Annotated in this window: 113 protein-coding genes, 11 tRNA genes and 3 pseudogenes (2 of these 127 running past the window's edge); 102 read left to right on the forward strand and 25 right to left on the reverse strand. The window is 48.3% G+C overall.

Annotation, left to right across the window (positions count from 1 at the left end; all coding sequences use genetic code 11):
* The 15 genes from ABEW34_RS15465 to ABEW34_RS15535 all read left to right on the forward strand — a co-directional run.
* A protein-coding gene (locus tag ABEW34_RS15465; RefSeq protein WP_430160092.1) for a sugar 3,4-ketoisomerase crosses the window boundary here: on the forward strand, positions 1–124 show its final stretch. Its footprint begins 314 nt before the window's first position; 124 of the gene's 438 nt are visible here — the last part of the coding sequence; its start codon lies beyond the left edge, outside the window; it ends in the stop codon at positions 122–124.
* Between the two features lie 25 nt (positions 125–149).
* On the forward strand, positions 150–1,256 hold the full coding sequence (locus ABEW34_RS15470; protein ID WP_430160093.1) for a DegT/DnrJ/EryC1/StrS family aminotransferase: 1,107 nt from the start codon (positions 150–152) through the stop codon (positions 1,254–1,256).
* Positions 1,234–2,175, forward strand: coding sequence for a glycosyltransferase family 2 protein (locus tag ABEW34_RS15475; RefSeq protein ID WP_430160094.1), 942 nt, complete (start codon positions 1,234–1,236; stop codon positions 2,173–2,175). The genes ABEW34_RS15470 and ABEW34_RS15475 overlap by 23 nt, the downstream gene beginning before the upstream one ends.
* On the forward strand, positions 2,176–2,733 hold the full coding sequence (locus ABEW34_RS15480; RefSeq protein ID WP_430160095.1) for an acyltransferase: 558 nt from the start codon (positions 2,176–2,178) through the stop codon (positions 2,731–2,733).
* A complete protein-coding gene (locus ABEW34_RS15485; protein WP_430160096.1) occupies positions 2,730–3,128 on the forward strand; it encodes a GtrA family protein in 399 nt (132 codons plus the stop codon). Before ABEW34_RS15480 ends, ABEW34_RS15485 begins: the two co-directional genes overlap by 4 nt.
* Before the next feature lie 49 nt (positions 3,129–3,177).
* Complete coding sequence (rfbC, locus tag ABEW34_RS15490) at positions 3,178–3,720, forward strand: dTDP-4-dehydrorhamnose 3,5-epimerase (RefSeq protein ID WP_430160097.1); 543 nt, start codon at positions 3,178–3,180, stop codon at positions 3,718–3,720.
* 170 nt (positions 3,721–3,890) lie between these two features.
* Positions 3,891–4,448, forward strand: a complete 558-nt coding sequence (rfbC, locus tag ABEW34_RS15495) for a dTDP-4-dehydrorhamnose 3,5-epimerase (protein ID WP_430160098.1) — start codon at positions 3,891–3,893, stop codon at positions 4,446–4,448.
* Between the two features lie 9 nt (positions 4,449–4,457).
* Positions 4,458–5,480 carry a dTDP-glucose 4,6-dehydratase gene (gene rfbB / locus ABEW34_RS15500; RefSeq protein ID WP_430160099.1) on the forward strand — a complete coding sequence of 341 codons (1,023 nt, stop codon included), beginning with the start codon at positions 4,458–4,460 and terminating at the stop codon, positions 5,478–5,480.
* Positions 5,477–6,346, forward strand: coding sequence for a dTDP-4-dehydrorhamnose reductase (gene rfbD, locus ABEW34_RS15505; RefSeq protein ID WP_430160100.1), 870 nt, complete (start codon positions 5,477–5,479; stop codon positions 6,344–6,346). Before rfbB ends, rfbD begins: the two co-directional genes overlap by 4 nt.
* 9 nt (positions 6,347–6,355) lie before the next feature.
* Positions 6,356–7,303: a glycosyltransferase family 2 protein gene (locus tag ABEW34_RS15510; RefSeq protein WP_430160101.1), complete on the forward strand. Its 948-nt coding sequence runs from the start codon at positions 6,356–6,358 to the stop codon at positions 7,301–7,303.
* Positions 7,304–7,418: 115 nt separating this feature from the next.
* The gene (locus tag ABEW34_RS15515; protein WP_430160102.1) at positions 7,419–8,825 is read left to right on the forward strand and encodes an undecaprenyl-phosphate glucose phosphotransferase; all 1,407 of its coding nucleotides are present in this window, start codon (positions 7,419–7,421) and stop codon (positions 8,823–8,825) included.
* On the forward strand, positions 8,815–9,795 hold the full coding sequence (locus tag ABEW34_RS15520; protein WP_430160103.1) for a glycosyltransferase family 2 protein: 981 nt from the start codon (positions 8,815–8,817) through the stop codon (positions 9,793–9,795). Before ABEW34_RS15515 ends, ABEW34_RS15520 begins: the two co-directional genes overlap by 11 nt.
* Positions 9,796–10,045: 250 nt before the next feature.
* Complete coding sequence (gene cls, locus ABEW34_RS15525; RefSeq protein WP_430160104.1) at positions 10,046–11,491, forward strand: cardiolipin synthase; 1,446 nt, start codon at positions 10,046–10,048, stop codon at positions 11,489–11,491.
* An 86-nt stretch (positions 11,492–11,577) separates the two neighbouring features.
* The gene (locus ABEW34_RS15530; RefSeq protein ID WP_430160105.1) at positions 11,578–11,784 is read left to right on the forward strand and encodes a hypothetical protein; all 207 of its coding nucleotides are present in this window, start codon (positions 11,578–11,580) and stop codon (positions 11,782–11,784) included.
* A 25-nt stretch (positions 11,785–11,809) separates the two neighbouring features.
* Positions 11,810–11,989 carry an H-type small acid-soluble spore protein gene (locus ABEW34_RS15535; protein ID WP_430160106.1) on the forward strand — a complete coding sequence of 60 codons (180 nt, stop codon included), beginning with the start codon at positions 11,810–11,812 and terminating at the stop codon, positions 11,987–11,989.
* A gap of 112 nt (positions 11,990–12,101) precedes the next feature.
* Here the strand turns inward: ABEW34_RS15535 and ABEW34_RS15540 are convergent, their stop codons facing one another.
* Positions 12,102–12,413 (reverse strand): dehydrogenase, encoded by a 312-nt coding sequence (locus tag ABEW34_RS15540; protein WP_430160107.1) that lies wholly within the window; start codon positions 12,411–12,413, stop codon positions 12,102–12,104.
* 147 nt (positions 12,414–12,560) lie between these two features.
* On the opposite strand from ABEW34_RS15540, the gene ABEW34_RS15545 reads away from it, so the two are divergent.
* From ABEW34_RS15545 to ABEW34_RS15570, 6 genes are all read left to right on the forward strand, one after another.
* Complete coding sequence (locus tag ABEW34_RS15545) at positions 12,561–13,169, forward strand: DedA family protein (RefSeq protein WP_430160108.1); 609 nt, start codon at positions 12,561–12,563, stop codon at positions 13,167–13,169.
* Between the two features lie 59 nt (positions 13,170–13,228).
* Positions 13,229–13,795, forward strand: a complete 567-nt coding sequence (locus ABEW34_RS15550) for a thioredoxin family protein (protein WP_430160109.1) — start codon at positions 13,229–13,231, stop codon at positions 13,793–13,795.
* A 32-nt stretch (positions 13,796–13,827) separates the two neighbouring features.
* A complete protein-coding gene (locus tag ABEW34_RS15555; RefSeq protein WP_430160218.1) occupies positions 13,828–14,463 on the forward strand; it encodes an MBL fold metallo-hydrolase in 636 nt (211 codons plus the stop codon).
* A gap of 204 nt (positions 14,464–14,667) precedes the next feature.
* Complete coding sequence (locus ABEW34_RS15560; RefSeq protein WP_430160110.1) at positions 14,668–16,944, forward strand: Tex family protein; 2,277 nt, start codon at positions 14,668–14,670, stop codon at positions 16,942–16,944.
* 102 nt (positions 16,945–17,046) lie between these two features.
* Positions 17,047–17,511, forward strand: coding sequence for an RrF2 family transcriptional regulator (locus ABEW34_RS15565; protein WP_430160111.1), 465 nt, complete (start codon positions 17,047–17,049; stop codon positions 17,509–17,511).
* A gap of 145 nt (positions 17,512–17,656) precedes the next feature.
* Positions 17,657–18,298, forward strand: a complete 642-nt coding sequence (locus tag ABEW34_RS15570; protein ID WP_430160112.1) for a nitroreductase family protein — start codon at positions 17,657–17,659, stop codon at positions 18,296–18,298.
* A 77-nt stretch (positions 18,299–18,375) separates the two neighbouring features.
* Here ABEW34_RS15570 and cmpA read toward each other — a convergent pair whose 3' ends face one another.
* A complete protein-coding gene (gene cmpA / locus ABEW34_RS15575; RefSeq protein WP_430160113.1) occupies positions 18,376–18,528 on the reverse strand; it encodes a cortex morphogenetic protein CmpA in 153 nt (50 codons plus the stop codon).
* Positions 18,529–18,606: 78 nt separating this feature from the next.
* Positions 18,607–18,957: a hypothetical protein gene (locus ABEW34_RS15580; protein WP_056034079.1), complete on the reverse strand. Its 351-nt coding sequence runs from the start codon at positions 18,955–18,957 to the stop codon at positions 18,607–18,609.
* Between the two features lie 226 nt (positions 18,958–19,183).
* Between ABEW34_RS15580 and ABEW34_RS15585 the strand changes: the two genes are divergently transcribed.
* The 9 genes and pseudogenes from ABEW34_RS15585 to ABEW34_RS15625 all read left to right on the forward strand — a co-directional run bounded on the left by ABEW34_RS15585 (position 19,184) and on the right by ABEW34_RS15625 (position 23,361).
* Positions 19,184–19,666 (forward strand): SprT family protein, encoded by a 483-nt coding sequence (locus ABEW34_RS15585; protein WP_430160114.1) that lies wholly within the window; start codon positions 19,184–19,186, stop codon positions 19,664–19,666.
* A 55-nt stretch (positions 19,667–19,721) separates the two neighbouring features.
* Positions 19,722–19,797 (forward strand) — tRNA-Asn (locus tag ABEW34_RS15590).
* 5 nt (positions 19,798–19,802) lie between these two features.
* A tRNA-Ser gene (locus ABEW34_RS15595) sits at positions 19,803–19,891 on the forward strand.
* A gap of 88 nt (positions 19,892–19,979) precedes the next feature.
* Positions 19,980–20,054, forward strand: a tRNA-Glu gene (locus tag ABEW34_RS15600).
* A gap of 18 nt (positions 20,055–20,072) precedes the next feature.
* A tRNA-Lys gene (locus ABEW34_RS15605) sits at positions 20,073–20,148 on the forward strand.
* Between the two features lie 29 nt (positions 20,149–20,177).
* Positions 20,178–20,262, forward strand: a tRNA-Leu gene (locus tag ABEW34_RS15610).
* A gap of 88 nt (positions 20,263–20,350) precedes the next feature.
* Positions 20,351–20,932: a hypothetical protein gene (locus ABEW34_RS15615; protein ID WP_430160115.1), complete on the forward strand. Its 582-nt coding sequence runs from the start codon at positions 20,351–20,353 to the stop codon at positions 20,930–20,932.
* A gap of 454 nt (positions 20,933–21,386) precedes the next feature.
* Positions 21,387–21,464, forward strand: a pseudogene (locus ABEW34_RS15620) (helix-turn-helix domain-containing protein); the annotation flags it as partial.
* 178 nt (positions 21,465–21,642) lie between these two features.
* Positions 21,643–23,361 carry a DUF4127 family protein gene (locus ABEW34_RS15625; protein ID WP_430160116.1) on the forward strand — a complete coding sequence of 573 codons (1,719 nt, stop codon included), beginning with the start codon at positions 21,643–21,645 and terminating at the stop codon, positions 23,359–23,361.
* Positions 23,362–23,533: 172 nt separating this feature from the next.
* On the opposite strand, the gene ABEW34_RS15630 is transcribed toward ABEW34_RS15625, so the two are convergent.
* On the reverse strand, positions 23,534–24,232 hold the full coding sequence (locus tag ABEW34_RS15630) for an S-layer homology domain-containing protein (RefSeq protein WP_430160117.1): 699 nt from the start codon (positions 24,230–24,232) through the stop codon (positions 23,534–23,536).
* An 830-nt stretch (positions 24,233–25,062) separates the two neighbouring features.
* Between ABEW34_RS15630 and ABEW34_RS15635 the strand changes: the two genes are divergently transcribed.
* From ABEW34_RS15635 to ABEW34_RS15675, 9 genes are all read left to right on the forward strand, one after another.
* Positions 25,063–25,296 (forward strand): hypothetical protein, encoded by a 234-nt coding sequence (locus tag ABEW34_RS15635; RefSeq protein ID WP_430160118.1) that lies wholly within the window; start codon positions 25,063–25,065, stop codon positions 25,294–25,296.
* A 224-nt stretch (positions 25,297–25,520) separates the two neighbouring features.
* A tRNA-Glu gene (locus tag ABEW34_RS15640) sits at positions 25,521–25,597 on the forward strand.
* A gap of 2 nt (positions 25,598–25,599) precedes the next feature.
* Positions 25,600–25,675 (forward strand) — tRNA-His (locus ABEW34_RS15645).
* A 5-nt stretch (positions 25,676–25,680) separates the two neighbouring features.
* Positions 25,681–25,754: transfer RNA gene (locus tag ABEW34_RS15650), tRNA-Gln, on the forward strand.
* A gap of 9 nt (positions 25,755–25,763) precedes the next feature.
* A tRNA-Trp gene (locus ABEW34_RS15655) sits at positions 25,764–25,836 on the forward strand.
* 23 nt (positions 25,837–25,859) lie between these two features.
* Positions 25,860–25,936: transfer RNA gene (locus ABEW34_RS15660), tRNA-Glu, on the forward strand.
* A gap of 7 nt (positions 25,937–25,943) precedes the next feature.
* Positions 25,944–26,027, forward strand: a tRNA-Leu gene (locus tag ABEW34_RS15665).
* Positions 26,028–26,078: 51 nt separating this feature from the next.
* Positions 26,079–26,669, forward strand: a complete 591-nt coding sequence (locus ABEW34_RS15670; RefSeq protein WP_430160119.1) for a ribonuclease H-like YkuK family protein — start codon at positions 26,079–26,081, stop codon at positions 26,667–26,669.
* 209 nt (positions 26,670–26,878) lie between these two features.
* A complete protein-coding gene (locus tag ABEW34_RS15675) occupies positions 26,879–27,301 on the forward strand; it encodes a pyridoxamine 5'-phosphate oxidase family protein (RefSeq protein ID WP_430160120.1) in 423 nt (140 codons plus the stop codon).
* A 177-nt stretch (positions 27,302–27,478) separates the two neighbouring features.
* Here ABEW34_RS15675 and ABEW34_RS15680 read toward each other — a convergent pair whose 3' ends face one another.
* The 3 genes and pseudogenes from ABEW34_RS15680 to ABEW34_RS15690 all read right to left on the reverse strand — a co-directional run.
* Complete coding sequence (locus ABEW34_RS15680) at positions 27,479–28,033, reverse strand: SEC-C metal-binding domain-containing protein (RefSeq protein ID WP_430160121.1); 555 nt, start codon at positions 28,031–28,033, stop codon at positions 27,479–27,481.
* 138 nt (positions 28,034–28,171) lie between these two features.
* Positions 28,172–29,344: pseudogene (locus tag ABEW34_RS15685) on the reverse strand (right-handed parallel beta-helix repeat-containing protein); the annotation flags it as partial.
* 126 nt (positions 29,345–29,470) lie between these two features.
* Positions 29,471–30,079: pseudogene (locus ABEW34_RS15690) on the reverse strand (LamG-like jellyroll fold domain-containing protein); the annotation flags it as partial.
* 259 nt (positions 30,080–30,338) lie between these two features.
* Between ABEW34_RS15690 and ABEW34_RS15695 the strand changes: the two are divergent.
* From ABEW34_RS15695 to ABEW34_RS15800, 22 genes are all read left to right on the forward strand, one after another.
* Entirely contained in the window at positions 30,339–31,421 is a 1,083-nt protein-coding gene (locus ABEW34_RS15695; protein WP_430160122.1) for an AI-2E family transporter, read from the forward strand.
* Between the two features lie 73 nt (positions 31,422–31,494).
* Positions 31,495–32,532, forward strand: a complete 1,038-nt coding sequence (gene hflK, locus ABEW34_RS15700; protein WP_430160123.1) for an FtsH protease activity modulator HflK — start codon at positions 31,495–31,497, stop codon at positions 32,530–32,532.
* Positions 32,529–33,395 (forward strand): protease modulator HflC, encoded by an 867-nt coding sequence (gene hflC, locus ABEW34_RS15705; RefSeq protein WP_430160124.1) that lies wholly within the window; start codon positions 32,529–32,531, stop codon positions 33,393–33,395. The genes hflK and hflC overlap by 4 nt, the downstream gene beginning before the upstream one ends.
* A gap of 158 nt (positions 33,396–33,553) precedes the next feature.
* The gene (locus tag ABEW34_RS15710; RefSeq protein WP_430160125.1) at positions 33,554–34,318 is read left to right on the forward strand and encodes a peptidoglycan recognition protein family protein; all 765 of its coding nucleotides are present in this window, start codon (positions 33,554–33,556) and stop codon (positions 34,316–34,318) included.
* A gap of 141 nt (positions 34,319–34,459) precedes the next feature.
* The gene (locus ABEW34_RS15715) at positions 34,460–36,205 is read left to right on the forward strand and encodes an ABC transporter ATP-binding protein (protein WP_430160126.1); all 1,746 of its coding nucleotides are present in this window, start codon (positions 34,460–34,462) and stop codon (positions 36,203–36,205) included.
* A complete protein-coding gene (locus tag ABEW34_RS15720; RefSeq protein ID WP_430160127.1) occupies positions 36,198–38,027 on the forward strand; it encodes an ABC transporter ATP-binding protein in 1,830 nt (609 codons plus the stop codon). The genes ABEW34_RS15715 and ABEW34_RS15720 overlap by 8 nt, the downstream gene beginning before the upstream one ends.
* 147 nt (positions 38,028–38,174) lie before the next feature.
* Positions 38,175–38,942 (forward strand): VWA domain-containing protein, encoded by a 768-nt coding sequence (locus tag ABEW34_RS15725; RefSeq protein WP_430160128.1) that lies wholly within the window; start codon positions 38,175–38,177, stop codon positions 38,940–38,942.
* Between the two features lie 171 nt (positions 38,943–39,113).
* A complete protein-coding gene (locus ABEW34_RS15730) occupies positions 39,114–39,716 on the forward strand; it encodes a TerD family protein (protein ID WP_430160129.1) in 603 nt (200 codons plus the stop codon).
* Between the two features lie 36 nt (positions 39,717–39,752).
* A complete protein-coding gene (locus ABEW34_RS15735) occupies positions 39,753–40,328 on the forward strand; it encodes a TerD family protein (RefSeq protein ID WP_430160130.1) in 576 nt (191 codons plus the stop codon).
* Positions 40,329–40,468: 140 nt separating this feature from the next.
* Positions 40,469–41,047, forward strand: a complete 579-nt coding sequence (locus tag ABEW34_RS15740) for a TerD family protein (RefSeq protein WP_056034033.1) — start codon at positions 40,469–40,471, stop codon at positions 41,045–41,047.
* Entirely contained in the window at positions 41,044–42,414 is a 1,371-nt protein-coding gene (locus ABEW34_RS15745; RefSeq protein ID WP_430160219.1) for a TerD family protein, read from the forward strand. The genes ABEW34_RS15740 and ABEW34_RS15745 overlap by 4 nt, the downstream gene beginning before the upstream one ends.
* An 18-nt stretch (positions 42,415–42,432) precedes the next feature.
* Positions 42,433–43,173 carry a TerC family protein gene (locus ABEW34_RS15750; protein ID WP_430160131.1) on the forward strand — a complete coding sequence of 247 codons (741 nt, stop codon included), beginning with the start codon at positions 42,433–42,435 and terminating at the stop codon, positions 43,171–43,173.
* A 157-nt stretch (positions 43,174–43,330) separates the two neighbouring features.
* The gene (locus ABEW34_RS15755; RefSeq protein WP_430160132.1) at positions 43,331–44,536 is read left to right on the forward strand and encodes an HpcH/HpaI aldolase/citrate lyase family protein; all 1,206 of its coding nucleotides are present in this window, start codon (positions 43,331–43,333) and stop codon (positions 44,534–44,536) included.
* Positions 44,481–45,914, forward strand: coding sequence for a phosphoribosyltransferase family protein (locus ABEW34_RS15760; RefSeq protein ID WP_430160133.1), 1,434 nt, complete (start codon positions 44,481–44,483; stop codon positions 45,912–45,914). Before ABEW34_RS15755 ends, ABEW34_RS15760 begins: the two co-directional genes overlap by 56 nt.
* Positions 45,911–47,092, forward strand: a complete 1,182-nt coding sequence (locus ABEW34_RS15765) for a cysteine protease StiP family protein (RefSeq protein WP_430160134.1) — start codon at positions 45,911–45,913, stop codon at positions 47,090–47,092. Before ABEW34_RS15760 ends, ABEW34_RS15765 begins: the two co-directional genes overlap by 4 nt.
* Positions 47,089–47,940: an HAD family hydrolase gene (locus tag ABEW34_RS15770; RefSeq protein ID WP_430160135.1), complete on the forward strand. Its 852-nt coding sequence runs from the start codon at positions 47,089–47,091 to the stop codon at positions 47,938–47,940. Before ABEW34_RS15765 ends, ABEW34_RS15770 begins: the two co-directional genes overlap by 4 nt.
* The gene (locus tag ABEW34_RS15775; protein ID WP_430160136.1) at positions 47,937–48,968 is read left to right on the forward strand and encodes an ATP-grasp domain-containing protein; all 1,032 of its coding nucleotides are present in this window, start codon (positions 47,937–47,939) and stop codon (positions 48,966–48,968) included. Before ABEW34_RS15770 ends, ABEW34_RS15775 begins: the two co-directional genes overlap by 4 nt.
* 37 nt (positions 48,969–49,005) lie before the next feature.
* Positions 49,006–49,686 (forward strand): hypothetical protein, encoded by a 681-nt coding sequence (locus ABEW34_RS15780; protein WP_430160220.1) that lies wholly within the window; start codon positions 49,006–49,008, stop codon positions 49,684–49,686.
* A 39-nt stretch (positions 49,687–49,725) separates the two neighbouring features.
* Complete coding sequence (locus ABEW34_RS15785; RefSeq protein ID WP_430160137.1) at positions 49,726–50,832, forward strand: toxic anion resistance protein; 1,107 nt, start codon at positions 49,726–49,728, stop codon at positions 50,830–50,832.
* A gap of 375 nt (positions 50,833–51,207) precedes the next feature.
* Positions 51,208–51,768, forward strand: coding sequence for a hypothetical protein (locus ABEW34_RS15790; RefSeq protein WP_430160138.1), 561 nt, complete (start codon positions 51,208–51,210; stop codon positions 51,766–51,768).
* Between the two features lie 46 nt (positions 51,769–51,814).
* Positions 51,815–52,441, forward strand: coding sequence for an RNA polymerase sigma factor (locus ABEW34_RS15795; protein WP_056034011.1), 627 nt, complete (start codon positions 51,815–51,817; stop codon positions 52,439–52,441).
* Between the two features lie 59 nt (positions 52,442–52,500).
* Positions 52,501–53,178, forward strand: coding sequence for a TIGR00266 family protein (locus ABEW34_RS15800; protein ID WP_430160139.1), 678 nt, complete (start codon positions 52,501–52,503; stop codon positions 53,176–53,178).
* Positions 53,179–53,286: 108 nt separating this feature from the next.
* On the opposite strand, the gene ABEW34_RS15805 is transcribed toward ABEW34_RS15800, so the two are convergent.
* A complete protein-coding gene (locus tag ABEW34_RS15805; protein WP_430160140.1) occupies positions 53,287–53,832 on the reverse strand; it encodes a glutathione peroxidase in 546 nt (181 codons plus the stop codon).
* 102 nt (positions 53,833–53,934) lie between these two features.
* On the reverse strand, positions 53,935–56,211 hold the full coding sequence (locus ABEW34_RS15810; protein ID WP_430160141.1) for a helix-turn-helix domain-containing protein: 2,277 nt from the start codon (positions 56,209–56,211) through the stop codon (positions 53,935–53,937).
* Positions 56,212–56,539: 328 nt separating this feature from the next.
* On the opposite strand from ABEW34_RS15810, the gene ABEW34_RS15815 reads away from it, so the two are divergent.
* From ABEW34_RS15815 to ABEW34_RS15895, 17 genes are all read left to right on the forward strand, one after another.
* A complete protein-coding gene (locus ABEW34_RS15815; protein ID WP_430160142.1) occupies positions 56,540–58,561 on the forward strand; it encodes a beta-galactosidase in 2,022 nt (673 codons plus the stop codon).
* A gap of 348 nt (positions 58,562–58,909) precedes the next feature.
* Positions 58,910–59,833, forward strand: a complete 924-nt coding sequence (locus tag ABEW34_RS15820) for an ABC transporter permease (protein ID WP_338554937.1) — start codon at positions 58,910–58,912, stop codon at positions 59,831–59,833.
* A gap of 685 nt (positions 59,834–60,518) precedes the next feature.
* On the forward strand, positions 60,519–61,412 hold the full coding sequence (locus ABEW34_RS15825) for a carbohydrate ABC transporter permease (protein WP_430160143.1): 894 nt from the start codon (positions 60,519–60,521) through the stop codon (positions 61,410–61,412).
* Positions 61,413–61,497: 85 nt separating this feature from the next.
* Positions 61,498–63,093 (forward strand): extracellular solute-binding protein, encoded by a 1,596-nt coding sequence (locus ABEW34_RS15830; protein ID WP_430160144.1) that lies wholly within the window; start codon positions 61,498–61,500, stop codon positions 63,091–63,093.
* 246 nt (positions 63,094–63,339) lie between these two features.
* Complete coding sequence (locus ABEW34_RS15835) at positions 63,340–64,500, forward strand: Gfo/Idh/MocA family protein (protein WP_430160145.1); 1,161 nt, start codon at positions 63,340–63,342, stop codon at positions 64,498–64,500.
* Between the two features lie 35 nt (positions 64,501–64,535).
* Positions 64,536–65,606: a Gfo/Idh/MocA family protein gene (locus ABEW34_RS15840; RefSeq protein ID WP_430160146.1), complete on the forward strand. Its 1,071-nt coding sequence runs from the start codon at positions 64,536–64,538 to the stop codon at positions 65,604–65,606.
* Positions 65,607–65,669: 63 nt separating this feature from the next.
* Entirely contained in the window at positions 65,670–66,533 is an 864-nt protein-coding gene (locus tag ABEW34_RS15845) for a sugar phosphate isomerase/epimerase family protein (RefSeq protein WP_430160221.1), read from the forward strand.
* Position 66,534: 1 nt separating this feature from the next.
* Complete coding sequence (locus ABEW34_RS15850) at positions 66,535–67,353, forward strand: AraC family transcriptional regulator (protein WP_430160147.1); 819 nt, start codon at positions 66,535–66,537, stop codon at positions 67,351–67,353.
* A 26-nt stretch (positions 67,354–67,379) separates the two neighbouring features.
* Positions 67,380–68,036: an SGNH/GDSL hydrolase family protein gene (locus ABEW34_RS15855; protein WP_430160148.1), complete on the forward strand. Its 657-nt coding sequence runs from the start codon at positions 67,380–67,382 to the stop codon at positions 68,034–68,036.
* Positions 68,037–68,245: 209 nt separating this feature from the next.
* The gene (locus tag ABEW34_RS15860) at positions 68,246–68,968 is read left to right on the forward strand and encodes an MBL fold metallo-hydrolase (RefSeq protein ID WP_430160149.1); all 723 of its coding nucleotides are present in this window, start codon (positions 68,246–68,248) and stop codon (positions 68,966–68,968) included.
* A gap of 57 nt (positions 68,969–69,025) precedes the next feature.
* On the forward strand, positions 69,026–69,601 hold the full coding sequence (locus tag ABEW34_RS15865; protein ID WP_430160150.1) for a WHG domain-containing protein: 576 nt from the start codon (positions 69,026–69,028) through the stop codon (positions 69,599–69,601).
* 138 nt (positions 69,602–69,739) lie between these two features.
* Positions 69,740–70,024, forward strand: a complete 285-nt coding sequence (locus tag ABEW34_RS15870; RefSeq protein ID WP_430160151.1) for a hypothetical protein — start codon at positions 69,740–69,742, stop codon at positions 70,022–70,024.
* Between the two features lie 164 nt (positions 70,025–70,188).
* On the forward strand, positions 70,189–71,445 hold the full coding sequence (locus ABEW34_RS15875; RefSeq protein WP_430160152.1) for an MFS transporter: 1,257 nt from the start codon (positions 70,189–70,191) through the stop codon (positions 71,443–71,445).
* Between the two features lie 94 nt (positions 71,446–71,539).
* Positions 71,540–72,646, forward strand: a complete 1,107-nt coding sequence (locus ABEW34_RS15880; protein ID WP_430160153.1) for a rhamnogalacturonan acetylesterase — start codon at positions 71,540–71,542, stop codon at positions 72,644–72,646.
* A gap of 129 nt (positions 72,647–72,775) precedes the next feature.
* Complete coding sequence (locus ABEW34_RS15885; protein WP_430160154.1) at positions 72,776–73,489, forward strand: hypothetical protein; 714 nt, start codon at positions 72,776–72,778, stop codon at positions 73,487–73,489.
* A 149-nt stretch (positions 73,490–73,638) separates the two neighbouring features.
* The gene (locus ABEW34_RS15890; protein ID WP_430160155.1) at positions 73,639–74,298 is read left to right on the forward strand and encodes a hypothetical protein; all 660 of its coding nucleotides are present in this window, start codon (positions 73,639–73,641) and stop codon (positions 74,296–74,298) included.
* A complete protein-coding gene (locus tag ABEW34_RS15895) occupies positions 74,291–75,997 on the forward strand; it encodes a GMC family oxidoreductase N-terminal domain-containing protein (protein WP_430160156.1) in 1,707 nt (568 codons plus the stop codon). Before ABEW34_RS15890 ends, ABEW34_RS15895 begins: the two co-directional genes overlap by 8 nt.
* 177 nt (positions 75,998–76,174) lie before the next feature.
* On the opposite strand, the gene cobA is transcribed toward ABEW34_RS15895, so the two are convergent.
* The 4 genes from cobA to nirB form a co-directional block, all read right to left on the reverse strand.
* The gene (gene cobA, locus ABEW34_RS15900; protein ID WP_430160222.1) at positions 76,175–76,984 is read right to left on the reverse strand and encodes a uroporphyrinogen-III C-methyltransferase; all 810 of its coding nucleotides are present in this window, start codon (positions 76,982–76,984) and stop codon (positions 76,175–76,177) included.
* Positions 76,984–77,853, reverse strand: coding sequence for a formate/nitrite transporter family protein (locus ABEW34_RS15905; protein WP_430160157.1), 870 nt, complete (start codon positions 77,851–77,853; stop codon positions 76,984–76,986). The genes cobA and ABEW34_RS15905 overlap by 1 nt, the downstream gene beginning before the upstream one ends.
* Positions 77,854–77,953: 100 nt before the next feature.
* Positions 77,954–78,265: a nitrite reductase small subunit NirD gene (gene nirD, locus ABEW34_RS15910; protein WP_430160158.1), complete on the reverse strand. Its 312-nt coding sequence runs from the start codon at positions 78,263–78,265 to the stop codon at positions 77,954–77,956.
* Positions 78,266–78,283: 18 nt separating this feature from the next.
* Positions 78,284–80,719: a nitrite reductase large subunit NirB gene (gene nirB / locus ABEW34_RS15915; RefSeq protein ID WP_430160159.1), complete on the reverse strand. Its 2,436-nt coding sequence runs from the start codon at positions 80,717–80,719 to the stop codon at positions 78,284–78,286.
* A gap of 303 nt (positions 80,720–81,022) precedes the next feature.
* Here nirB and ABEW34_RS15920 point away from each other — a divergent pair, with 303 nt between their 5' ends.
* Positions 81,023–81,643: an ANTAR domain-containing response regulator gene (locus ABEW34_RS15920; RefSeq protein ID WP_430160160.1), complete on the forward strand. Its 621-nt coding sequence runs from the start codon at positions 81,023–81,025 to the stop codon at positions 81,641–81,643.
* Between the two features lie 13 nt (positions 81,644–81,656).
* On the forward strand, positions 81,657–82,721 hold the full coding sequence (locus tag ABEW34_RS15925) for an anthranilate phosphoribosyltransferase (protein WP_430160161.1): 1,065 nt from the start codon (positions 81,657–81,659) through the stop codon (positions 82,719–82,721).
* A 102-nt stretch (positions 82,722–82,823) separates the two neighbouring features.
* On the opposite strand, the gene ABEW34_RS15930 is transcribed toward ABEW34_RS15925, so the two are convergent.
* The 3 genes from ABEW34_RS15930 to ABEW34_RS15940 form a co-directional block, all read right to left on the reverse strand.
* A complete protein-coding gene (locus ABEW34_RS15930) occupies positions 82,824–83,132 on the reverse strand; it encodes a hypothetical protein (protein WP_430160162.1) in 309 nt (102 codons plus the stop codon).
* Between the two features lie 28 nt (positions 83,133–83,160).
* Positions 83,161–83,388 (reverse strand): hypothetical protein, encoded by a 228-nt coding sequence (locus ABEW34_RS15935; RefSeq protein ID WP_046228538.1) that lies wholly within the window; start codon positions 83,386–83,388, stop codon positions 83,161–83,163.
* 237 nt (positions 83,389–83,625) lie between these two features.
* Positions 83,626–84,609: an AraC family transcriptional regulator gene (locus ABEW34_RS15940; protein ID WP_430160163.1), complete on the reverse strand. Its 984-nt coding sequence runs from the start codon at positions 84,607–84,609 to the stop codon at positions 83,626–83,628.
* Positions 84,610–84,759: 150 nt separating this feature from the next.
* On the opposite strand from ABEW34_RS15940, the gene yicI reads away from it, so the two are divergent.
* The 8 genes from yicI to ABEW34_RS15980 all read left to right on the forward strand — a co-directional run bounded on the left by yicI (position 84,760) and on the right by ABEW34_RS15980 (position 93,477).
* The gene (yicI, locus tag ABEW34_RS15945) at positions 84,760–87,081 is read left to right on the forward strand and encodes an alpha-xylosidase (RefSeq protein ID WP_430160164.1); all 2,322 of its coding nucleotides are present in this window, start codon (positions 84,760–84,762) and stop codon (positions 87,079–87,081) included.
* Between the two features lie 254 nt (positions 87,082–87,335).
* Positions 87,336–88,106 carry a sugar phosphate isomerase/epimerase family protein gene (locus ABEW34_RS15950; protein ID WP_430160165.1) on the forward strand — a complete coding sequence of 257 codons (771 nt, stop codon included), beginning with the start codon at positions 87,336–87,338 and terminating at the stop codon, positions 88,104–88,106.
* A 59-nt stretch (positions 88,107–88,165) separates the two neighbouring features.
* Positions 88,166–89,185, forward strand: coding sequence for a Gfo/Idh/MocA family protein (locus ABEW34_RS15955; RefSeq protein ID WP_430160166.1), 1,020 nt, complete (start codon positions 88,166–88,168; stop codon positions 89,183–89,185).
* A gap of 506 nt (positions 89,186–89,691) precedes the next feature.
* The gene (locus ABEW34_RS15960; protein WP_430160167.1) at positions 89,692–90,012 is read left to right on the forward strand and encodes a PadR family transcriptional regulator; all 321 of its coding nucleotides are present in this window, start codon (positions 89,692–89,694) and stop codon (positions 90,010–90,012) included.
* A complete protein-coding gene (locus ABEW34_RS15965; protein WP_430160168.1) occupies positions 90,009–90,569 on the forward strand; it encodes an HAAS signaling domain-containing protein in 561 nt (186 codons plus the stop codon). The genes ABEW34_RS15960 and ABEW34_RS15965 overlap by 4 nt, the downstream gene beginning before the upstream one ends.
* Positions 90,566–91,513, forward strand: coding sequence for a DUF4097 family beta strand repeat-containing protein (locus tag ABEW34_RS15970; protein WP_430160169.1), 948 nt, complete (start codon positions 90,566–90,568; stop codon positions 91,511–91,513). The genes ABEW34_RS15965 and ABEW34_RS15970 overlap by 4 nt, the downstream gene beginning before the upstream one ends.
* A 365-nt stretch (positions 91,514–91,878) precedes the next feature.
* On the forward strand, positions 91,879–92,673 hold the full coding sequence (locus ABEW34_RS15975) for a CAP domain-containing protein (protein WP_430160170.1): 795 nt from the start codon (positions 91,879–91,881) through the stop codon (positions 92,671–92,673).
* 108 nt (positions 92,674–92,781) lie between these two features.
* Positions 92,782–93,477 carry a 3D domain-containing protein gene (locus tag ABEW34_RS15980; RefSeq protein WP_430160171.1) on the forward strand — a complete coding sequence of 232 codons (696 nt, stop codon included), beginning with the start codon at positions 92,782–92,784 and terminating at the stop codon, positions 93,475–93,477.
* Between the two features lie 129 nt (positions 93,478–93,606).
* Here the strand turns inward: ABEW34_RS15980 and ABEW34_RS15985 are convergent, their stop codons facing one another.
* Positions 93,607–94,458 (reverse strand): polysaccharide deacetylase family protein, encoded by an 852-nt coding sequence (locus ABEW34_RS15985; protein ID WP_430160172.1) that lies wholly within the window; start codon positions 94,456–94,458, stop codon positions 93,607–93,609.
* 141 nt (positions 94,459–94,599) lie between these two features.
* Here ABEW34_RS15985 and ABEW34_RS15990 point away from each other — a divergent pair, with 141 nt between their 5' ends.
* Complete coding sequence (locus tag ABEW34_RS15990) at positions 94,600–95,574, forward strand: alpha/beta fold hydrolase (protein WP_430160173.1); 975 nt, start codon at positions 94,600–94,602, stop codon at positions 95,572–95,574.
* Positions 95,575–95,847: 273 nt separating this feature from the next.
* Complete coding sequence (locus tag ABEW34_RS15995) at positions 95,848–96,267, forward strand: O-methyltransferase (RefSeq protein WP_430160174.1); 420 nt, start codon at positions 95,848–95,850, stop codon at positions 96,265–96,267.
* A gap of 123 nt (positions 96,268–96,390) precedes the next feature.
* Here the strand turns inward: ABEW34_RS15995 and ABEW34_RS16000 are convergent, their stop codons facing one another.
* Both ABEW34_RS16000 and ABEW34_RS16005 read right to left on the reverse strand, forming a co-directional pair.
* A complete protein-coding gene (locus ABEW34_RS16000) occupies positions 96,391–97,293 on the reverse strand; it encodes a TIGR03943 family putative permease subunit (protein ID WP_430160175.1) in 903 nt (300 codons plus the stop codon).
* The gene (locus ABEW34_RS16005; protein ID WP_430160176.1) at positions 97,290–98,381 is read right to left on the reverse strand and encodes a permease; all 1,092 of its coding nucleotides are present in this window, start codon (positions 98,379–98,381) and stop codon (positions 97,290–97,292) included. Before ABEW34_RS16005 ends, ABEW34_RS16000 begins: the two co-directional genes overlap by 4 nt.
* Positions 98,382–98,826: 445 nt before the next feature.
* Between ABEW34_RS16005 and trpS the strand changes: the two genes are divergently transcribed.
* Positions 98,827–99,816, forward strand: coding sequence for a tryptophan--tRNA ligase (gene trpS / locus ABEW34_RS16010; RefSeq protein WP_430160177.1), 990 nt, complete (start codon positions 98,827–98,829; stop codon positions 99,814–99,816).
* Here trpS and ABEW34_RS16015 read toward each other — a convergent pair.
* Complete coding sequence (locus ABEW34_RS16015; protein WP_430160178.1) at positions 99,813–99,995, reverse strand: DUF5325 family protein; 183 nt, start codon at positions 99,993–99,995, stop codon at positions 99,813–99,815. The two genes, trpS and ABEW34_RS16015, sit on opposite strands and share 4 nt — an antisense overlap.
* A 138-nt stretch (positions 99,996–100,133) precedes the next feature.
* Here ABEW34_RS16015 and ABEW34_RS16020 point away from each other — a divergent pair, with 138 nt between their 5' ends.
* A complete protein-coding gene (locus tag ABEW34_RS16020; protein WP_341281516.1) occupies positions 100,134–100,346 on the forward strand; it encodes an alpha/beta-type small acid-soluble spore protein in 213 nt (70 codons plus the stop codon).
* A gap of 160 nt (positions 100,347–100,506) precedes the next feature.
* Here the strand turns inward: ABEW34_RS16020 and ABEW34_RS16025 are convergent, their stop codons facing one another.
* On the reverse strand, positions 100,507–101,493 hold the full coding sequence (locus ABEW34_RS16025; protein WP_430160179.1) for a metal-dependent hydrolase: 987 nt from the start codon (positions 101,491–101,493) through the stop codon (positions 100,507–100,509).
* A 106-nt stretch (positions 101,494–101,599) separates the two neighbouring features.
* On the opposite strand from ABEW34_RS16025, the gene ABEW34_RS16030 reads away from it, so the two are divergent.
* On the forward strand, positions 101,600–101,890 hold the full coding sequence (locus ABEW34_RS16030) for a hypothetical protein (protein ID WP_430160180.1): 291 nt from the start codon (positions 101,600–101,602) through the stop codon (positions 101,888–101,890).
* A gap of 46 nt (positions 101,891–101,936) precedes the next feature.
* Here ABEW34_RS16030 and gerQ read toward each other — a convergent pair whose 3' ends face one another.
* Together gerQ and ABEW34_RS16040 are read right to left on the reverse strand one after the other, a co-directional pair.
* Entirely contained in the window at positions 101,937–102,482 is a 546-nt protein-coding gene (gene gerQ, locus ABEW34_RS16035; protein WP_430160223.1) for a spore coat protein GerQ, read from the reverse strand.
* A 53-nt stretch (positions 102,483–102,535) separates the two neighbouring features.
* Positions 102,536–102,958: a cell wall hydrolase gene (locus tag ABEW34_RS16040; RefSeq protein WP_099516675.1), complete on the reverse strand. Its 423-nt coding sequence runs from the start codon at positions 102,956–102,958 to the stop codon at positions 102,536–102,538.
* A gap of 419 nt (positions 102,959–103,377) precedes the next feature.
* Here ABEW34_RS16040 and cyoE point away from each other — a divergent pair, with 419 nt between their 5' ends.
* From cyoE to ABEW34_RS16055, 3 genes are read left to right on the forward strand one after another with little or no spacing between them, the layout of a single operon-like run.
* Entirely contained in the window at positions 103,378–104,277 is a 900-nt protein-coding gene (gene cyoE / locus ABEW34_RS16045; RefSeq protein ID WP_430160224.1) for a heme o synthase, read from the forward strand.
* 40 nt (positions 104,278–104,317) lie between these two features.
* The gene (locus ABEW34_RS16050; protein ID WP_430160181.1) at positions 104,318–104,938 is read left to right on the forward strand and encodes an SCO family protein; all 621 of its coding nucleotides are present in this window, start codon (positions 104,318–104,320) and stop codon (positions 104,936–104,938) included.
* A gap of 2 nt (positions 104,939–104,940) precedes the next feature.
* A complete protein-coding gene (locus ABEW34_RS16055; RefSeq protein WP_430160182.1) occupies positions 104,941–105,885 on the forward strand; it encodes an AEC family transporter in 945 nt (314 codons plus the stop codon).
* Here the strand turns inward: ABEW34_RS16055 and ABEW34_RS16060 are convergent.
* Both ABEW34_RS16060 and ABEW34_RS16065 read right to left on the reverse strand, forming a co-directional pair.
* Positions 105,882–106,238 carry a toprim domain-containing protein gene (locus tag ABEW34_RS16060; protein WP_430160225.1) on the reverse strand — a complete coding sequence of 119 codons (357 nt, stop codon included), beginning with the start codon at positions 106,236–106,238 and terminating at the stop codon, positions 105,882–105,884. The genes ABEW34_RS16055 and ABEW34_RS16060 overlap by 4 nt on opposite strands.
* Positions 106,239–106,403: 165 nt before the next feature.
* Positions 106,404–107,570, reverse strand: coding sequence for an MFS transporter (locus tag ABEW34_RS16065; protein ID WP_430160183.1), 1,167 nt, complete (start codon positions 107,568–107,570; stop codon positions 106,404–106,406).
* A 227-nt stretch (positions 107,571–107,797) separates the two neighbouring features.
* Here ABEW34_RS16065 and ABEW34_RS16070 point away from each other — a divergent pair, with 227 nt between their 5' ends.
* The 6 genes from ABEW34_RS16070 to ABEW34_RS16095 all read left to right on the forward strand — a co-directional run.
* Positions 107,798–108,259 carry a hypothetical protein gene (locus tag ABEW34_RS16070; RefSeq protein ID WP_430160184.1) on the forward strand — a complete coding sequence of 154 codons (462 nt, stop codon included), beginning with the start codon at positions 107,798–107,800 and terminating at the stop codon, positions 108,257–108,259.
* Positions 108,260–108,413: 154 nt separating this feature from the next.
* Positions 108,414–109,592 carry a transglutaminase domain-containing protein gene (locus ABEW34_RS16075; RefSeq protein ID WP_430160185.1) on the forward strand — a complete coding sequence of 393 codons (1,179 nt, stop codon included), beginning with the start codon at positions 108,414–108,416 and terminating at the stop codon, positions 109,590–109,592.
* Between the two features lie 18 nt (positions 109,593–109,610).
* Positions 109,611–111,674, forward strand: a complete 2,064-nt coding sequence (locus ABEW34_RS16080; RefSeq protein ID WP_430160186.1) for a peptidoglycan D,D-transpeptidase FtsI family protein — start codon at positions 109,611–109,613, stop codon at positions 111,672–111,674.
* Positions 111,675–111,875: 201 nt separating this feature from the next.
* Positions 111,876–112,847 carry a metal ABC transporter solute-binding protein, Zn/Mn family gene (locus ABEW34_RS16085; RefSeq protein WP_430160187.1) on the forward strand — a complete coding sequence of 324 codons (972 nt, stop codon included), beginning with the start codon at positions 111,876–111,878 and terminating at the stop codon, positions 112,845–112,847.
* Between the two features lie 28 nt (positions 112,848–112,875).
* Positions 112,876–113,655 carry a metal ABC transporter ATP-binding protein gene (locus tag ABEW34_RS16090; protein WP_430160226.1) on the forward strand — a complete coding sequence of 260 codons (780 nt, stop codon included), beginning with the start codon at positions 112,876–112,878 and terminating at the stop codon, positions 113,653–113,655.
* 5 nt (positions 113,656–113,660) lie between these two features.
* On the forward strand, positions 113,661–114,552 hold the 5' portion of the coding sequence (locus ABEW34_RS16095; protein ID WP_430160188.1) for a metal ABC transporter permease. The gene runs 47 nt beyond the window's last position; the window shows 892 of its 939 coding nt (coding positions 1–892); its start codon is at positions 113,661–113,663; the stop codon falls past the right edge of the window.

A 114,552-nucleotide genomic window follows, 5' to 3' on the forward strand; every position in this document is an offset into this window, starting at 1 on the left:
AATGTATGACTTTACCTCCGATTGTGTGCTGCTAGTGTTAGCATCACATTTATATGATCCGGAAGATTATATTAGGGATTATCAACAATTTACAGACGTTTACTCAGTTAAAGCAAACAGTTAGAAAATAGTTATTTTCAGGAGGTACTATGATTCCCTTTCTTGATTTAAAACAGATTAATTTGAGACATGAGGCCGAGATTTCAAAAGCTATAAATGATTTTTTGCACTCTGGCTGGTATATACTTGGAAAGCAAGTCGAAGAATTTGAAAAACAATTTGCTGAGTATTGTGGAACGAAGTACTGTTTAGGTGTGGCGAATGGTTTGGATGCTCTCTCTCTTATTATTAGAGCCTATGGTATTGGCGAAGGTGATGAGGTGATTGTTCCTTCAAATACATACATTGCGTCGATATTGGCTATCTCGAGCTGCGGAGCGACCCCAGTACTGGTCGAGCCTGATCTGCTAAGTTATAATATTGACCCTAAAGCTATTGAAGAGAAAATTACTCCACGTACAAAAGCAATCATGGTTGTTCATTTATATGGGCAGTCGTGCAATATGGATCCTATTAATGAATTAGCTAAAATCTATCATTTAAAAGTGTTTGAGGACTGCGCTCAAGCCCATGGCGCCGTATATAAAGATAAAAGAGTAGGTAATTTGGGAGATGCTGCCGCATTTAGCTTTTATCCAGGGAAAAATTTGGGGGCATTAGGAGATGGCGGAGCAATAACTTTAAATGATGAAGAGCTTTATATACAACTGAAGGCACTTCGAAATTATGGTTCTCATCGGAAATATGAAAATTTATATAAAGGTGTTAACAGCCGACTCGATGAGCTGCACGCTGCAGTATTGAAAGTAAAACTGAAATATTTGGATGAAGATAATCAAATTCGGAGAAACATTGCAGAGTACTATACCAATCATATTGTGAATCCTTGTTTTGAAATTCCTTCACTTGAACAAGTAGACAGTCCATTGTCTCACGTATGGCATTTATATGTAATCAGAACAAAGAATAGAGCAGCACTACAGGCCTATTTAATGGAAAAAGGGATACAAACCCTTATTCATTACCCGATTCCACCACATAAACAGGAAGCATATAAAGAATGGAACGGTTTAAGTTATCCTAAATCGGAGAAAATTCATAATGAAATTTTAAGCTTGCCGGTTAGCCCAGTAATGAGCTTGTCTGATGCAGTAAAAGTGACGGAGGCTTTAAATGAGTACGAAGAAAAAATTTAGTATTGTTATTCCTATCTACTATAATGAATTAAACATTCCGTACACGATTCCAAGATTGAAAAAATTACAAGATATATTGCCTGGTTTTGAATTGGAATTTGTTTTTGTAGATGATGGTTCTAAAGATAAATCTTTAGAATTGCTGTTAGATGAAAAAGAAAAGGACAGTAGAATTAAGGTTGTGAAATTAAGTAAAAACTTCGGTTCTATGTCAGCCATTCAAGCTGGACTTCACTATGCAACTGGTGATTGTATTGGCATTATCTCAGCGGATTTGCAAGATCCCCCAGAGCTATTTGAAAAAATGATTACAAGCTGGGAGTCTGGGAATAAAGTCGTATTGGCAACTCGGATGGGTAGAGATGAATCCTTGTCTCAAAGGTTGTTTTCGAATACATATTATTTTTTAATGAGAAAGTTTGCTTTGAAAGATTATCCTAACGGTGGATTTGATTTTGTATTGTTGGATAAGCAAGTCGTTAAAGAGGTAAATAAAATTAGTGAGAAGAACACCAATATTATGAGTTTGATTTATTGGCTGGGTTATTCGCAAGATACGATTTCCTATGTTAGGCAGGAAAGGCAGCATGGAAAATCAAGATGGACTTTAAGTAAAAAGATCAAGTTGTTTGTAGACTCATTTGTGAGTTTCTCCTATGCTCCTATACGGGTTATGTCATTCATAGGAATATCTACCGCAGTATTAAGCTTTCTATATGGATTGTTTGTCATCTATAATGCTATATTTGGATCAATTCCACTTCAAGGCTGGACAACAATAATAGCTTTAGTAACTTTTTTGCTTGGATTGATAATGGTTATGTTAGGGATTATAGGGGAATATCTTTGGAGAATACTTGATGAAAGCAGAAAGAGACCAGCATATATAATTGATGAAGTCTATAGTGAGGGTGAATAGATGAACTATTTTAAACATCAACTAGCCTTGGTTGAGACAGAGAACATAGGAGATGACACTAGAGTATGGGCTTTTACGCATATTCTTAGCGGCGCAGTTATCGGTAAAAATTGCAACATTAACGATCATACTTTTATTGAAAACGATGTTGTATTAGGTGATAATGTGACCGTGAAATCCGGCGTATACATTTGGGATGGAGTTAGAGTTAGTGATAATGTTTTTATTGGGCCAAATGTTACCTTTACAAATGATTTGAACCCTCGCTCTAAGCAGTATCCCGTTGAATTTGAAAAAACAATCATTAATGAATTTGCCTCAATTGGAGCAAATTCCACAGTTATTGCCGGAAATAATATAGGTAAATATGCAATGGTAGGCGCTGGTTCAGTTGTAACTAAGTCCATACCTGATTATACTTTATGGTACGGCAATCCTGCTCGAATGATGGGTTATGTATGCAAGTGCGGGCAAAAATTAGATGAAAAATACAATTGTGGCAGTTGCTTAACAAAATACGAATTGATTAATGATCAGCTTTTTGAAGAGTCGAAATGAGAACGGGAATATATAAAAGATTGGATAGGTTCAGACAGATAATTGGCTTTGGATTAGTTGGACTTTTAAATACAGTAGTAACTTATTTTTTATATTTAGCACTTTTAAGTATTTTTAATTATTCAATGGCTTATTCCATCTCTTATATTGCTGGAATAGTTATTTCGTATGTTTTTAATACTTTGTTTGTTTTCAAACAACCTGTCTCCATTAAAAGCTTTTTAAAATTCCCCGTAGTGTATATTGTACAATATTTATTGAATTTGCTTTTAATATATCTATTTGTAGAACAATTTCATATAAGTGACAAACTGGCTCTGATTATTTCGATTTTCTTCTCTTTTCCAATTACATATGTTTTGTCTAAATATGTACTTGTAAAAAAGAAGGGTTGATATAACTGATATGGATTTGTAGTAATGCTGGCTAAATGGGGTGTAATCATTGAATGTTATTGAAACAAGTTTGGCTGGAGTGTATGTAATTGAACCTAAAGTACATGATGACCCAAGAGGCTTTTTTATGGAGAGCTATAATAAACGTTCATTTGAAGAACATGGCTTAAATTACTCATTTGTACAGGATAACTTCTCCTCTTCGCAAGAGGTTGGAACTATTCGCGGACTTCATTACCAATTGTATCCAAAAACGCAAACCAAACTGATTAGTGTAATTGCGGGAGAACTATTTGATGTTGTTGTAGATATTAGAAGAAATTCCCCAACGTATGGTCAATGGATAGGCGAGGTTCTAAGCTTTGAGAACAAGCGACAGATTTTGGTTCCAAAAGGATTTGCTCACGGGTTTTGCACTTTGCAGCCCAATACACAGGTACATTATAAAGTCGATGAATTTTACTCACCTGAGTATGATAGAGGAATAAGATGGGATGATCCGGATATTGGAATCAGTTGGCCAACAAGACATCCCATTCTTTCAGTTAAAGATAAGAGACAGCCTTTATTTAATGATGCTGAATTGATGTAAATGTAATCAAGGTTAAAGGTCATATTTTTCCTGTTAATTAATTTCAGGAGTAAACCTATCCTTGTAGGAATATAATTGTGGTACAGCCGAACTGAAAATTAACTTAGCCTTCTCAAGCGAGAAGTTCCTGAAATTCGGTGAGTTTAATTAGTAATTGACGGTGGGTATCTATGAAAGTGTTGAACACTCAGCTCAATGCAGTTAAATTGATTGAAATTACCGCTTATACTGATTCTCGTGGTTTCTTTATGGAAAGCTACAATGAAAAAGAAGCTCATAATAACGGTATACCCTATAAATTCATTCAAGATAATCATTCTCTCTCCGTAGAAGCTGGAGTGCTTCGTGGTTTGCATTATCAATTGGCACCTAAAGAGCAAACAAAGCTCATACGTGTTACAGCAGGAGCCATTTACGACGTCGTTGTCGACATTCGCAAAGGTTCACCTACTTTTGGACATTGGCAGGGCTTTATTCTAAGTGCAGCCAATAAGCGTCAGCTTCTTGTGCCGCAAGGATTCGCCCACGGCTTCTGTACAATCGTGCCTAATACTGAAGTGCAATACAAAGTCGATGCGCTTTATTCTCCTGAACATGACAGAGGTATTGCTTGGAATGATCCAACACTTAAAATCAATTGGCCGACCTCTGCCCCGATTCTTTCTGACAAGGACGGCAAGCATCCTGTTCTTGCCAATGCGGAAATTAATTTTGTATATGAAGGGTGAGCTTAACTCGTGAAATTATTAGTTACCGGCGGTGCTGGCTTTATTGGCAGCAACTTTGTACTTTATATGATCAATAAGTATCCGGAGTACCACATTATTAATGTAGATGCGCTCACTTACGCTGGAAATTTAGAAAATTTGCGCAGCATTGAGCAGCACCAAAACTATACATTCGTGAAGGCGGACATTACAGATAAGTCGGCGATCGAGCCGCTTTTTGCAGCTGGTATAGATGCCGTGCTGAACTTTGCAGCGGAGTCGCATGTGGACCGGAGCATTTTACATCCGGAAATTTTTGTGCAGACGAATATTTTGGGCACCCAGACGCTGCTTGACTTGTCTAAGCAATATCAGATTTCTAAATTTGTTCAAGTGTCTACCGACGAAGTATACGGTACGCTTGGTACGACTGGCCTCTTCACAGAAGAAACACCGCTTGCTCCAAACAGTCCCTATTCAGCGAGTAAAGCTGGGGCGGATCTGCTCGTACGAGCTTATCACGAAACGTTTGGCTTGCCAGTTAATATTACGCGCTGCTCCAATAACTATGGACCGTACCAATTTCCGGAAAAGCTCATTCCACTAATGATTCAAAATGCACTGCAGGATAAGCAACTGCCAGTCTACGGAGATGGTCTCAATGTTCGTGATTGGCTTTACGTCGAAGATCATTGTAGTGCCATAGATCTCGTATTGCATAAAGGACGCAATGGCGAGGTTTATAATGTTGGAGGCAACAATGAGCGTGACAATCTTCATGTTGTAAAAACAATTTTGCAAGAGCTGGGTAAGCCAGAGTCTCTCATTACCTATGTACAAGATCGACTAGGCCATGATCGCCGTTATGCGATTGATGCGGATAAAATTCGCAACGAGCTGGGCTGGCAGCCGCAGTTCGCCTATGAGAGTGGGATTAAAGCGACGATTCAATGGTACTTAAACAACAAGGAATGGATGGAGCAGGTTGTGTCCGGCACTTACCAGCAGTATTATGATACGCAGTATAAGGATTGTTTGGGTGATCAGGCATGATCACCCAGCAGCCTGGGAAGCCGCAGCGAATTGTGGTTACTGGCGCGGGAGGGCAGTTAGGGGCAGAGCTGGCACAGTTGCCCAAGGCAGAGGGAATAGAGATTATCGCCCTTAGTCGCTCCGATCTGGATGTAACAGACAGTGAGCAATGTCGTGCCGTGCTCACGAAGCATTGCCCTGACGCTATTATACACTGTGGAGCTTATACAGCCGTTGATAAAGCCGAATCCGAGCCGGATGAGGCTTTTCGCGTAAATGGAGCAGGAACTCGCAATCTTGCGGTTGCAGCTTCTGCGGCGGGAATTAAGCTTTGCTACATCAGTACCGATTATGTGTTCGATGGTACAGGTGCTGTGCCTTATAATGAATATGATCATACGAATCCGCAAACGGTATACGGCAAATCTAAATTGGCAGGCGAATATGCGGTCCAGACGATGCATAATCGTTTTTTTATCGTGAGAACGTCATGGGTTTATGGCAAGTACGGAAATAACTTCGTCAAGACGATGCTGAAAATGGGAAAGGAACGCGACAGCTTGAAAGTCGTCTCAGACCAGCTAGGCTCGCCAACGTATACGTATGATTTGGCTCATTTTTTACTAGAGCTTGTACAGACAGAAAACTATGGTATTTATCATGCTTCAAACACAGGAACTTGTTCTTGGCATGAGTTTGCTCAGGCGATTTTTGAGGAGAGCGGGATTAAGGCTCAGGTAGACCCTTGTACAACCGATGAGTTTCCTCGTCCCGCTCCTCGACCAGCATATTCTGTCATGGATCACAGCGCTATCCGCAGCAATGATTTTCAGCCGCTGCGTCCATGGAGGGAAGCGCTGCAACATTATTTGAAGGATAGTGAGTGATGAGTTGCAATGGCTACAGCAAGCGTCTGTATCGTGACCTACAATAGTGCTTCGGATATTGAAGCGTGCTTACATGCAGTTCTGCGTCAGACTTTGCGGCCAGAGCAGGTTATTGTTATTGATAATGCTTCCAGTGATGGAACGCAAGCGATTGTGCAGCGTTATGTCGCAAATGAGGGCTTGAAAGGAAATATTCATTTTAGCGCCAATAGCATAAACAATGGATTTGCCGGCGGGCAAAATCAGGCGATCGCGCAAACCGATGCCGATTACGTTTTGGTTCTTAATCCCGATGTGACGCTCGGGCAGGAGTATTTGGCGGAGTCGGTAGCTTTCATGGAAAGCAATCCGCAAGTCGGCAGTGTGACGGGGAAGCTAGTACTCGGCTCCGATCCTTCTAAGATGGATAGTGCAGGACTTGGCATGCGCCGCACTCGTCAAGCCTATGATTTGGCCACTGATGAGCCTGCCGCGAATTGGGGCGAACCTCTGGAAGTATTCGGCGTCTCCGGAGCAGCGGCAGTGTATCGCATGGCTATGATTCGTGATATTCAAATCGACGGTCAGTTTTTTGATGAGGACTATTTTGCCTATAAAGAGGATGTAGACGTGGCGTGGCGGGCGCAGAAGCTAGGCTGGAAAGCCAGTTATGTGCCTTCGGCTGGTGCGCTGCATCATCGAGGATGGAAGCAGGGAGGCCGTCGTTCTGTGCCACTGTTCATCCGTAGGCACTCCTATCAGAACCGCTGGTTCACGCTTATTAAAAATGAACCGGTCAGCTGGCAGTTGCTCTGGTTGATTCCCTTGCTAACTTTGGTGGAAGCTGCGAAGCTTGCTTATATTTTGCTTAGAGAACCAGGGCTGCTTGGTTCTTGGCCCGTTATTTTCAAGCTGCTGCCTGCTATGCTGCGCAAGCGCAAGCAGGTCAATCGCAAGATGAAGGAAAAGCGTAGTTAATGAGTCATTTAATGAGAACCCCAATGTGGAAACATATGGGGTTCTTTTTGCTTCCTGATTTTGATACAATACTACTAGAGTCGAAATCTGATAGAATGTGGGTGAATTTGCATTTATGATCCGGCAAAACCAGAGGATATTGTCCCAGTTATATATGCTTGCGGATCTGTTATGTACGTTAATTGTATTTCTTGCCGCCTATTGGCTTAAATTTTATAGTGACTGGTTGTCCTATGTGAATTCCGTTCCTTTCTCCACCTATTTGGTTTGGGGAACCGTCTATTCATTTTCAGCTGTCGTAGTCGGTTTTTATTTGCAGTTTTATTCGCCTAAGCGGCGCAAAAATTATTCCTATGAAGTACTGAAGATTATTCAGATTCAGACGATCAGCTTCCTGTTCTTGCTCAGCTTATTTTACTTCACAGGCGAAGTCCATATTTCCCGGGAATTACTTTTAATCTTTTTCCTGATGAATATTGCAGCTATAGCCCTCTATCGCTATGTTGTAAAATCGATGCTGTTCTCCTTTCGGCGTCGCGGCTATAACAAGCGTTATGTGCTAATTGTAGGGGCAGGCTCAGTGGGACGCAGCTTTTATCATAATTTGCAGAAGCGTCCTGAACTGGGGTATGAAGCAGTCGGTTTTCTTGACGATTATCAGGGAGAGCACGCGGAGGAGCATCGGTTCATGCAGCCGATCATCGGCAAGCTGGACGATCTTGAAGCGAAGCTGAATGAGCTTACGATTGACGAGGTTATTATCGCACTGCCGCTCGAAGCGCATAAGAAATATGCGCAGATCATTGAGATTTGTGAGAAGACAGGCGTGAAGACGCTAATTATCCCGGACTTTTTTGATTTATTGCCGGCTAGGCCATTTTTTGATAATTTTGCCGGTATACCGCTCATAAATGTACGAGATGTTCCGCTAGATGAGCTGAGTAATCGCGTGCTAAAGCGCGGCTTTGATATCATTTTCTCGCTTATTGCTATCATTATTACTTCGCCTATTATGCTGGCGACGGTTATTGGCATCAAGCTGACCTCCCCTGGACCGGTTCTGTTTAAGCAGGAGCGGATGGGGTTGAATCGCAAAAATTTCTTTATGTATAAATTTCGCTCGATGCGCGTGTCGACTGGCGAAGTGTCCAATACCCAGTGGACGGTGGAAAATGACCCACGCCGTACGAAGTTTGGCAGCTTCCTGCGCCGCACGAGCCTTGACGAGCTGCCGCAGTTTTTTAATGTGCTGTTCGGACATATGAGCGTTGTCGGGCCGCGCCCGGAGCGTCCGTACTTTGTTAACCAGTTCAAAGAAGAGATTCCGAAGTATATGATCAAGCATCAGATTCGTCCCGGCATTACCGGCTGGGCGCAGACGAATGGGCTGCGCGGTGATACTTCTATTGAAGATCGCATCGTACATGATTTATTTTATATTGAAAACTGGACATTTATTTTGGATTTGAAAATCATCGTAATGACGATTGTGAGAGGGTTTGTCAATAAAAATGCTTACTGACAGCAGTACAAATGTGAAGGTTTCGGTAATAATTCCTACATTAAACGCAGGAGTGGAGTTCGTCGAGCTTATTCAAAGGCTGCAGAAACAAACACTGCAACCCTACGAAATTATCGTTATGGACTCCAGCTCGGAGGATGGTACAGCCGAGCGGGCACGTCAACTGGGCACGCGTGTGCTGTCGGTGCTTCGCAGTGAATTTGATCATGGCGGTACGCGCAATACGGCTGCTGCCCAAGCAAAAGGCGATTTTTTCGTATTTATGACGCAGGATGCGCTGCCCTATGATGAACAGCTGCTTGAAAAGCTTGTTCAGCCGCTGCTTGATGATCCCGGAACCGCCTGCTCCTACGCAAGGCAAATACCATATCCCCATGCAGGTATATTGGAGCGGCTGGCGAGAGCATCCAATTATCCGCCGGAGCCGCGATTGAAATCTAAAGCAGATATTGATCAAATGGGCATTCAAACGTTTATTTGTTCGAATGTATGCGCGGCTTACCGTAAAGAAACCTTTTATGAGATGGGAAGCTTTGCAGCTCCTGTTATTTTTAATGAGGATATGTTTATGGCAGCAACCTGTGTCATGAACGGGTATAGCATTGCCTATGCGGCGGAAGCGGGGGTTTATCATTCCCATGATTATACGCTGATGCAGCAGTTCAGACGTTTTTTTGACAATGGAGTATCGATGTGCCGTAATGAATGGATTATCCCTTTTAGCAAAGTGGGCAAGCCCGGCTTTAAGCTGGTCAAAACCCAGCTCCAATGCTTACTGAAGGAGCATCGTTATCATTTGATACCTGTGCTTTTTGCAGAATCGGCAGCGAAGCTTATCGGCTACAAGCTGGGTATAAAACATAAGCGTCTTCCGGTGTTTTTGTGCAGGTATTTCAGCATGCATAAGTTGATTTGGGACCGGATGCATCGTGCTAACGATGCGTCGACTCCTATGAAACATACAGGGTAGCCTGATTAGCAGATATACTTAACGAAGCTTTATGCAAACAGCATTGTAAAGCAATAAACAGCACGCCGCCTCAATTTGGTAAATGGGGTGGCGTGCTGTTTTGTATGGAAACAAGCGAATAATGGAACGATGAACCGAGGACACTAAACCAACAGGATGGTAAACACAGCTGATTGTTTGTTTGCATTACATTGCATAAGCTAGTAGGTTTTGTGGTGCTTTAAGCGTGCGTCACAATAAGGAGGCCCTCATGTCCATATGGATGATTTTTTGCGCCCTGGCCATCGTTCTAGGGCTTTATTTACTGCAATTTGTGTTTATCTTCACAATGGAATATTGCAGGCCTGCACGCCTAGCTGCTTGGCTTACGATTACGATGCTGCTGCCAATTTTGGGGATTGTGCTTTACTTGCTGCTTGCACGGCCAGTGAATCGCCAAAACAGCCAGACACATAAACGTCTGGCACAAGAGAAGCTACTTCAAGCAGGGGAGCTGACGCACAATGCGCATAGCTTCGCCGATTTGAAGGGCTGCACAAAGCTCTCTGGGCAAGAGCAGCTTTTTCGGCTGTTGACGGCCTCGAAGGGCCACTGTATTACGCTGCGCAACAAAGTTCATGTGCTCCAAAATGGGCAGGATACCTACGAATCGATCCTAGCGGCGATTAGCCGGGCTAAGACCTATATTCATCTTGATTATTATACAATACGGGATGATGGGATCGGACAGCGCTTCAAGCAAGCTTTAATCGAGCGGGCGAAGACGGGGGTAGAGGTTCGCGTGCTGTATGACGGTATCGGCAGCATGAATTTAAGCCAAGCCTATATTCACGAGCTTGTTGCTGCTGGCATTCAGACAAGCTGTTTTTTGCCGCCGCGCCATGCATGGTACGAACGGAGGCTGAACAACCGCAATCACAGTAAAATCGCAGTCGTTGATGGCGTAATCGGCTTCGTTGGAGGTATAAATATAGGCGATGAGTATTTGGGGGGAAATCCGAAGCTTGGATTTTGGCGGGATACCCATGTGCAGTTGGAGGGAGATGCGGTCTATTTTTTGCAGCAGCTGTTCAGGAGCGATTGGGCTTTTGCTGCACATGAGGAGCTGGATGATGAACGTTATATGCCCATGCATCATTGCGAGGGTCATGATCCGGTACTCATTACACCCGGAGGCCCTGATCAAATCGGGGAGCCGATATTGGAGTCAGTCGTAGCTTCGGTAATGGCTGCGAAAGATAGCATATGTTTGTCGACGCCCTATTTTATACCCGATCCGGGTCTGCTGATGGCGCTTCGGGTAGCGGCCCTGAGCGGCGTCGATGTGCGAATCATAATTCCGGGGAAAGGTGACTCTCAGCTTGTGTTGTGGGCTACGCTGTCCTATGTGGAGCCGCTGCTTAAGGCGGGAATTAAGGTGTTTCGCTACCGAAAAGGTTTTATACATGCCAAGGTGCTCATCATCGATCACATGCTGGCAGCAGTGGGAACGGCGAATATGGACATGCGTAGCTTCTACAACAATTATGAGCAAAATGCACTTTTATTTGATCCCGGCTCGATTGCACAGCTGAAAAGGGATTTTCGGCAGGATGAGCATGACAGCGATGAGCTAAGCTTGGCTGATTTTACGAAACGCCCTGCTAAGCAAAAGATGGCGGAAGCCGCAGCACATATGCTGTCTCCATTGTTGTAGCTGTTCCTGTTGATGAATGAAACAGCTGTTGTCTGGGCATATTTTGCAAGTGGGCTAGCAGAACGTAGAAGGAAGGAGGGAAAACGATGGCAGACGAAAATGAACAGCCGACAATTGAAAATCAGAATATAGCAGCGAATGCTGGTGTTGATGCCCAGCACGAAGGGCGTTCTGATTATTTTATGGATATTGACCGTATGGTGAACGAAGGGCTTGGAGGAGGGAATGTAACGCCTCATAATGGCCTTATCGATGAATCAACGACCGATACGATGGAAGAAGAAGGCAGGTAGCAATCAAGCAAAAGGAGGGAACCTAATGGACGCTTCGCGCGCCAAGCAAATTTATGATTCATCACAAACTATTGGCGTACAGCTCGATGGCAAATCCGTCTGGATTGAGCATGTGGATATAGCCAATAACATGGCGACTGTACAAGTGGGCTCCAATCCACTAAATACGGAGACGGTATCAGTGGAGCGGCTGCGGGAAGAGTAACTGCCGCTTCAAGAGGCGCAGACTCCGTTTATGCTGAAAAGCAGGGTGTTTTCTCAGGCCGGCGGCCCATAGAAAACCCTGCTTTTTTTCGTATGCCCGCATGCGGAGCATCTTACCCGCCAAACGACTCGCGAAAGGCTTCGCTTAGCTTTGAACGATCCGTCTCCCATAGCTCGGCGATTTCAGCGGAGACGTTCTCATCCCACCAATCCGCGAGCAGCTTGCGATTGCTTTTATGCTCGTGAATCCACAGCAGATTGACTGCTACCTTCTTGAAATACAAATTTTCCGCCTGATCCAGCTTTTCTTTGGACACCCACAGCTTCAAACGTTTGACCGTACGGTACAGCTCATTGCTGCAGGCACGCCGTATCTTGCGAGCGGTAGGCAGGCTGGAGTCATGCTTCTGGGCAGTAGGCTTCATGGCAGACCCGCTCCTCTCTTTCCTCTATATGTATGCTTCCTCCCGCATGAACGTCACCTGCACGGTTTCGACTGGATGAGCCTTCCTTCGGTGTGGTAGAATAACAAACGAAGCAGTAGTTTAGAGAGGATGTGAGAGGCAAGCGTGATGGATAGCATTTCGGAGATTTTGCATACCCTGCTTTTATGGATTGAGAGCCTTGGCTACTTTGGGATTTTGATCGGTTTGCTGATGGAGGTCATACCAAGCGAGATTGTACTCGGCTTTGGCGGCTATTTGGTGTACAAAGGCGAAATTTCCTACGCGGGCGCCGTCTTGTTTGGAACGCTCGGCGCGGTTGGTCAAAACTGGATTTTGTATGCATTCGGCAGATTCGGCGGACGTCCCCTAGTGGAGAAATACGGAAAATATATTAAAATTAAAAAGAAGCATGTCGACCTAGCCGAAGAATGGTTCAAAAAATATGGCTCCGGCATCGTGTTTACAGCCCGTTTCGTTCCCGTCATGCGTCAGGTTATCTCGATTCCCGCGGGTATGGCGAAGATGAATTTCTGGCTGTTTACTGGACTTACTGCAGCTGCTTCCCTGCCATGGGCGTTATTGTTCGTCCACTTGGGCCGCTCGCTTGGCGAAAATTGGGAAAATATTCACGAGCAGGCAAAGGATTATGTGCTTCCAGCTATTATTCTCGCAGTATTATTAATCATTGTTTATTCGCTTTATAAATTTAGAAAATCACGTAAAAAATCGGCTTAATACAGCCTGATTCACAAGAACTTACGATACATATAACAGGAGAAAGAGGGTAAATCATTATGAGCAAAAGCGTAGCAGAGAAATTGAATAAAGGCATTAGCCCGCAGCAATTCATCGACGGCATGGAGAAAAATAAAGAGGCTTTTCAAGACTGGTACAACCAGTTCGCATGGACGGATGAAAGCGACCGTGAATTTTTCGAATCGCTGAACAACCGCGACGATTTGCGCTGCTTGATTTTGATGGCGGAATGGTGCGGCGATGTCATTCGCAATATTCCGGTTGTATTCCGTGCGCTCGAAAATAGCGGCGTCCCAACAGAGGTGCTCATTATGGAGGAGCATCTCGATACGATGGAGCAGTTTTTGACAATGGGCGGCCGCGCGGTGCCGATCGTTATTATTGCAGATACAGGCGGCCATGTGCTCGGACAATGGGGACCACGTCCTAAGCATGTTCAAGAAGCGATGACAGCATTCAAGCTGGAAAATCCAGACCGTGAAGCAGCGGATTATCAAGAGAAGCTTGGACTTGTTCGCCAAGAAATGGGCCGCCGTTACGGCGAAGGCACAGGCTATCATTCGGTTATTGTGAAAGAGCTGCGCGACCTGCTGGAGTCGTTCTAAACAAAAGAATAGGAGCGCTGATCATGAGTGAAATGCGAGTTGAGTCATTTGCGCTGGGACCTCTCCAGACGAATTGTTACCTGCTCACGGTAAAGGATGAGGAAACAGGCAAGGAACGGGGCCTCATCATTGACCCGGGCATGAACCCAAAGGGTTTACTGAAGCGGATTGCCGATACGCATATTGAGGCGATTTTGCTCACGCATGCCCATTTCGATCATATGGGCGGTGTGGACGAGGTTCGCAAAGCGGCAGGCTGTCCGGTTTATATTCACGATCTGGAGGCCGACTGGCTGAAGGATGCTGGGAAAAATGGTTCGATGCGCTGGCAGGAGGTAACGCCGCCGCTGACGACCGATCCAGCAGAGTATGCATTGGATGAAGGGATGACGCTTACGCTGCTGGGCGAGAAATTTCGCGTTATGCATACGCCGGGGCATTCCCCAGGCAGTGTTAGCTTTCTGCACGGCAACGATCTTTTTTCCGGGGACGTGCTGTTCAGGCTTTCCGTTGGACGTACGGATTTGCCGGGCAGCCGCGAGCGGGATTTATACGATTCCATTCAGGGCAAGCTTTACAAGCTGCCTGATGAGGTTAAAGTATATCCGGGGCATGGCCCGCGGACGACGATTGGCTTTGAGAAGGCGAATAATCCATTTACGCGATAATCGCTTAGGCATTTTACAAGAGAATGGCAATATGACCGTCAGCCAGTGTGGCATTTGCCGCCTGCGGCTGGCGGTTTTTTGTGCTGATTTTGGATGCTGTGCACATTTAAAATGTATAGGCGGTCCAATGATTTTGAACACTTGCCCAACATAATGGTAAAATAGGGAGAAGCCCACCTGCGGCAAAACAAGCAGGCTATGAAAATGCAAAAGGACGGTGCGTACCGCTTGGCAAATACGAGGACGAATTTAACGAGTGAAGCGCTCGATGGACCAACTGGCAAGGTGGAACGGACAGCGGAGCAAATAGGTGCGGAAAATGAACGGATTATTAAAGGCGTAGCCGCCCAGCTATCTATTCCGGTTACTAAAGTGAAAGCGGCTGTCGCCTTGCTGGATGAAGGCAATACAATTCCATTTATCTCCAGATATCGCAAGGAAATGACGGGCGAGCTGGATGAAACCGAGCTTAGAGCGATTGAGGAAAAACTGCAATATATGCGTAATTTGGAAGAGCGCAAGCGTGAGGTCATTCGGCTTATCGACGAGCAGGGCAAACTGACCGAGGAATTGAGTTCAGCCATCAATGCGTCCGTAAAGCTGCAGGAAATCGAAGATTTATACCGGCCGTATCGCCAGAAGCGCAAAACGCGGGCGAGCGTGGCGAAGGAACGTGGATTAGAGCCGCTTGCCCAGTGGCTTTGGTCGCAGCCGCGTCTAGGGGAGCCGCTCGCCGAGGCAGCTAGATATATCGATGAGGCCAAAGGTGTTTCGGGCGCTCAGGAAGCGCTGCAAGGGGCAATGGATATTTTGGCTGAAAATATAGCGGATGATGCGTCGATTCGCTCCTGGGTGCGAAAGCATACGTTTGATCATTCGCTTATTCGTACCGAAGCGCGTGATGCGAAAGCAGAATCTGTATACGAAATGTACTACAGCTACAATGAACCGCTGCGCAAGCTGCCTCCTCATCGCGTGCTGGCGATTAATCGCGGCGAGCGCGAGGACGTGCTGAAGGTAGCATTCGAGTTGTCCACAGAGCGGATTCATGAGCATGTTGGTCGTAAAATTTTACGGAATCATACAGCTGAAGCGGTGCGAAGCGTGCTCATTGCCGTCATTGAGGATTCGTATAAACGCTTGATAGCGCCATCTATTGAGCGCGAGGTTCGCGGTGAGCTGACGGATAAAGCGGAAGAGCATGCGATATCGATTTTTTCTGAAAATCTGCGCAATCTGCTGCTTCAGCCGCCCGTTCGCGGCAACGTCGTGCTTGGCGTCGATCCCGCCTTCCGCACAGGCTGTAAGCTGGCGGTCATAGACGATACAGGCAAGCTGCTGGAGGTGGCCGTATCCTATCCGACTGCCCCGCATCATAAAGTAGTGGAAGCCGAACGACTAATTAATGGCCTGATTGATAAATATAAAGTAGAGCTGATTGTCATTGGCAATGGGACGGCTTCAAGGGAAACGGAGCAATTTATTGCGAACCTGATTAAAGCACGCCAAGCTGCGCCTGGTCTCGAGCTGAAATATATTATTGTCAGCGAGGCAGGGGCGAGCGTGTATTCGGCTTCCAAGCTGGCAGCCGAGGAATTCCCTTCGCTTGACGTTGCCGAGCGCAGCGCCGTGTCCATTGCACGCAGGCTGCAGGACCCGCTGGCCGAGCTGGTCAAGATTGAGCCAAAGGCAATCGGCGTCGGCCAATATCAGCATGACGTCAGCCAGAAGCGCCTGGATGAAAGCTTGGGCGCTGTCGTGGAATCGGCGGTTAACCATGTTGGTGTAGACGTTAATACGGCTTCAGCGTCACTGCTGTCCTATGTGGCGGGCATTAATGCCACGACAGCCCGCAACATCGTCAAATACCGCGAGGAAAATGGCCGTTTCGTGAAGCGGGCGCAGCTGCAAAAGGTGCCGCGTCTTGGCGCGAAAGCATACGAGCAGTGCATCGGCTTCCTGCGCATTCCTGAAGCGGCCAATCCGCTAGATGCGACACCAATTCACACCGAGTCGTATGCGGTCGTGGACAAGCTTTTTGCCCATCTGGGCGTTAAGCTGAACCAGCTTGGCTCGGAAGAGCTGAAACAGAAGCTGACAGAGCTTGATGTGGCTTCCGTTGCTTCTGAGCTTGGTGTGGGCGTTCCGACGCTGCGCGACATTGTGGACAGCCTCCTGCGTCCTGGACGCGATCCGCGGGAGGAGCTTCCCGCTCCTATTTTTCATACCGAGGTATTGAATCTGGAGGATTTGACTGCGGGCATGGAGCTGCAGGGCACGGTTCGCAACGTCATTGATTTCGGCGCTTTTATCGATATTGGGCTTAAAAATGACGGGCTCGTTCATATTTCCCAATTAAGCGATAAATTCGTGAAGCATCCGATGGACGTTGTTTCTGTAGGGGATACCGTTACCGTCTGGGTACTGACCGTAGATGTGAAAAAAGGGCGCGTTGGCCTTACGATGCGCAAGCCAGGTTAATAACAGCTTGAAAGACGGACTTGCCGATTGCCGGCAAGTCCGTCATACTTAACAGGGAATATAATGAATGGACCTGTTAAGTGACAGAGAGGATGACAATCTATGCAAGCCGAGAAATGCAGCACTTTTCCCCATCATAAATGGTTTGGCATAGCGCTTCAGGCGCTCGTCGTACTTGCTCATAAGGATCAGCCCTGCACAAGCGCAGAAATTTCAAAACGGCTCCAGGTCGAGCCAACGCTGCTGCGCCGCGTGATGGCGGAGCTTGCCCGCGAGGGGCTTTTGGAAACGAAGGAAGGCAAGGATGGAGGCTACAAGCTAAGCCGCTCAGCAGACGCAATTACGCTTGCAGATGTGTATTTGGCACTTCAACTAGGCGAGCCTTTATGCAAAGGGCTGGAGCAGACGACTGGAGAGCATGAATTTGGACAGGAAATGCGCCAGGCATTTGGTGAAATTTCTGAGGGAGTAAAAAATAGCGCGCTCGAAATGCTTGGTCAAGGGACAATTGAACAGCTGACGAGACGGGTTTGTGATCTTAAAAAGGCAACAGATAACCAACTATAAAATAGTTAGAAATATACGATTGACAAGTGAGCAGATGGAGTACTATACTATTGCTTGTGTAGGAGATGTTTTTTTGAAATCAACTGTGTTATATTACGCACAGTAAGAATTGCATTTATATAAACGATATTTGGAGGGAATTATCATGACTGTACAAACACAGCTGGATCAATCTTTTTATCAAGTATTAAGCGATCGCCGCTCGGTGCGCCACTATGACAATACTGCAAAAATGACAGAAGCGGAAATTACAGAGATTTTGGAAATTGCCGCAAAAGCGCCGTCATCGTCGAACATGCAGCCTTGGCGTTTTCTAGTTGTAACGGACCAGGAGCTTAAACAGCAATTGCTGCCTATCTCGAACAACCAGCAGCAGGTGGTGGATGCAGCAGCTGTTATCGTCGTGTTGGGCGACCTGGAAATGTATAAAAATGCTGAAAAGATTTACGGTTCAATGGCGGAAGCGGGCCTTATGACCAAAGAGATGAGCGAATCATTCGCTGCCAACTCGCAAAAGCTGTACACATCCATTCCAAAGGAACGTCTGCATGAAGTGACTGTATTTGATGCAGGCCTCGTATCGATGCAAATTATGCAAGTAGCAAAAGCCAAAGGCTATGACACCGTACCTATGGGCGGCTACGATCGCGATAAAGTAAGAGCGCTGCTGAACATTCCAGAGCGTTATGCTTTGAACATTTTGCTGCCAATCGGCAAAGCTTCCCAAACCGGACATCCGAGTACGCGTCTGCCGATCAACGACATTGCATTTTTCAACAAAATGTAATTCATAATCCTAAACGAAGAAGCCTCTGGCGGCCACTGCAATTAGTGGGAGCCGGAGGCTTCATTTTGCTATGACGCTCAATGGCGAATCGTCAATTCGTTGTTATTGTCCGTTTCCTTGGTGCTTTGCTTGCTGCGATAAAAATACCAGCATTCATTAAGCAGCTTAATTTGCCTGCGATCTTTCTTATGAAACGCACGCATCATTTGATTGCACAGCCACTGCGGCATTGTGGATCGCCCTCCTCCCGGTCATCCCTGATGTATTACTACCATATGGGGAAGGGCGAATGTCCGTGCAGGTCCTATTTAGCCGATTTCATCTTCGTACCATTGCTCGAGCTGAGCTTGCAGCGCACGAATTTCCGTGAGCAGCGCAATAAGCGGGTAAGCAGACTCTTTAACAGCCGCAAATTCGCGTTCCAGCTCGTTAATGTAGTCTAAGCCCGAAGCAATGCGAATCGAGCTGTCATGGAGCTCTACGCGGTCACATTCAGCAATCGCATATGGCAGCGCAGGCACCTGCTCAGCAGTAAGCTTGTCCAGCTCCTTGTGCAGGCGCAGGTTAAGGGCGCTTAATTGATAGGCATGCGTATCAGGCATTTCTACAAAGAAGACCTGATCATTGTTTTTCATTAGTACAAAACGCATCGTTGGCATAAGATGATTCGATTCTCCCCTCAAAACATTCGCTGCATCATGCAGCCGTTTATTGCTGCTGTGCCTTAAAAGTGCATCACTACTTGACAGTGTAGCGTATGGGCTGCAAAAATGCCAGAAAAACGAGTCGGAATTTGCTGCACTTTTTTGGCCCTCTTTACGGTTGTTATTTTATTTGGCAAACTAGAATGCAAGAGAACAAATGAACAGGGGAGATTCAAGATTTATGGTGCAGACGATGAAAGACGAGGAGCTCCAGCAATGGGTGGAGCGGGTGTCCTTGGAAAGCTTTGGACGGCCATTCAAACATCTGGCAACATTTAACGGCCGTTTGAAGGCAACAGGCGGACGATATTTTATGAAGTCGCATAATATTGAAATTAGCCCTTATCAACTTTCGACGTTCGGAGTGGACGAAACAGAAAAAATAATTAAGCATGAGCTGTGCCACTATCATCTACATATATTGAAAAGAGGCTATCGGCACCGCGATGAAGATTTTAAGCGGCTGCTTGCTCAGGTGGGCGGTTCAAGGTACTGCCAATCGCTGCCGGAGCGCCGTGTTGAGCCATTTCGGTACAAGCTTGTATGCAAGGAATGCGGGATGGAATACATGCGAAAAAGGCGGATAAACCCTGCTAAATATGCGTGCGGAAAATGCCGTGGAAAATTATTTTTAAAAACGCTTGACTTAAATTTAGATACATGATAAATTATTACTTGTCGCCGCGGTTCACAGGCAACACTGAGAAAAAACAAAATATTCCCTGATAGCTCAGTTGGTAGAGCACTCGACTGTTAATCGAGTTGTCACAGGTTCGAGTCCTGTTCGGGGAGCCACACATGGAGAGGTACCCAAGAGGCCGAAGGGGGCGCTTTGCTAAAGCGTTAGGGTGTAACAGCCGCAAGGGTTCGAATCCCTTCCTCTCCGCCATATTTTTTCTCAAAAGTGATTGTAACGGAAGGCCGTTCAACATGCCGGTCTTTTTTTTACGCCTAATATCACTGTGTGCGACATTTAAGGCCCGTTGGTCAAGTGGTTAAGACACCTCCCTTTCACGGAGGTAACAGGGGTTCGAGTCCCCTACGGGTCACCATTTATTTTTTGTTAGTGCGAGTCATTAGCTCAGCTGGTAGAGCACCTGACTTTTAATCAGGGTGTCGTAGGTTCGAATCCTACATGACTCACCATTTTTTTCTTGTAAGACTTCCCTAAATGTGCGGTAGTGGTGGAACGGCAGACACGCTATCTTGAGGGGGTAGTGTCCAATGGACGTGCAGGTTCAAATCCTGTCTACCGCACCATAACTTAAAAATTCCAGAAGCCTTGATGTTCAAGGCTTCTTTTTATTTTAACTAACATATTTTTCTAGATGCCTAAGGGAGTGTTGTTTTGAAAAAACAATGGAAAATTAGATTATGGATTTGGTTCGCATTAGCTATTGTTTTCCTATTGCCTCTAATCATTCTTATGCCTAAACAACAAATATTCATAAGTGTTATTGGTTTGTTTCTCTTTTTTATCCTAATTGTAGAGCTCCTAATCTTAGTGACTATAGGCTTAATGAATATTTTAGGAATCAATAAAAAGACAGAGACAAAGGCAACTGGGTTCAAAGGTCAGCATATCCACGGCTTGCCACTGCACAAAGGAGCAGATATTGAGTTGTTTTTTTATGATCAACTTATTTTTTGGAATTCCAAAGGTTTTCAAATGAACGTAGATTTCAAACAAATTCAGGGAACTTCAACGATTACAGAGCAAGAATTTAGTAAAGAGCGAGTAAAAAGTTGGGTGTTTATGTTTCATGAAAAAGGCTACTTATTTATCAACTACTTTAATGAGTCAAATGAGTATGATTCTATTGTTATTTTTATGGAACAAATGCATGATGCAAAATCAGTTGCCTTGCAATTGGAACAGGCCGCAGGTCGAAATAAAATTGTTGTAGGGGGTAACTTAAAACGAAAATAATGAAGCTTTTTCCGTTAGGGGAAAATAGCTTTTTTATTTTACAGTTTTTTAGGGGATGTGTAAGCAAGCTGGAATCGGTCTGCTGCACCTTGCTTCGTGCATATTCGAGAGCAATTTCATCTGACGGGGGCAGGGGAACCGCAACCTGTGATTGTTGCTGAGGCCAGGAAACGAGGGACACTCACTCCTTTGTTTGGAGGACTGAGATTCAGCTATTCTGGCTTTTAAATCGATTTCATGCCGTAAGCGGACAGGAAATCCGTTATCGCTCTCATTATCCCGTCAAAAAGGCTATTTGCTGCGCATTAGCGGCCCCTGAGTCCGCGACTAAGTCTTAACCCATGATTTTGTTAAAATAGCGGCTGCTGTGTCCGCCAAGTTTATCTTTATGCAGGGGTCTCATTCATATTAAAATCAGATGGCTGTTCAATCGCAGGCAAGATCAATTTAGTAAAAGGAAATAACGGCGATGAGCCCGCTGCAATTCCAAAAGCAATTAAGGCTGCAAAAGGCGCGCTCTATTCTACTTTCGTGAACAGCTGCACTTTCAGATGCGGGTTTTCAAATGTCCTCTCGAGGCGATTGAGAACTGTACTGAGGAATTAAAATATTTTTCTGGTTGTTATTCTATCGAAAAGGTTACCTACATAAGTGAAGGTACAAGATATTTCAATGAGATGTGCCTACCCTTACTTCATGGAGTGATCGAAATGAAAAAAGTATTATACATTCCGCTTGACGACCGTCCAGCGAATTTGGACGATATTATTTTGCAAGGCAAAGCCGCGGGCATTCAAGTGATTGTGCCGCCAGCAGGAGATATTCGCAACCGACTCGATTCCCACATGACGACAGACGAAACGCTTGTGACCGGTACCTCTGGCCCGACGTTCGGCGAGCCGGAGCCTATTCGCCGTTTTATTTTTCATCATGCTTCCAGGGTGGATGGTTTTATTATCTCTCTGGATATGCTTGTGTACGGCGGACTTATTGGGAGCAGGCGCTTGCGCGCTACTGCTGAAGGTACGTATCCTGCATATGACACGCAGACGACTGAGCTGCTTGATGTTATACGAGAGGTCAAGCAGGCTTATCCGTATAAGCCTATTTATGTGCTCGATACGATTATGCGGCTTGCTTCTACCGTCTTCGTAGATGGTCTGGCAATGCCAGCCTATACCGAGACGCGTACGCTCATGCAGAAGCCGCGCAAGCCGGAGACGGAGCTGCTGGCTATTTTGAATGGCTACGATATTCAGCCGGATGGTACGAACTTCCCTGATACCGTTTATGTGGATAAGGAGCAATATTATAATGCGAAGCGCCATAAATTGACGATGACGTATTACATGCTGGATCAGCTTGCACGGCAGGGCTATATTGATTTTGTTGCCATTGGCGTTGACGATGCCTATATTGACGGGATTCAGGCGAATGAGATCGCTTTTGTGGAAAATTGGATTAATGAGTGGCTAGGCGGCACGGATGGACAAAACCCGGAGCGGGCTATTATTTTGCCGGATGCCGATGGGTTAGGACATTCTTTGCTGGCTCGTATGGCGAAAAAACTATATTGTGTGAACGGCAAGCCGCGTTTTGCAATCCGATATTTTGGCCCGGATGGCCGGGCGATTGTTAATCCCTATGAGTATATGGATGTTCATCAAAACCTGCTGCGCCATATCGATATTGTGGGCGGGGAAGCGGTGAACGGTGGCGAGAGTGATATGGAAATTATCGCGATTACGGCGGTTGACCAAGCGGTAAATGCGGTGAGCCGTGAAGCTGAAAACGCGGCGAATATGCAGCCGACGATTGTAATTGATTTTACAGGCGGCGGGGCGGCAAATGAAGCCGTTACGTCGGCGCTGCTAGGCAGCAAGTACACGGGCAGCCTGCTTGGCTATAGCGGCTGGAATACGGCCGGCAATAAAATCGGCATGGCACTTGGCATGGCACAGTCGCGCTATGCCTGCTTGACGATGGAGACGCATGCGGCTGTGCTCGATACGGCTATGGATGCACACGGCTCGCTGCTGTTCAAGCGCTTTCTGAAAGACTATTATTATAAGGTTGTTACAATCGCTGAAATACGCACGGAGTCTCGCGGACGCTCGCCATATACCAATGTAACTGCGGATCAAAATATGCGGCTGTTCAATTCAGCCAGCGACTATGAGCTGTTGACTGCACTTTTGCAGGGCCGTATGCAGACGAATACAGCGACGCTCGCCCAACAAAAGGCCTTTGGCATTAGCTCAGCAGCTCCGGCCTGCGCGATCCGTCAAATTCGTGACGGAAGATGGTCGCTAGCGCCATATACCCGTGTCGTTTTGAAGCGGGATAATCCTAAATTCATTTGGGACCGCGCTTTTGAAATTACGGTGGAGCCAGTTGTGTCCTTGCGAAGAATGCAGGCCTATTGCTAATTTAATCTGCATGTAAAAGAAGCCTTGATGGTATCTGCTCCTTGTCATAAGGGGCGGAAACATCAAGGCTTTTAATTTGTTTGGTGCATGAAAGAATGGGCTGCTTAAATTCGTTTTGATAGTTAATATTCATGATACAACGGGCTGGGTTGGGCGGGGAGCGGGCTTGCGTCTACTCGGCGGCTCCCGTTTCCGGCTCGACTGGAGCTGGAGTCGGAGCTGGATGCACAGCTATATACTCCAGCACATTATAGGTCAAAACCGCTGCTTCGGCGCGGGAAATTTCCTCCTTTGGATTAAGCTTACCGTCCGCATTAAGATCCGCAATTTTCAACACAAGTGCCCGTTGAACAGCTCCTTGATATTGTACGTCCAGATCGGTTTCATCGGCGAATTCCAAAGGCTTAATGTTGATGAGCGGCAGGTTGTTCGTAACTTCGGCAGCCTTCATCAAATATTGGATGAATTCCTCTTTGGTCCATGGCTTGGCGGGGTCGAGATCGGCGGGCAGCTCAAGCCCATTATTCGCCGCAATGATTAAAGCGTCTGCATACCAGGCATCATTGCTAGCCTTAGCGAAGTAGTCAGTCGCTAGCGGCGCTTTGAAAAATCTAATGTTATCGATGTTCAAATTCAGTGCATTCACAATCAATTGAATGCCTTGGGCTGCTGTAATGGCAGCATCTGGTTTAAACTCGTCAGCACTCACGCCTTTAACAACTCCCCTCTCCTGTAGTGAAGCAATTTTATCTTTAACAGAAGACTGATTAACATCATTGAAAGGAGTAGAAGCCGCGAAGCTTTGGCTGGCAAAAGATATCGCCAGCAGAGCAGTAGCGGATAACATCACAAATTTATGTTTGATTCTCATTGTATATCACCTCTATGTGAAATTTTGCATGCTGCTTACATCGTATCAGACGAGACATGACCAGAAAGGTTGCAAAAAAATTTGGGCTATAAAAACGAATCAGCTGTACACCTATAAATTGCCTGATATTTTTTGTTAAATGAGTTTTGTCATTCAGACGAATAAATATTTGCTGTTGACAGCATAGGATTATTTGCTATAAGATGGGAAACAATTGACAAGGATTAAATGCAATATTAACAGATGTTGTTGACTCCATTTTAACTTAATCCATTTAACATAATCAATCAAAGGAAAGGAAGTGCACGGCGCATGTTAACCATTTTATTATTCAATCATGATAGCAAGCTTGAACAACCGTGGGGCTCGGAACAGAGCAGCCATCTTTTTGTGCAGGCCGATAATGCTTACAGCCCGTGCAGCAGCCTTTCTCCTATATGCTTTCGACGCCAACCGGAAGGGAACCAGGTATTCGCCTGAGCCCCTGGATGGGTAGGCTATTGAAGGGGAGATGAAGGACTACTGCCGCTGAGCAGTAGTCCTTTTTTTATTTGTTTTAGGAATATTTCAGATGGAGAAAATCATTCATTAACGAAAAATGATTCGATTTTCCGTGTGACATTCATGAATATAAGGTAATAAAATCAATTATATAAACTATTTTCATTTTTTAAAATAAAAAGGGTTGACTTGTTAAAAGTCGATATGCTAGTATGAGAAGCATCAAGTCAAACATGAATTAAAGCGTTAAAGCATTGAAGTGGAATGCGTGATCGGTAAGCCGATTCCATTGCGAGACCAATAACGAAGAGGAAAGGAAGGTGCGGGAAATGAAAAACACAGCAGAACAGCTTATGAATTGGCAAGCGGAGCTTGATTTACATCAGTATGAGCAAGTGCAGAGCGGAACAGTTAAGCATCAGACGGATGAACAGCAGCATCCAGCTTTAGAAGAGATGAATGAAAACTTACATGTTGCCTGCATCGAACCGAATATTCGTCGTTTTTGCGTATCGCAGCCGGACTGCTCCAGCCTGAATAAAGGGGGAGAAGCGGCAGCCTGATCTTGAAGCACGGGGTAGAATAATTCCGATGATTCGCTATCTGTATACGTGAAGACTACTTGCACCCTAGGCGAGTGGTCCGTTTGTGTTTTCTCGCAACTTAGCTGAAGTAGGCTGAAGTCGGGGGAGGCAAGGCGGAGCCGAGAGGGAGAAAGTAGTTTTTTTATTGCAAAAATTGGAATAAACGCTCCTTTTTTGGTTTGATTCAGTAGTCATTTAATTAAGGCGCATTCGGCAAGCGGCTAAGCCACACGACTTTCACTCGTGGATACGGAGGGTTCGAATCCCCCATGCGTCACCATGGAGATTATGGTGAAAAGGCAAACACGTCAGGTTGTGGTCCTGATAAGTACCGGTTCGAGTCCGGTTAATCTCCCCAAGTAATGCCCCTTCGCCTAACGGTAGGGCAACGGTCTTTGACACCGTGCGTCTTGGTTCGATTCCAAGAGGGGCAGCCAATCCGATAGAGGGGGACATGTCCAAGGCAGGCGATTCGGAGTCCAAATCCGAATGAGGCGGGTTCGATACCCGCGCCCCTTGTTTTAAAGCAATTATTCCATTAAGGCGCATTCGGCAAGCGGCTAAGCCACACGACTTTCACTCGTGGATACGGCGGGTTCAAATCCCCCATGCGTCACCATTAATTTGTGCTTCTGGCGGAAATGGCAGACGCGGCGGACTTAAAATCCGCTGTCATTAAGACACTAAGGGTTCAAGTCCCTTGAAGCACACTAATCTCACTAAAGAAGGGAAGAAGCCTAATTGCTTTACAGGTGACGATGATGAAAATAAGAAAACATCTTCAATTGATTCACGACATGGAGTTTCACAATGTATCGGAAAGACGCCTCAATTTGGAGCAGGTGCATGATCGCATTGTCCGTTTTATGTCGCTTGATCCACATGCAAATTACAATTTCATGATCGGTACCGACTGCCAGGTGCATGCGGGACATACGACGATGATTACCGGCGTCGTTATCCAGCGTGAGGGCAAAGGGGCATGGGCCTGCTATCGGCAGGTCGTCATACCGCGGGAACTGAAATCCATTAAGGAGAAGCTGTCGCTGGAAACGTCGTACAGTGAAGAGGTTGCACTGTTTTTTGGTGGAGATCGCAGGACGCAAATGGAGGATATCGTGCTTCCTTTTGTATACAAAGGCGCATCCTTCGAAGCGTATATTGACGTTGATGCCGGAACCGATCCGGCTGTCAGCAAGACAGCTGCCTATGTGGCGGAAATGGTACTGCGTGTGGAAGCTATGGGGATGAAAGCTCGTCTGAAACCGGAAGCAATTGTCGCTTCTTCCTATGCGAATCGGCATTCCAAGAAGCCTTACCGCTTCGCGGCAAATGATGTTGTAGAAAAATAAATCATTTACTGCACGTTTGCTATACGGCTGGCGCTGGTTGTAAGCTAAAGAAAAGCAGCTTATCTATCGGTGCCTTGCTGTCCATTACATAAAAGAAGAATAAACACCAAATCAAAGCTCCGATTAAAAAAACGGCAAAAGGGGTAATCTATGGCAAGCGCGATGCCAGAAAGTTTGGCAAAAGATGAACCTTTAAAGGAGAGATACCGATGCCGAATACAACAAAACAATTGGAGCAGGAAATTATTGATGTGCTTCAAGCGAACCATGTTTGCTCGTTTGCTACCGTAAATGGCGATAAGCCGATGGTGCGTTATATGGCACTTTTCCATGATGGACTTAACTTATATTTGGCGACAAATCGCGATACGAGCAAGGTTGATGAGCTGCGGGCTAACCCGAATGTACATATTCTTGTCGGTTACGATGGCAAGCCATCTACCGATATTGTTCAAATTCAGGCTCGTGCCGAGTTATGTGCGGACGACAAGCTGCGTGAGAAGCTATGGAATGAAAACTTTAAGCAGTGGTTTGATGGACCTCATGATCCGGAATACATTATTATAGAAGCGTTCCCGGAGTATATTGAATACTCGAGAGACGGTGGCGAGACCAAGGTGTGGCTGCAATAGCCATCGATTAGCAGTAGTGGTTAACTAGAGCTTTCCATAAAAAAACAAACGAAAAGAGCCCGCTGCTTTCACTTTTATGTGAAGGCAGCGGGCTCTTTTGCTGCTATTGACAACCATGTAATTGTAATAGATTGAAGTGAAAAAGCACGATGCTACAGCCCGTAGACCAGCTCTAGCTTATGCCTTCACAAGCTCCTCTTGCTGGAGCTGCTCTGCTTTCTCAGCATCGCCAGTGGCTGCTGCCCCAGGCTGCTCCGCCTGCAGCTCTGCATATTGCTCCATAAAGAAGCTGGTCAGCTCGGTGCATTTTTTCGATAGAGTAGATACGGATACGCTGTACTTCTCGGCAAGCTCGGCTTTCGAGCTAGGAATGCTTTGAATTTCACAAATCAAATATTCCAAAGCCGCACAGTAAACGCCGGATTTACGGAAGGAAGGAATATTTGCATCCGTATATTCCTTCCACATAAACAGGGCAAGGCTAATTTGGGCAGGCGTGTAGCCATCCTTCATTTGTCCAGCCAGCTCACGGGCAAGCTCTCCATAGGACGGTGCTTCCCACACGAGCTCTTGATCCAGCAGACGCTCGATATCCGCGTACGATTGCAGCCCGCCGGAAGCTTGCGCCGCCGCCAAGCGGCGCTCTTCCTCGCGATCAAGCTCGATACAGCATTTTTTATATTTACGGCCGCTGCCGCAGTGGCATACATCATTTCTTCCTGGCTTTAACATGTTAAGTCTCCTTAGGCAAAAAGTTAATCGTACATAAGGAGCCACAAGGGGCAGCCTTCGCTTATGCACCCTTACCATGGTAGCGGTTTTGACGCATTCAGGCAAGGGGCGGCCGTAAATTCCTGCTCTTATTTAGGTCTAACGGGCACCAACATTCGTGCCAGATGGCGTGCCGGAGCCGATTAAATCGCTGCCAGTGGCCAGCTTGAGGAAGTTGCCAAGATTCGGCGATCCGTCTGCATTTCGGGTAACGGTTGGGGTCAAGCTCACGAAGTCAGCCGAGCTTGCAAGCAAGCCTTTGCCGTTTACGCTGGCATTGCTTTTCCACCAAACATTGGTATTTGAAACATCGGTTCCGCTTGTTTTGTCACTGGAGCCGCCGCCAAGACTCAGGTTATTGGTGAATATATGTGTGCCTAAATCAAAAGCGAAGTTGCTTTGTCCATTGCTCCATGAAGTATTGTTTTTCATGGAAATGGTGCCTGGGTTGCTGTTATAAGTGAAGCCATGCTTTTTGTTTTGGAAAGCGATGCTGTTCTCGACAATGTGATTGACGGCAATTTTTTCGCCGCCCAGCTTGAAGCCATTGCCATCGCTATCGGTGGTCGTTGTACCGTCGGACGTTTGGCCGTTTTGATAGGCGATGCTGTTGCGAATCGTTACAACTCCAATCGCTCCCGTATCGGTTTTTGAATAGAGATCCCAACCGTCATCCACGTTATACGCCGCAATACAGCCGTCGAAAACATTGCCCGGGCCAACCGTCAGCTTCGCCGCAAAGCCGTCTGCATCCTCTCCATTATCCGGGTCGTAGTTGTCGTGGGAATAAGAATTAATAATTTCATTGTATGCTGGCCACTCGCTGTAGCCGGCGGTGGATACATAACGTCCAAGCTGCAGACCCGTGTCGCGGTTATGATGCGTTTCAACATTTTCAATCCGGTTATAATTTCCGCCGATGAAGATGCCGTTATCACCAGCGCCCTTCACTTCAAGACCTTTCACAAACCAGTAGTGGCCATTAATTTGCAGACCGCGGTTCGTGGAGGCAAAAGCTTGTGCGGAGAAATCCAGCACAGGCTTCTCGCTGCCATAGGCGACAAGTCCTTTGCGTGCACTAACCGAGCTTCCGCTATTCGTGCGCTCAATCGTTACCGTTTCGGAAAAAGCGTAAGTGCCGCCGCGCAAATAGATCGTTTTGCCCGGTTGAATTTGCGTCAGCGCTGCTGCAAGCGTAAGCGGGCTGCTGATTGTGCCGCTATTGCTGGCAGAGCCATTCGCCGCTACGAACAGATCGCCTGCAGCTGGCGTTGGTGTAGCGGATGGTGCTGGTGTAGCTGTAGGGGTCGGAGTAGCTGTAGGAGTTGGAGTTGGAGTTGCTGTCGCTGTTGGTGTCGGTGTCGGCGTCGGCGTCGATGCCGAATCCGACACGATGACATTGTCGAATTTAGCAGCCGTCTTAAAGCTGACGAGACCAACAGCCCCTGAGGTCAGACTGGAGTCAGCGGCCGTCAGCACCTGCGTGCCATTCACATGCATAGTGATTGCCGATCCAGCCATCGTGAGTTTAACCGTATACCATGTACCAGCAGCAATGGGGTAGTCAACGGTTGCCAGAGTAGTCGTGGAACCGCTTACCTTTTTGCGTATTTCAAGCTTGCCGCTGCCGCTGTTATATAGCGACGCCGCATAAAAATTATTGCCATCCTGATAGCGTCCGGCTACATAAGTACGGTTCGTTCCATTAAAATTATCAATTTTCACTTTCGCTTCAACGCTGTAATCCGTCCAGGCCTGATTTCCTGCGGAAGTGCGGCCCTCTACGGAGCTTGTTTGGGCATAGGTGTAGGAGCCGCTATCCTGTACGACCGACCATGTACCGCTTGTCGACGTCCAGCCGGAAGCTGTTCCCGCTTCAAAATCAGCGCTGTAAAGCGTAGCCGCCTGAACTTTACCGAGCATGGATGTAAAAGGAAGCGCGAGACAGAAGCAGAGCAGGAAGGCGAGTGGTTTGATCCCCTTTTTCTTAAATAGCATAGTGGACATTGCGTTTATTTCCTCCTTTGTAATCGCTTAAATTGTATTTTATTCCATTCGACCTCCTTGGACACATCGTAAGGAATGAAAGCGATTCCAGCAATAATCATTACCTCACATGTTGTTTTAGCCGCGAAAAATGGGGCTTTTTCGATAGGTGGTATGTTTACCGAACGCTCAAGCCAAGCTTGTCATTTGGTTTCAGGAGCAGGGGAATGGGTAAGCATAGATGATAGGCATGACTAAGCGACAGAAGGGAAGCTTCACTATGCGTTTAACCCGATTGAACCAATTTTTCGTCAGCATTATATTAGTGCTGCTTATTTTGTACTTGTTTGCGCGCAACTCCGCCTTTTTTGACCCAATTATGCTTGCGCTGAAAATCATCTTTGTACCGATCGTGCTGTCGGTATTTTTGTATTATTTGCTCCGCCCATTGGTCGCACGCCTGCATCGCTGGAAGCTGCCGAAGCCGCTCTGCATTTTGCTCCTATATGTGCTCGCGGCTGCGCTCATTACGCTGCTCGGCATCGTCGTATGGCCGATATTGCAGCGCCAGCTGACGGGTTTGCTTGAGCAGCTGCCAAAGCTGGCGGATGATTTTCGAAGGCAGCTGGACCAGCTTCAGAAAAATCAAATTTTGTTTGGGATCGATCTGTCGAAATTTGATTTTGCAGGTTTTAATTTAATGGATAAAGCCGGGCCCTATTTAACGAAAAGCATTGCATCGGCAACCGATTATATGAAAAATGCCTTTTCTGTGCTCTCTAATTTTATAATTGTCGTATCTACGGCTCCGCTGCTGCTCTATTACATGCTGATGGATGACCGGGCCGCGGTCCAGAAGCTGCTGGATCGGGTCCCTGGGCGATACAAAAACGGTTTGAAAGAGACGCTTCAGGAGATGGACAAAGCGTTAAGCGGCTTTATTGTGGGCCGGGTTACGCTGTGCCTGCTGCTTGGCGGGATGGTGCTCGTTGGCTTCCTTCTAATCGGCGTGCCCTATCCGCTAGTGCTTGCGCTCTTCATTGCTTTGATGAATATGATTCCGTATATTGGGCAATTTTTAGGGCTTATCCCTTGTGTGATCGTGGCGTTTATCGATGAGCCTTCGTCCGTCATCTGGGTTGTGGTCGTCATTATGCTGGCCCAGCAAATTGAAGGCAACATTTTGTCCCCATATATTTATGGGCGAAGGCTGGACGTTCATCCCATTACAACGCTGCTGCTTATTCTCGTCTCAGGGACGCTCGGCGGCATCATCGGCATCATGGTTGCGATCCCGGTTTATTTGCTTGTGAAGATCATCGTCGTGCGGATTTATAATCGCTGGGAAAAAACTGTCACCTAATAGGCTCCCTTCACGTATGAACAGATTAGGTTTGTTCTCATTTTGTTCATATAAATAGAAGGGAGAGGTTTAATTGAACACTGAAATAAACAGACCGCAAGGAAGCCAGAAGCCGCTTAATCCAAAAACGGTAAAAAAGGCGATCATCGGGGCAGCCATCGGCATCGTAGCCGTTACGCTCGGATTTTCATCTTTTTATACGGTGCAGGAGCAGGAGCGGGCGGCGATTTTGACATTCGGACAGTATACGGGGGAATCGACGGCGGGGCTGCATTTTAAGTTTCCATATCCGATTCAGCAAGTTGTAACGGTGCCAGCTGAGCTGGTGCAGCGCATTCATATCGGGTACCGTCAAAATGGCGATAGCGTGACACCCGTTGACGACGAAGCGCTTATGATTACCGGGGATGAAAATATCGTATCGGCCGACGCCGTCGTCCAGTGGAAAATAAGCAATTTGCATGACTATTTGTACAATATTGATGATCCGGAGCGCTTTCTGCGCAATGCGGCAAGCTCCTCCATCCGTTCGGTTATCGGTTCAGAGAAGCTCGACTATGCGATTACGGATGGGAAAACCGTTATTCAGGATAAGGTGCGGGAGAAGCTGCTGGAGCTGCAAACGAAATATCAAACCGGCATTCAAATTATGGACATTAAGTTCCAGGATATTGAGCCGCCAAGCGGCCAGGTAGAGGAAGCGTTCCGCGAAGTCACAAATGCCCGCGAGGAGAAAAATACAAAGATCAACAACGCGGCAAAATATGAAAACGATCGCATTCCAAAGGCGCGCGGTGAAGCACAGGCGCTGCTCGAAAATGCCGAGGCAGAGAAAAAGTCGCGGATCTTGAACGCCGAGGGCGACGTGGCGAAGTTCAATGCGATTTTTGCCGAATATAAAAATAATCCAGACGTTACGCAAAGCCGTCTAATCCTTGAGACGCTGGAAAAAATATTGCCGAACGCGCAAATTTTCATTACAAACAATAATGGAGATACGGTGAATTACTTGCCGCTTAATGAGCTGCTTCGCAGCAAAAGTGCTTCTTCCAGCAGCTCGAGCAATTCGCAAACCCCTGCTCCGCAGGCGGAAGGGGGCGTAACACCATGAAGAAAAACCAATTGATGCTGCTAGTCGGCCTTGTGCTCGTCGTCATTCTGGGCGCAGGCTCGATGTATATCGTAAAGGAAGGCGAATACAAGGTCGTGCTGAAGTTTGGGGAAGCGGTGCGGGTTGCCGAAACGCCGGGCCTCAAGCTGAAAATTCCATTTATCGAAAATGTATCGCCATTACCGAAATACCAGATGACGTACGAGAGCAATCCAACGTCGATTTTGACGAAGGATAAGAAGCCGATCATCGTGGACAATTACACCGTTTGGCGCATTACGAACCCGGAGCAATTTCTGAAAACGGCGCAGACGGTAAGCGCTGGCGTCCAGCGTATCGATGAAGCGGTCTACAATTCGGTGCGGCGCAAGCTGTCCGAGGTCAATTACGATAATATTATTAGTGAGCAGACGGAGCGCGGCAATATTAATGATGAAATTACGCGCGACGTAGCTGAGGCGCTGAAGCGCGACGATTATGGCGTTGAGGTAGTTGATGTGCGCATTAAGCGGACGGATTTGCCTGAAGGCAATAAACAGAGCGTGTACAATCGGATGATTTCCGACCGTCAATCCATCGCGGCGCGTTATTTGTCCGAGGGTGATGAGGAATCGCGCAAAATTACAGCGAAGGCTGACCGCACCGCAAGCGAGCTGATGTCGCAAGCTCAGGCTGATGCGAAAAAAATCGTTGCCGAGGGCGAGCAGCAGGCGGCGAAAATCTACAATAAGGCATACGGACAGGACCCGGCGTTCTATAATTTCTACCGGACGCTGGACAGCTATGTGACGACGCTCAAAAACGAGCCTGTCATCATGCTGCCAATCGACTCGCCATATGCGAAAATATTGCTGGGCAAATAAAGAGCCAGCTTGTGGCTGAATAACGAGGCGGGGAAGAGCAGTGCTCTTCCCCGCCTTTTTTTGTCGCCTTCAGGCAGGTGTACAAACCAATTGTGGTGCTGCTGCACTTCCTAATAAGAGCGAGCGAATGATGCTCGCGCCTGAAGGGAGGGTGACCGATGGCTGAAAGGATACAGGATTTTATTCCGGCGGGCAGGAATAACCGTCCCGGCAACGCCATTCAAGGGCCGAAATATGTGACGGTACATGATACAGCGAACAGCTCGAAGGGAGCGGATGCGCTTTCGCATGCCAAATATTTAAAAGGCAGTGCCGCCGCCGCACTTCCCGTGTCCTGGCATTTTACGGTCGATGATACGAGGGTCGTGCAGCATTTGCCAGTGACCGAGCATGGCTGGCATGCAGGCGATGGCAATGGGCCGGGCAACCGCAGCTCAATCGGCATCGAAATTTGTGAAAATGCCGATGGCAACCGCAGCAAGGCGGAGGCGAATGCAGCGGCGCTCATTGCCGGGCTGCTGCGCCAGCTCGGGCTGCCGATTACGGCAGTTGTGCAGCATAACCACTGGAGCGGCAAAAACTGTCCGCATACGTTTCGGAGCCGGCCGGGCAGCTGGGAAAGCTTTTTGCTGCAAATTAAAGCGCTGCTGGGCGATCCAGTGAAGCCAGAGCCGGAACCAGAACCAGAGCCGGAAAAGCCGGAGGAGGAGGGGGAGCCCATGACAGATGCGGAGCGCCAGCAGTTTGATGCGCTGGTGAAGCGGGTAACGGAGCTAGAAGCCAAGCACAGCATGGCGGTGCCAGCATGGGCGAAAGCAGCGGTCGCGGCTGCGGCAGCAGCTGGAGTCATCGACACGCCGGAAGGCGGATCGCTGGACTTTTATCGCTTGCTGACCGTGCTGTATCGCAAAGGGCTGCTGTAGGCGGCAGGGAGAGGCTGAACGCAGAGTGGAGGCGGCTCAAGCGAGCCGTCTTTTCGTCATTTTCGACCCAAAAGGGGAATAAACTGTTACAATGGATACTATAGCGGTAAATAGTTAGTCGGCAAAGGAGTGATGTGCAGAATGAAAAAAGGGCGGATTTTAGTCGATTTTCTAAGACAAAGCTGGCCTTTGTATGCCGTTGCCGTTCTGCTGCATGTCGCATCCAGTATCATTCAGGTGTTCTTTCCGCAGGTGCTGGGAAGGTTTACGGATGCGCTGCAAAATAACGGTTTATCGAGCGGGCTTATTCAAGAATACAGCCTGCTGCTGCTCGCCATCGGCGCGAGCTATGTTGTGCTGGCTTGTGTGGCGCAATTTCTCATTATGTACATTGGCAGACGTTTTGAGCGATTGACGCGCGGCAAGCTGTTTGTGCATTTTACAGGACTTAGCGAACGTTTTTATTCGAAAAATGGCGTCGGCAAGCTGCTGAGCTATGTCGTCAATGACGTCACTGGAGTGAGGGAGTCGATCTCGATGGGCGTCAATCAGACGGCCAGTGCGGTGACGTTGTTTTTCGCCGTCGTTACGATGATGCTTTACAGCGGCATCCCGCTGTTTTTGCTAGCCTCGTCCATTGTGCCGCTGCTGCTGATCCCGTTCATCGTAACGAGATTCGGGCCAGTCATTATGCAGCGCTCCAAAAAAGTGCAGGCCTCGCTCGCTACGATGACCGAGTCAGCGGAGGAGCAATTCGGGGGCATACGCGTCACGAAGAAATTTGCTGTTGAATCGGTCATGAATGAGCGGTTTTTCACGACCGTGGATCAAATCAAGGACAATCAGCTTCGTCTGGTCCGTGTATCTTCGATTTTTCAGGCGATTATCCCCTTTCTCGGCGCTTTGTCTTTAATTATAGCCATTTCGTTAGGCGGCTACTTAACGGTGAATGGCGAGCTGTCGCTGGGGCATTTTGTAGCATTGACGCTTTACATACGGATGCTCATGAACCCGCTTCAGCAAATCGGCACTGTCATTAATACGATGCAGCGCTCGCGGGCCTCATTGGAGCGGCTGAACGAGCTGCTGTCAGAGACGCCGGATATTCAGGAAAGCAAGGCAGCAGCCTCGCTTGATTTGCAGGGCAAGAGCATTCATGTTGCGGGACTGTCTTTTACTTATCCGGGGGCTCGCGAAGCGGCACTGCGCGATATTCAGCTGAACATTCGGCCGGGCATGACGATTGGCATCGTGGGAGCGACCGGCAGCGGCAAGACGACGCTTATGAAGCTGCTGCTGCGCACATATGAAGCGCCGATGGGCACCATTCGTTTTGATGGGACGGATATTCGCGACATTACACTTGAGAGCCTGCGCAGCCAAATCGGCTACGTGCCGCAGGATGGCTTTCTATTCAGTACCTCCATTCGCGACAATATTGCGTTTTCGGATCGGGGGCGTGAAATGGAGACTGTTGAGGAATCGGCAAGGCAGGCGCAAATTTTTGAAAATATTATGGCTTTTCCCGAACAGTTCGAGACGAAGCTTGGGGAACGCGGGGTGACGCTGTCTGGCGGGCAGCGCCAGCGAACGAGTCTTGCGAGAGGCTTCATCAAGCAGGCGCCGCTAATGATTTTGGATGACAGTGTCAGCGCTGTCGATGCTGTAACCGAGACGGAAATTATGAATACGGTACGCAGGATGCGCAAAGGGAAAACGACGATTATTGTAGCCCATAGAATTAGCGCGATCAAGCATGCCGATCAAATTATCGTCATGAAGGAAGGGACGATTGCGCAGCAAGGAACCCATGCCGAGCTGTCGGCGAAGCCGGGCTTATACGCATCGCTGTGCGCGATTCAGGAGGAGGGAGAAGCAGATGGCTAATTCCATTCGCAATTGGGAGGCTGACCAGAGGGCTGAACAGCAAACGGGTCAAAACCAGCCGAAGCCAGATATAAAATATATGTCAGCATTTCGGGCATTATCCGCCTTTGCTAAACCCCATAAATGGAGCTTTATGCTAATCTTCTTCTGTACGCTGCTTGCTATAGCGGCTGATTTGCTCCAGCCCTATCTAGTGAAAGTGATTATTGATGATCATTTGATGGCGGGCAAGGGGGAGTATCGCTCTATTATCGGTATAGGAGCCCTGTATTTGGGCTTAGCCGCAATGAGCCTGCTGTTTACCTACCTGCAGAACAATATGCTGCAATACACAGGGCAAAGCATTGTGGCGAAAGTCCGCAAGCAGCTGTTCGAGCACATTTCAAAACTGTCGATGTCTTATTTTGACCGGACCTCAAGCGGCAGCTTGATTACCCACGTTTCCAGCGATACGGAATCGCTGAATCAACTGTTCAGCCAAGTGCTGATGAGCGTGCTGCGCGATGGCATGACGCTGGTATTCATTATATTTTTGATGTTCCAATTGGACGCACAGCTGGCGCTTTATTGCTTGCTTCTGCTGCCGATTATTGCGGGCATCGCCATCGGTTTCCGTTCTTATATGCGCCGGACCTATCAGCGGGCGCGAACGCAGCTCTCCCGGCTCATAGCTTTTACTGCTGAGAACTTAGCCGGAATGAATCTAATCCAGGTTTTTCACCAGGAGAAGGAGCAGCAGCGGGAATTTATGGAGCGCAATGAAGGCTATTTCCGGGCTAATATGAAGGAAGTAAAGACGCAGGTATGGTTTCGCTGCTCCTTCGATATATTAAGTAATCTGTCTATTGCTTTCGTTACGTGGCTTGGCGGCATGGCGGTGCTGAACAAGCAAATCGAGTTCGGCGTCCTTTACGCGTTCATTACGTATATCCGCCAGTTTTTCCAGCCGCTTAATACGATTACGCAGCAGTGGAATACGCTGCAATCGGCGACGGTTGCGGTGTCCCGCATCTGGGGCATATTTGCGCTTAAGCCGGAGGTGGCAAGCAAGGAGAAGCCCCGTACGCTTGCGAAAGCGCAAATACGTGGCGATATTGAATTTGATCATGTTGTATTTGGTTACGACGATCGGACGCCTGTCATTCAGGGCTTGTCGCTGCGTATCCGGGCAGGGGAGCGTATTGGCATCGTCGGCACGACTGGTGCAGGCAAAAGCTCGCTGATCAGCCTGCTCTGCCGTTTCTACGATGTTCGCTCTGGCGGCGTGAGGATCGACGGCACGGATGTACGCGATATCGAGCAAGCGCAGCTGCACCGCATTGTCGGTCTCGTTCAACAGGAGCCCTATCTTTATTCTGGCAGCGTGCTGGATAATGTGAGGCTGTTCGATATGGACATTGATGAGGAAACGGTTATGGAGGCGTGCCGCCTAGTTGGGGCAGATGCTATTATCAAGCGGATGAGCGATGGCTATAATACGCGGCTGTCCGAGCGGGGAAGCGGCTTGTCTGCCGGCGAGCGGCAGCTGATCTCCTTTGCCCGAATAATCGTATTTCAGCCGAAAATTCTCATTCTTGACGAAGCGACGGCGAATCTGGATTCGTATAGCGAGCAGCTGCTGGAGCAGGCGCTTGCGATCGTATCGCAAGGACGCACGACGATTATTATCGCACACCGCCTTTCTACCGTCATGAAGGCTGATCGCATTATTGTGATGCGCAAGGGCGAAATTGCCGAGCAGGGCACACATTCAGAGCTGGTGAGACGGCATGGGTACTACGAAGAGCTGTATCGCCATTCGCGGGGCAAAGTATTCGCTTGAGCTGATTAAATGGAGCAAAAAATGGGTAATGATAGCGGGTATGCGTTTTGTCGAAAAAAGTAAAAAACCAGCAATGTACATTGGGATTTTTGTCATTTTATATTAGATTTGATATAGTTAACAGTATCAAGCTAAGGAGGGATCTCTTTGAGTATTGATCTAAGGAAGCAAGCGGAAGATAATTTGATTGATTTGAAGAAGAAAGCAACGATTTCCTTAACCAAGCGGGGGCTAGGGGGGCAGGTTGCTCGCGTGGCAGCCGTGTTCGATATTTCCGGTTCGATGACGAATTTGTATAGAAGCGGCATTATTCAAAAAACGGCGGAGCGCGCGCTTGCGCTTGCGATGAATTTCGATGATAACGGTGCGGCGGATGTATTCGCTTTTGGACTGAGCAATCATGAAATTGGGGAAATTTATCAAGCGAATTTTTATCAGTTTGTAGAGCGGGAAATTACGAGCAAGCATAAGCTTGAGATGGGTACGCAATATGCGGGTGTCATGAAGCAGATCGCAGATTTTTATTATCCGGGGGCATTGAAGCTTACCCGCAAGGGCGGTTTTCTCGGTTTGGGCGGCCGGACGGAATATGAAATTGATGCATCCAAGATTAAAAATGACCCGCCCGTGTATGTCCTATTTTTCACAGATGGGGACAACTCCGACAAAGAGGAGACGCGCGAGCTGATTCGCGGCTTGTCACGACTTGGGATCTTCTTTCAGTTTGTCGGCATAGGCAATGAGCGTTTCTATTTCCTGGACGAGTTGGACAATCTGGATGGCCGTTATATCGACAATGCGAATTTCCTTAAGGTGAAAAACCTCGATAAAATTTCCGATGACGATTTGTATGACAGCCTGCTTGTTGAGTTTCCGACATGGATTAAAGAAGCGAAAGAAAAGCAATTATTCTAAATAAATGTCATGTTAATCCAGCACATCCTTCCCTTTATAAAATCTTTATACGTTTCGCCAAAATTCTCTGAAACTTGTTGGGCGCTACATGCGTAGAAAAGGTAGAATCAAAACGAAAGCCACGGATGACGAAGCTGCTTCGCCTGATGTGGGAAGGAGGTGACCTCGAACATGAGTATTAATCTGGTTAAGGGACAGAAGATTGATTTGACCAAAGGAACCTCCGGTCTTACCAAGCTGATGGTTGGTCTTGGCTGGGACCCAGCGGTGGAAGAGAAAAAAAGCTTCTTCGGAATGGGACGGAAGCAGGCGGCTAACATTGACTGTGACGCTTCAGCTCTAATGCTGAATGCGAGCGGAAAGCTGGCAAGCCGCGAAAGCCTCATCTGCTTCTATAATAAACAGAGTGCCTGCAACTCGGTCATTCACTCGGGTGACAACATTACGGGTGAAGGGGATGGCGATGACGAGCAAATTGGCATCGATCTGGCGAAAGTGCCAGCCGACGTGGAGAAAATTTTAGTCGTTGTCAACATTTATGAAGCGGAAGCAAGAAAGCAGGATTTCGGCATGATACACTCGGCTTATATCCGGGTCTTAAATGCGAATAATATGCAAGAGCTGGTTAAGTTTAATTTGACGGATAATTACGCTGGCATGACCGCTCTTATTACAGGCGAGCTCTACCGTCACAATGGCGAATGGAAATTCAACGCTATCGGTGAAGGAGCCCAAGCGCCACATATTGATATATTGGCGGCGCGATACAAGTAATACCCATCCCATATAAATGAAAAGAGGTTTTTGACAATGGCAATTAACTTATCCAAAGGTCAAAAAGTAGACTTGACGAAAACAAACCCAGGACTTTCCAAAATTTTGGTAGGTCTAGGCTGGGATACGAATAAATATGACGGCGGCGGCCAATTTGACCTCGACGTATCGGTATTTCTTTTGGCAGCTTCAGGTAAAGTAGAAGGCGAGAAAAACTTCGTATTCTACAACAATACATCCAATGAGAACGGTTCCGTCGTACATACAGGCGACAATCGTACAGGCGAAGGCGACGGAGACGATGAGCAAATCAAAGTAGAACTGGCAGCTGTGCCTGCTGATGTAGAAAAAATAGCTTTCGCTATTACGATCTACGATGCAGAGACTCGCAACCAGAACTTTGGACAAGTTTCCAATGCGTACATCCGCATTGTGAATGAAGCAAGCAGCGAAGAATTGATCAAATTCGATCTGGGCGAAGATTTCTCGATCGAAACGGGCGTTGTTGTTGGCGAACTGTATCGCCACAGCGGCGAATGGAAGTTCAGCGCAATCGGAAGCGGCTATAAAGACGGCTTGGGCGGTCTGGCTCGCGACTTCGGCTTGAACTAACATTTAAAAGCATAACAGCAGGGGCAGGTCCTTTTTTCTCGCGAGCGATAGGGCGGGAGGGGAGGGCAAGCCCCTTTACAGCTTTTTTTCTACCTATCGAACCTCTAAAACATCACTCTTCTAGAAAGCGGGGAAAACATATGTCTATTAACTTGTCTAAAGGCCAACGTATCGATCTCACAAAAACAAATCCAGGATTGACCAAAGTAGTTGTCGGTCTGGGCTGGGATACGAATAAATATGCAGGCGGCAGCGAATTTGACCTTGACGCTTCTGCATTTTTGCTCCATGCTGATGGAAAGGCCAAGGGAGCCGAAGATTTTATTTTCTACAATAATAGAGAAACATACGGCGGGGCTGTGCTGCATACGGGCGACAACCGTACCGGCGAGGGTGAAGGCGACGATGAGCAAGTCATTATCGACTTCAGCAAAGTTCCAGCACATATCGTGCGTATCGGCATAACAGTTACGATTCATGATGCTCCTGTTCGCCAGCAAAACTTCGGTCAAGTGAGCAGTGCTTTCGTAAGAGTAGTCAATGAGGCGAATAACAACGAAGTGCTTCGTTTTGACCTTGGTGAAGAATTTTCGACGGAAACGGCAGTTGTATTCTGCGAATTTTACCGCCATGAGAACGATTGGAAGTTCCAGGCGATTGGAAGTGGCTTCGCTGGTGGTCTAGCCGATCTTTGCCGCAATTACGGCCTAGAGGTATGACGGTAGCGCTCGTAAAGGGGCAGAAAGCTGATGTAACCAAGTCTAATCCGGGTTTGACCCGGATTACGGCTGCACTGGGATGGTCAGCCCCTTCCTCCTTCGAAATCGATACTTCTGCGTTTTTGTTAGCTGCAAGCGGCAAGGTGCGAAGCGACAATGATTTGCTGTTTTACGGCAATCCTTCGAATGCTTTTCTATCTTATGTTGAATCGCCGGGCGGCAATGACCGCAAGCAGTTCAAGATTGATCTTTCCCGTACCGACGCTGCAGTCGAGAAAATCGCAATTACGCTGACCATTTACGATGGCGAAAAACGGAATCAGCAGTTCAGCGGGGTAAACGGCCTATACATACGTTTTCTGAATGAAAGTACGGGCCAGGAACTCATTCGTTATGATCTGCGTGAGCCTTTTTCGGTGGAAAATGCAATTGTTATCGGTGAGCTTTACAGGTACAATCAGGAGTGGAAATTTAATGCGATTGGGGCCGGCTATTCTGGCGGGCTGAAAGACTTATGCGGAAGCTACGGCATTGAAGTGAAGGACGAGCCCAAAGCTCCTGCTGCTCCTACGCCTCCTCCTGCGCCGCCAGTACCGCCTGCACCGCAGACGTCTTCTGCACCACGGAATCCGCTGATTCCGCCAGCGCCTCCTAAGCCACAGGAGACGCAAGGCTCGCGCATCGTCATTCCGCCAAGGCCTGGTTCTACGCCAGCGCCTGCACCATCTGCACCTGCTGCTTCGCAGCAGCCGACTTCAGAAGCGCCGAAAATCAACTTTTCCAAAATTGAGCTGAAGAAGAAGGGCGATGTCATTAATTTGACGAAGCAAAGCGGTGGCTTGGGTGAAATTTTGGTTAACCTCAATTGGAACCAGAAAGCCGGCGGCGGATTGTTCAAACGTACGGGTATTGATCTTGACCTCGCTTGCATGTATGAGTTGAAAGATGGCAGCAAAGGCGTAATTCAGGCGCTTGGCAACAGCTTCGGTTCCTTGAACAGAGCGCCATACGTGATGCTTGACGGCGATGATCGGACAGGCTCCGTAACGACGGGTGAAAATATCCGGATTAACGGAGAGAAAATTAAGGAAATTAAGCGTCTGCTCATTTTCACCTTTATTTACAAAGGGGTGACGCGCTGGTCCGAGGCTGACGGAGTCGTCACGCTTAGCCAGCAAGGCGGCCCGGATATTGTCGTTAAGCTGGATGAATACGACAATGGACAGGCGATGTGTGCAATTGCGATGATTACGAATGTGAACAATGAAACGTTCAGCATTGAGCGGATTGTTCGGTATTTTGAAGGGCATCGGAAGCTTGATAGTGCTTTCGATTGGGGTCTCAGCTGGGTTGCAGGAAGCAAATAAAATGGAGGTTAGAATGAAGTGGACTGGCTATCGAATTTTTTCAGAAGCATTGTGGAGAACTACGGACATTTCTTTGATTGGAATGCAGTAGTAACTACCCTCTCCGACCCTGTCAGCTGGGGAATTATTGGAACACTGATTATATTGGAAGGACTGTTGTCCGCCGATAATGCGCTTGTGCTCGCTGTTATGGTTAAGCATTTACCGAAGGAGCAGCAAAAGAGAGCGTTGTTTTACGGTATTTTGGGCGCTTATATTTTCAGGTTTCTGGCGATTGGCTTTGGTACGTATTTAGTTACGTTCACAGCCGTCAAATTCCTAGGTGCGGCTTATCTCTTGTACATCGCTTATAAAGGCTTGTTCAAGGGCGGCGGCGAAGACAGTGTTGAAAACAAAGGGCAATCGTTCTGGAGAACGGTTATCGCTGTAGAATTAATGGATATTGCATTCAGTATCGATAGCGTTATCGCGGCATTTGGCGTCAGCAAGGAAGTATGGGTATTGTTCCTTGGCGGTATTCTCGGCGTTCTGATGATGCGCGGCGTGGCCCAAGTATTCCTCAAGCTGATTGAGAAAATTCCTGAGCTGGAAAAAACGGCATTTTTCCTCATTGCGTTAATCGCAGTTAAAATGGTTTTGGGGGCTTTCCATATCGAGATCCCTCACCTCTACTTCTTTGCCCTAATTGGCCTTTTGTTTGGCGGTACGATTGTACTAAGCCTCATGAAACAAAAGAAGGGTACTTCAAACAGCAACTAGACCATGTTTAAATAGCGGTTTATGCGGGTAATGATCCCTTAATCCCTCCTGGTTAAAGGGGGGATTATTTTTTTTATGAGTAGATCGCGTATTTGGCGATCGGGGCCGAGTAATTGGAACAGTGTCGATTACTGGAATGAATCAGGAGGAAACCGGAATGCGATACTTTGATTATTTTACCTGGGAGGAAGAAGAAGCGGTTTTCTTCTCGGCACCTACCCCATTCGATCATACGACGGAGCGGGAGCTTCTCGCTTATGCCGTCGGAGCTGCTTTGTATTGTCCGGCTACCCGCCCCACGATTTCCGAAGATATTTTAAACCGCAAGCATGAAGGTTTGACGACGATGGTCATTGACCTGGAGGATGCGGTTGGCGACCATTTGGTGGAGATGGCAGAGGAGTCCCTGCTGCAGCAAATTTTTCGTTTATCCTCTTTTTTGAAAATTGGTTCGTTATCGCGTGATCATCTTCCTCTACTATTCATTCGCATTCGCAGCGCGCAGCAGCTTGCCCGTATGATCGAGCGGCTGGAAGAAAAGATCAGCCTGATTACCGGCTTTATTTTTCCGAAATTTACAGCAGCAAACGGCGAAGCTTATTTTAGTCAAATCGCTGCTTTTAACCGTCAGCAAAGTGTTGGCTCACCGGTGCTTTATGGGCTGCCCATACTAGAAACGCCTGCTATCATTTATCGCGAGTCACGCCTGGAGGAATTGCTGGCCATTAAGCAGCTTCTCGATCGTTATCAGCGTTATGTGCTCAATGTGCGTATTGGAGCGACAGACTTCTCCAGTTTATTTGGCCTGCGCCGCAGCAAAACCATGACCATATACGATATTCTTCCTGTTCGCGATTGTATGGCGGATATTATAAATATATTTGGGCGAATGGACGCCTCATATGTCATCTCGGGACCCGTATGGGAATATTTTTCGAGCAGCAAGCAGGCTTCTGTTCCTTCATTGTTTCCGCTACAGCCGGAGCAGCTGCCTGGAAAAGGAGAGCGCTGGCCCCTGCGGCATTCGGCAGCACCAGAAACGGATGGCCTGCTGCGCGAAGTCATGATGGACAAGGAAAACGGCATTATTGGCAAAACGATTATACACCCGTCGCATATTCGGCCGGTGCAATCGCTCTATGCGGTGACGTATGAAGAATATATCGATGCACAGAGCATTATTGCTAGCCATAACGGCTATGTAGGCGTGCTTAAGAGCGATTATGCCAATAAGATGAATGAAGTGAAACCCCATATGAATTGGGCTAATCGCGTAATTGCAAGATCAAAAATATACGGGGTGCTGCATGAAGAACAACATTTTATCGCCTTACTCGCAAGCCAAGAGCAAGCATACGTATAACATTGTAGATGATCTTAAAGTATCGGTAACGGTAACAGCAAACCCATTCGGATTATCCCCGGATACACTGTTTGCCATGGCAGCGCGCATGAACAAGAAGCGGGCCTTTCTGTTTGTCAGCAAAGTACTGGGCAAGCATCTTCCTGTTAATCCTTATACTTCGCTGCTTAGCGGCGCGGCATTGTCTCTGCTGCTTTATAAAAGGTACGCTGCGGATGAACAGCAGCATGCTCTGGCTAATGAACTGCTGGATGCCGCTATTGAAGGTTTGACTAATCCGGGACGTTCAGAGCAGGTGTACCATCAAGTGATTGAAGCTAATCTAAAGCTGCCTGAGCAAGCGCTGTTTATCGGTTTTGCAGAAACAGCAACAGCACTTGGGCATAGCATGTATCGCGTGTTCAGTGAAGACTGCACCTATCTTCATACGACTAGGGAGCAGATTCCGGCGATGGAATCGCTCATTAGCTTTGAAGAGGAGCATTCCCACGCGGTTGCACATCGATGCTACGCTTTGGATGCGGCCTTTTTTAACGGTAATGAGCCGATCGTTCTCGTCGATGATGAGCTAACGACTGGTAAAACAGCCTTGAACATAATACGGGATATCCAAAGGCAATTTCCCCGTCGACAATATATAGTAGCATCGCTGCTCGACTGGAGAACAGAAGCGGATGAGCAGCGTTTTGTGGAAGCAGCACAAGAGCTTGGCGTATCGATTGAAGTATTATCGCTAATGAAGGGCGCAATTAGGGTGGAAGGCAGCTCGCCCGAGCAGGTAGCAGCCAGCGCTCAGACTCTGGCTGAAACGCCTGCGAGCGGTCGCCTGAATAAAGTGTATTTGGACGAGCTGTTCGAGCTCGCATCCTACAGCTCGGTTGATTCAGCGGGAGCGGAGAATGCTTCGCCTTATGTGGCAGGAACGGGACGCTTCGGCGTTCGCTCCAGCGATAATGGGACGCTGGATGCCAGTGTTGCAGAAGCAGGTGCGAAGCTGAGAAGCATTAGAACAGGCGAGCGCACATTATGTCTGGGCACGGGTGAGTTTATGTATATCCCGATGCGAATAGCGGCGGAGCTGGGGCAAGGTGTATTTTACCATTCAACGACGAGAAGCCCTGTTCATCCCATTGATAAGCCAGATTATGCGATTAAATCGGGACAGGCGTTTCCATCACCGGAAGATGAGCAGGTGAGGAACTTTTTTTATAATGTCGGTGCCTTGCAATACGACGATTGCTTTATTTTTGCAGAGCGTGACTGGCCGGAGGATCGTCTTGCTCCATTGCTGTCGGCGCTGCAAGCATGCGGATTTGGGCAAATCAACGTCATAGTTTGCGGTCCATCAAAGGGCAGTCATAAGGAGGAAAAGGCATGAGCAGAAGCTTGCTTGAACAACGGTTGCAAAAACCGATCAGGGCTCCGAAGCCGCTTGGCAGCTATAAGCCTTCCGACGTCGTTTTTTTATTGAAGGATTTGAGTGATGTGCAGTTGGAGCGGGGAACCGAGGATCGTGAGGAAGCGATCCAATCCGGCGTGCATTATTCGGAAATGCTGCCCGTCGAATATCAGCCAACACCTGAATATATTCGATTGTTTCACCAGACATTGACGGAGTCTGCGCAGCGGGTAGCACTTGCTGCGGGCATCGTTGCGGAGCAGGTAGTAGCGCGCAGCGGCAAGCACACGGTAATTGTTTCTTTAGCGAGAGCGGGCACGCCAATTGGCATACTTATGAAACGCTACATAGCGGAGCAGTGTGGGCTTGATGTGCCTCATTACAGCATCTCGATCATTCGCGGCAAGGGCATTGATGAAAATGCGCTGCTTTACATTTTGCAGCAGCATGGGCCCGAAGCGAAGCTTCAATTCGTTGACGGCTGGACGGGTAAAGGAGCGATTACACAGGTTCTGATTGAAGCATGTCGAACCTTTAAGCAGAAGTATGGGATCGAGCTAGATGCGGAGCTCGCGGTACTTGCCGATCCAGCCTGCAGCTCAAGTATATTCGGTACCCGCGAGGATTTCCTCATTCCGAGTGCTTGCCTTAATTCTACCGTGTCCGGGCTGATGAGCCGCACGGTATTGCGGGGCGATATGATTGGGCCGGATGATTTTCATGGAGCGAAGTTTTATAAGGAATGGATGAAGGATGATCTGTCGAATCATTTCATCGATACGGTATCCGCGTATTTCAGCCAAATATCGCAGCAGGCGAAGCAGGAAGCTGTGAAGCTGATGGACGAGAAGGCTGAGGTAACTTGGCAGGGGCTGAAGGATATAAAAGCGATTCAAAAGCTTTACGGCATCGAGGATATTAATTTGGTGAAGCCGGGCGTTGGGGAGACGACACGGGTGCTGCTGCGGCGCGTGCCTTGGAAAATTCTCGTTGACCGCCTGGATAACCCGGGGCTCCAGCATATTTTGCTGCTGGCTAGCGATCGCGGCGTTCCGGTGGAAGTGTTCCCTGAACTGACGTATTCCTGCTGCGGCATTATTAAACCGAAAAATAAGAAGGCGGATATTGCTGCTTCCGCCGAGGAGGAAGCTGTATGATTTTCGCCAGTGATCTTGATCAGACGCTCATTTATTCCACGAGATCGATGGGACTGGATGGTGCGGAGGGCTCGGGGCTTGTGATGCCCGCAGAAACGAAGGATGGTCAAGTGCTGTCGTATTTTTTGACGGAAATGCTGCCTCTGCTGCAAGCTATCGCGCAGGAGGTTCATTTTATTCCGGTGACGACTCGGACGATGGAGCAGTACAATCGAATTGAGCTGTTCCGCGATCATATAGCGCCAACTTATGCGATTACGAGCAATGGCGGCAATATTTTGGTGAATGGCGCACGAGACGTTGCTTGGAGCGCACATATCCAGACGCTTATCGCGGCTAGTGCGGCTCCGGCGGCGGAAATTAAAGCGATTTTCGATGAGGTGGCGAGTACGGATTGGATTCATGGCGAACGTTATTGCGACGAGCTTTTTTTCGCCTACGTCATTGATCGCGAGCGGATGCCAACCGAGCAGGTGAACCGTGCTGTGGAACGAATTACGGCGCTTGGCTGGAAAGTGTCGGTACAAGGACGCAAAATATATCTTGTGCCAAATGAGGTGAGCAAAAGCGCGGCGCTCTTGCACTTGAAGCAGCAGCTTGGGGCGACGGTCGTTGCTGCCTCCGGCGATTCCTTGCTGGATCAGTGCCTGCTGGATGCGGCAAGCCATGCGATTGCTCCAAGGCACGGCGAGCTGTTTCGCCAGGAGCAGCGTGAGCCGGGAAATTTGGCTTACACGTTTACAACACATTCGGGCATTAGGGCATCGCAGCAAATTTTGGACTTTGTGTCCACTGTATTGGCTGAGTTTAAGACAGCAGCAGCAGTAGAAAGGAAGGCGAACGTATGAGCAACGTAACAAAAGTATGGTTTAACCGCTGGTTTTCGGTCGCTTATCATTATATGAATGCGATTCGTAACAATAGCGACGGAGCAGCCTTTGAGCTGTACGGCACGCATTCCGATCCGAAGCATATGTCGCTGCAGGCTTGCGATGTGGCGGAGGTTGAGCCGCCCTTTAAAGGGGAGGCTTATGTTGATTTTTGTATTGATTTCTGTTTGAGGTATAAAATAGATGTGTTCGTCCCAAGACTGAATATGCTGGATATTGTGAAGAGCATCAAGCGTTTTGATGAAATAGGCGTTAAAGTCGTCGTCTGCCAGGATGAGGAGCTGCTCGGCAAGCTGATGGTCAAGGATCAGTTTTATGAATCGGTGAGCGAAAGCGGCATTATGGTCATTCCTGATTATCATGTTGTTTCAACGGCAGAGCAGTTTAAGGCGGCCTACGACGATTTGGTATCCAAGGGGCATCGCGTCTGCTTTAAACCAACGGATGGCGAAGGTGGACAAGGCTTCCGCATCATTGACAATGAGCGCGACAAGCTGGCGGATTTGTTCGGGTCCGTGTCGCGTGCGCTGCCGTTTGAAGAGGTGTACCGTACCTTATCGGCCGTCCCGCAGTTTGGCGATTTAATGGTGATGGAGTTGCTTGACGGGTTTGAATACAGTATTGATTGCCTAGCTGCGCCAAATGGGGAGCTGCTTGCCGCAGTTCCGCGCCGTAAAGCGGGCGGTCGTCTGCGTCTGCTCGACAATGTGCCGGAATTACTGGAAATTGCCCAAAGGGTTTCAGAAACGTACAAAATCCCTTACAATTATAATATACAAATGAAATACAAAAATGGAGTGCCCAAGCTTCTGGAGATTAATCCGCGGATGTCTGGCGGTCTCCATGTTTCCTGTCTAAGCGGCATCAACTTTCCTTATCTGGCGGTCAAGCTGGCGCTTGGGGGAGAGGTGGGCAAGCTGACGCCTGAGTATGGCGTGCTTGCGAGCCACGTTGAGCAGCCGATGCGTTTGACAGCATTCGAATAGAAGCGAGTGGCACAGCAGGTTGGAGGGTGAGAGAGTGATTCAAAAACGCTCGATTATCGGAGCGGCAATCGGACTTGTTATTGCCGCTGCAACAAGCTGGCTGCTGCCAGAATTTATAACGGTGCTTATTCCTGTCGCAGCTACGCTCACGGGTGTGGTGCTCGATGAGAAGCGGCTGCTGCGCAAAACCAATATTATCGATGCGATTCCATCGCCTGCCCGTGCTTCTTCTGGGCCTGGGCAGCTGCCGGAAGCTGTGCAGCCTTCTTCCTCTGGCGGAGGCGGGACATTTGCATCTGCGCCAGCACCGGCGATTAGTCCTATATTTGATCCCGTGCTGGAGTATTTGGAAGTGCTGGAGGATATGGTGATATCCGAAGGGCAGAAAAACACGCTGGACAATGAAATTGTGGAAAAGTCCTGTTCGCTTTTTCTCCGTTTGCACCGGGTATTGCCACTCCTGTCTGAGCTGAATAATGATGAAATTAATCATACGGTCAGACGGCTTGTGCTCAAGGAGCTGAACAGCGTCATCAATCCTTTCTTAAGGCTGAGCGGCGACGCCAAAACGAAAAACCGCCGTATTTTGCTAAATGGTCTGAGGGATATTAATACAAAAATTTCGGAAATTGTTGCAACGATTGAACACAAGGATTTGATGGAGCTGCAAACCAAGGCGGAGGTTATTCACAAACGCTACAACTACTCGGAGTTTTAATTGCACGTCAGATTGAAAATCCGTGGGGAGGGAATTTAAGTGTCCATACAAACGATTCAATTGAAAAAAGAAGACGAGCAGAAGGCCGTCCAGGAAGCGGCCGTCATTATTCAGAAGGTAGCACAGGCCGATACGCTTTCACTCGATGGCTTAATGGACGAGATGGGCAAGCTGGGCGCCAAGACGCAGGAGCGTGCGGGCGCGACACTTAAGCAGCTGGAACGTCCGGTTGCCACCCTCATGTCAGGCGGGTCCAGCCAAGTATCAAATCTGATTTTGTCGCTGCGTAATGAATGCGAATCTTTGCAGCAAAGTAAAAATGTCGGCTTTATTGGCAAGCTGATCCGCAAGTCGCCTGTGAAAAACTACGTATATAAATATCAGTCCGTAAGGACGAATATTGATGCGATTGTGCAGGGGCTGCGGGATGGCAAGGATGGCCTTGAGGAGAGCATTGTGAATATGCGTACGCTCAAGCGCAGCTCGCTTGAGGAAATCTATTCGCTGCAAGAGAAGATCGCCATGGGCAACAGGCTCAAGGAGCTGTTCGAATCGGAAATTGCCAAGCCGGAAAATGAGCAGCGCAAAACGTATCTGGAGCGTGGCTTGCGTAAAGTCGTCACCCGCATCCAGTCGATGACCGAGGATATACTGCTGTTCAATCAGGCGGTTGCTGCGACGGACATCGTCAATGACAACAGCGACAAGCTGATTGATGCGGTCAACAACAGCATTTATAAAGCGTCTAATCTGATTACGGTGTCGGCGATGATTACGCTCGCTATCGAGGATCAGTTGAAAATCGCCAATGCAGTCGAGAGTGTAAACAGCACGATTGAAGACCAGTTCAAGCGCAATGCCGAGCTGCTCAAAACGTCAACGGAAAAGTCGGCGGAGCTGCTCAAAAAACCAGCGATGTCGCTGGAGGCTGTCAATACGGCGATTGCCGATCTGATTACAGCGCTCGACACATCGGAAAAATCCAACCGCGACATTATCGCGACCTGCAAAACGCATACGGAGAAGCTGGCGCAAATCAACCAAAGCATGTCGAAGCGTCTAGGCTTGGAAACAGGCGGACAATCGCAAGCGGCCATTAGCAGTGGAGCTGCTGGCGCAAACGACATAGACAGGCTGCTCAGCTAAATATAGCAGGAGGCTCGTTCTATTTTAACAACGATACACATAGATGGCGCCACTCATTCATAGGCTTAACAAAAGCGATGGAATGAGAGGATGGTTGTCTTTGATTGCAGTAGGCACGCTCGGCTTATTGATTGTAACGTTGATTATCGTTGCCACCAGCGAACGGGTAGAGGCCATTTTAGAGCAGCATAACCAATTATAATCGTGGGCAGGGCCGTATTTTCTGTAGAACAGGAAGATGCGGCCATTGTTATCGTTCTATGGAAAACGAGAATAGAGTCGAATTTTATATAATATTAGCGTAATGGCGGATCATTTGGTAAAATTGACTTATCGGAAGAATTCGGGCCTGCTGCTCGTATGGAGGGAACGATAATGTTGGATTTTTCATTTGAGATGCTGGATGAACATACAATAAACGTAGAATACGTTTTTGGCAGCGAGAAATTTATATTTAATCTATTTTATTCGAATGATAATTGGACCATTCATCCCTTCGATGGCATCTTACTTAAAAATCGTGATCTGTGTCGCAGCGTTATGAGCGATTTATTTCAAAACAAGTCATTTCAAATTATGCTCGCGAAAGAAAATATTATTTTATCGTCGATTCGTTCCTCGGTTAATCTGAATCCTTACGAGGAAGAGGAGGAAGTGCCAGAGCCGGAGAGGCTGCGGGGTGAGCGCTACGGCGGTGATGGGGGCGGCGGCCGCGCAGAGCGGAGCGAGCTGGATGATTTCATCAACAGCCATACACTGGATGAGATTTTGGAGCTGGAGCGCAGCCTCATCGAGGAGCGGACAACCCTTTTCAAATCAGTGCTGCAGAAAATGTTTATGGATGGCCTTGGGCCTGGCGACAGTGAATTTAATCAAATTCAGGAGCTTGTGAAGGCGTATAAGAGGGCGGGCGAGGACATCGCCAAAATTCGGTAATGCCAATGTTAAAGTCTATTATCCTATTTAAGTTTGGAGAGAAACTATGGATGCTTCCCAGTTAGCGGTTCGAATCAAAGAGAAGGACCCGTTGGTTTTCGCGGAAATTACAAAGGTCTATTATGATAGGCTGTTTTCAACTGCTTATAGGATGCTTGGCAGCCGTCAGGAAAGCGAGGATGTCCTGCAAGAAACGTTTATTCGCCTGCTGACGAATATCGATAAATTCGACCCTTCGAAAAACTTTACGACCTGGATTTTTCAAATTACGATTAATTTATGTATTGATACGCTAAGAAAACGCAAGACGCGCCGAAGCGTCTCTTTGGATGCGGAGCCGGATTATTTTATGTCGCAATGGCCGCTTAAGGAAACGCTGCCGAGTCTGGATAAAGGGCCGGAGCATGTGTATTTGGAACAGGAGCTATCTGAGGAGCTGTCCGAGGTGATGAAGGGCTTGTCCGATAAGGATCGCGAACTGGTCGTGAAGCGATATTTTTACGATATGTCGCTGGACGAAATTAGCCAGGAGACACAGGTACCTGTCGGCACCATAAAATCACGGTTATTTCGCGTGCGTCAGCTATTGAAGAAAAAATGGAGCATACTAAATTTGCGTGGTGCTTCCTTGAAATTTCTTAGCAGCATGATGATGAGCGGGCCGCTTTTTTAGAAAGCGTGCCAACATCGGCAAGCTTGAGGCAGTACGAATGATCGGAGGAATAAATTGAAATGAGACATGAAATTTTATATCGCGGCGCTTTTCCTTTATTGAAGGTGCAGTTGGAGCGCGGCGAAACGATTAAAGCAGAGTCGGGTGCGATGGTATCGATGTCGCCAAACCTTGAGCTGAAAGGTACGCTTGATGGCGGCATTATGCGCGGCCTTGGGCGGATGCTGAGCGGCGAGAAGTTTTTCTTTCAAGAGCTGTCTGCAACACGGGGCCCAGGCGAAGCACTGCTCGCTTCTGCAGCGATTGGCGATATTGAATCGATTGAGCTTGATGGATCGTACAAGCTGTATGTGCAGAAGGATGGTTTCTTGGCTGGAACGCCGGGTATTGAGGTTAATACGAAGATGCAAAACCTGGCGAAAGGCTTTTTGTCGGGCGAAGGCTTCTTTATTGTCGAAATTAGCGGCAAAGGAACCGTATTTCTTTCCTCCTACGGAACGATTCATGCGGTGCAGCTGGCCGCTGGTGAGGAAGTTATCATCGATAACGGTCATCTTGTAGCATGGCCAGATTATATGGATTATCGCATCGAAAAGGCATCAAGCGGCTGGTTGTCCAGCATTACGAGCGGAGAAGGCGTTGTGTGCCGGTTCCGTGGCGAAGGCGTCGTCTTGATCCAAACGAGAAATCCGAAAAGCTTCGGCGGCTGGATTAATCAGTTTATTCCAAAGGGATAAAACGAAGGCATATAGACGATTCGGCTCGAAGGCCGAAGGTCGAAGGATTGTGAAAAGGCAAGGCATTTAGCTCGGATGGACGAGCTAGACGCCTTGCTTTTTATTTTTTTAAAGCAGTGCCCGTATAGCTGCTTCAAGCTCCAGCGGCTGTACAGTCGGCTCAAAACGGTCAGCCACTTGACCGCTGCGATCAATGAGAAACTTGGAAAAATTCCACTTGATTTCATCTCCGGCATGGAGATCGGGGTATTTTTCACGTAAAAACTGGTCCAGCCACTGGCCATTCGGGGTTCGCATATCGAAACCGTGAAACGGAGCTTCACTCACTAAATAGCGGAACAAAGGATGAGCCGTTTCGCCTCGAACGTCCACCTTGCTGAGCAGAGGGAACGTGACGCCAAAGCTTTGCTCGCAATAGGCTTTTACTTCAGCATCGCTGCCCGGTTCTTTGTCATTAAATTGATTGCAGGGGAAAGCGAGTATCTCCAATCCCTGCTGGTGATGGGTTTCGTAAAGCTGCTGGAGTGCGGCAAATTGGCTGGAATAACCGCATTTACTCGCCGTATTAACAATGAGGACAACCTTCCCCTGATAGGCTGCCCAATCCAGCCATTCTCCGTTTATCGTTTTAACTTGAAAGTCATAGATGGACAAGTTGATCGCTCCCTTCGGCGCTATACAACCTATCATAGGACAATTTGGTTTATTGGTCTAATATATAATAGAGATAAAGATTATAGTTTTCACCTATGCCGATCAGCCATGCTGGGCGAGTCTGGTTTTGCGATAGTCGGCGGGGGTGACGCCGAAGCTTTTCTTGAACATGCGATGGAAATAGGAGCTGCTCGTATAGCCGCTTTTATCTGCAATATCCACGACGGACCAATCGGTATTTTCCAAATAATCTTTGGCATGCTCCAGCCGCACCTGATTAATGACGTCGACGACAGCGGTCAGCGTCTGCTGCTTGTAAACCCGGCTAATATAGATGGAGGACATATCCAGCTCCTCTGCAATCCAATTCAAGCATAGATTGGAGTTCGCGAAGTCGCGCTCAATCAGCTCATTGATTTTACGAATGAGATCGCTTTGCTTAACCGTACGCTTTTCCATAAGCCTAGCCTGAATATCATCAAACAAGGTGAAAAATAAGGCGTTCATTTCCTCCACCGTCTCGAATTTATCGAGTGAAGGGATGTTCGTATTCAGCCCGGTTTCGACCTCGAGGCTGTTATTTTTATGAATCGTGTACAAAATCGTATTGACCGTCATTGTTAAATGGGAAATAGCGAGCTGCACGACGTGAATCGGATAGTCAGCCGTCTCCTCTACAATAGAGGCGAAAATCTGCTTTGCATCGATACTTTTGGAAGCCATCAGCGCATCGGTCAGCTTCTTCTCCTTATCGACGGGGAATTTATATTCCTTCGCTTTCAGCTCCATAATCTGCTGCGAATAGATCAAGCAGCCCTGCCCATAAAATAAGCGATGCAGCGAAGCCTCCTTCACCTGCTTATAGAGGGAGGCAAGCTGCTGAGGCTGGTTCGCCTCCGGGCTGTACGTCATAGAAATGCCTATCCGCAAATATTCCAGGCTCGAATGCTGAATTTGCAGCAGCATCGTCCGCAGCAGCTCATCATCCGGCTGTTCCGTCGATTCGAGGCGGCCAAGCATGAGCACAACGCTGTCTTCATTCATATCAACCGTTTCGACGCGGTAATGCTTCAGCCCAATTTCCCAGCTAATGTTCATAATGGCGAATTTATAAGCGAGCAGATCATTGCCCCGCGTTTCTCTGAGCGATTCCAGATCATCAATTTTTATTAATACAACGCGGTAATGGTTTGTAAAATCAAACGTAATGCCGCTTTGCTCAAGCTTGTCGAGCTGGGTTTTCGTCTGCAATTGCTGTGCGCCCTCCAGCAAATTGCGTAAAATATTTTGTCTGATCGTATAGGAGCTGTTGCGCCGCTCTGTTTCGAGCATATGCATTTTATCCATAATATGATGGATCGGGCGGTAGAGCATACGTGACAGCAGCCAGGAAATAAGCAGGCCGATGGCCAAAATCGCGGCGGCAATAGCAAGCGTCGTATTGCGAATGGCACTTACTTTTCCTGTAATTTCGCCATAAGGCGTGACACGAACATATTGCCATTCGAGCGCATCCGAGGACGTATAGGAAATGAGCGATTTCTGGCCGTCAAATTGCGCCACAATATAGCCCGGCTGCTGCTGCCCGAAAATTTGCGATATAAGCCTATCATTATCTTGCTTATTCAGCGATTTGAGGGCAAGTGTATCACGCGAAAGCATGCGCTGGCGATCATCGATAATAAACGATTTGCCGAGTGACTCGCTGGAGGCGGTTCCAATATCTTTATTAATCCACGACGATGAAATATTAACGATGACTGCCGAATTTATCGTTTGATTTTTGCCGACCGCATCATAGCCTAAATAAGTATAGACATGCTGCACGGGAGAAGGCTGGCCAGGCAATAAAGGGCTGCCGGTCTCCTCGGGAACATAGGAACGCGGGATTGGAGTAAATGGCTTATACGTCTGGAAATCGTCTAACGTCTGTAAAATGCCTTTATCGGAAATTTCCTCCTTGGTAAAAATCCCGCTTTGCCCCGAACGATTGGCAATATAAAATTGATTGCTCACTGAATTGTATACATATATCGACTCAATAAACGGCATGGAGCTCAAGTAGTTGGTCAAGTCATTCATAGCTGCCGTCACATCATAAATATTAGGCTTCGTATAAAAAAGCAGCTTGGAAATCGTAAACGTCCGGTACAGCTGGAAGGTGAGCGATTGGGCGCTCTCCGTCATGCTGTTCACTTCCTGGCTCGTTCGGGTCAGGCTGCTGACGTCGGATAAATAGGCTTGCTTCAAATCCAGCCTTGTATAAGCAAGATAATAGAAGAAGGACGAAATAAGCAGCGTCAATACGATACATAATGTAATGCTGAGCAGAAACCTGCTGTAGAGCTTTCCGTTATTTTTCCATGCGTTGGCTTTCATAGCTGTCCCCCTCTTTTCTTAGTAAGCGCTTACTTTTTATAAGTCTCTAATTGGTTTAGATATCGGTTTCCTGATTATACGCATATGTCAGTTTGTTCACCTGATCCCTCATGCATCTCTGTTCATATTATAAACTTCACTTTGCCAACCGTACAATGTATTCTATGCATAAAATTGAACGGCCTTGCTCTGAACGCTGTGAACAAACCGAACTGGAGTGAACTTTTTGGCAAAACCAATACGTTCAGATGACAAAGCTATTGCTTTCCTTTAGACTTTTCCTCGAATTCGCAGTGCAATATGGATAAGTCGAAGGGAAAGTGACAAAATGATTCATTCCAAGCTTCCAAAAATTTGGTATGGCGGTGACTATAACCCTGATCAATGGCCAGAGGCGATCTGGCAGGAGGATATGCGTTTGTTTAAGGAGGCGGGCATTAATGTCGTTACACTTCCGGTATTTAGCTGGGCGAAGCTGCAGCCTTCCGAGGACGTTTATCAGTTCGAATGGCTGGATAGGCTGCTGGATCTCATAGCTGAAAATGGGATTTATGCCTGCCTCGCCACCTCGACGGCTGCACAGCCGGCATGGATGTCACGCAAGTATGACGATATTTTGCCGGTGGATGTAGATGGACGGAAGCGGACGCATGGCTCCCGTACTAATTTTTGTCCGAATAGCAAGACGTACCGCCGTTTCTCCCGTGCTCTTGCGGCGAAGCTAGCCGAGCGCTACAAGGAGCATCCCGCGCTGCTCATTTGGCATATTAACAATGAGTATGGCACACATTGCTATTGCAATCATTGTGCGGAAGCTTTTCGCGTCTGGCTGCAGGCGAAGTTCGGGACCATCGAACGCTTGAACGCAGAGTGGAACATGAGCTTCTGGGGCCATACGGTGTATGACTGGGTAGATATTGTGCCGCCATCTAACCTCAACGGAGACAACCGCCATTTTCAGCCGATGGCACTCGATTATAAGCGGTTTATGTCCGATTCCATGCTTGACTGCTATAAAGGAGAGTATGAGGAGCTGAAGCGTATTACCCCGGATTTGCCGATTACGACCAATATATGGGGGCTGTTCAACGGCCTTGATTTGCAAAAATGGGGCGATGCGATGGATGTCGTGTCCTGGGACAGCTATCCGCAAATGAATGAGCCGATGGGCAATGTGGCGATGCGCCATGATTATATGCGGGGCCTGAAGCAGGGCAAGCCGTTCATGCTGATGGAGCAGACGCCAAGCCAGCAAAACTGGCAGCCCTACAACAGCCTCAAGCGCCCGGGCGTCATGCGGCTGTGGAGCTATCAGGCGGTCGCGCATGGTGCCGACACGGTGATGTTCTTTCAGCTGCGCCGCTCGATCGGCGCTTGCGAGAAATATCATGGCGCGTTAATCGAGCATGTCGGGCATGAGCATACACGCGTATTCCGTGAATGCGCGCAGCTTGGGCAAGAGCTTGAGGCGCTGGGCGACAAGCTGCTGGATGCCACGGTACATGCACAAGCCGCGCTGCTGTTTGATATCGACAACTGGAATGCCGTTGAGATCACGAGCGGTCCAAGTGTGGACTTGAACTATTTGGATCAGGCGCAGCGTTATTATAAAGCTTTCTATGACCAAAACATTCAAATGGACGTCATCAGCCCGCTCAGCGACTTCTCCAAGTACAAGATCGTCGTCGCTCCCGTCATGTATATGCTGAAGCCGGGCGTAGCCGAGCGCATCGAAGCGTTCGTGCAGGCTGGCGGCACGTTTATTACGACCTTTTTCAGCGGTATCGTCAATGAAAATGATCTGGTCACGCTGGGCGGCTATCCAGGCGCGTTAAGAAAGCTGCTTGGCGTGTGGGTCGAAGAAATCGACAGCTTGACGCCGGATATGCGCAACACCATCGAAGTGGGAGAGCAGTTTGGCTATATAGCCGGGGGCTCTTATGAGTGTGAGCTGCTATGCGATTTGCTTCATTTGGAGGGCGCAGAGGCCATTGGCAGCTATGGGTCCGATTTTTATGCGGGGATGCCAGCGCTAACCGTCAATCGCTACGGGGAAGGCGAAGCCTATTATGTGGCGACGGTTCCTGAGCAGAAGCTGCTGCGCGGGCTCGTGCAGACGCTTTGCGAGAAGCATGGCATCGGGGCACCGCTCCTTGCGGATGCCGGAGTCGAGCTTGCCCAGCGTCATAAAGGGGAGGAAGCTTACATCTTCGTACTGAATCATAATCCTTTTGAGTCCAAGCTTGAACTGGGAGAAGCAGAATACACCGATTTGCTGACCTTTGAACACTTGTCTGGCGCAATAACAATCGAACCATATGGCGTCATGATCTTGAAGATATCGACATAGGCGAGGCTGCTATAGAAGAGCCGTTTTTCCTGTTCACACCGGGAAAAGCGGCTTTTTCTCTATGTTTTTTTCACTTAGCAACGTTAGTAGACAGCCTGTGAAAAGCTGAAAAATGCATAGAGGTGCAATTCGTTCACCTGTGTTTTCGCAGCATTTTTCACTAATTGCCTGATGTTGCTCTAGCTGAGCGTTTCGAGCCTGCTATACACTGAGGGCACAACGAACGACGCAGCAGCAGCAGTTGCCAAGAAGTTAAGCAAGTGAGCATGAGGGCAATTGCAGCTAGCGCCGTACAAATGAAAACAAGAAAAAGCAAAGCTGAAAGCTGAAAGGGGAGACATAGCCTGCATGAATACCAGAAGAGGTTTTTTTCACGAGCTGATCACCAACCGCATTTTATTTCTCATGCTGCTGCCGACAATTTTATTTTTCATCATCAATTCCTATTTACCGATGGTCGGCATCTATTACGCTTTCACGAGGTTCGATTATAATACGAGCTTATTCAATAGTGAATTCGTTGGGCTGGAAAACTTCAAATTTTTATGGCAATCCGGCATTTTGACTAAATTGACCTTAAATACAATTGGCTACAATATAGCCTTTATCGGGCTTGGCAATGTGCTTGCCATCGCGCTGGCGATTCTGCTAAGCGAGCTAAAAACAAAATGGTTCAAGAAGCTGACGCAATCCGTTATGTTTTTGCCTTATTTCGTATCGTTCGTTATCCTGAGCGTTATCGTGTACAATTTGTTCAACTATGAAAGCGGATTCTTGAACACGCTGCTCAAGCAGCTGAGCATCGAGCCGGTGGATGTATACAATACACCTTGGGTATGGGTGCCGCTCATTATTTTGTTCTATCTATGGAAAAACCTCGGTTACAGCATGGTTATCTATTTAGCCGCTATTACAGGCATCAGTGATGAATATTATGAAGCTGCCAAAATTGACGGCGCCAACATTTTTCAACGGATTTGGTACATTACGGTTCCCATGCTGAAAACGACATTCGTCGTCCTGCTGCTGTTCGCTCTCGGCAGCATTATGAAAGGACAGTTCGACTTGTTCTATCAATTAATCGGCAACAACGGCGTGCTGTATGATGCGACGGACATTCTCGATACGTATGTGTACCGCTCGCTGAAAGTAACGTTTGATATTGGGATGTCGACTGCTGCGGGTCTTTACCAATCGTTGTTCGGCTTTATCCTCATTATGACGGTCAACTATATTATTCGGAAAATCAACGACGAATACGCGCTGTTTTAGGAGCGCGTTGAAAAAGAGGCTGTGTTGCATGGAAAGCTTGGCTTCCGATCGCCATTACCCTTGAATTTCTATGAAATACCCCCATAGGGGGAAATTCAAGGGTAAAAGCGAACGCTAACGCTTCTCCAGCTCAACCTCTCCATTCCACTACGCCTTTTTCATCTCCCTCCTAAATGGGAGGAAAAAGGGAGCTTAGTTGCTTACGCACTTGCGCTCTACCTTTTAGTTCAAGAACCAAGAGCCAAGAACCAAGAGCCAAGAGCCAAGGGCAAGACCAGAAACAATTACTTGGCCGTATTCTTGCTTATGTTGTACCTTCTAGAGCAAGTGTACTTGTTTTGTGCCTAAGCGAGTGCTCAAGCATGGGAGCGAAGGGATCTTAAACACAAAGATGTAGACATTTATAAGCGTCAAATCAATTGTTTTCTGCTGTATGAATTCGAGCTTTGTGGTTTGTGTTTTAGAAGGAGGGGGCGGGTGAGGAGGACGAGCGGAGTAAAAGGTTTGAGCTGGAGAAGCGTGAGCGTTCGCTTTTGTCCGTGGAAATTTACCGCTGGCGGTATATTGACGAATTTCCACGGGCAATGGCGATCGTAGGCCAAACCTTTTACGCAGCGACGCTCCAATCTCACCAAGCGCGCACTTATTCTAATCACCGACACAAAGAGAACATGGAGGTTACTTTATGAAAATCAAAGACGACAGCTATATGCTGCTGTTCCGCATTATTGCTTTTGTAGTTATTTTGCTCACGTCCGTCGCTTGCCTGTTTCCGTTTCTGCTCATTGTGTCAGCTTCGTTCACCCAGAACGAATCAATTCTCCGCGACGGGTATCATTTGATCCCGCAGGTGTTTTCACTCGAAGGCTACTCAACAGTGCTGCGATTCCCGCAGCAGGTCATCAATGCCTACACAGTAACGATCATAACGACAGTCGTCGGCACATTTCTCGGTCTGTTTTTCATTACGATGGCCGGTTACGTCCTGCAGCGCAGAGATTTTAAATATCGGAATTTTTTCTCCTTCTTTATTTATTTCACGACGCTGTTCGGAGGCGGACTTGTGCCGTGGTACATTATGCTGACGAAATATTTGCAGCTCACCGATACGTATGCGGTGCTCATTCTTCCAGGACTTATGACGCCGTTTCTCATTATATTGATGAAAAACTTCATCCGCTCCGCCGTTCCCGATGAGGTAACGGAATCGGCTAAAATCGATGGCGCGAATGATTTTACAATCTACGCTCGCATCGTCCTGCAATTGTCGATGCCGGGCATTGCAACCGTCGGGCTGTTTCTGGCGCTGGCTTACTGGAATGACTGGTTTACATCCTCGCTGTTCATTAATGACACGACGATGTACCAGCTTCAATATTATCTCTACAACATCATCAATGCGATGAGCTTCCTGTCACAGATGGGAGCGGGCACAGGCGTTTCGCTTGGCGGCGATATGCCGATGGAGTCGACAAAGATGGCGATGGCCATTATTGTAACCGGCCCGATTTTGTTCCTTTACCCTTTCGTTCAGCGTTATTTTGTAAAAGGCTTGACGATTGGAGCTGTAAAAGGTTAGAACTGTACCAGAGTGCACAGCGGCAAGCTTGCTACTAGGGTCCAGCTAACATATATAGGTTCAACTTATAAAAGGGAGGATTCACATGATGAAGAAAAAGAGCAAAGGTTTAGTCATGCTTCTCACCGTAATGCTGCTTATGAGCATGATCGCAGCTTGCAGCGGCAATGGTGGCGGAAATACGGCAGCATCCAGCAGTCCAGCAGATAGCGGAGCAGCTACTGCTTCTCCGGACAATGCGCAAGCAGGCGAGAAAACGGGTATCGATACTTCCAAAAAAGTAGAATTGCAATTTTATATGCTAGGCGATGCGCCAAAGGATCTAGCTGCGATTCAAGACAAAATCAACGAAATGGCGCTTCAGGATTTGAATGCAACCGTCAAGTTCAACTACACGTCATGGACCGATTGGGAGCAAAAATATAAATTGCTGCTCGGCTCCGGCCAGCAGGTTGACCTGATCTTTACAGCAGAATGGACACAATACCAGTCCTATGCGAAAAAAGGCGCTTTCCAGCCGCTCGACAAGCTGCTTCCTGTAGCTGCGCCGAAGCTGAACGAGTTCGTGCCGAAAGATATGTGGGAAGCGGTTAAAATCGACAACCAAATCTTCACCGTTCCGGCAACGTACAAAGAGTATGTAACGAATGGCTTTGTATGGCGTGAAGATCTTCGTAAAAAATACAATCTGCCAGAGCCAAAAGACTTGAAAACGTATGAAGAGTATTTGGCTGGTATTAAAGCTAATGAGCCGAGCATGCGTCCAATCGCACTGGGTGCAGACGTTCGCGGCAGTCTTGTGAACCAAATTCGCGATGTCGAGCACAAAGCAATCGGCGCGCTGCCTTATGGTCTTGGCGTGAACTACTTTGAGCCAGGCAACATTTACACGTACTGGGGCTCGGATGAGCAAAAAGCGGATTTGGAGCTGATTAAGCGTTGGCAGGATAACGGCTACATCCCGAAAAACGTGCTCAACATCAACGACGTTATTCAGGAGCAGCTGACAAGCGGCAAAGCAGCAACGATTTTTGGAGACAACCCAACTCGCTTCAATGATTCGGTTATTAAAGTGCAAGCGGCTCACCCAGATTGGGAGCTGAAATACTACCCATTCCCGCTTACAACAGGTATTGCAACACCAGTACATGCGATTCACAACGGCTTTGCGATTCCAACAAGCAGCAAAAACCCAGAGCGCGCACTGGCATTCTATGAAAAAATGGTTACAGACCAACGCTACAACCTGCTCACTCAATACGGTGTTGAAGGCAAAAACTATGAAGTGAAAGATGGCTACTACCAAATGATCGGCGATGCAAGCTCCAACGGCTTTGCTCGTGAAGGAATGAACGGCTGGGCATGGAGAAATCCAGAGTTCATGCTGTTTGACAAAAACTATGACGGCGTAAAGGCGATCTTCGACGAGCTGGACAAAATCCAAGTTCCAGACAAATTCAACGGCTTTGCTGAAGACTACAGCTCTTACCAAGCCGAGAGAGCAGCGCTTGAGCAAGTGGAGAAGCAGTACCTGTTCCCGCTGCAAGCTGGTCTCGTGGACAATATTGACGAAGGCTTGAAAACGTTCATGGACAAGGCGAAGCAAGCTGGACTTGAGAAAATTCAAGCTGAGTACATGAAACAATGGCAAGCTTATGTAACAGAGAAAAATATTAAATAAACGGCAAACCTGTACCAGAGGCAGCTCGAGGTAAAGGCGGAAAAGCGGTGGTATGTCCCAGAGGGACATAACCGCCGCTTTTCTTATGCAATAAGATAGGGGATTAGGTGCGGATGCCTAAGTACAATGACAGTCAAATGAAAAGCACATATTCGGCCTTTTGAATCAAACGCTTACATAATGATCTATGCTACAATATAGCTATAGTGATCCTTCTTATAACAGGTTTAGAGAGGATGTTAATCATTGGATAAAGTCAGAATCGGCATATTAGGCCTTGGGAATATGGGAACAGGACATGCACGTTATTTGATTGAAGGAAGAGTAGAAGGCGCCGTGCTTGCTGCGGTGTCGGATGTACGGTCCGAACGTTTGGAGCTGGCGGCGCAGGAGTGGGGGACAGAACTAAAGCTGTATTCGACGGCTGAGGAGTTGTTCAGCTCAGGCGAGGTCGACGCGGTGCTCATCTGCACGCCGCATTATGACCATCCGCAGCAGGCAGCGGCAGCACTGGAGTCGGGGCTGCACGTATTAATTGAGAAGCCTGCGGGCGTTTATACGAAGCAGGTTCGCGAGATGAATGAAGCGGCGGCTCGCAGCAATAAAGTGTTCGGCATTATGTATAATCAACGCACGAATCCGCTGTACGCGAAGCTTCGCGATTTGATTATATCCGGGGAGCTCGGGGAAGTTCGCCGCACGAACTGGATTATTACGAACTGGTACCGCTCGCAGAGCTATTACGATTCGGGCGGCTGGCGTGCAACATGGGCTGGCGAAGGCGGCGGCGTACTGCTGAACCAGGACCCGCATCAGCTTGACCTGTGGCAGTGGACGACAGGAATGATGCCGAAGCGCGTACGTGCTTTTTGCTCCTTTGGAAAACACCGTGATATTGAAGTGGAAAACGATGTGACGGCTTACGTGGAATATGAAAATGGAGCAACGGGTGTGTTTGTCACCTCGACCTTTGAGTCGCCGGGAACGAACCGTTTTGAAATTTCCGGTGAACGCGGCAAAATCGTCATTGAAAATGACAAAATGACGTTTTGGCGGCTGCGCGTATCTGAAACCGAATTTAATGCGAGCTTTAAAGGCGGCTTCGGCCAGCCGGAATGCTGGAAATTCGAAATTCCGGTCAGCGATGGCGGCAATCACATGGGCATTACCCAGGACTGGGTAAATGCGATTCTGCATGGCACGCCACTACTTGCTCCAGGCGAAGAGGGCATTAGGGGACTGGAGCTATCCAATGCGATGCTGCTCTCTACTTGGACGGATGGATGGGTCGATCTTCCGATTAACGAGGATTTATTTTATGAGAAGCTGCAAGAGAGAATACGCAGCTCGGATAAGAACAAAGATGTAAACAGTTACGAGACGCTGGATGTTAAAGGTACTCATTAAATACAAACGAGCAAGCGAGAGGGAGGCAATATTTTATGTCAACAGCAAATGGAATGACTTATGCCCCGAAAGGCAAGCCGAAGCCAGTAGTTAAAGAAGGGGAATTTGTATTCGCTGCTTTGTCGCTCGATCATGGACATATTTATGGCATGTGTAATGGTCTTCGGGAAGCGGGCGGCACGCTCAAGTGGGTTTATGATCCAGACCCGAAGAAGGTAGAAGCCTTTGTACGCACCTATCCTGAGGTTCGCCCAGCGGAATCGAAGCAGCAAATTTTGCAGGATGCGGAAGTGGTGCTCGTTGCAGCAGCGGCGATTACAAATTTGCGCGGCCCGCTTGGCGTCGAGGTCATGGAGCATGGCAAGCATTATTTTACCGACAAAGCGCCGTTTACGACGCTGGAGCAGCTGGCTGAAGCGCGTAAAGTAACGGCAGCTACGGGCAAAATTTATGCAGTCTATTACAGCGAGCGCCTTCATGTGGAATCCGCTGAGTTCGCTGGGCAGCTCGTGAAGGACGGAGCTATTGGCCGCGTGCTGAATGTATTGGGATTGGGGCCGCATCGTTTGAATGCAGCGGCTAGGCCAGACTGGTTTTTCAATAAGGAGCAGTACGGCGGCATTATTTGTGATCTTAGCAGCCATCAAATTGAACAGTTTCTGTATTTCGCAGGCTGCAAGGATGCGACGGTGCAATCCAGCAAAATAGCTAATTACAATAACAAGCAATACCCAGAGCTTGAGGATTTTGGTGACGTTACACTTATTGGCGACAACGGGGCTACGCATTATTCTCGCGTGGACTGGTTTACACCGGATGGCTTGTCTACTTGGGGAGATGGGCGGACGATTATTCTTGGCACAGAAGGCTATATCGAGCTGCGCAAATATGTCGATTTGACGAGAGGCGGCAGCGACCATCTGTTCCTCGTGAATGGAGACGGCGAGCAAAAATTGGATGTGTTGGACAAGGTGGGCTTCCCTTATTTTGGAGCGCTTATTCTAGATTGCTTGAATGGGACGGAGCTTGCGATGTCGCAGGCGCATACGTTTAAGGCAGCAGAGCTGTGCTTGCAGGCACAATTACAGGCTGTTCGGGTCGAATAGGGAAAGAGCAGAGGGAGTAAAGCATACAATACGGTTTGAGGAAGGGAGAAACGTAAATCGATGATGAAGTTATCTGTATTTACGGTAGCTACACCGGAGCTGGGGCCCGAGGAGCTGGCGGCCGCGGCGCAGGAGGCAGGAATTCATGCTGTAGAATGGCGTTACAAGGAAGCGCCGGATGCGGCTGTAGCAAGCCAGGAGCCGTCTTTCTGGGGCAACAATCGCTGTACGATTTTCCCCTCAGGCGGCGATGAAATGCTGGACCGCTTCGGAAAGGCGGCTGCTGATCATGGACTGACAACGCTTAGCCTGACCCCATATCTCACCGCTGGCGATTTGGAGGCGACCGAACAGGTGCTGAAAGCGGCGAAGCGGGTAGGGGCTTCCTTTATCCGGGTTGGTGTTCCGGGTTATGACCGCACAAGGCCGTTCGGCGAGCTGTTCACGCTCGCACGGACGTATTTGCAGCAAACGCAGGAGCTGTGCCGGAAGTATGGCGTTAAAGGCTTAGTCGAGACCCATCATCAGACAATTGCGGCAAGCGCTTCCGCGGCTTATCGGCTATGCGAAGGGCTGGACCCGGATTGTATTGGCGTACTTTACGATCCCGGCAACATGGTTTACGAAGGCTTTGAAAACTACCGGATGGGACTGGAGCTGCTAGGTCCTTATTTGGCACATGTGCATGTGAAAAATGCGGGCTGGCAAGCTGGCCCAGAAGAAACAGATGGCAGCATTAGCTGGAAGGCGGACTGGACGGGACTAGCTAAAGGGGTAGTGCCGTGGAAGCAAATGATTGAGGATTTGCAGGCTGTCGGCTACGACGGCTATCTCGGCATTGAAGATTTCAGCAAGGAATTTGCGGAGTCTCCAGACATGCTGCGTCATTTTGTCCGCTATATTAATGGACTGCAGTCCAGCGATTAAAATGATCGATTTCAGTTATCAAATCCAAACACCGCTTGAACCCATTTTTCATTCGCATACCTATTACGAGGTTTATTATTTTCATGAAGGAAAATGCAACTATTTGATTGGCGATCAAATTTATCATATGCAGCCGGGTGATATGATGATTTTGTTCGGCATGACGCTGCATTGCGCCAAAATTGATCCTTCCGTTCCTTATGTCCGGACGATTGTCCATTTTGAGCCTTCGCTGCTGCGCCCGCTGCTGGAGCTGCCGCAGGCGCTCAATGTTATGGAGCCGTTTGAGGAGCTGCGCAATCACCGCCTGCGGCTCAGAGGCGAGCATAAGGAAGAGGCGGAGCGGCTTTTGGCTCAAATGCATATGCATCAGCAGCGGGGCGATGCCATCGGCAGCAACCGTCTGCTGCTTGCCTTTGTTGATTTATTGTATTTTATTTTTGGCTTGTGCGAGCAGCCTCTAAGGGACCGGCAAGAATTTTCCTCGGATAAGGAGCAGACGGTGCAGCGCATTATTTCCTTGCTGGAGCACAGCTATACGGACGATTTGCATATGGAGCAGCTGGAAGAACGGCTGCATTTAAGCAAGTCGTACATTGCCAGACTGTTTAAGGATGTGACGGGTGTAACGGTTTTTCATTATGTGTATAGAAGGCGAATCAATGAGGCGAAAATCATGTTTTTGATGGAGCCGTCCGTCACGGTTACAGAAGCTTGCTATCGGCTGGGCTTCAAGCATTTGGCCCATTTCAGCAGAATGTTCAAGCAGTTCGTCGGTGTATCACCAGAGCAGTTCAAGCGGCGCGAGACGCAAGGCTAATCGTATAAATAAGGGGAATGATTCGGGTGAAGCTGGAACGTGGGCAGAAGCTGTTGTTCATTGGGGACTCAATTACGGATTGCGATCGGAACAAGCAGGATGGCGAGGGGCTGTTCGGCGCGCTTGGCAGAGGTTATGTAGCGCAGGTGGATGCGCTGCTGCAGGCGGTTTATCCGGAGCTCGGTATTCGCGTAGTGAACATGGGAACGGGCGGGCATACGGTCCGTGATTTGAAAGCGAGATGGCAGGAAGATGTGACGGATAAAAAAACGGATGTGCTTTCGATCATGATCGGCATCAATGATGTATGGCGCCAATATGATACGCCGTTCATTACGGATTGGCATGTCTATATCGAGGAGTACGAGCAAACGCTGCGCGAACTGGTAGCACTTGCGAAGCCGGTGGCCGGAAGCGGTATCGTGCTGATGACGCCTTTCTTTCTGGAAAGCAATGAGCAGGATGCGATGCGCCGCACGATGGACGAATATGGTGCAGTTGTACGCCGAATAGCAGATGAGACGGGCTGTCTGTTTATTGATACACAGGCGGCATTTAATAAAGTGCTTGCCCATCTGTATTCCGCTACTTTGGCGTGGGATCGCGTGCATCCGACGGCGGCAGGCCATATGGTGCTGGCGAGAGCTTTTTTGCAGGCAATGGATTTCGATTGGACGAAATAAAATGGGCTATAGCTTAGAAGCTTATCCGCTGCGGATAAGCTTCTTTTGATTTTAATGCTGCATAAGTCGTCCATGCGAGAGTTTTAAAAGAAGTAGACGATGGAAATAAAACAATAAACATATTGCCAAAACTAATGCCATTAGTTATTATGAAACTAATGATATTAGTTTTTGCGCAGCAAGCGCAAAATACCGAGGAGCGATCCATTGTGAGAATGACTAGACACCAGCATATCTATCAGTTGACCTACTTGCCCCATGTATTTCCTGTAAATTGCTATTTGATCGAAGAAGAGGATGGCTTGACGCTGATCGATGCAGCACTTCCGAATAATGCCGAAGCGATTATGCAGGCAGCACGAAAGCTCGGCAAGCCGATTGTACGGATCGTGCTGACGCATGCGCATGATGATCATATCGGTGCGCTGGATAAGCTCAAAGCACAGCTGCCGGAGGCGGTTGTAGCGATCTCGGCGAGGGATGCGCGATTGCTGCGGGGAGACCGCTCCTTGGAACCGCGAGAGCCGGCTACCCCAATCAGAGGCGGTGTGCCGAAAAAAGTAGCAACGAAGCCGGATCTGCTGCTTCAAGATGGCGACCGTATCGGCTCGCTGCTGGCGGTTGCAGCACCGGGACATACGCCCGGCTCCATGGCCTTTCTCGATACGAGAGGCGGCGAGCTGATTGCCGGTGATGCTTTTCAGCTGCGTGGGGGCCTTGCGGTAAGCGGACAAGTTCGGCCATTGTTTCCATTTCCGGCCTGGGCAACCTGGAATAAGCAGCAGTCGCTGATTAGTGCGAAGCGCCTGCTTGCGCTGAAGCCGTCCTTGCTGGCAGTCGGACATGGTAACCTGCTTGTTGACCCGGCGGCCGCAATGGAGCAGGCCATCATAGCTGCTGAACGCAAGCTCGCTGCTGCCGCGGTGCATTAAAGGAAAAGCACGCTGATATAATCTGTATGGATTTCAGAATAGCAAGGAGAAGATGACATGTCGCCAAGAATAGGCTTGGATGTACCGACGATAGTTCGGACAGCCGCAGAAATTGCCAATACGCAAGGGCTGGAAGCAGTGACGATGGCTTCGCTTTCGCAGAAGCTGGGCATTCGCTCCCCCTCCTTATACAATCATATAGACGGTTTGAGTGGGGTGAAGCTGGCGCTTGCGATTTATGGCTTGCGCGAAATGAACGAGCAGATGAGTAAAGCGGTAGAAGGGCTGACAGGGGAAGACGCCGTTTATGCGGCGGGCAAAGCCTATGTTGCTTTTGCCCGCTCGAATCCGGGTGTTTACGAGGCGACGATTCCGTCCCAATCCCAAGATAATGATGAATTTAAAGCGGTCAGCGAGCAGCTGATGGGGCTCATTATTAATTTGCTGGATAGCTACAAATTAAAGCAGGAGATGGCCATTCATATCGTCCGCGGCTTGCGCAGTCTGCTGCATGGATTTAGCTCCATTGAGCAGAAAGGCGGCTTCGGCTTGCCCTACCAGTTGGATGAATCGATGCAGCTTGTACTGCAAACGTATTTGTCGGGTATTCAAAGCTTAAGCAAAGAAGATTAAACGTTGTCTGGGCATAAAATAGACCTCTTCCTACGTATGATGAAAGGGAAGCATGTATGAACTATTTTTCCAGAAGGGAGAGGGCTGCCGATTACGAAGCAACAGCTGCCGCGAAGCTCGCTACTGTCTATTGGAGGGATGCTGCTTCCCCTTGTCATTCACGGCATTCATTTGCTGCTGCCACTGCTGTTGACAGGGAGTATAGCAGTAGAAAGCAGCATGCATAGGCATCACGGCGAAGCGGCCAGTTCGGGAACAGATTGGGTGGGCTTGCTGCTAAGCGGCATTACGGCTATCTCGGTCATCGCAACCATCATTTATTTATACCGAATTTGGACCAGCAAAACCTGCAGCAGAACGAACGCCTGGCTGTACACGGGCATTTCCGTTGTCTGCTTTGTGCTCATCGCCGCAACATTATAAGGCAATAGGGAAGGCTCAAAGCCAAGCAGCGGCCGGAGCTTTCTCTTTTTTTTTTGCAAAAATCTTCTGTTGCGCTTCTGGTTGAATTTTGCTCTAATGAAAGTAACGTAAATGAATGAGTACTCTTCGGGATAAGGAAGAGATTCGAAAGGAAGCAGCAGAAGATGGAAACAAAAGCCCGATTGCAAAAATTTGGCATGCAAATGACTCCTCGCGTCTGGTATAACGCCAAAATTGATGTGGGCGCTTCATTATTGTTCAGCTTGTTTAATGTGGTGCTTAATCAGTTTTACATGCCGTTTGCAATACAGCAGGGGGCGACGAACTTTCAGGTAGGGCTATTGTCGGCAGCTCCGGCAATTGGCCTTATTTTCTCGCCGCTGTGGGCGAACTGGATCGAGAAAAGCAACAATCCCAAACCGTTTGTGGTCATTCCAAACTTAATTGGCAGGCTGCTTCTGCTGCTTCCGGCGTTGTTTGCTCATCCTTCGGTGTTTGTGGCAACGGCGCTCGTTTTTCAAATTTTGATGGGTATTCAAGCTCCGGCTTATGCGGCACTAGTGTCCCGCATGTATCCGCCCGATGTAAGAGGCAGGCTGATGGGGTATGTGCGAGTGGCTATGGGAGCCATAATGATCCCGCTCGCCTATTTGGTCGGAAAATGGGCCGATACGTCCGGAACGGCCTGGCCGCTCGTCTGTGCAGCGGCAGCAGGCACCTTGTCTATATTGCTGTTCCAGACGCTGCGTCTGCCAAAAGTTCCGCTGAAAAAGCTGGTAGCTCCCGGCGCATCGGTCACCCGCTTCTCGCTGCGCGACCAGTGGAAGCTCGTGTCGGGGAACAAGAAGCTGGCTGTGCTGCTGGCCGCAACGTCGCTTGCTGGCTTCGGCAATATGCTGTCGATTCCGCTATACCAGATTATTCAGGTACAGGTGCTTGAGCTGAGCAATGTGCAAATTGGTTATGCGCGCGTCGCTTATTTTATCGGACTGCTGGTCACTTATTTTATAGCGGGCTGGATGATTGACCGTTTTGATATCCGCTATACGATATTGGGCGGTATTGCAGCATATGCTATCGTTCCGATGCTTTATGGGTTGATAGGCACCTACCCGGCTGTCATACTCGGCAATGGGATCCAGGGAATTGGCGAAGCGATTTGGGATATTGGCATTCTTTCTTATATTTTCAGGCTTGCACCTGGCCGGGAGGCGGTCGTGTTCGGTATCCATCTGATGTTGTTTGGCGTGAGGGGGACGATTGGGCCATTGCTGAGCGCGGGCTTTTCGGACAGTGTGCCGCTGAGTACGCTGCTTATCGGGGCTGCCATTTTTGGCTGGGTCGGCACGCTGCTGTTTGTAATCGGCAACCGCAAGCGGGCGGGGACGCGGCTTTCAAACGGCACTACGCTAGGAGAGTAAAGGGGCAGCAGGACCGCTGCCTTACATACAGCTTAGAGAACGCTTACAACCAATATGGGAAACGGCTGATGATCATTTGAAGGAGGAGACAAAAATGACTGATGTTTTTCGATTTGATTTTGGTATTGGAGCTGCGAGGGACGGGCATGTGAAGGTAACGGACTCTACGTTGTACGAGCCGGGCAAAGGCTACGGATTCAGCTCGGTCACAAAGGTAGCGGCGAAGAGCCGTGTGGAAGCGGAGGGCATGGGCAGCGACTTCTGCATTCCCGTGGAAACCTCTTTTTTGCTTGATGTTGAAAATGGTGTCTACACCGTGAATTTGTTAATCGGCGATGCCATAACCGCAACGGAGACGACGATTAAAGCCGGCTGTGGCCGACTCATGGCACAGCGTTTGAGGACGGTAGCAGGCGAGTTTATTCGCTACAGCTTTTCCTTGTCCATAAGGGATGGTCGAATCCGCCTGGCCTTTACGGGATTGGCGCCGCGCATTAATGCGCTTGAGGTGCTTTCTTCCAACCAAACGCCGACCCTTTTTCTTGCTGGGGATTCAACCGTTACGGATCAGCCTGAGGATGGCTATCCCTATGCGGGCTGGGGCCAAATGCTGCCCAAATGGTTCAAGCAGGATGTAGCCATTGAGAATAGGGCGGTTTCCGGTCGCAGTTCCAAAAGCTTTATTGGAGAGGGCCGCCTTGATGAAATCTTTCAATGGATGAAGCCGAGGGACGTGTTGATGATTCAGTTCGGACATAATGACCAGAAGCCGGATGAGGAGCGGCGGACGGAGCCTTTTACCACTTATAAGGAATATTTAAAACAGTACATAGACGGGGCTCGGCAGCGCGAGGCGATTCCCGTACTGGTGACGTCCGTACAGCGGCGATTTTATGAAGCAGATGGTAGTCTCGTCGATACCCATGGCGATTATTTAATTGCGATGAGGGAGCTTGCCGAGGAGGAAAACGTTCCGTTAATCGATTTGGCAGAGGAAAGCCGCAAGCTGTTCGAGGAGCTTGGTCCGGAAGCGACCCAATCGGTATTTATGTGGGCGGCACCCGGCGAGTTTATGAACTTTCCCAATGGTGTAGAGGACAATACGCATTTTCAAGAGCGCGGTGCGCTGCAGGTTGCCAGCCTTGTTGTGGAGCAGCTGAAGCCATTGAGGCTGGGGGCTATCCAGGTCGCGTTCCGCTAAGCGCTGTTTTGCCAAGTGAGCTCTGTACATTCAGCGGACGTTCAGGCGGCATTCATACGGTGTTCATAATGGTTTGATAAGCTGAGCTTGAACAATCAAGCATGGCTTATTGAAAGGAAGCGAACCCTTATGAAGAATTGGAAAACACTACTAAGTACGATTGTCATAACGGCCACTTTGGCTGCATGCAGCACCAATCAGACAGCAACGAATACGACCGCTGCTGCCGGCACGGAAGCGGCCACGACGCAGAGTGGTACACAAGCGGATGCTGGTGCTGGACAAGGGCAGGGCGGTCCGGGCCAAGGCGGCATGATGATGGGAGGCACAATGGGCAAGATCAAATCCATTGAGGGGCAGACCATTACGCTCTACAAATCTTCCTTCACGCCAGATGACCGCCAGGGAGGCGGCGAGCCTCCAGCGCAAGGCGATGCGCAGCAAGGTGAAGCGGAAGCGGCACCAGATGGAACACAGCCGGAGCCGCCGACACAGGATGGCGGACAAGCTGCTGAGGGTCAGCGCGGTGGCCGGATGAATATGGAGAACATGTTCACCGAGGAGACGGTGGAAGTGACAGTGACCGATGCGACAACGATTACAGCCGTTTCTTTCGAAAACAACCAGCGTGTGGAGACGGCCAAGACGCTTGCCGACTTGAAAGCCGATGACATTGTCACTTACACGTTGACCGACGGCACCCAGGATGCGGCGACGATTCAAATCGGCGGCATGATGGGGGGAGGAATGGGCGGAGGCCGTCCAGGCGGCCAAGGCAACGGTGCTGGTGCTGGCCAGGGCTCTAATGCTGAGGCAGAAGCATCCACGGCAGCAACTTCATAAGGATAGGGCAACCCCAAAAAAGGAAAGAGCGGTCTTATGACTGCTCTTTCCTTTTTGCTTGTGAAAGAATAACAGACAAACTAGTGGAATAGATTTTATTACATTGAGTTCAAATGCTAACATCTTTGCTTGCAAAGGGTGAATTAGACATGCATCGAGCAAAATCATATATAAATTCTATTGATCTTTCTACAATTGCAACGTTTCGGGCGCTGGTCGAAGCTATTGTACCAAACACACCTGGGCTTGCTGTTTACGGAGCGGAGCAAACGGCTGGAGCGGTAGATTTGCACATTCATGAATATATGATATGGGAATTGGATCACAGTCTCTCGCTTTTTTTAGGAACCCATCTTACCATCGTTCCATTAGCTGCTCCTACTGCCCAATTGCTCAATGCAGGTGCGGTTCAACTCGTCTCCTCCGGACGCGCGCTGCATGCACCAAATCATGCGGCTTGGGAAAGCAATCCCTATGCTGCACTTTCTCCAATCGACAGGATTCGGGTTCTAGCGATGCTTGAGCAGCTTGATGTTGATCTAGGCAGCTTGCCGCCTCCATACCAGTATGATGGCGGCAAAGTCCGATTTATGATTGATTTTCTCACTAGGCAAACGATGTTTGGCAATTACTCGGAGTGGTCCGCGTACGGAACGACGCGGCTCGCTACGCCTACCGAGCGAAGATTGGAATATTTCCCGATCAGCTGGAAGCAGGTCGGTTATCCAGGCGTCGTTCCGGGTTACCGGGCGCTGCTCGGTTATAAGTTGACCATCGTTCGTGAGGGAGGGGAATCTACCATTGTATGATGCGGATGTAATCGTAATCGGTTCCGGCGGCGGCGGAGCTGTCGCTGCCAAGGAGCTCGCAGAGTCTGGACTGCAGGTATTGGTGCTTGAAGCCGGCCCGTGGTATGGAAATAAAAACTGGCAAAACCCGAACAGCGAGCGTGGAGGGGAATGGAGCTCCAGCTACAATGATCTGGATGTGGCTCTCTATAAGAAGCTGTACAATGGGTATGAGAACAATATGAATGATGTGGTGTCAGGCGTGTTCCGCTTCGGTCCGGCAGACCGCAGGCGCACACCTTGGCATAGGGTCATGCGCCAGAAGGGAGACATCTGGCAGCTTTCCGGAGTTGGAGGAACGACCCAGCATTATTGGACGCAGTCGCCGCGGGCTTTTCCGATTGCGGTTGATGGGATATGGCCAATTAGCTATAAGGAGCTGATCCCTTATTACGAGAAAGCCGAAGCAACATTGCCTGTCCAGTTTTCACCGACGACTCCGAAAGAAGAGCTTTTTTACTATGGGGCTAAAAAAGCAGGCTGGCAGCTCATACCTACGCTTAATGTGACTACGCCAGGTTATCGCCCGAATCCAAACGCTATACTCCCGACAAATGAGCATCTGATGGACCCCAATTATTCGTTGGAGCAATTATCCCACATGGAAGGGTGCACCTTAAAGGGGAACTGTGTCAACGGCTGCTCGGTCGGGCCTTCAGTAGATAAAATCGCCAAGAGAAGCACCCTTGTCAGCTACATTCCTCTCGCCCTCAAAACCGGCAACGTTGCCATTCGTCCTAATTCCTTCGCGATAAAAATATTAACAGAGCAGGATCCAAAAGAAGGGCTCCGTGCAACAGGCGTGCAATTTCGAGACACATGGACAGGAGAAATCGGAGAGCTGAATGCCAAAACCGTCGTCATGGCCGCAGGCTGCATCGAATCTCCGCGTCTGTGGCTAAATTCTGGACTGCCCCATAATGCTTGGGTCGGAAGAGGATTGACGAATCATTGCTTCGACTGGGTTTCAGGCGTTTTTGATGAAAAGGAACTCATGAGCATACTGGGCATGCCTTCCGTCTATCCGTATATGGGGCACACTTCGGGAGCCAGAGTTGATATTCCGGGAACGGGGATTTTCCAGGTTTCCTGCCTAAGCCCGGGTTTAATGTCTTATTTGACTTATGGCTTCAGCGAGGCAGGCTTTAATGCCCTGAACCCTCCCGAACCTGGAGCACCATGGGATATTCACGGGCGGGTCGTTGGTCCTCAATTGAAAGAGCTGATGAGAAATTATACTCGAACGATGACGATGCTGCTCCTCACGGATGATGAAACGCTTTACCACAACAGGGTAGAGGTGGATCCGCTGCTGAAGGACGAGAATGGCCCGATTCCAGTTGTTCATTATGTTCCGAGCATAAAAACGCTGCAACGGCGTGACAAATTGGCTAGATATGCTGCCGAGACGCTGAAGCAGGCAGGAGCCCAAACAATCATTCGCTCGGACACGCCATTCAGCTTTATGCTTCATATTGAAAGTACCATGCGAATGGGATACGTTACGGATACGAACTGCGAGGCGATGCAAGTCAAACGGCTGTTCATCGCCGATAACAGTGTGCACTTCAATGGAATCGGCGGACCGAATCCGACGCTTACAACACAAGCGCTGGCCACACGAACGGCAGAAAAGATATTTAATAAATATTTTGCATAACGCTAAATTTTACACATTTCGTTGACCACGCAGGCAAGCTGTGCCCGCCAAGTTTCTGTTACTCCGATTATCGTTTGAGAGAACCAACCTAGTAAGTGGCAGCAAATGCTGTTCCAAATGCATATGAGGCCCCGGAGAGCTATGCTCATCGGGACCTCATTCATTAATACTTTTCAGTCAGCCAATCAACTGCTCTGCCTGCTGCTCTTCTTGTTGTTCTACTTGCTGCGCCGCCAACTGCTCAGCCAAGAGCAGCTGCTCTCGCACTTTGACAACCTCCCCGATAATAATTAACGCGGGGTTGCTGAGCTGTACGGAAGCGGCCAGATGATGAATATGCTCAAGTGTGCCAGTAAAGGTACGCTGTTTCGAGGTGGTGCCTCGTTCAATAAGAGCAACGGGCGTCGTAGAGACTTTCCCATGCTTCAGCAGCTCTTCGCGAATGGCGCCAAGCTGGCTGACTCCCATATAAATCGCTAAAGTATCTACACTGTGTGCGAGCAGATCCCAGCGTACAGGAGCTTTATCCCCATGGCAGCGGGTGCCTGTGACGCAGGCGAAGGATGAAGCATGCTCGCGGTGAGTAAGCGGAATATTCGCTGCCGCCGCTGCACCAATGGCAGACGTAATACCGGGAATGACCTCATACGGAATGCCATGCTTCGCAAGCTCGAGCGTTTCCTCGCCGCCGCGTCCGAAGACGAAGGGGTCGCCGCCCTTCAGCCGTACGACATTTTTCCCTTGGCTAGCGTATTGTACAAGCAGTTGATTAATTTGATCCTGTGGTATAGCATGGGCATTCGGCGCTTTGCCGCAATAGATGAGCTCGACGTTTTTGCTGGCATAATCGAGCAGCTCAGTCGTAGCGAGCCGGTCATACAAAATAATGTCAGCCGACTGGATGCGCCGCATCGCTTTTACAGTAATGAGCTCGGGATCGCCTGGACCTGCTCCGACTATATAAACCGTACCTGGTGCTTGCTCCATCATACACCACTTCCTTTGGCGACAATCGCTCCAACTGCTGCTGGCTCGGAATTTATCGGTGTTTTAACGTTTACAGCTTGGCTTTTCGGCGAAGGATGGGATAAATACAGCATCATCCCCGTGAACACTGCACCGCCAATAAAGTTGCCAACGAGTACGGGGATTTGATTCCATACCCACCAATCAGCAAAGCTGACGTGAGCGCCAAGCAGCATGCCTGCGGGAATGACGAACATATTGACGACCGCATGTTCAAAGCCTTGGGCGAAGAAAATGACGATTGGCAGCCACATCGCAATGATTTTGCCGCCCGTTGATTTGGACGTCATCGCCATTACGACGCCGAGTGTCACCATCCAGTTGCACAAAATCGCTTTAATGACAACAAGCATCATGCCCTCGGATCCCATATGCTTGTAGCCCAGTGTTTTCGATTCGCTAAGCTGAATAATCATTTGAATGAGCGGATTGCTCATATCGGTGAACATTTTTGTAATGACCAGTCCATACAAGATCGCATAGACGGTGCAGCCCATGAGATGTCCGGCGATCACCCAAAAATAATTGGACAGCATTCGGGAGGCGCTCGTCCTGCGGGCAACAACCGTTAGCGGAAGGAGTGCAAAGCTGCCTGTAACAAGCTCCAATCCAAGGAGGACAATGATGGCGAACCCGGCTGGAAATACGAGAGCACCTGCAAGGCCAAGTGAGGTTTGGCTCGTTGCTGTAAACGCAAGCGTTGTGGCAAAAGCCAAAATCGCTCCCCCGAGAAACCCGCGAACGAGCATTTGCAGCGTGCCAGCATTTGCTTTTGCCGCCCCGGTATCGATCATAGTGTCTATTACTTCTGCGGGTTTGATGTAGGACATAATGGTTGCTCCTTAAGATTAGGAATTGCATAACATGCTCTCTATTATAAAAGTAAAAAGACGATATTAGGAAATAAGTAATATTTATAAAATGTATAAATTAAAGCGTTACATAGATAGCGCCGTTCTCGGGATCAATTTCAGTAGCAAAGGTCGTTACACAGCCATCATCCGGGTCCTTGACCAATCCACTTTGGAGGTCAACCTTCCAATCATGCAATGGGCAATGGACAACTGTACCGCATACCATGCCTTCGGATAATAGTCCGCCTTTATGCGGACAACGATTTTCAATAGCCAGCACACTGCCGTCCTCGAGACGGAATACAGCAATTTCCGTCTCCTTCACACGCACGGTACGCGAGCCGCGAATATCAATATCAGATAATTTGCCAATCAGCAGTTTGCTCATATTTAATCCCTCCTGATGTTAGACCGGCAGCGGGCCGGCAATCGGTTCGAAGTTTTTACGCAATTCATCGTTATCAACAATTTCTTTCCAAGGGTCTGTAGTCACGCTGAGTGCTTTCTGTACACGCTCCATGAGCGCGAGACGGTCTTCTTTTTTCTCCAACGCTTTTTTCACTGTATCCAGGCCAACGCGGTCAATCCAGTGTGCTGTGCGCTCATTCCATTGCCCTGTTTCGCGGTAGTACTGCAAGTAAGCACTCGTCCACTCCATAACCTCTTCTTCTGTTTTTACCGTAGTCAGCAGGTCGCAGGCTCTTACCTTTACGCCGGCATTGCCGCCCACATGAATTTCCCATGCACCGTCAATAGCTACGACGCCGAGGTCTTTAATCGTTGCTTCCGCACAGTTGCGGGGGCAGCCAGATACTGCGAGCTTGAATTTGGCTGGAGCATTCAGACGCTCAAAGGCTTTTTCCATCTTAATGCCCATGGCCATGGCATCCTGTGTGCCGAAACGGCAAAACGTATTGCCGACGCATGTTTTTACGGTGCGGAGCGTTTTGCCGTAGGCGTGGCCCGAAGCCATCTCCAGCTCCTCCCACATTTTCGGCAAATCTTCTTTTTTAACACCGAACAAGTCAAGGCGCTGACCGCCTGTAAATTTCACCAACGGCACATTGAATTTCTCTGCTACCGAAGCGATTTTAATCAAATCGGCTGGAGTCGTCACGCCGCCGTAAATACGTGGAACAACGGAATAAGTACCGTCCTTCTGAATGTTGGCATGGTAACGCTCATTCGTGAAGCGGGATTCCTTCTCATCCACATATTCCTCTGGGAACAGCATGCCGAGGTAGTAGTTGAGGGAAGGTCTGCACTTCGAGCAGCCTTCTTTGTTATTCCAGTCGAGCACATGCATCACTTCTTTGACTGTCATCAGACGCATGCTTTGGATTTGTTCTACGATTTCATCACGGCCAAGCGAGGTGCAGCCGCAAATACCTTCCTTCGCCGATTCGCCGACCTTATCGCCTGCGTAAAAATGCAGCAGTCCTTCGATGTCAGCCTTGCAGCCGCCGCAGGATGCGGATGCCTTCGTGCAGGCTTTTAGCTCACCAAAGGTATGGCAGCCTTTGTTAAGGACCGCATCGCCAATGGCACCTTTCGTGACGCCGTTGCAGCCGCAGACGATTTCATCATCGGGCATATTTTCCAGACGGCTTGCACCGCCACCTGACTTGCCAAGCAGATCGCTCGAAATGCCGAGCAGCAGTTCTTTCTCGCGGCCTTCAATCGATTCTCCGCTTTTAATGGAAGCAAACAACGAAGCGCCATCTGCTGTATCACCGAACAATACTGCACCAACTAGCTTGCCGTTCCGTATAACGATCTTTTTATAAGTACCTGCGACATCATCTTGAATCCGCATGGCGCGTGAGCCCTCTGTTTCAACAAAGCGCCCCGCCGAAAAAACATCGACGCCGGATACTTTTAGTTTCGTGGAAGTTACTGATCCGGCATAACCAGCCGTTTCTACGCCAGCGAGACGTTTAGCCAGCACCGCGCCTTGCTCATACAATGGAGCCACAAGGCCGTAAGCAACGCCCCTATGCTCGACACATTCTCCAAGTGCCGATACATGAGGAATATTCGTATTCATAAAATCATCGACGAGTATGCCGTTGTTATAGTCAATACCGGAGCTCTTCGCCAAATCGACATTCGGACGAATGCCGACCGCCATCACGACCAGGTCAGTAGCCAAGTGGCTGCCATCGGTAAATTGCAGCTCCTTGACCCTGCCGCGACCTGTAATAGAGGCGGAGTGCTTGCTGAGCAGAAATTTCATGCCTTGCGTTTCAAGTTCTTTTCTCAGCATGAGTGATGCCGCTTCATCCAACTGACGTTCCATAATATAAGGATGTTTATGAATGACCGTGACGTCCATCCCGAGGTTGAGCAAGCCGCGGGCAGCTTCCAAGCCGAGCAGGCCAGCGCCGATAACGGCTGCTTTTTTGTACGATTTTGCTGCGCTGAACATTTTCTCGCAATCTTGAATATCGCGGAAGGCAATGACGCCTTCTTTATCTGCGCCGGGAATAGGGAGCATAAAGGCTTTGGAGCCTGTTGCGATAACAACTTCATCATAAGGGGCTTCAATGCCGCTTTCGGAAATAACAACCTTGCGCTGCGTATCGATCTTCTTGATCGATTGATTCGTATGAAGCGTAATGTTGTTTTCCTTGTACCAATCCCAATCATTAATAATGATATCTTTAAGCTCGGTGCTGCCCGCTAGTACGGTGGACAACATAATACGATTATAGTTAGGGTGCGGCTCCGCACCGAAAATCGTGATTTCGTAAGCATCTGGGGCGAGCTTGAGCAAATGCTCGATTGCACGGACACCTGCCATGCCGTTGCCGATAAGTACTAATTTTTTAGGGACTGTCATAATGGTTCTCTCCTCTCAAATAGGGCAGCTCTGTCTGGGTAAATATAAAAAGCCTGATTTCGCTGCCAAGGACACAGTTGTGCTTCCCTTGGTAGAACGAAACCAGGCTCCGTTGCCGGTTCAATCGAATACGCCATTGTACTCGTGAAAAAACGTTATAGTTGATAGTGCTACTATACACTGGATTTTTATATCATGTCAATATACCTGACGTAAATTGTTGTATAATATGAGGTGTCGACAAATTAAAGGTTTTTGTGTTATAAATATTCACAACAGTTAAATAGGAGGGGGCGCTCCTGAATGCGTTCTTTATTACTAATTGAACATAAAGCAGTCGAGCGAGAGTCTGAACAACAGAAAAACCAGGCAGACCGCGATTTAAGCAGGCTTTTTCCTGAAGTCATATTGGAATCCAGTGGTTATTTTGTTTTGTATGGCAGCAGCGAGGAGCTTGCGCGCAAGCATATCGTTCAATCGGATGCGGTAGTATTAAATCTCCCATTAAACGAAGTAAAGTATTGGGGCACTAAACTGCTGAGTTGGAAAAAGATTCCGATGCTTTGGTGGTGCAGTGCCGAAACCGCAACGCTTTCGAATGCTTTTTGCGAGGATGATCTTCCGGTGGATGGCATCCTTACGCCGCTTATGACCGAGCAGGAGCTGCATTGGGCCTTCCATTTTGGCTCCAAGCAATGCAGTGAGCGCCAGCAATGGCAGATGGAGCGCCAGCAGCTGGAAGGCCGTCTGGAAGAACGGAAATGGATCGACATGGCGAAGGGCATTTTATGCGACATTAAAAAAGTTTCCGAAGCGGAGGCTTATGATTTGCTGCGCAAGCAGGCGATGAATGAACGCAAACGCCTTGTGGATGTAGCGACGTCCATTGTAAAGGTATATCAGCTGCTGCAGGAGCAGAAATAAAGGGGGAGTACCGATGATTACCAATCTATTGAAGGAAGTCGGGCGCGGCAAGAGGGGCGCGCGTGATTTAACCTATGATGAAGCGGTGCAAGCAGCCGAATGGATTGTAAATCTGGAGGCGACTCAGGCGCAGATCGGCGCTTTTTTTATGGCGGAGCGAATTAAGATGGAAAGTGTGGAGGAGCTAGAAGCTTTCGTCAACGTGTGCCGGAGCCAGGCTCGCCGCGAGCATGTGCAGGAGGGAATTGACTGTGCAGGACCATACGACGGCAGAAAGAAATCATTTTACGCCACGTTCGCGACCTCCTTCGTCTTAGCGGCTGCTGGATTGCCAGTTACGCTGCACGGTACAGCTTCGCTTCCTCCAAAATGGGGCATTACGCTGCAGGATCTGCTGCTTGAGCTGGGCATAAACTCGAAGCTGCTTTCGCAGGAGGCAACGCTTGAAGCTGCCAGAGAGACGGGCATTTTGTTCATTCCCGCAGAAGAATGGTGCCCGCCGCTTAAGCGGCTGCACGGGCTGCGCGAGGAATTGGGCATGCGAACGGTATTGAACACAGCTGAGAAGCTTGTGGATTATGGACATTCCCCTTATCTTGCATTCGGCGTTTATCACAATACGGTATTTGACCGCATGTCGAAGCTATTGACGAATTTAAATTATAAGAAGGCGCTCATTGTCCAAGGGACGGAGGGCTCGGAGGATTTGTTCATCGAGCGGCCAACTAGAACGTATCAGGTAGAAAATGGCGAAGCCAGCCTGCAAATTATTGATCCGGATGCCTATGGACTGGAGCTGCCTGTACCCGAGGTGGATTGGACGCCCGCGGAGCAAATAGCTGTGACGGAGGCCGTGCTTAATGGAGGCGGACATCTCGCTTTTATGAATCAGGTACTGCTTAACGCTGCGGTCCGGCTTCATTTGGCAGAGCGAGTCGATTCCATTGAAGAGGGCTTGTACACATGCAAGGACTTGATCGACAATGGGGCGGCATGGGAGCTCTATGAGAAGTGGAAGGTTAGCTTGCTCATCTCGGAGCAGCAGCAGCTTCATAAGGCGACTGTGACGACGCCTTAGTCGCACGTAGCCATTTATAGAATTTAAGATTTACATGAAAAAAAGCAGTCTTCAAGCTCGCGTCGCGGGCAATTTGAAGGCTGCTTTTTGATTTGGGATGAATTAGTGATCATCGAGCACATTTTTATATTGATTGGAGATTAGCGGTTGTTTATGTTTTAAACGTTCAATTTCGAGCTTAATAATAGACTGCTCCTTAACGATGTATTCTACATCCTGTTTAAGGCTGGCAACATTCTGATTCAAAAGCGAAACTTTGTCATGCGTATGACGAAGTATGCCAATGACATCATCATTTTGCGAATCTTCCATGCGCTCCAGTTGGATTTGAATTTGATCAAGCCGCGTATTCATTTGATCAAGCTGAGTGTCTACTTGGTCAAAACGCTTGTCCAATTGCCAGAATAACAAGGACTCAGCTTGCAGAAGCATACTTGGATTAATAAAGGGAAATCGTTAACGTATCCTTCTCATGATACGAATGCAGCGTAGCTTCGCTGCCGACGATTTCGACGCTGATCAGCGACTTGATACAGAGCTTGAGCGCATTTTTGCCAGTGTTCAGCTTGCGGTTCAGTACATCGGTCAGTTTCTCGACAGCTTTTTTATTCGTATCCGTTATATAGACGGGAATCGTTTTATTTTGAAACAACAGCATTGTTTTCATAAAGGAAATCCTCCGCTCATTGGTTAATTTTAATTTAACTTTACTTGATGAATCTTAAGCGAATCTTAAAAAAAAGTTATGAAAAGGTTACAAAATCGTCATTTTTTCTAAAATTCTAAGAATTTATAAGATTCATCCTTAAATCCGCTTAGAATTCTAGGGCAAAGCTCTTCCCACGTCCTAGAAGGACGACGAAGTCGTTTTTGCTTCAAATATAAGAATTTATAAGTTTTGCACTTATAAATTGGGCTTATATTTCTCGGACTGAAACGCGCTGTGCCGCCAGAGGACGGGGAAAGCCGTTTCACCTTGTAATGCGCCATTTTGGACCGGATTCCGCTTTTGTTTGCGAAAATCGGACGGGGTGCAGTTCAACGTCTTGCGAAACACTTTAACAAAATAGCTGATATGGTCGAAGCCGACCTCCAGCGCGATGTCTGAAATTTTGCGTTCCGTGTGCAGCAGCAGCTCGGCCGCCTGATTTACCCGATAGGCGTTCAAATATTCAACCGGCGTCTGCCTCGTCATTGATTTGAAAAAACGGAAAAACTGTCCTTCGCTCATCGGAATTTGCTCCGCCAGCTCGCCAATACGTATCGGCCTGCGATAATGCAGCTGGATATAGAGGATGCTTTTCTTAAGCCGCTCTATTCGAGTTCTGTCATCCGATCTAGCTTCGCTGCGATTGCATGCCCGGTTTTCAATAGCGATCTCATGCAGCATTAAGTAGAAATACCCTTTCACCGCAGCCTCGAATCCGGCATAAGGTGCTCTGCAGCAGTTAATCATAGAACGGAGCAGGAAGAGCAGCTGCCGCTTCCAACCACTGTCCGGTGATATATGTCTCGGAAACGTCTTTTTCTTCTCCTGGAATGGACGAACGCATGTTTCCTGTACAGCATCGTAGCTTGTACTATCCAGCCAGCGAACGTCAAATACGATGGCACAATAGGTGCAGGAGGAGCCATTTAAAGAGTGTCCGGCATGAATATCTCCGCTGTCGATGAAGACGGCTTCACCAGCGCGAACGGGGAAATACTCGGTGTCAATCTGGAAGAGCATCTCGCCCTCCAGCACAACTAGAAACTCAGCCTCGTCATGCCAGTGGCAATCTACATTTACCTCGCCAGGTGCATATTCCATCCAGTAAGCAGCAAGAGGAAAGGTAACATCGCCATGCATGCGGTCTTCCCTGAGCGAATGACGCAGCGTCAAATCCATTGCAGTCAACCTCCGGTGATGAAGAAATCAGAATGGTGTTATAAACGGGCATAATTCTGTTAGTTTGTTGCTTTGCTTATCAGTATAATGCAAAATAGAACGATTTTAAAGTCAAATAATCGATATAAATGCAGAAAGGTCGGTTCTATTATGAAATTTACTGACGGCAACTGGATGCTGCGCAAACAGTATGACCTTCTGGGCGCGGTACAAGCCCATGATTTTGAGCAAAAGGATGGCGTGCTTACGGCTTATGCGTCTCCGCGTCCTATTTTGTCACGCTCCAATATGTTAGATACGATGCTGCTTACGGTTCGGTTTCATTCTCCGATGCCAGGCGTTGTCGGCGTTAAGCTGATCCATCACATGGGCGTGCGTGAGCGCGGTCCTGTATTTGAGCTGACGAAGGAAACCGGCAATTTCGTTACTATAGAAGAAACAGAAGAAGCAGCGATTTTGACAAGCGGCAGCCTGAGCGTTCATATTCGTAAAGGACCCGAGTGGTCAGTGGACTTCTACCGCGGCTCCGAGCGCATTACCGGAAGCAGGCAGAAGTCGATGGCGTATATTACGGAAGGCAAAGAGCAAGCCTATATGCGTGAAGAGCTGGATCTTGGAGTGGGCGAATGGGTTTATGGCCTCGGCGAGCGTTTTACGCCATTCGTGCGCAACGGCCAGGTCGTCGATATTTGGAACCAGGACGGTGGCACAAGCTCCGAGCAAGCGTACAAAAATATTCCTTTCTATGTAACGAACAAAGGCTACGGCGTATTCGTCAACCAACCGGATCTTGTTTCCTTTGAGATTGCTTCGGAGAAAGTGAAAAAGGTTCAATTCCACGTGACTGGCGAATCCCTTGAATATTTCGTCATTGACGGCCCAACGATTAAAGAGGTGCTTGGGAAATATACCGCATTGACAGGCAAGCCTTCTTTGCCGCCGGCATGGACGTTTGGCCTGTGGCTGTCGACCTCATTTACAACCAATTATGATGAAGCAACGGTTAATTCCTTCGTCGATGGCATGGAAGAGCGCGGTTTGCCGCTGCATGTATTCCACTTCGACTGTTTCTGGATGCGCGATTTCCACTGGACGGATTTCAAATGGGATGAGCGGATATTCCCGGACCCTGTCGGCATGCTGAAACGCCTGAAAGACAAGGGACTTAAAATCTGCGTATGGATTAACCCTTACATCGCGCAGCGCTCTCGTCTGTTTGAAGAGGGCAGAGACAAGGGCTATTTGATCAAAAAGCCAAATGGCGACGTATGGCAATGGGATATGTGGCAGCCGGGCATGGGCATTGTGGACTTCACAAATCCTGCGGCCTGCGAATGGTACAAAGGTTATTTGCGTGAGCTTGTAGATATGGGCGTTGACAGCTTCAAAACGGACTTCGGAGAGCGGATTCCGACCGATGTAGTGTACCATGACGGCTCTGACCCTGAAAAAATGCACAATTTCTACACGTACCAATATAACAAGGTTGTATTTGAGGTATTGGAAGAGAAGCTGGGCAAAAATGAAGCTGCGCTGTTCGCGCGTTCCGCAACCGTTGGCGGCCAAAAATTTCCGGTTCACTGGGGCGGCGATTGCTACGCAGATTATGAATCCATGGCAGAATCGCTGCGTGGCGGCCTGTCGCTGGGCTTGTCCGGCTTTGGCTTCTGGAGCCACGATATCGGCGGCTTTGAGAGCACAGCTCCAGCCCATGTCTTCAAACGCTGGCTTGCGTTTGGCTTGCTTTCCAGCCACAGCCGTCTGCATGGCAGCAGATCGTACCGGGTGCCTTGGGCGTATGATACAGAGGCGGTTGATGTTACCCGCTTCTTCACGAAGCTCAAATGCAGCCTGATGCCTTATCTGTTTAATACAGCTGCACAAGCGGTGGAGCATGGTTTGCCGTCGATGCGTGCGATGGTGCTGGAATTCCCGGAGGATCCAACTTCCGAGTTCCTTGATCGCCAGTACATGCTGGGTGATTCCATCCTAGTTGCCCCTGTATTCGACGAAAACGGCTTTGTACAATATTATTTGCCGGAAGGCAGCTGGACGCATCTTCTGACTGGAGAGATCGTAGAGGGTGGAAAATGGATCAAGGAAACGCATGACTTCCTGTCGCTTCCATTGTTCGTTCGTCCAAATTCGATCATTGCAATCGGTGCAAATGATACGAAGCCGGATTATGACTTTGCTGACGGCGTGAAGCTGACGGCGTACAGCCTCGCTGATGGAGCATCTGCATCATCCACAATTCGTGACATTAAAGGCGCTGCAGAGCTGCTCGTTACTATGAAGCGCGAAGGCAAGGAAGTAGCCGTTAAGGTACAAGGCAGCGGTAAAGCGCTCAGCCTGGCTCTACACGGTATTGGCGAAATTGCTAAAGTGGATGGCGCTGGTTCGCTTCAAGACGGCACGGTATCAATTGCTGCTGGCGCGAAAGAAACGGCATTGACGATTACGCTGAAGTGATTGAAATAAAAGTTGAAATAAACAAACGGCATAATGCCGGATGTGCTTCAAAAACAGACCAACGCCTTGTGACGACCGCATCAACAGCCGTCGCAGGGCGTTTTTTCCTGAGAGTAAAAGACAGCATTCAGCAAAATAACATATAAAAAGACTAACAAGACAGCTGTTTTTCGCAGCGCTCCTTCTATATAATTTGAAAGGTAAGGTACAAGAATTGAGAAACTAAATTCACAATATAAAGGAGTGCGGCCAAAGTGGGACAAATCGGAATTGGTTTACAATTGTTTACGCTCCGTGACGTAACAGCGGAAGACTTCGAGGGTACGCTGCGCAAGGTTGCGGCAATGGGCTATGAAGGCGTGGAGTTTGCAGGTTATGGCGGTATTGAAGCGGAGAAAATGCGTGATTTGCTCCAGGAGCTTGGGCTGAAAGCGATCGGAAGCCATATCGGCCTGCATTTGCTGGAAAGCCAGCTGGATGAAGAAATCGCTTACTTAAAAACAATTGGCGCAAAATATGCGATCTGTCCTTATTTGCTGGATGATCAGCGCAGTGCTGAAGCTTGGGCGAAGCATTTTGTAGCTTTTGAGGAGTATGGTAAACGTTTCCGCGAGGCGGGTATTGATTTTGCTTATCATAACCATGATTTTGAATTTAAAGTGGAAATTGACGGCAAAGAAGTGTTTGATGCTCTATATGAGCGAATCAGCCCTGAGCTGCTGAAAGTGGAAATGGATATCGGCTGGGTACAATTTTCCGGCAAAGATCCGCTCGCTTACATTGCGAAATATGCAGGACGTCTGCCTTTGCTTCATTTGAAGGACTACCGCGACAACAATGGCCAATGGCCAATTGATACGGTAGAACTGGGCCGTGGCGATCTTCCGCTGCTTCCTATCATTAATAGTGCGGTTGAAGCGGGTGTAGAATGGTTGATCGTTGAGCAGGATACTTGCGCAAATCCTCCGCTTGAAGCAGTTGCTGAAAGCATGGACTGGCTGAAAAACAATTTTCTGAACGCTTAACTCGCCAATTTGGCTTGATCTTATCCATTAATTATTGAAAAGGCAGGGATACATTTATAATGAGCAAAATTAGAGTAGCAGTAGTAGGTTGCGGTTCCATCTCGAAATATCGTCACATTCCGGAGTATGCAGACAATGCGAATGTAGAATTGGTCGCATTCGTTGACCCGATTATAGAGCGTGCGGAAGGCTATGCCGAGAAGCATGGCGGCAAAGCTTTTGCAGACTATGAGACGATGCTGGCTGAGATCAAGCCCGATGCGGTTAGCGTATGTACACCGAACGCGCTTCATGCACCAGTAGCGATTGCAGCAGCTAACGCTGGCGCACATGTATTGGTTGAGAAGCCGATGGCAGCTACAGATGAAGAAGCGGCAGCAATGATTGAAGCGGCAGCGAAAAACGGCGTTAAGCTGATGGTTGGACATAACCAACGCTTCATGCCGCCGCATGTAAAAGCGAAAGATTTGCTGAAAACGGGCATTATCGGCAAAGTACTGACATTCCGTACATCCTTCGGCCACCCGGGCCCGGATGCATGGAGCATTGATGGTGCGGAAAGCTGGTTTTTCCGCAAGCCGGAAGCGATCATGGGCGCAATGGGCGATCTTGGCGTGCACAAATCCGACCTGATCCGCTGGCTGCTGGACGATGAAGTGGCTCAAATTGCTGGCTTCGTTGGCACAGTAGACAAAGACAGTGATGTAGACGACAACGCAAACTGCGTGCTTCGCATGAAGAGCGGCGCAATGGGTTCGCTAGTAGCTAGCTGGACTTATTACAAAGGCGAGGACAACAGCACGATTTTGTGGGGCTCCAAAGGCGTTATGAAAATCGGTACGCACCCGGAAGATCAAGTCATCATTGAACTGCGCGACGGCACAGTAGAGCGCTACAAAACAGGCGAAATCTCCACAAATGAGAAGCAGCTGTCTAGCTTTGTTATCGATAAATTCATTGACTCCATCGTCAATGACACGACTCCACCTGTAACTGGCGAAGAGGGCCGCAAATCGCTTAAAGTCATTTTGAGCGCCTTCGAATCCCAAGCAACAGGCAAATTCATCGACATCAACTAATATTCATTCATTGTTCCATTGTTTTTGTATGCATTGATTGTTTGATTGTTTGATTTTGTCACTCTATATGGTAGGGATAACGAGCCAAGCGCGTTATCCCTCAAAAAAACTGCCTTCGCCGAGTTAAATGGTGAAGGCTTTTAAATTTGGAGGTGAAAGGGTGGCAAGAGGTGAAGAGAAAGGTTTGAGCTGGAGAAGCGATAGCGTTCGTTTTTGCCTTTGCATTTCGACCGCTTTGCGGTCTAATTAGGAAATGCAAAGGCAATGACGATCGTAAGCCAAACCTTTCACGCAGCAGCGCAGCTCCTCTTTCACCATCCTATTTAACGTCTCTCCGTCTTAAGGAGGAGAGACCCTCGGGCGCTGGTATTGTTTTTAGCTTAGTATATAGCAATATAGAATAGCATGTGGTAAATTTAGCTTAACAGCAAGGAAGTTTCATCCACTATTCGATAATATCGAATAGCTGAGGCATTTGCATTTAAGCAAAGCAGGGAGCGTCGTGTATGAATGTGCAATTCAAGAAAGGTGTGCTGGAGCTATGCGTACTCGTCTTAACGTCTGAGGGAGACCGTTACGGATATGAACTGGCCGTAAAAATATCATCCAAGTTCGAGGTGGCCGTGGGGAGTGTTTATCCGCTGCTCAATCGCCTAACGCTGGAAGGCTACTTCTCGACTTACCTTAAAGAATCGAATGAAGGGCCTCCGCGCAAATATTATCAACTAACGGAAGCGGGCTCGCAGCATATGCGAGGGCTCATTCATGAATGGTCGAGCTTCTCGACAGCCGTAAATGAAATTATTGAGGAAGGGATCCGTCCATGATGATGACGAAACACAATTATATGAGCGAGCTGGAGAGGCTGCTCGTCAAAGTGCCGGAGCAGCAGCGCCGTGAGTGGCTGTTCGATTATTACAGTCATTTTCAGCAGGCAGAGGAAAATGGGCAGAGCGAGCATGAGGCTGCATTGGAGCTAGGCGACCCAAGGCAGATTGCGAGCGAGCTGCTGCTTGGTTATAAAGTACAACGGGCTGAAGCGGTGAAAAGCTTCGGCAACACGTCTAAGGCGGTGCTTGCAACGGTGAGCTTGGGATTTTTCAATATCGTATTTGTGCTGGGGCCTTATGTGGCTGCAGTTGGCGTGCTTATTGCTCTATGGGCGACTACCCTAGCGCTTGGATTGGCAGGCGTCACAACGGTGCTGGAGAGCATGTGGAGCGGCATGTTTACACTAACCCAAGCAGCATCTATTGGGCTCATCTGCATTGGACTCGGCATTTTGCTGGGTGTAGGCGTTAATGCTCTGACAAAAGGATTTTTCGCTGCAACGATTAAATATTTGAAGTTTAATACGAAAATCATCAGGGGGAAAAAACAATGAGAAAGGCAATTGCAGTTGCGCTTATATTAGTTGGGATCGGGTTGGCCGGAGCGATATATTCCTTCAGCTGGGATGAGCTGCTGTCCTTCGGAACGAAGCCAGTATCGCAGGAGAAAACAGTTGATGCAGCTGGTGTAAGCAGCTTGATGGTAGAAGCGAGTTCGATGGATATAGAAGTGGTGCCAGGGAGCTCGGATAAGATTGTTGTACATTTGGAAGGCCGGGCAAGCTCGAAATATTTAAACAAGCTAAAGCTTGAGACGGAGCAGGATGGCGACAAGTTAGTCATTAAAAGCAGCTTTAATACGGGTTTTACCATCGGAATTAACTATTCTTCTTTTAAGCTGACCGTAGAGCTGCCGGAGCGCAAATGGGATGAGGTGACGCTGAAGGCGAACAGTGGCGACGTCAGTGCATCCGAAATGAACAGCCGCACTTTGGCGATGCTTACCTCATCAGGACGTGTGAAGGGGGAGGATTTGTCTGCGGATGAGATGGATTTTGAAACAACAAGCGGAAAAATTGAGCTGCTTGGCGTTACTGGTCAGAGCATGAAGCTGGATGTCAGCTCCGGCAGCATCAAGATAGAAGACTATAAGGCAGAAACGGTTGAATTCAAAACGACAAGCGGCAATGCAAGCTTTATTAATGGTACGGGAGAGCTGAACGGCAAAGCGAGCAGTGGTAACATCAAAGTTGAAGCAGAAAAAATCACTCACAGTATGAAGCTGGATGTTACCTCAGGCAATATCGTCGTTGAAGCTAAGCAGCCGCCACAGTCTGCCGAAATTAAGCTGAAAACAACATCCGGCAGCCAGAAGGTCGAATGGGACAATGTTCAAACGGAAAAAGAGGATGAACATTCCTTTGCTGGCACAATTGGGACTGGATCGGACCTTTCAATTGATTTGAAAACCAGCTCGGGCAATATTACGCTCAAATAGCGTGTGCAAAATAAGCAACAGCAGAAAGTCCCGCAAAGCCAAGCGCAGCGGGGCTTTTTTCTGTTTTTTAAACGGGTTGGGCTTGGGAAATGAGGGGATTATGAGCGGATTCTAATATGGCGGAGCGTTCATTTGGATGGCAGGCTGGCGAAGAGCGAAAAAAGGCAGTCGCGGCTAATCTTTCAGCGGAATTTATAAAGTGAGCAGTTTCTCATAAATGCTTGAAAACGGTTTATTTCGCGTGAAAAACGCTTGTTTTACCATTTTTTGAGCCGTGTATCCGCCCAAATGCCATGTTACGATAGTTTGCGTCGGGATGACCGGCACACACAAATTACACACAACTTCGAGGAGGAGATTTCATAATGAAGAAGCAACCATTTAAACTAGGTGTCGCTGCCGTAGCAGCAGCTGCATTAATCGGCGCAGGCGTGGCAGCACCATCGACGGTGGGAGCAGCACCAGCAGTGAAGGCGAACTCCAAGATTACTGCTTATAGCATTGACCAAGACTTGTTGAAACAAATTGCGGATCAATACGGAATTGATTTGAGCAAAATTAATTTTAACGGTATTACAATCAGCCTCCCTAACGGAACAACGGGTACTGGTTCAAGCAAACCAAGCACAGGCACAACGAAGCCAAGCACAGGCACAACGAAGCCAAGCACAGGCTCTGGTTCCACTGGCAGCACAAAGCCAAGCACTGGTTCTGGCACAACGGGAACAACGAAGCCAACGACAGGAACAGGCTCTGGCTCCTCGAATTCGGGCAGCGGAACAACTGTCGATCAAAGCGCTTATCAAAGCGAAGTCGTCAAAATCGTAAACCAAGAGCGTGCAAGCGCTGGTCTTCCAGCTTTGACAGTCGATGCGCTGCTGACAAAAGTCGCGGTAGCCAAAGCGAAGGATATGGCGGACAACAAATATTTCAGCCATACATCCCCAACTTACGGATCGCCGTTTGATATGATGAAGAGCTTTGGTGTCAGCTACTCTTACGCTGGTGAGAACATTGCTGCCGGACAACGCAACCCGTCCGAAGTCATGACAGCATGGATGAACAGCACAGGTCACCGTGAAAATATTTTGAACAAAAACTTCGGCAAAATCGGTGTTGGCTACTACAACGGCCAATGGGTACAAGAATTTACGAACTAGAAGTGAACAGAGACAAGTGAACGTTAGCTAAATCTTTCACGCCGCGCAGCTCCTTGCCCGCGCGGCTTAGTAAAGGATGGACTTAATCGATTTTGGAGGATATTTGTGATGAAAAAGCTAAGTCTTACAGCTGCTGCTCTTGTGCTTTCCTGCACGCTGGCAGCAGCTCCCGCTAACGCGGCAACCCAAACACATAAAGCGGCAGAAGGCGATACGTTCTGGAAGCTCTCCCAGCAGTATAAGGTCGATTTAGATAAACTGCTTGCAGCTAATCCCAAAATCAACCCGCTGAACATAATGGTAGGCATGAAATTGAATGTTCCAGTTGCGGCAGCAGCGGTGAAAACGAATGTCAAGGCAGCGGAAAATGCTGACAGTACAGCTAAAGCAAGCGCTCAGGCGCAGCCAAAATCGGCAGCAACGATTAAGGCGGAGAGCCTGTCTGCAAAAAGCATTATTGCAAGCAACGGCAACAGCTATACGTTCAGCAAGCAGCTGAATGTAAAAGCGACCGCTTACACAGCGGCAGCCTCGGAAAACGGAAAATGGGGCGCCGTCGATTATTTTGGCAATCCGCTTAAAGTAGGAACAGTGGCGGTAGATTCTTCGATAATTCCGCTTGGTACGAAGCTTTATGTGACAGGCTATGATTATGATGGCTTGCCTGATGGCGGCATGATTGCTGTAGCAAACGATATGGGCGGAGCGATTAAAGGCAATCGCATCGATATTTTTGTACCTGGCAGCACAGCCACTGCCCAAAGCTTCGGCATTCAAGACGTTAAAGTATATATGGTAAAGTAGAGCGTTATTTTGAAATAGGTCTGTTGCGTTATTACATTTAACGCTGTTTCCAATAACCCTATGTACAAGCCAAGCGTTCCTCTCCTCGAGGACCGTTTGGCTTGTTTGTTTTCCAATGACAACACAGGGTTAACGGATGCGCCTCTCCGCACTTTGTTCAAGCAGCTCTGGCAGCGTGACGATGCGATAGCCCTTCTGCTGGAGGGAGGCAATGAGCTGTGGAAGCGCCTCGATTGTCCCAGAGAGGCTTTGTGCGGTGCCACCACCAGCATGCTGCAAGATGATGGAGCCTGGGCGCAGCGTTTTATGCATATTCCGTAAAATGACCGTGCTGGTCGGATTGTTTTTCCAATCCGCTGAATCAACATCCCAATTTACAACGATATAACCGTTGTTTTTGGCCCACGCGACTTGACCAGGCTGCATTTCGCCATAGGGTGGCCGGAAAAAGTGAGGATGATACGGGATGATTCGACTAATGATCGCATCAGTTCGCCACACTTGACGGTGAAAATCATTCGGTGAAAGCTTCGACATCACCTTATGATTGTAAGAGTGATTGCCGATGACATGGCCTTCGCGATGAATTCTTTTTACGATTTCGGGATGTTTTTCCGCTCTCGTGCCTACAAGAAAAAAAGTGGCCTGTACGTGATGCTTCGCCAATATATCCAGTATTGCTGGGGTAATACGTGGATCAGGGGCATCGTCAAAGGTTAGCGCGACCTCTTTTTTATGACGCGGCCCATTCAGAAAATAGGCGCCTGGATAGCGCTTCTGCAGCTTAACCCATGACACGCTGTCAGAGCGGCGTTTTTTGCCTGTTTTGGCTTTATCCGCCTGACTAAGGCTGCCGCCGCTGTCTGTTATGGCCGCCATCTTTACGTTTGCCTTGGAGCTGGCGTTCAGCTCTGCCGCAGATGTCAGGAAGGTGGCGATAAAGAGCAGCGAAATCAACAATTTGTTCAGGCGCTGGAGCATTTCATGACGTCCTCCATTCGGTCTGGCAAACAGCCGGAATAAACGTTATTTTTCCCTAAATAACGCCTTTCATCCGCTTTACAAGTGTAGGGTACAGGCTTAAAATTAATGGGATATGAAGATGAGATGGAGGATGAAATAATGCCCCTATTAGATATGCCTGTTCATGAATTACATAAATATCAAGGCAGAAGTTCAAAGCCAGCGGATTTCGAGGCTTATTGGGATCGCGCGCTTGGCGAGCTTAACGCAACTGCTGCGAATGTTGAAATGGTCCCGAACGTTTTCCAGCCAGCTTCAGCGGAATGCTTTGATCTGTATTTTACAGGGGTGCGCGGCGCGAGAATTCATGCCAAGTACCTTCGCCCTAGACAAAGCGCTCAGCGGCCTCACCCAGCAGTCGTTATGTTCCACGGCTACTCAGGTTCTTCAGGAGACTGGGCCGATAAGCTGAGCTTTGTATCGCTTGGCTACTCGGTGCTGGCGATGGACGTTCGTGGGCAAGGGGGCTACTCGGAGGATACGGGCGGCGTTAAAGGAACGACGCATAACGGGCATATTGTTCGCGGACTTGATGGCGAAGCGGATAATATGCTGTTCCGTCATATTTATCTGGACACGGCGCGGCTCGCCCGTATCGCCATGGATTTGCCAGAGGTGGATGAAAATGAGGTATATGCAACGGGCTGGTCGCAAGGGGGTGGACTCACGATTGCCTGCGCCGCACTGGAGCCGCGCGTGAAAAAGCTTGCTCCTGTTTATCCATTCCTCAGCGACTATCGCCGCGTGTATGAGATGGACTTGGCGCTTGATGCCTATGCTGAACTGCGTACGTATTTCCGCCATTTTGATCCGCAGCATAAACGCGAGGAAGAAATTTTTACAAAGCTTGGGTATATTGATATTCAATTTCTGGCGGAGCGAATCCGCGGAGAGGTGCTGCTTGGCGTAGGCCTCAGTGATTCGATCTGCCCGCCTTCGACCCAGTTTGCAGTCTATAATAAAATTCAGTCGCCGAAGCGAGTGGAAATTTATCCGGATTTTGGCCATGAGGGTTTGCCAGGACTGCATGATCAAATTATGAATTTCTTCGTACCAGATTCAACAAATGGCTGAAAAAATGTATCGGCTGCTAAAGAAGCAGTTTAATCTTTGTGAAGTACGAAAGACATTGATGACCCGGAGAACCAGATACAGAATCATTGTCGCTTATGCATGCAGGGCGGCAATGATTCTTTTGGTTAGCTAAAATTGACTGAAAATTGCGAATTTTCTTATTGTAACTTCATGATTTTTGAACTATAATGAGTCCCAAGAACTATACATATAGAGATAATTAGGGAAACGCTTATATATAATGACTATTTTACAACCAGGAGGAGTATGGGTATGGAATTGGAATCAATGTCACTAGCAAGACAAGTTGATTTTGTATTTCGGCAATTGGAAGAGGAATTAATGAATGCGATTGCAGGAACGGTATGTATACATATCCGCAACAATGCGGTTGGGAAATTTGGTATGAGGCATAACCCATTAGAGACGAGAAATGGCCAATTTGAAAAGCTGAACTCTGGCATGACCGCTAAGCAGGTGCAGGATTTCAGAAAGATGGCGATAGAAGGCCTAAAATATAGACGCAATTGGACGCATGGCGAGATTATGTACGATTTTGCCGTAAAGCAAGGGGCGGGATCATGGTCGGCAAGCGTCTGCTATGAGTCAAATTACAATACGTCGAACTGGAGCTACCGCTACAAGCAGCCGCGCCAATCGAATGTGCGCGAGCTGTACCCAGGTGCTGAATAGAGCGAGGTTTAGCGCTGAAATTGAAGCAGCTGATGGCAATAGCTTGAAGAAGCCTCCGGAACCGAAGCTCGTGTTGCGAAATGAGCTGGAGGCTTCGTATTTTTTTATTCGCATGCTGGATGGTTAAAAATCAAAATTCGCATAAACATAAGGCGATTCGGGTGCAGCAATACGTTTAATCGTATTGAGCTTTAAGGTCAAAATTTCATTGCCGTTATACATGGAGGTCATTAGCTTGCCCGAGACGCTTACCCAATCATCTGCGGCATAATCCTTATAATCGTCTGCATGGCTGACTTGAACCATTAAACCATAGGGCACGGCATCCGCCGAGCAGCAGGTCATGGCGAAACGGCTAACGGCAAAACGCTGTTCTCCCATGTCATCCTCTTTGTAAATAAACCCGCTAATGTCAATCGTTTTGCCTATAAAATTATCGCGATACAAATCGAGTGTGGTTAACGTCTCAATGTAGGTCGTATCCGGGACGGTAATTTTCTGCTTCTGATACAGCTTCATGCCGTATTCGGCGTGAGCCTTCGTGTATTCATCGTACGGGAAACGCTCCTCCAAGGTCAGCGGCTTCGGTGCAAGGGAAGCGGACGGTTCAGGCAAGGAGACGGCGAGCTGACTTGGCTCGGTGCCGAGCGGCTGAACCGTAGTAGAAGCGGCAAAGCTTACGCCCTTTTTCGATGCGGCCGTACTGCCCAAAACACCAGCAGGAGAGAGGAAGCCGAGCGCTAGCGGAAAAATAAAAAGACTGTAGATGACCGTGTTTTTGAACACGGATGGCGATGGAGCATGCTCACAGCCGCATTCAGCCGTATGCTGATGCTGCTGGCGCCTTGTTTTCAAGGCTAGAAACAGCTGATGGATGGCTGCAGCATACAAGCCAAGAGCAGACAGCTTTACATAGAGCTCCATCCTTGGCGCAATATACAGGGAGAGCTGATTGGAGCGGGATAAATAAACGATAAGTAAAGCAAATGCAGTCAGAATGAAAGCTCTAAGCAGATGATGCCTCATAACCATACCTCCATAATCCAGGATCCAAACCCAATTAAAATGAAGCAGAGAAGGGCGAGCGCCAGTACAATTTTGAGCCGAAAGGCGGATAGCAGCATGAGCATATTTTTGAAATCAATCATCGGGCCAAATACGAGAAAGGCAAGCAGCGGGCCGCTTGTAAACACATTGCCAAAGGAAGCGGCGATAAAGGCATCCGATGTAGAGCAAATCGATAAAATAAAGGCAAAGGCCATCATAGCCAAATAAGAAAGCATAGGCTGATCAGCTACAGAGGCAAGTACGCTTCTGTCCATAATGGTCTGAATCGCAGCAGTAAGCAGTGCGCCGAAAATTAAATATTTTCCCATCTCAAAAAATTCATCCGAAGCATGTCCAAGCATGGCGGACAATCGGCTGCCGAGACTGCCTTGTTGCTCATGGTGATGATGTTCGTGAGAGTGGCTGTGATCATGCTTAGATGTGTGATGTACATGATGATCTCCATGATGATCTCCATGATGATCTTCATGACTGGAATGCACAGCCAACTGCGGCGTGTGCGCATCGCGAAGAGGGCTTTTTCGCATAAATAAATGCATAATCAGCCCAATAATGACCGCTACCGCAAACGCAAGAATAAGGCGGGCATAGGCCATTTCCGGAGATGAACGAAAAGCGGTAAAGGTAGCCGTGAACACAATAGGGTTAACGACTGGCCCGGCGAGCAAATAAACAATGCCAATGTAAGCGGGCATGCCTTTGCGGATAAGCCGCCTGACGACGGGAATCATGCCGCATTCGCATAGCGGAAAAGCAAGCCCGAGCAAGCCGCCGAACAGCACGCCGGCAATTGGATTTTTAGGCGTGAATTTACGAATCATCTCATCCGTCACGAATACTTGAAGCAGGCCGGAGAACAGCACGCCAAGCAGGATAAACGGTATCGCCTCTAAAATAATGCTCAAAAATGTAATTTTGAACGACTGGGCATGGGCAAAATCGAGAAAGGTGAAAGATGATGAGCGATTAAAAGCAATGACAGTGAGTATTCCAGCACAGCCAAGCGCCAACAGCACGGTTATGTAACGAAATCTAATAATCGGCATAAAAAACCACACCTGCTTTTCATATAGTAATAATTACGATTATATCATAGTTTATGCATCCAAAAAGCAGAATAGGACAACTTTATGAGCAAAAGCGGCTGCCCTGCGGCTTGACATTGGCTGTTAGGGCTGTATAATCATTGTAAATGCGATGACGGGAACAAGTACGTGCAGGTAAATTGCGTCCAGAGAGCCGGTGGTTAGGTGTGAACCGGTGCAAGCCTGAAGCCGAATGGGCCCCCGAGCCGAAAGCGAAACGCAGCGACTCGCGCTGCCGATGCTTCTCCGGTAATTCCCCGTTATGGAATATTGAAGGCTAGTCCGATTGTTAAGTTGCCCTATAATGGCGGCTGCGGATAGCGAATTAGGGTGGCACCACGGTCCCTCGTCCCTTGCGGCGGGGGATTTTTTGCGTTGATTTTTAAATTGGAGAGGAAGATTGAAGATGAAAAAAGTATTATCAGGCATTCAGCCAAGCGGTCAGCTCACACTGGGCAATTACATCGGGGCAATGAAGAACTTCGTCAAATTGCAGCATTCCGAGCAATGTTTTTTTATGATTGTTGATCTGCATGCTGCAACGCAGCTGCCAGACCCAGCCGCGCTGCGCGAGCAGACAGAAGCGGTAGCCGCCTGTTATATTGCTGCTGGCATTGATCCGGCGAAAGCGAGCATATTCGTCCAGTCGCATGTGAGGTCACATGCTGAGCTGGGATGGATTTTCACAACCCTTTCTTATATGGGCGAGCTGGAGCGTATGACGCAGTTTAAAGATAAGTCCCAAGGCAAGGAGTCGATTCCGGCTGGACTATTCGTCTACCCATCCTTGATGGCTGCGGATATTTTGCTGTATAACGCTGATCTAGTTCCAGTAGGTGATGATCAAAAGCAGCATTTGGAGCTGACGCGCGATCTTGCAGGCAGATTCAATAACCGTTTTGGCGAATATTTCACCATTCCAGAGCCTTACATGCCGAAGCATGGCTCGCGCATTATGTCTTTGGACGACGGCAGCAAAAAAATGAGCAAGAGCAATCCGAATGCCGGAAGCTTCATTGCCCTGCTTGATCCGCCAGATGTCGTTCGTAAAAAAATTAGCCGTGCGACAACGGATTCTGGCCGAGAAGTGAAATATGATGTAGCGAGCAAGCCTGAAATCAGCAATCTCATGAGCATCTATGCCAATTGTGCAGGCTTGACGATTGAAGAGGTTGAGGCGCGTTACGAAGGGCAAGGCTATGGCCCATTCAAAAAAGCCTTGGCTGAGCAAGTCGTCTCCGTACTGGAGCCGCTGCAGACGAGATATGAAGAAATTCGCGCATCGGGCGAAATCCACGAAATTTTGAAGCAGGGGGCTGAACGAGCTGCGGAAATTGCTGATCGTACGCTAGCTGACGTAAAAGAAAGAATGGGTTTTCTAGCACCAAAACGCTAATTTTTTTGCCCTTTTAGCCGTCTAAGTCTCGCTTTCACAATGAAGCCTGCACCGATTGAAAATAACGTAAGGACAGCAAATAGCAAAGCGAGCCATGCATTATAGCTCATGGAAATGGCGGTAGCGCTCATCAAAAGTACAGCAACGACGGCGAAAAGCAGTGATAATGGTTTGGACATAATGAGGTTCTCCTCTGGGGCAGTAACCGCCCGATAATATTTTTTTGAAAATCCGAATAGGTTTCTTGGGCCGTGCACATAATAAGCTTGCAAGCTTGCAACATATCACAGTGCCCATACTGAAAGGAGAAATTCCTCATGTCTAGCAGAAGCAATACATTGGTGGTGCCACAAGCAACGCAAGCTCTGAATCAAATGAAACTTGAAGCAGCTCAAGAGCTTGGTGTTCAACTTCCGGCAGACGGTTACTACGGCAATATTTCTACTCGCGATGCAGGTTCGCTGGGTGGATATATTACGAAAAAACTAGTTCAAATTGCCGAACAACAATTGTCTGGCGGTTACCGTTAATCGTTTTTTCTATACACAAAGCAACACAAAGCAGGAGCTCAGGGGAAACCCTGGGCTTCTTCTTCGTCCATTTGACACGCGGGCACAAAAGAAAGAAAAGCTCCTTCCTTCTATTGTGAAGGAAGGAGCTTTCCGCCGTCAACCCATAAAGACTGGGCTGTTAATAAGTATTCATTCGCAGCCGCTTCATTAGCCGTTCGTCGCTTAGCCAGCCAACGTAAGAGCCTAAGGTTTTGTATTCCTTGTCCATTAATAAGACACCGAGAAAAGGGTATTGCTTGCGATGCCTGTAGCGGACATCGGACCAGCGCACTTCATAGCCCCATTCATGCTCAGTGACATCGGCACAGGCAAACTTGGTTAAATAAAGGAAAGAGCGAATGGCGGGATCGCTTTTGGACCTGGCAGCTGCGGGATGATCCGAGCATTTGACCCGATCGACCCAACGGAGCGAGCCATTACGCAAATCGCCAACTGCGAAGCTGCCATCCTTCATTAGCTTGACCACATTCCAAATGCTGAGCGATACGGTTGGAATGAGCAAATATCCGTCTGCGGAAAGATTTTCTTTATCCAGCGAAGGAAGCTTCCGCATGATCATCCGCTGGGCTAGCGTTCGCCATACAAAATAAGCGGCTGTAAATAAATAAAGAATCGGAAAAATGATCGTTGGGCTGATGGCCCCGATTGCCCACAATAAAATCGCAATAATGTGGGTGATAAAGATTACGGGGTCAAAAATGTGTATAATGTTCCATGAAATCCATTTTTCCGTGAACGGACGCATCGCTTGCGTACCATATGCATTAAATAGATCGCTCAGCACATGGACGCATACGGCGAGCAGTACCCAGCCACCAACATGAAGCCAAGGCAGGCTGCCACGGTAAAACAGCTCCAACAATCCGGTAATTACGATAGTCCAAATGGCTATTGCCGGAATCGAGTGTGAAAGGCCGCGATGATTGCGGATATAGCTGGCATTGCCCTTCAGCCGCAGCAGCGTATCGGCGTCGGGAGCTTGTGACCCAACAACCGTTCCAATCAAGACTGCCGTATGCAGCGTTTGATCAGCTGCAATAACGGGGTCAATGGTGGCAAGGCCTGCAAGGCCAATGCCTATAACTAGATGTGTTCCTGTATCCACGGTAGCAACCTCCTGTATCTTCATTCAAGCGTCCGTATACGGTAGTATCGACGGCTGAAAGCTGATTTATGAAGGAGAGTTTAGGAAATGAAAAGGGGATGTAACGATGTATATTTGCTTTGCGGAATATCGTATTAAAACCGAAAACAAAATCGAGTATTTACATTATATAGAGGAAATGAAAACAGTCAATGCCGCACTCCGTGTTTATGAAGGAACAGATCAGCCTGATTTATTCGTTGAGGTATGGCAGGCAGAAAGCGCAGAGGAGGCGGAGCATATAAAAAAAGAACGCCTGAATGAGCGTTCTTCTTGGGGTCAGATGGCCGATTGGGTGCCGGGCGGCGCAGCGAAGGTGCATGTGTGGACGTTTAAGCCAGTCGCTGCGCCGAAATAATGAAGCGCGAAAATAGAGGGCTGCCATTAGCAGCGGCTTGTTAGCATTAGTCGCGGCTGGTGCTTAGCGGTGTAGTGTTTGTTATTTTGCCGCCTTGGAATGGATATTCATAATTGATTGGGCCATCAAAGGTAACATAATCAAGATTAATGGAAAGCAGCAGATAACGCATGCCGGTTGTTGGATCACTAATAATAATGTGGTCGCGGCCAGCTGCCTCTATAATGCCGCGGAACGTTTTCGCGTTCCACTCACGGTTGTTCTCATATGTCATATAGAAGGTAGCCATTTTGCCGCGGTTAAGCCGTAAAATATTTTCTACGTATGATTCCTCTACGACTGGAACAGTAACTACATTTCCTCCGGACGGTGTTACGAAGGAACCGCTAGGCACGTTAACCGGCATCGGCTGCATCGCCTGCATGCCCGCTACCTGCTGCATGGCAGGCATTTGGCCACCCATCATTGCCGGCATCGGCATAGGCATCGGAGTTGGCATTGGCATCGGCTGCGCGCCCATCTGATAAGGGTAGCCGTAGCCCCCTGTATTTGCCGGACTAACTGCTGTTTTGTAACCATAACCATTCGTCATGTAAAATTCCTCGCTCTCCAAATAAAAAATCATTTGCTGCATTTGCGATGATGCTAATACACACTTGGACAATCAGCTGCTGTAGGTACGAAGAAGCAGTGGGCTTTATAACGGCCGCTGTTCGATTGATTGTACCAGGTGTCAGGACAGCCTGCGGCCGGCCTGAAAAACCACAGTGCATTCGACGCCGGATGCTGCCGTTCCCCGCCAATGACGCGCTCGGCGAGCCGGATGTCGCGATCGCGCGCTTTTTGATAGAAATATCCCTTCTGTGTAGCCTCAAAGCCTCCGGGGCTTTGAAACACCATCTGCGGAATGGAACGAATATTTCTAAAGTCGAGACAGTTGCCCAGAACGCGGTTGACGCCAACGTTGCCTACCATCAGCATGCCGAGCTCGCCTTCCCCTTCCGCCTCTGCGCGCATCAGCCTAGCCAGCATTTTCGTATCCTCTGCATTTGTCTTGATGACTGCCACAGGCAGGCTCCTTTCAACCCTCAATGACGCTCCGCCGAATTATAGGCGAATGATCATGGGCGTTAAACTACATACTTAGTGTATTGTGAGCCCAGAGAAAGGGTTCCAAAATTATTTTCACTTTTTTGAAATATAAGCATTTATAAGTTTTACACCTATAAATACGCTTATATTTCTCGGACTGAAACGCGCTGCGCCGCCAAAGGACGGCTTCAGCCGCTTCACCTTGAAATATAAGCATTTATAAGTTTCACACGTATAAATAATAGGCTTATATTTCTCCGACAAAGCTCTTCGCACGTCCCAGAAGGACGACGAAGTCGTTTTTGCTTGAGTGGCAAATTGATGAACAATAAGCTTGAGCGTTGTCATAACGTGGTTTTTTCTGTATGATTAAGAACGATTGACCAATGAAATGTATGGGTGCTACCTGCACCTTGTCACATACTCGGGAGGCTCGCTTCGTGTTTAAAGACTTGATAGCATTGACAAAACCAGGGTTGCTCCGGCTCAATATGTTTGCAGCCGTTGGCGGCTTTTGGGTAGCTTCCAAATGGGAAATTGCCTGGTTTGATCTGCTCTGGATGTTGATTGGCTCCACGCTTACGATGGCATCTGCTTGCGTCATTAATAATTATTGGGATCGTGAGCTGGATCAGAAGATGGAGAGAACGAAAGGACGAGCTTTGCCGACAGGCAGAATGAAGCCGCTGTTTGTGCTTGGATACGGCCTTGTGCTCGGCATTATTGGGGAATTGGTGCTATTTATAGCAGTAAATCCGCTTACGGGCTGGTTAGGGCTGTTGGGCTGGTTCGTATATATCGTTATTTATACGATTTGGTTGAAGCGCAGCTCCACATGGAGTACGTCGGTAGGTGGAATTTCAGGAGCGATGCCTCCGGTCATCGGTTATTGCGCAGTAACGAATGAGGTGGATGCAGGAGCTTGGCTCATGTTCGCTTTATTATTTTTATGGCAGCCCGCTCATTTCTGGTCGCTCGGCATTAGACGAGTGGAGGAATACCGCACGGCTGGCTTCCCGCTGCTGCCGGTTGTGAAGGGGATTAGACGGACCAAGCTGCAAATGATTCCTTATGTAGCGCTGCTTATACCTACTTGCTTTCTCATGTTTTATTATGGCTACACCGGATATGTCTTTCTAATCCTGTCCATTGCAGGCAGTGTACTGTGGGCCGTACATACGATTCGCGGCTTGAAGGCGAAGGATACGGAGAAATGGGCGAAAACGAATTTTCTCATTTCGGTCAACTATCTAATGGTTATTTTCATCGTCATGATTGTGAATACGGTGAAATAGCGTATCATTTCTAGACAAGTTTCATGGGAGGATGGGGATCATGGATTTTTTGAAAAAACATAGCTTCAAAATTGCTGTGCTGGCACTTTGCCTGGGGATGGGCATTTATTTATTAATGACCAATGTATTTAAACCGGAGGCGCCGATGCCGGTTCTGCAAGAAGCGCCGGCCTTTGAGCTTACGGATTTGGATGGCAACACCGTGTCGAAGGAATCGACGAATGGCAAAGCGAGATTGGTTTATTTTTATTTTGCCAATTGCCCGGATGTATGTCCGCCAACGACGTTCCTGCTGTCACAGGTGCAGGAAGGTTTGGAGAAGGAAGGCATACTTGGCACAGATGCCGAAATGATCTCGATTACGTTCGATCCCGAGCGTGATACAACGGAGGTTATTAAAGCGTTCGCGGAGCGCAATTATGCCAAGCTGAATGAAGGCTGGGCGTTTTTGCGGGGGGATGACCCGCAGGCGGCTATCAAGCTTGCCCAGGATTTTGGCGCCAGTGCCATTAAGGACAAAGAAGGAACCGGCTTTACGCATATGAATGTCATTACTCTGGTGGACAAAACCGGCCAAATTCGCAAATGGATTTCTGGAAGCGATGAGGAATTGACGCCGGAAAGCATCGTTGCGGATATGAAGCGGCTTGCGAAGGAATAGCGATGGCTATCTTTTATCATATTTTATGGAGTAATGTTGCGCCGTTAACATTGATGATAGCTATTGGCTTCTCAATGCAGCGGCTTTTTTCTTTGGACATCAAAACCTTATCCAAGCTGAATTTTTACGTTTTTTCGCCGGCAGTTATTTTTCAGCTGCTGCGCACGACGGAGCTAGAAATGAGCCTAATATGGAAGGTGCTGCTGTTTGTTTTTATTTTCATGCTGCTGCAAGCTTTAGCGGTAGAGGTCGTTGTGAAAATGCGTAGGCTGCAAGGAGGCATGCGTGGATCGATGCGCAACAGCGTGCTGTTCTACAATAGTGCCAATTACGGCATACCGCTCAATCAGCTGGCGTTTGCGGGGAACCCGGTGACGCTGGCGGTGCAAATATTGGTCATGACGACGCAGTCCTTTTTGCCGAATACGTTCGGCATTTACAGCGTAAACGCTCATAAGCTGTCATGGCGCGATACGCTGAAGACGATTTTTTCGATGCCGATTATTTATGTCATTCCGCTCGCTTTTTTATTAAAAGGGCTGGACGTAGAGATGCCGCAGCCGCTGCAAACGCCAATTGAATATTTGGCAAAAGGATTTATTGGGACAGCGCTCATTACGCTCGGCGTTCAGTTGGGCAGCATGAAGTGGCGTTTCGACAAGCGTCTGCTTGGCAATGTGCTGCTGTCGAACGGGCTTCGGCTAATAGGAGGCCCGCTGCTGGCAGCTCTTGCTATTTGGTTGATCAGCGCCACAGGTCTGTTCGTATTCGATAGGCTGACGACAGCGGCGCTAATCGTGTCGGCCTCGGTGCCGACCTCGCTGAGCAGCGTGCTGCTGGCGGTGGAATTCGACAATGAGCCGGAATTTGCTTCACAGGCGGTATTTTTATCAACGGTGTTCAGTATTGTGACGGTATCATTCGTTATTTTTATACTTCATATTTAATCTTGTGGGGTAGGAGCGGGAGGAGGATACAGAATATGTTCCTCTAATCCCGCTTTTTCTAATTGGGCGATGACGTATTCCTCGGGGGTATGCTCTACGCCTGAATAACCGCGTCTCGTATACATATGCTCTGCATCAGGGAACACATCGCGCAGCATGCCCCGAATGCGTTTGCCGGAGGAATCATTGTCTGTGAAAATATAAACGTGACTTTCGGCGATTTGCCTCTTCAGCTTCTCAAGCTGCTCGGTTCCGGGAGTACCGTATGTACAATAGATCGGAATACTCTCGTCAAGTACGCGCCTGACGCGGCTTTTATCATTTTTGCCTTCCACAATAATCGCAATGTCTATCATGCTGATCACCTTGTTTTTTTAATATATAACCATTTATAAGCTTCACACTATAAATGAGCTTATATTTCTCGGACTGAAACGCGCCGCGCCGCCAAAAGACGGCGACAGCCGTTTTACCTTGCATCCAGTGTATCAAATTACAAGGAGAAAAGCTTGCGGACGTCATGATGAGAAATGGGTTCGCGAGACGAGCGGGCTGCGGCGGTGGAAAGGGAGAATCGACACAGCGAGCATCAGGACTAGAAATGCGATATAGTACGGCGACATATAGTTGCGCAGCTGACCAGCAAGCATGGGGCCGAGAAAGGCTCCAATCGAATAGGCAATGGACAGTGCGGAGAAGGTGCGGCCGTAGCGTGCGCCTCCACTTAGCTCAATAAGCAATATCGAAATGGCGGGAATGACGATGCCTTTTGCCATGCCAACCAGCAGCAGCATGACAGCGAAGGGCAGTGGCGAATCAGCGGCTATTGTGAAATAAATTAAAGCCAGCGCGAGCGCCCCCCATAAAGTACGGCGATAGGCGGAGAGACGGTTGAGAAACAGCATGCTGAGCGTAATCAATGCGCCGATGCTGACCACGGAAAAAAGCAAGCCTGTCGTCATCATGCCAGCGGTCGTTGTTGCCATGAGCGGCAGCTCAAAGGACAGGATGCCCTGCGCGCAGCTGATGCCAACCGGCAATACATAAATCAGCCAAGAAACCGACTTTGAATCGGCGGCCGCTGGGGACGGCAGCTTCTGATACTGTGCTCCGGCAGAAGTGACAGGAACGACAGCAGCCGGGATGTCGCGAATAAAAAACAGCGCGCATATCGCAGTAACGATTAATATCCAGCCCAGCATATAAAATGCGGTGGTGAAGCCGATTTTGGCCACCATATAAGCGCCTGCTGCTGGGGAAACGACGGTTGCCAGCGTATGTACGAGCCCATTGCCAGCCATGAGCTTGCCCTGCTCGGTGCGATTGCTAGTCATGCGGGCGAGCAGGGCAAGGCATGCTGGCGAAAGGAAGGCGAGCACGAAGCCGCTAATGGACCGAAGGACAAGCAGCTGCCAAGGATTCGTCACTTGGGCTTGAAACAAGAGGATGATGCCGGCTCCAAGCAAGCTGAAGACGATAAACAGCCTGCTGCCAAAGCGGTCCACGCCATAGCCGGCAATGAGGTTGCCAGGCAGATGCGTAATGGAATACATGCCCATCATCAGCCCAATGAACGAGGGCGCTGCGCCAAGCGAGATGGCGAAGGGTGTCAAAATCGGATATTGAGCATGCAAATCAAAAAAAGCGACGAACAGAAAAAAATAGAGCCAGATGGCGGTTTTCATCAGGCTTCACCTCCAGATTGTTATCAGCTTAGCAGGGAGTGCATCGATGACGGTCACGCTCATTCCATTCATAGGCCATGCCCCTGAGCCATATAATTTACTTGTACGCCAAGGTCGGACAGGATATGTCTGCATAAAGCAAGACGTCTAGCGTTTACGCTGGATTGCAGCTGGGGTATAATGTTTGATAATAGCAGTGTCCGCACGTTATAATAGGAGGGGTCAGGTTGGAGTTTTTGGATTTTTCAAGTTATGATTGGAATACTTGGAGCGATTTTCTGAAGGACCATTGGTTTGTGCTTGCTATTGCCCTTGTTGTGCTGCTGCTTGTTATCCGTATCGTCAAAACCGTTGTTAAATGGGCTTTAGTTGCCATCATTGTGTTTGGCGTTATCGTCTACAGCGGGTATACGATGGAGGATTTGAAAGCATTTGGCACAAAGCTGGAGGAAACAACGGGAAGTCTTAAGCAGGAAGCGATTTCGGCTATGATCGGCGAAGCGAAGAATGCCAAGTTTACGACAAATGAGGACGGTTCCTATACGGTCGCTACAGATAGCGTAGCACTGACTGGCATGCCGGGAACGAATGAGGTTTCCGTATCTTACCGCGGGAATGACTTGTTTAAACTGCAAATTGACGAGACGATTCAATCGATTATTGATCAAGCCAAACAAAACAAACAATAAGCACTTTTACTATAATATATAAAAATTTATAAGTTTCACACTTATCTTTAGGCTTATATTTCTCGGATTGAAACGCGCCTTGCCGCCAGATGACGGCTTTCGGCCGTTTCACCTTGGATAAAGTTTTGAGCAATGAATGAGGGGGATTATCGGAATGACGGATTGGATTCAGACAGACGGCCAAAGCATGATGGAGCCTGTCACAGCTGTCGTTCTCCTGGTGCTCCTCGTCTCGCTCATTCAGGGTTTGATTAGAGGCGCATCGGGATCGGCGAGGCGTCTTTTCTTTTTTGTGTGGGAAAGCATCGTCATCGTGGCTTGTCTTGTCCTCGCGTCGCATTGGGCGGGAAAGCTTTCTCCAGTCGCTGCCGATATGCTGAGGAAGCATGTCGTCGTGCCTAGCAGAGCGCTGGGGTCGATTGAACAGGCTTGGTACACGTTGATAACGAGTATAAGGGATTTTGCGCTGCTGCGTTATGTCCTGCTGTTTCTATTCATTTATTTGCTGCTGCGAGTAGCGGCCTCTGGGCTGAACCCACTGTTTGAGCTCCTATTTAGGCGAAGGGTTCTCGTAGGCGAGGACGGGCGACAGCAGGAGAGACGGATGATGCTTCCAAGGCAGCGGGCGGCAAGCCGCGCTTTTGGTGCATTATTAGGCGCTATCCATGGAGCAGGCCGTGCTTGCATCATCTTGGGTGTCCTGTTCGTGTATGTGTCCTTGCTGCCTAATGGCGTTGGAGCACAGACGATTCAGCAATCGCCACTGTATACGCAAGCTGCTGTGCTGCTGGAACCGGTCGCGGGCGATATGCTTGCTGGACGCGGACCTGTTTTGGCCGAGGCGATGCAGGCGGAATTCCAAAATATTTTACAGCGTAAATATGAAGTGATTGATTATGCCATTCCTGCAGATATTGAGCAGGCGGCAGTGCAGGTCGTCAAGGATGCAGGGGCGGATGAGGCGAAAGCAAGAGCGCTGTATGCGTGGCTAGGCACGCGAATTGCCTATGATTGGGACAAGGCACGCAATTATGAGGAGCAGGGCATTTGGCAGGAGCAATCTCCGCAAAACACTTTTGATACGAGAAAAGGTGTCTGCATCGATGTTGCGAGATTGTATGATATGATGGCGCGAGCTGTAGACGTCGAGGTGCGAGTTGTAACGGGACTTGGCGCAGATGGGAAGGGCGGCTTTGGCCCCCATGCATGGAATGAAGTGTTGATCAATGGGAAATGGCTGCCGCTGGATGCGACTTGGGCTTCCTCGGGCGATTGGTTTAATTCGCCGGACTTTGAGCAGACGCATATTCGGGATAAGCAGCTGAGTATTTAATTTATAATTGAGGTGAGCATGTTGACAGATGATCCACAGAAAAGGGAAATTAATAATAAACGCCATTTCTCCTTTCGCCTGAACTTATTTTTCTTTATCGTCTTCGGTTTGTTCAGCGTACTGATTATTCAATTGGCTATTTTGCAGTTTGTTGAAGGACCGACGCTTAGTGCAGCGGGCAGCAAGAAAAGCACACGCAATGTGAAAATCGCACCGATTCGCGGCAATATTTATGACTCCGAAGGGAAAGCCATTGCGTATTCGACTTCGACGCAGTCGCTTTATTTCAGCATTCCGCCGAATTATAAAACGGCAGACTTGGAGAAGATGGCTAGAGAAGAAGCTGCAAATCTCGTTGAAATTTTTGATAAGTATGGAAATCCTGAGCTTAAAATGACGGTTGATGATGTCATCAAACAGATGGATTTAGAGTTTAAGCTAAATAATATTTCAACGCCGAGACGAATCAAATCTGGTCTTACAAATGAGGAAATAGCTTATTTTCTTGGTAATCGAAGCAAATTTATTGGAATCGATATTATGGAAGAAAGCGTACGTCATTATAGCCAAGACACGACAGCTGTACAGCTAGTTGGTTACTTAAAGAAATTTAAGGGCGGTGTGCGAGAGAACTTTAGCTTCTATGCGGATAAGGCTAAAGAAACAGAGCCGGAATTGCAGTATTTGGAAGACGAAGAGGTTGGCGTGGACGGATTGGAAATGCTGTATCAGGATGCGCTCCGTGGTAAAAATGGATTGAAAAGCTATCCGGTCAATAATCAGGAGGTTATTGTAGGTCCTGTACAAATTACAAACCCACAGAAAGGCGATGACCTATATCTGACAATTAATCGTGGTGTTCAGTTGACGACAGAACAAGCGATTACAGATCAAATCAAAAAGATCAGTACATCTTCCGTATCCGCTGAACGGGCGTCGTATGCAAAAATAGGATTTGCAGTTGCTATTGAAGTCGATACAGGTAAAGTTATTGCAATGGCAAGTATGCCCGATTATGATCCGAACATTTGGTCAGGAGGAAGAATAAATCAAGAGGATTATGACAATATAAAAAATGTTGTAAATAACGGTACGATTACTGAGGTATATCCAAAATATGATTCTGATGAAGAACGAGCCAAACATCCTTCTTCTCTTGTCCCTCTTGGTTCTACTATGAAACCACTCTCAGTTCTAATTGGGCTGAATGAAGGCTTGTTTAAGACGACAGATGTTTATAACGATACAGGTGTTTTTAAGTTTGGTAAAGCTGGTCATGAAGTGCCTATTATAAATGCTGGTGGTCACGTCTATGGGGCCCTTGATCCAGCAAGAGCAATTGAGAAATCTTCAAATCCATTTATGGCAGCTATGGTTGGCAGCAGGTTGAATCAGAAATATCCAGGAGCTGAAGGTGTAGATGTCTGGGATAGATATATGAAAGAATTTGGTCTTGGGGTTTCTACTGAAAGCGGACTTTACATGGAGAAAAAAGGTGTTGTCGACTACTATCATGAACTGGAAACAGCGAGTGCGCAATCTGCTCTTATTCGTGCATCATTTGGACAACAGGCACGCTATACGACTTTACAATTAGCTGTGTATGCTTCTATGCTTGCTAATCACGGAAAAAGGATGAAACCACAATTTGTCAATGAGATCAAAGATTCTGCTGGAAACGTTGTTCAATCCTTCACTCCTGAAGTTTTGAACACAGTAGATTTTCCAGAAGAATATTGGAAAGAGATCGAGACCGGTATGGGGAAAGTAGGCGTTCAGGGATTTGATGGAGTAAGTTACACGTTTAATCGGAAAACAGGTACTGCCCAGTCTGATGTAAAAGGCAGAAGAGCAGATAACGGTATATTTATCGCTTATGCTCCAGCAGATAAGCCAAAGCTTGCTGTAGCGGTTGTTATGCCAGATGGCGGCTTTGGAGGCTGGTCGGCAGCGCCGGTTGCCCGTAAAATTTTTGATGCCTATGATTATGAAGTAGGTCTGAATGGCACCCCTGGAAAGGCAAAGGATGCCGCTGCTTCGACTGAGACAGATGCTGCCGGAACGGAAACAACGGTGCAATAATCTAGATATATAGCCTATTCTAAAGGGCCTTTTCAACAGCGCTGCTGGTTGGAAAGGCCCTTTTCTAAAAATAAATGTTGCACTAGAGAAACTTTTTTGTATAATATAAACAAAGAGGCGCTTGGCTAACTTAAATTCGCATAGGCAAAATATATCAGCGCAATCAAATCAAATCAAATAGATGGGTAGGGGATTGGAAACATGAAGAAGCAGCGTAAAATGAATTCGGCGTTAAAGAGGTTAATTATGATGTTGATGTTTTTGGCTTTATCCGCAGTTGTAATGGCAGGCTGTGCAAGCGGCGGCAATGGAAGCGAAGCCGCGAGCGGGGATGGAAAGTTGAACATAACGGCGACGACCGGAATGATTGCGGATGTGGCGGCAGAGGTTGGCGGAGACGATGTAGTTGTTACAGGACTTATGGGGTCGGGTATCGACCCCCATTTATACAAAGCTTCTCAAGGCGATGTAAAGAAGCTGGATGAAGCGGATATTATTTTTTATAACGGTTTGCACCTGGAGGGGAAAATGGGAGAGATGTTCGAGAAGCTGGAGAAGCAAAAGCCAACGGTAGCGGTATCCTCGCAAATTCCAGAGTCGGAGCTGCATGGCAATCCAGGCGGCGATTCGACATCGCATGATCCGCATATCTGGTTTAATGTAAAGCTGTGGATGTCGGCCACCGAAGTTATGCGCGATACGCTAGTGGAGAAGGATCCGGCGAACGAGACGGGCTACAGGGAACGGGCGGAGGCTTATCTGGCAAAGCTTGAAGAGCTTGACCAATATGCCCGTGAGCAAATCGCAACGATTCCTGAAAAAGGCAGAATTCTCGTAACGGCGCATGATGCCTTCGGATATTTCGGTGCTGCATATGGCCTAGAGGTCACAGGTCTACAGGGAATGAATACGATGTCTGAGTATGGATCGAAGGATGTGAGTGAGCTGAGGGATTTCCTCGTTGAAAAACAAATCAAAGCGGTATTCATTGAATCCAGCGTTCCGCGCAAATCCATCGATTCCGTTATTGAGGGTGCACGCCAATTAGGACATGAGGTAACGATCGGCGGCGAATTGTTCTCTGACGCAATGGGCGATCCGGGAACGGAAGAAGGTACTTATATTGGTATGGTTAAACATAACGTAGATACAATTGTAAATGCACTCAAATAACAAGAAGCAGTGAGAGGCGATGGCTACTATGAAAAATCATTTGAAAACGGCAGCTCCTTTGACAATTGAAGGCTTAAGCGTAGCTTACCAGAAAAAACCGGTGCTGCGCGGCGTATCCTTCTCCGTAGCAGAAGGGGAGCTGATCGGCGTAATCGGGCCGAACGGAGCGGGCAAGTCCACGCTTATGAAAGCGGCGCTTGGCCTTATTCCTCGGCTCAGCGGGGAAGTGCTGATTTACGGAAAGCCTTATCGCCAGCAGCGCAGGCTGATCGGATATGTGCCGCAGCGGGAGTCGGTTGATTGGGATTTCCCAACGAACGCACTGGATGTGGTCATGATGGGCCGTTACGGCCATCTGGGCCTGTTCGGCCGCCCGGGAGCGAAGGAGCGCAGGCTTGCGATGGAATGCTTGGCGAAGGTCGGCATGGCGGATTTCGCCACAAGGCAAATTAGCCAGCTGTCCGGCGGCCAGCAGCAGCGGGTATTTCTGGCACGGGCGCTCGTGCAGGACGCCAAGCTGTATTTCATGGATGAGCCATTCGCAGGCGTCGATGCGGCAACCGAGAAGGCGATTATTACTTTGCTGCAAGAGCTGAAGCGGCAGGGCAAAACGGTTATCGTCGTTCATCATGATTTGGCGACGGTCGAGGAATATTTTGATTCTGTGCTGCTGCTCAATGTGGAGCTTCAGGCATATGGCAAAACCGAACAAGTATTTACCCAGCAAATGCTCCAGCAAACCTATGGCGGGCGGCTTGCCTTTCTAGAGCGTGGCGGAAATGCCCGGCTTGCTGTAACGAAAGGGTGAGGCTGATGGAAACGTTGTGGAGACTGCTTCAAGATCCGAACATGCAATGGATTTTTCTAAGCTGCACGCTGCTTGGCTTAAGCAGTGGCGTCATCGGCAGCTTCTCCTATTTGCGCAAGCAAAGCTTGATGGGCGATACGCTGGCTCATGCGGCGCTGCCCGGCATTTGTATTGCTTTTATGCTGACGGGCACAAAATCGCTGCTGTTTTTCCTGCTTGGAGCAGGGGCAGCTGGCCTTGTCGCTACGTTCGGCATCGGCTGGATTACGCGAAATTCGCGAATTAAGCATGATGCGGCAATGGGGATTGTGTTATCCAGCTTTTTCGGCTTCGGCATCGTATTATTAACGATTATCCAGCATGGCGAATACGGCAATCAATCGGGACTGGATAAGTTTTTATTCGGTCAGGCGGCTGCAATGGTTGGCTCCGATGTACTTACGATGTCGATTGTGAGTTTATCGCTCATCGCGATCTGTACGTTGTTTTTCAAGCAATTCAAGCTTGTATCCTTCGATCCCGGCTTTGCGCGCGGACTTGGCTATCCGGTTGCTCTAATTGAGCAATTGCTTATGTTTTTGATGGTCGTAGCTGTAGTTGTGGGTATTCAAGCGGTCGGTGTTGTGCTGGTGGCTGCGCTGATTATTACGCCGGCGGTGTCGGCTCGTTATTGGACGGATAAGCTTGGTTTTATGGTTGTCATCTCTGGCTTGTTCGGCGCTTTGAGCGGCGGAGTCGGCACGATTATTAGCTCGCTTGGCTCGAATTTGCCAACGGGTCCGCTGACTGTGCTTGCGGCAACGGCATTATTTTTGATTTCGATATTGTTTGGTCCTCGTAGAGGCCTGCTCGCCAAACGGCTGCTGCGGCTCAAAGTTGCACGTACCATCAAGGAGG

Source organism: Paenibacillus algorifonticola, assembly GCF_050481745.1.
In the GTDB taxonomy this organism is placed as follows: Bacteria; Bacillota; Bacilli; order Paenibacillales; family Paenibacillaceae; genus Pristimantibacillus; species Pristimantibacillus algorifonticola_A.

What these genes read in the sequence shown, in the direction of transcription:
- ABEW34_RS15470 (WP_430160093.1), top strand. Translation starts at nt 150, where the DNA reads ATGATTCCCTTTCTTGATTTAAAACAGATTAATTTGAGACATGAGGCC.
- ABEW34_RS15475 (WP_430160094.1), top strand. Translation starts at nt 1,234, where the DNA reads ATGAGTACGAAGAAAAAATTTAGTATTGTTATTCCTATCTACTATAAT.
- ABEW34_RS15480 (WP_430160095.1), top strand. Translation starts at nt 2,176, where the DNA reads ATGAACTATTTTAAACATCAACTAGCCTTGGTTGAGACAGAGAACATA.
- ABEW34_RS15485 (WP_430160096.1), top strand. Translation starts at nt 2,730, where the DNA reads ATGAGAACGGGAATATATAAAAGATTGGATAGGTTCAGACAGATAATT.
- rfbC (WP_430160098.1), top strand. Translation starts at nt 3,891, where the DNA reads ATGAAAGTGTTGAACACTCAGCTCAATGCAGTTAAATTGATTGAAATT.
- rfbD (WP_430160100.1), top strand. Translation starts at nt 5,477, where the DNA reads ATGATCACCCAGCAGCCTGGGAAGCCGCAGCGAATTGTGGTTACTGGC.
- ABEW34_RS15510 (WP_430160101.1), top strand. Translation starts at nt 6,356, where the DNA reads ATGGCTACAGCAAGCGTCTGTATCGTGACCTACAATAGTGCTTCGGAT.
- ABEW34_RS15515 (WP_430160102.1), top strand. Translation starts at nt 7,419, where the DNA reads ATGATCCGGCAAAACCAGAGGATATTGTCCCAGTTATATATGCTTGCG.
- ABEW34_RS15520 (WP_430160103.1), top strand. Translation starts at nt 8,815, where the DNA reads ATGCTTACTGACAGCAGTACAAATGTGAAGGTTTCGGTAATAATTCCT.
- cls (WP_430160104.1), top strand. Translation starts at nt 10,046, where the DNA reads ATGTCCATATGGATGATTTTTTGCGCCCTGGCCATCGTTCTAGGGCTT.
- ABEW34_RS15530 (WP_430160105.1), top strand. Translation starts at nt 11,578, where the DNA reads ATGGCAGACGAAAATGAACAGCCGACAATTGAAAATCAGAATATAGCA.
- ABEW34_RS15535 (WP_430160106.1), top strand. Translation starts at nt 11,810, where the DNA reads ATGGACGCTTCGCGCGCCAAGCAAATTTATGATTCATCACAAACTATT.
- ABEW34_RS15540 (WP_430160107.1), bottom strand. Translation starts at nt 12,413, where the DNA reads ATGAAGCCTACTGCCCAGAAGCATGACTCCAGCCTGCCTACCGCTCGC.
- ABEW34_RS15545 (WP_430160108.1), top strand. Translation starts at nt 12,561, where the DNA reads ATGGATAGCATTTCGGAGATTTTGCATACCCTGCTTTTATGGATTGAG.
- ABEW34_RS15550 (WP_430160109.1), top strand. Translation starts at nt 13,229, where the DNA reads ATGAGCAAAAGCGTAGCAGAGAAATTGAATAAAGGCATTAGCCCGCAG.
- ABEW34_RS15555 (WP_430160218.1), top strand. Translation starts at nt 13,828, where the DNA reads ATGCGAGTTGAGTCATTTGCGCTGGGACCTCTCCAGACGAATTGTTAC.
- ABEW34_RS15560 (WP_430160110.1), top strand. Translation starts at nt 14,668, where the DNA reads ATGCAAAAGGACGGTGCGTACCGCTTGGCAAATACGAGGACGAATTTA.
- ABEW34_RS15565 (WP_430160111.1), top strand. Translation starts at nt 17,047, where the DNA reads ATGCAAGCCGAGAAATGCAGCACTTTTCCCCATCATAAATGGTTTGGC.
- ABEW34_RS15570 (WP_430160112.1), top strand. Translation starts at nt 17,657, where the DNA reads ATGACTGTACAAACACAGCTGGATCAATCTTTTTATCAAGTATTAAGC.
- cmpA (WP_430160113.1), bottom strand. Translation starts at nt 18,528, where the DNA reads ATGCCGCAGTGGCTGTGCAATCAAATGATGCGTGCGTTTCATAAGAAA.
- ABEW34_RS15580 (WP_056034079.1), bottom strand. Translation starts at nt 18,957, where the DNA reads ATGCCAACGATGCGTTTTGTACTAATGAAAAACAATGATCAGGTCTTC.
- ABEW34_RS15585 (WP_430160114.1), top strand. Translation starts at nt 19,184, where the DNA reads ATGGTGCAGACGATGAAAGACGAGGAGCTCCAGCAATGGGTGGAGCGG.
- ABEW34_RS15625 (WP_430160116.1), top strand. Translation starts at nt 21,643, where the DNA reads ATGAAAAAAGTATTATACATTCCGCTTGACGACCGTCCAGCGAATTTG.
- ABEW34_RS15630 (WP_430160117.1), bottom strand. Translation starts at nt 24,232, where the DNA reads ATGAGAATCAAACATAAATTTGTGATGTTATCCGCTACTGCTCTGCTG.
- ABEW34_RS15635 (WP_430160118.1), top strand. Translation starts at nt 25,063, where the DNA reads ATGAAAAACACAGCAGAACAGCTTATGAATTGGCAAGCGGAGCTTGAT.
- ABEW34_RS15670 (WP_430160119.1), top strand. Translation starts at nt 26,079, where the DNA reads ATGAAAATAAGAAAACATCTTCAATTGATTCACGACATGGAGTTTCAC.
- ABEW34_RS15675 (WP_430160120.1), top strand. Translation starts at nt 26,879, where the DNA reads ATGCCGAATACAACAAAACAATTGGAGCAGGAAATTATTGATGTGCTT.
- ABEW34_RS15680 (WP_430160121.1), bottom strand. Translation starts at nt 28,033, where the DNA reads ATGTTAAAGCCAGGAAGAAATGATGTATGCCACTGCGGCAGCGGCCGT.
- ABEW34_RS15695 (WP_430160122.1), top strand. Translation starts at nt 30,339, where the DNA reads ATGCGTTTAACCCGATTGAACCAATTTTTCGTCAGCATTATATTAGTG.
- hflC (WP_430160124.1), top strand. Translation starts at nt 32,529, where the DNA reads ATGAAGAAAAACCAATTGATGCTGCTAGTCGGCCTTGTGCTCGTCGTC.
- ABEW34_RS15710 (WP_430160125.1), top strand. Translation starts at nt 33,554, where the DNA reads ATGGCTGAAAGGATACAGGATTTTATTCCGGCGGGCAGGAATAACCGT.
- ABEW34_RS15715 (WP_430160126.1), top strand. Translation starts at nt 34,460, where the DNA reads ATGAAAAAAGGGCGGATTTTAGTCGATTTTCTAAGACAAAGCTGGCCT.
- ABEW34_RS15720 (WP_430160127.1), top strand. Translation starts at nt 36,198, where the DNA reads ATGGCTAATTCCATTCGCAATTGGGAGGCTGACCAGAGGGCTGAACAG.
- ABEW34_RS15730 (WP_430160129.1), top strand. Translation starts at nt 39,114, where the DNA reads ATGAGTATTAATCTGGTTAAGGGACAGAAGATTGATTTGACCAAAGGA.
- ABEW34_RS15735 (WP_430160130.1), top strand. Translation starts at nt 39,753, where the DNA reads ATGGCAATTAACTTATCCAAAGGTCAAAAAGTAGACTTGACGAAAACA.
- ABEW34_RS15740 (WP_056034033.1), top strand. Translation starts at nt 40,469, where the DNA reads ATGTCTATTAACTTGTCTAAAGGCCAACGTATCGATCTCACAAAAACA.
- ABEW34_RS15745 (WP_430160219.1), top strand. Translation starts at nt 41,044, where the DNA reads ATGACGGTAGCGCTCGTAAAGGGGCAGAAAGCTGATGTAACCAAGTCT.
- ABEW34_RS15755 (WP_430160132.1), top strand. Translation starts at nt 43,331, where the DNA reads ATGCGATACTTTGATTATTTTACCTGGGAGGAAGAAGAAGCGGTTTTC.
- ABEW34_RS15760 (WP_430160133.1), top strand. Translation starts at nt 44,481, where the DNA reads ATGAAGAACAACATTTTATCGCCTTACTCGCAAGCCAAGAGCAAGCAT.
- ABEW34_RS15765 (WP_430160134.1), top strand. Translation starts at nt 45,911, where the DNA reads ATGAGCAGAAGCTTGCTTGAACAACGGTTGCAAAAACCGATCAGGGCT.
- ABEW34_RS15770 (WP_430160135.1), top strand. Translation starts at nt 47,089, where the DNA reads ATGATTTTCGCCAGTGATCTTGATCAGACGCTCATTTATTCCACGAGA.
- ABEW34_RS15775 (WP_430160136.1), top strand. Translation starts at nt 47,937, where the DNA reads ATGAGCAACGTAACAAAAGTATGGTTTAACCGCTGGTTTTCGGTCGCT.
- ABEW34_RS15790 (WP_430160138.1), top strand. Translation starts at nt 51,208, where the DNA reads ATGTTGGATTTTTCATTTGAGATGCTGGATGAACATACAATAAACGTA.
- ABEW34_RS15795 (WP_056034011.1), top strand. Translation starts at nt 51,815, where the DNA reads ATGGATGCTTCCCAGTTAGCGGTTCGAATCAAAGAGAAGGACCCGTTG.
- ABEW34_RS15800 (WP_430160139.1), top strand. Translation starts at nt 52,501, where the DNA reads ATGAGACATGAAATTTTATATCGCGGCGCTTTTCCTTTATTGAAGGTG.
- ABEW34_RS15810 (WP_430160141.1), bottom strand. Translation starts at nt 56,211, where the DNA reads ATGAAAGCCAACGCATGGAAAAATAACGGAAAGCTCTACAGCAGGTTT.
- ABEW34_RS15815 (WP_430160142.1), top strand. Translation starts at nt 56,540, where the DNA reads ATGATTCATTCCAAGCTTCCAAAAATTTGGTATGGCGGTGACTATAAC.
- ABEW34_RS15820 (WP_338554937.1), top strand. Translation starts at nt 58,910, where the DNA reads ATGAATACCAGAAGAGGTTTTTTTCACGAGCTGATCACCAACCGCATT.
- ABEW34_RS15825 (WP_430160143.1), top strand. Translation starts at nt 60,519, where the DNA reads ATGAAAATCAAAGACGACAGCTATATGCTGCTGTTCCGCATTATTGCT.
- ABEW34_RS15830 (WP_430160144.1), top strand. Translation starts at nt 61,498, where the DNA reads ATGATGAAGAAAAAGAGCAAAGGTTTAGTCATGCTTCTCACCGTAATG.
- ABEW34_RS15840 (WP_430160146.1), top strand. Translation starts at nt 64,536, where the DNA reads ATGTCAACAGCAAATGGAATGACTTATGCCCCGAAAGGCAAGCCGAAG.
- ABEW34_RS15845 (WP_430160221.1), top strand. Translation starts at nt 65,670, where the DNA reads ATGAAGTTATCTGTATTTACGGTAGCTACACCGGAGCTGGGGCCCGAG.
- ABEW34_RS15850 (WP_430160147.1), top strand. Translation starts at nt 66,535, where the DNA reads ATGATCGATTTCAGTTATCAAATCCAAACACCGCTTGAACCCATTTTT.
- ABEW34_RS15865 (WP_430160150.1), top strand. Translation starts at nt 69,026, where the DNA reads ATGTCGCCAAGAATAGGCTTGGATGTACCGACGATAGTTCGGACAGCC.
- ABEW34_RS15870 (WP_430160151.1), top strand. Translation starts at nt 69,740, where the DNA reads ATGCTGCTTCCCCTTGTCATTCACGGCATTCATTTGCTGCTGCCACTG.
- ABEW34_RS15875 (WP_430160152.1), top strand. Translation starts at nt 70,189, where the DNA reads ATGGAAACAAAAGCCCGATTGCAAAAATTTGGCATGCAAATGACTCCT.
- ABEW34_RS15880 (WP_430160153.1), top strand. Translation starts at nt 71,540, where the DNA reads ATGACTGATGTTTTTCGATTTGATTTTGGTATTGGAGCTGCGAGGGAC.
- ABEW34_RS15885 (WP_430160154.1), top strand. Translation starts at nt 72,776, where the DNA reads ATGAAGAATTGGAAAACACTACTAAGTACGATTGTCATAACGGCCACT.
- ABEW34_RS15890 (WP_430160155.1), top strand. Translation starts at nt 73,639, where the DNA reads ATGCATCGAGCAAAATCATATATAAATTCTATTGATCTTTCTACAATT.
- cobA (WP_430160222.1), bottom strand. Translation starts at nt 76,984, where the DNA reads ATGGAGCAAGCACCAGGTACGGTTTATATAGTCGGAGCAGGTCCAGGC.
- ABEW34_RS15905 (WP_430160157.1), bottom strand. Translation starts at nt 77,853, where the DNA reads ATGTCCTACATCAAACCCGCAGAAGTAATAGACACTATGATCGATACC.
- nirD (WP_430160158.1), bottom strand. Translation starts at nt 78,265, where the DNA reads ATGAGCAAACTGCTGATTGGCAAATTATCTGATATTGATATTCGCGGC.
- nirB (WP_430160159.1), bottom strand. Translation starts at nt 80,719, where the DNA reads ATGACAGTCCCTAAAAAATTAGTACTTATCGGCAACGGCATGGCAGGT.
- ABEW34_RS15920 (WP_430160160.1), top strand. Translation starts at nt 81,023, where the DNA reads ATGCGTTCTTTATTACTAATTGAACATAAAGCAGTCGAGCGAGAGTCT.
- ABEW34_RS15925 (WP_430160161.1), top strand. Translation starts at nt 81,657, where the DNA reads ATGATTACCAATCTATTGAAGGAAGTCGGGCGCGGCAAGAGGGGCGCG.
- ABEW34_RS15935 (WP_046228538.1), bottom strand. Translation starts at nt 83,388, where the DNA reads ATGAAAACAATGCTGTTGTTTCAAAATAAAACGATTCCCGTCTATATA.
- ABEW34_RS15940 (WP_430160163.1), bottom strand. Translation starts at nt 84,609, where the DNA reads ATGGATTTGACGCTGCGTCATTCGCTCAGGGAAGACCGCATGCATGGC.
- yicI (WP_430160164.1), top strand. Translation starts at nt 84,760, where the DNA reads ATGAAATTTACTGACGGCAACTGGATGCTGCGCAAACAGTATGACCTT.
- ABEW34_RS15955 (WP_430160166.1), top strand. Translation starts at nt 88,166, where the DNA reads ATGAGCAAAATTAGAGTAGCAGTAGTAGGTTGCGGTTCCATCTCGAAA.
- ABEW34_RS15960 (WP_430160167.1), top strand. Translation starts at nt 89,692, where the DNA reads ATGAATGTGCAATTCAAGAAAGGTGTGCTGGAGCTATGCGTACTCGTC.
- ABEW34_RS15965 (WP_430160168.1), top strand. Translation starts at nt 90,009, where the DNA reads ATGATGATGACGAAACACAATTATATGAGCGAGCTGGAGAGGCTGCTC.
- ABEW34_RS15970 (WP_430160169.1), top strand. Translation starts at nt 90,566, where the DNA reads ATGAGAAAGGCAATTGCAGTTGCGCTTATATTAGTTGGGATCGGGTTG.
- ABEW34_RS15975 (WP_430160170.1), top strand. Translation starts at nt 91,879, where the DNA reads ATGAAGAAGCAACCATTTAAACTAGGTGTCGCTGCCGTAGCAGCAGCT.
- ABEW34_RS15980 (WP_430160171.1), top strand. Translation starts at nt 92,782, where the DNA reads ATGAAAAAGCTAAGTCTTACAGCTGCTGCTCTTGTGCTTTCCTGCACG.
- ABEW34_RS15985 (WP_430160172.1), bottom strand. Translation starts at nt 94,458, where the DNA reads ATGCTCCAGCGCCTGAACAAATTGTTGATTTCGCTGCTCTTTATCGCC.
- ABEW34_RS15990 (WP_430160173.1), top strand. Translation starts at nt 94,600, where the DNA reads ATGCCCCTATTAGATATGCCTGTTCATGAATTACATAAATATCAAGGC.
- ABEW34_RS15995 (WP_430160174.1), top strand. Translation starts at nt 95,848, where the DNA reads ATGGAATTGGAATCAATGTCACTAGCAAGACAAGTTGATTTTGTATTT.
- ABEW34_RS16000 (WP_430160175.1), bottom strand. Translation starts at nt 97,293, where the DNA reads ATGAGGCATCATCTGCTTAGAGCTTTCATTCTGACTGCATTTGCTTTA.
- ABEW34_RS16005 (WP_430160176.1), bottom strand. Translation starts at nt 98,381, where the DNA reads ATGCCGATTATTAGATTTCGTTACATAACCGTGCTGTTGGCGCTTGGC.
- trpS (WP_430160177.1), top strand. Translation starts at nt 98,827, where the DNA reads ATGAAAAAAGTATTATCAGGCATTCAGCCAAGCGGTCAGCTCACACTG.
- ABEW34_RS16015 (WP_430160178.1), bottom strand. Translation starts at nt 99,995, where the DNA reads ATGTCCAAACCATTATCACTGCTTTTCGCCGTCGTTGCTGTACTTTTG.
- ABEW34_RS16020 (WP_341281516.1), top strand. Translation starts at nt 100,134, where the DNA reads ATGTCTAGCAGAAGCAATACATTGGTGGTGCCACAAGCAACGCAAGCT.
- ABEW34_RS16030 (WP_430160180.1), top strand. Translation starts at nt 101,600, where the DNA reads ATGTATATTTGCTTTGCGGAATATCGTATTAAAACCGAAAACAAAATC.
- gerQ (WP_430160223.1), bottom strand. Translation starts at nt 102,482, where the DNA reads ATGACGAATGGTTATGGTTACAAAACAGCAGTTAGTCCGGCAAATACA.
- cyoE (WP_430160224.1), top strand. Translation starts at nt 103,378, where the DNA reads ATGGGTGCTACCTGCACCTTGTCACATACTCGGGAGGCTCGCTTCGTG.
- ABEW34_RS16050 (WP_430160181.1), top strand. Translation starts at nt 104,318, where the DNA reads ATGGATTTTTTGAAAAAACATAGCTTCAAAATTGCTGTGCTGGCACTT.
- ABEW34_RS16055 (WP_430160182.1), top strand. Translation starts at nt 104,941, where the DNA reads ATGGCTATCTTTTATCATATTTTATGGAGTAATGTTGCGCCGTTAACA.
- ABEW34_RS16065 (WP_430160183.1), bottom strand. Translation starts at nt 107,570, where the DNA reads ATGAAAACCGCCATCTGGCTCTATTTTTTTCTGTTCGTCGCTTTTTTT.
- ABEW34_RS16075 (WP_430160185.1), top strand. Translation starts at nt 108,414, where the DNA reads ATGACGGATTGGATTCAGACAGACGGCCAAAGCATGATGGAGCCTGTC.
- ABEW34_RS16080 (WP_430160186.1), top strand. Translation starts at nt 109,611, where the DNA reads ATGTTGACAGATGATCCACAGAAAAGGGAAATTAATAATAAACGCCAT.
- ABEW34_RS16085 (WP_430160187.1), top strand. Translation starts at nt 111,876, where the DNA reads ATGAAGAAGCAGCGTAAAATGAATTCGGCGTTAAAGAGGTTAATTATG.
- ABEW34_RS16090 (WP_430160226.1), top strand. Translation starts at nt 112,876, where the DNA reads ATGAAAAATCATTTGAAAACGGCAGCTCCTTTGACAATTGAAGGCTTA.